The organism is Mycoplasmopsis mustelae (genome assembly GCF_004365095.1).
Classification (GTDB): Bacteria; Bacillota_I; Bacilli_A; order Mycoplasmatales; family Metamycoplasmataceae; genus Mycoplasmopsis; species Mycoplasmopsis mustelae.
Genome location: NZ_SOCN01000001.1, coordinates 173,015 through 288,357 on the forward strand (window position 1 = coordinate 173,015; position 115,343 = coordinate 288,357).

A 115,343-nucleotide genomic window follows, 5' to 3' on the forward strand; every position below is an offset into this window, starting at 1 on the left:
TGAATAAAGAAGAAATTCAAAAACTCAAACAAGATGTATATGAAGCTAACATGCTTTTATATAAATACAAATTAGCAATTCATACATGAGGAAATGTTTCAGGGATTACCAAAGACCGTAAATTAATGGTAATTAAACCTTCAGGTGTAAATTATGAAACTATGACCGTTGACGATATGGTGGTCGTGGATATGGATAATAATGTCATCGATTCAAAATTAAATCCGTCTAGTGACACCCCAACACATACCTTACTTTACAAAGCAAATCCCAACATCCAAGGAATTGTACATACCCACTCACCATACGCGGTTGGTTTTGCACAAGCCGGAAAAGAAATCAAGTGTTTTGGAACTACTCATGCAGATAATTTTTATGGTTCAGTGCCTTGCACTCGTGAACTAACTGACGAAGAAATCAACGGTGCTTATGAACACAATACCGGGTTGGTTATCATCGAACATTATCAAAAAAACAATCTCAGCTTTGAATCTACCAGTGCAACTTTGGTTAAAGAACACGGACCATTTGTTTGATCAATCAAAAATCCAAAAGATGCAGTTAATTTAGCCTTAACCTTAGAAGAAGTTGCTAAAATGGCAATTAATACCTTAATTATCGATCCAAATAAACAACAAGCCAATAAAACTCTACAAAACAAACATCACTTTAGAAAACACGGACCAAACGCTTACTATGGACAAACTAAAAAATAGTGATTTTGATTATTTATTTTTTGATTTAGACGGAACATTATTAGATTCTCAAAAAAATATTTCACACAGTTCAATAGAAATTCTTCAAAAAATGCACAAACAAGGAAAAAAATATTCTATTGTTACTGGAAGGCCACATTATTTGGCCAAACAAGAATTTTTTGATTTAAATTGTGACTTCCCTGCTATTTGTTGTAATGGTTCATTAATTTATGATTTTAAAAATAATAAAATCGTTTATAAAAATCCTATTACAAAAAAAGCAGCTAAAGAAGTTTTTGATGCGTTAATCGCTAGCAAAGTAGTATTTTTAATTTATACTTGCGAACAAATTTATGGTTTTCATCAAAACCATCAAAAACCCGACTGATTTATATGATTAGAAAGTACCATCACAAAACGCGATAAAGAAAACCAATTTAACTTTGACTGATTTGATTTAAACAACCAAAAACATCAATTTAACCCAGACAAACACGACATACTAAAATTTTTAGTAATTAAGCGTGATACAGCTATAGAAAGCATTAATATTTCAGAATCTAAGGTGCAAAAAATCTCAGACATTTATATTATTAACTCACAAGTACATGTTTATGACATCATGCCTTTAAATAATTCAAAAGGTAGAAGTTTACAATTATTAGCTCAAAAATATCATATCAATTTAGATCGTTCGCTTGTTTTTGGCGATGAAGATAACGACATTTCAATGTTTCAGTCTGCTAAATTTTCAATAGTGATGGGTCAAGCAAAACCAGAAGTAAAGAAATTTGCCACATTTATAACCGATGATAACGATTCGGATGGCATCTATAAATTTTTATCTCAAATAAACACCAATGAAAAACGTTAAAAATGTTAAAGTAAACCAGATGGATAATGGTTTTTGATTAGTTCCTTCGTTTCTTAAGATTTTTTCTCCAAAATCAAGAAATGTTGCTTTAAAACACTCCTTTACATTAGTTGATTTAATCGAAAAGAATGATTTACAAGATTTAAATATTATTTTCTCCTTCAATGGTGATACCAAATTTCAACATTTTAATAATTTATTAAAATACCGAAATTATGATTTTCAATTACAATTAAATCAATTATCTAAACTCGGCGAGCATGACTTTTTTGATTGAGAAGTAGTAGAAAACCTCATTATTCGCTTTAACTTTAAAACCATAAAAACACTATACTCGGGATATACATTTTTCTTTACACCCAAATACTTTGAATACTACTATCAAAAAAACAAACGCAACGAAGAAAAATTGATAGTTCAATGAACCAAATTCGGTCTTGAAATTATTAGTAAATAAAAAAGTTGTTCGGTAGCAATACCAACAACTTTTTTAAAATAATCAAGCATGAATTCTCTTAGGCATTGTGCGCGTACTAATATAGCTTTTATAATAAGCATTATTAAAGATAATTCCTAGAAACATAAAATAAACATATCAGTTGACAAAGAAGCCAATACTAAAGAAAAACCCGACCGCCGCCCCATATTTGGAATAAGAAAAGAGTTTATTTAAATATGTATAAATGATGACCAATAATACTGTAGGAGTAGTTGAAATAATCATTCCGCGATAAATTGAATTAAAATTCAATTTAAATGATGGGGTTAGTTTAAATAAAAATAAAAAGGTTAGTACAAAAAAGATTATAGTAAATAAAATATATAAAAAATCATTAAAAGCCGAGTCGATCAAACTATGGCTTATAAAAACTCTGGCCTGCACAAAAATATGAATAGTTGAAAGTCCTCACAAAATCACCGAAACCACAATAACCAAAAACAAACCTTTAACCTTATTCCCCCAATATGTTCCAATTCTTTCATGCGAATAAATCACATTAAACGAAGTAATTAATTTTCCATATCCGCCTGCAGCAATATATAACGAAGGAATAGCTACAAATGACCCTGGAATCAATGAATATAATTTGTTTAAAGTAGAATTAACAATCACATTATTTTGTGGACTAAAATATAAATCGCTGCCCGGAATAAACTTATTGAAAATGGTTATATTAAACAAACTTTGAAATACACTTTCGCTAGCATTTCCATTAGCAACTGCATTTTGATAAAATGGAGAAACATAATTTGTAAATGCATGAATGTTATCATTTATAGAAATATTTAAAAAATTAACAATATAAATGACTGAAACAAAGGAAATTAGCATATAAAAAGCTGTTGAAAGTCATACAAAATTATAATCATTTGCTCAAAATTTTTCAAAAACATTTAAAACAACTTTTTTACGTTTGGCTTTTTGGGATTGACTGCTTGCGCGTATTAAAAAATGAGCGAAAATACTAATTATTCCTAAAATAATTTTTTCATATAATTTAGTAAAAAACACAAAAGTACTATATTGAATGATATTTAAATAATATTTTTTATAAATACTCTTCGGTACTCGCATTTTTAACATTTTTTTATATGTTAAGGTTTTATTTTTTAAATTTTTCATCTAAAACTCTCGTTGCAATTTGGTTTGATATACTTGGATTAACCTGTCCGTTAGTTTGTTTCATCAAATTACCTAATACAAACTTCAACACTCTTTCTGGACGATTCAAATATTCAGCTACTAATGTTTGATTTTTATCAATAATTTCAATTAATAAATTAGTTATCATTTCAACGTCGGTAATTTGTTTTAGATGATACTCATCAAGCAATGTATCAATATCACCATTAAAATCAACTAAAAGCGGAATTAATTTCTTAAGCGATTTACTCGAAATAACTTCAGCATCTAAAAGTTGCATTGCTTGTGCAATATAAGTTGCTTTAATGCCTAAATTATAAGCCAAAACACCTTTTGAATTAGCTAACGAAACCACTTCAGCAAAAAACACCTTTGATAGTTGTTCTAAATTTTCATATGGAATTGAATCAAAATATTTTGCCAATTCAATATCATCTAATAAACTGTTAATATAAATATTTTGAATTTTGGCTGCTTCATAACGTTGTTTGCGTTCTAATGGTAACTCTTTTAATACTACCGAATCAACGAAAGCATCAGAGAGTTGAATAAAAGGAATATTGGGTTCCGGAAAATAACGATAATCCACCACTCCAGTTTTGGTTCGCATCACAACATTACTATTACTTTGATCATCAAAGCGTTTGGTTTGTTGTAAAATTGTTTCGCCTTTTAAAATTTTTTGAGTTTGCAATTTTATTTCGTATTCAATTGCTCTTCTAATATTAGATAAGGAGTTCATATTTTTAATCTCTACTTTTGTTCCAAGGTAATCAACACCATATGGTCTAAGTGAAATATTAATATCCGCTCTTAATGAACCTTTTTCTAATCTTCCTTCTGAAATTTCGAGTGATTGCACCGTTTTTTTAATCATATCTACATATGCGGCTGCCTCATTTGCGTTTTTTATCACTGGATAAGTTACTATTTCAATTAATGGAACTCCGGCACGGTTGTAATCAATTTGTGTGATATCTCCATTATGATGTTGACGTGCAGTATCTTCTTCTAGATGAATCCGTTCAATAGCAATGTCTTGAAATCCGTTTTCTGTTTGAATGGTTAACTTTCCGTTCGAACCAATTGGATGATAAAACTGCGTAATTTGATAACCTTTAGGTAAGTCAGGATAAAAATAGTTTTTGCGATCAAAGCGTAGTTGTTTATCAATGTGCATATTTAGTGCCTTTGCTAAGGCTATAGCATATTTAACGGCTTGTTTATTGACTTGTGGTAAGGTTCCTGGATATCCTAAATCAATTTGATTTGCACAAGTATTGGCGGGTGCATCAAAATCAATTGGCATCGCTGAAAATATTTTGGTTTTTGTTTTTAATTCTACGTGTATTTCAATTCCGATAATAACTTCAAAATTATTCACAACCACCCCCGATCAATTCTTCTAAATATTCAGCATATGCTAATAATTTAGCATCTTGGTAAATTTCGGTTTCTAAAGTTAGTGAAAATGGTAAATTTTGATATTTAGCCAAGGGTAATGTAAGTGATGGATTTCCAACTAAATTAGCTGCAGTTAAAATATAATCCATTACTCCATATTTTTTATTGCTTTTTAGTAATGGAGCAATTGAAGGTGCTGCAGCAAATAACACTAAATCAGCTTGTTGTTGTAAATGAGTCAAGTAGTCCTTAATCACACGTCTAACTTTTTGTGCTTTAAAAAACATTTCTTCAATATTCTCTGCATACAAGAAATAACTTCCTAACGATAGACGTTCTTGTACCATTCTTCCAAATTTTTGTGATCTAGTCTCACGAATTAATTCTTCTCAATGAGAAGCACCAACCCTACTACCAAAACCAACACCCGTTAGGTTCGCTAAATTTGAACTAGCCTCAGAAAATGAAATTATTTCATAGGCAGGTTTAATACAATTCAAGATATCTAAATTTGGTCTGACTTTGTGAACTGTAATATTTTCTGCTAATAATTTTGCTTCTAATTTTTGCATTGCTTCAGTAACATAATTTTCACATAAATCATCAAAATCTAAAATTAAAACACTTTCTGGTTTTTGTTTTTGAATATTTTGAATTGCAATTTCTTTTGATGTCATGTCCTTATTATCTTTACCAAACATTGCTTGTGAAGCTAAAATTATATCGTTGACATAGTGAGAGAAATATGCAACAGTGTCTAATGAAGAAGCGTATGCAAAAAGACCATAACGACTAATTGCTCCATATGATGGTTTAAAACCTACTACTCCGTTATAACTAGCAGGAAGTCTAACACTATCTCCGGTATCGCTACCTAAAGCAATCGAAATATCTTTAGTAAAGGTAGCAACCGAACCAGATGATGAACCTCCAACAAGGCGGTTTGAATCTATGGGATTGGCAATTAAACCATATGCACTATAAGTTCCAGTTCCGCCTAAGGCTAACTCATCTAAATGTACTTTGGCAACCGGATGCGCTCCTGCTTGTAATAATTTTTCAACAGCAGTAGCATTGTAACCTGGTTTAAAATTTTCTAATATTAAACTTGAAGCACTAGTTATATCATTTTTAGTTGCATAATTATCTTTAATAGTTAAAACAGCGCCAGATAAAATTTGATTTTTAACATATGCATCTGGATTGTAATCTAACATATGTGCAACTGCGTTATTTGCATCGTTTTTTAAACAATAATAGGCTTTTTCATAATTTCCTTTGTTTTTTAATTGACGCATTATTTCACCACCTTTGTTATTGTCACAAATTCCAAATCAGCACTAGGAGCATTTAATAAAATTTGTTTTCGTTCTATTCGATCTTCAGTTAGATATTCATCTTCTCTAAGAAAATCAGTATAAAAGGTTTCATCGATGTGACTCATTGGTTTGACGTTGCTTAAATCTAAGTTATCAAAAAACTTAATTTTTGCTTCTAGTTCATGTCAGTTTTCAATTATTTCATCTATAACTTGCTCGGTCGGTTCAAACATTAATGTTTTGACGATATCATAAAGCTTATCCTTTGTTATAGTCATTTTTACTCCTATAATTTTGGTTTTGAATAAAATTCAAAACCATTTAAATAACTTAAATTTCCTGTTAATGAATCGATTTTTAAATAATATGAATGTAACATTAATCTATTTGCTCTTTTTCCACCATATTTGATATCACCATAAATAGGTTTACCAAGGTATTTTAGACTTAAACGGATTTGATGCTTACGTCCTGTTTTAATTTCTGCAATTTGTTTATTACCATCTAAATAAAAAATCGTCTTTGCATATTTATAACCATTTTTTGCTTTTGGTGATGTCTTTATTTTTCCGTCGGATTGTTTATAAAAATATAATTCTAATTCTAAATACGGGAGATTAAAGTCACTTTTAAATAAGTATCTTTTAATAAAATGATGATTATTTTCATTAAAAGCAACCAATGTGGCATAATTTTTAGCATAAACAATTAAGCCACTTGTTTCCTTATCCAATCTACCAATATGACTAGGTTTAAAACTGTCTATATTTTGATAATTTAGATATGAAAGTATTTGATTATCTAAGCAATTAGTTTCGCTATGTACTACTACACCTGATTTTTTATCTATTATTAAAATATTATTATCTTCATAAATTATTTTGAAATCATAAGAAATCTTTTGAAATGTTTCAGGTTTTTTTAGGTCATTGACACCATAAATTACTATAGAATCACCTAAATTAACAACTTGATCTTTCGTTACTTTTCTATTTTGATTAACTTTGATATCTTTTTTACGAAAAAGTTTTTCTATCCTACTAAGTGGAAGATTATTTAGATACTTGCATAATAATTTATATAAAGTTCTTCCAGCATCATTTTCAGTTGCAATAATTTCGTACATTTTACTCCTAATTTAATTATTAAATTATACATTAATATTTTTAGCACTGCTATCGATAAACATTGAAAAAAACAAAAGCACGTCATTATCACGCACCTTTGTTTTTTTGGTTCACAAATTCTTGGTATAAATCTTCTCAAATTTCATTCCCTTGATTTACTTCAATAAAATGATGTCCTCAAATAATAAAGTAAAATAAGTATATTTGAATTTTCTTAATTAAGGTTAAATAATTCATTTTTGAATAGTTCAACATAACGCCAAATTTTTTATTAACTGAAAAATCAATACAAAGCTTTATGTTAGCATCTCTATTTTCGGAATATTCTTTATCAAAGAAATAATCAGTATCATCAAAAATAAAATGCTTTAAATAACTGCGAAAAATTTTTTTATATTTTATATATTTATAGAAAAATATAAAAGAAATTAATAAAATCATTAATATAAATAGACCTCATAAAATAAAAAACGAAATATGAATACTATATTTTATCTTAAAAAATAAACCAATACCTAAAATTATTATTAAAATGTTACCAATAACTAAATTAATTATAAAATTAGTTAAATAACTATTTACAAAAGCGGACGCCCCTCTCTTAAAATAACTATGAACTTTTAATTCTTTATTGTGATAAATCAAAATATCTCATTTTTTAAAAAGTATTTTGGTTATATTGACTTTAGTGAACATATTAGAAGAGAAATGAGCAATAAAGGCAGTCAAAATAATTAAAATAGTAACAAAAATTATTATAAATATTAAATCATTCATGTTCGCTCACTTTATTTATTAAAGAAATTTGCTAAATCTTGATAAAGACCTCGATAATATCTGTCATATACATTTGATTTGTTTAAATGCATATTAGCTATAAAAAAGAAATAAATATAATAGCATTTTTGCTCGTCCTTAAATCTTTTTTTAAGTTTTTTCACATTAAAAATATAGATTAAATATTTAAAACTGATCTGGAATGGAACTATATAATTAATAGGTTGAAACCCGTTATTTATATACTTTTTATCAAATACTTCAACATTATCATCAAAACCTTTTTCTAATATTAAATTTTCTTGTTTTTTGATAGCTTTATTTACGTTGCGATGTGCTAGAATCATTGAATCGATATTAATAAAATATCTTAAAAGAAGAATAACAAAGAATATTATAGAACCCAAAAAAGCAGAATATGAAATTGAATTAGCATTAGTATCCTCTAAAGTTAAAGCAGAAATTGCTATATATCCAACAGCGAATATAAGAAAAATAATTATATAAAAAACTAAAATCATAATTCTCTTTGATTTTATCTTAAGATATTCATCTTTTAAGTAGTAAAATCCTTTGACAAAATTACTGTGATATTTTTGTGGATTAATTTCTATTTGTCTAATATATGTTGTTTCAAATAAAAAATTAAAAAGGTTTCCGTTCGTAGTTTTTCATTTTAAAAAAGATAGAATGTAGCGAAATGTAATACCAAAAACCAAGAAAAAAATTAATAATTTTCAAAAGATTGAATCCATTTTAACCTAAATTATCCCACTTTATTTTATTAGGTAATTTTCTTATATATCAATCATTAATTCTAGGATTAAAAACCTTTGTTAAACCTATTTTATGTAATTGCTGTTTTGTTTTAGTTAAAAGTTGTTTTTTAAATAAGACTTTTTTTAATCTTCTGACAAAACTTGAAATTTTTGAAAATCTACCTAGTGCTTCTTTTAAATTAACATGAATAACTTCTTTGAATTTTTCTCACACTAGATAGAACTTTGAATCAACTTCTTTATACCCTCGAGGTTCATGTGTTTGTACGACTACATTTGCTAAACCAACCACTCCATCAATTGGTTCGCCTAATTTAAATAATAAATTTTTCATATTTTATCTTTCGTTATTTTTAAAATGATTTTTTTATCAAAGTTATTTAATTTTTAATTCAGTAACTTTATTTTTAATTTAAACTTTTATATAAAAATTTTGTAACTTTAACTTTCTCTATTAATGTTTTTAAAACTATTTTTCAATCAATTCATTTCATTTATTTACAAAGCTCTGGTATAAATTTTCATAAATTAATGATCCTTGGTTAATCTCATTAAAATGATATCCATAAATCAAAAAATATCATATTTGAAATCTTTTTAAATCACTTACATAAAACAAAATCCTACAATAGCTAATAAGTATTTTGTAGTTTAAACTAATTCTTTTTTTTAATACCCAATGTCACATCAAATAAATTCATTTCACTAAAGTTTTTTACAACTTGATATTCTTTATCAAAGTGAAAACCATTATTATCAAAGTTTAAATAATTTATCTTTAATTTTCATTGCTTCTTTTTATCAAAATACTGAAATAAATTTATAAAAACCATAATTAAGCTTAATAAAATCAAAATATATAGTGAAATAAGATAATAATTTGTTGTAACCGGAAACTTTGTAGTTTTTAAATCTATAACAATATATAGTATTGATATCAAAATAATTATAAAATCAAATAATGCAATCCTTAAAAATGCTTTAATTACTAAAATTCCACCCTGCTTATATATGTTATTTATAGTTATTCCTCTAAGAGTTGTTAATATAAACAATCTTTTTAATGCTATATTAACTTTTGTTTTTAATCAACTATAAAGGCCCATCAACATTAGTCAAAAATAATAAAAAATTGTGCTATACAATATTACAATAAACACTTGTGCATCCATACGTTCCTTAATATTTTAATTATAAAAATTTGCATAATCTGCATATAGGCCTTTGTAATATAAATAATATGAATCACTATGCACAAAATGCATATTAGCGACAAAAAAGTAGTAGACTAAATATGCATCATTATTTTGATTAAATATTTTCTTAAAATGATATGTATTGAGTATTTCTGTGTTTTGATGCATAGAATTGGTTGGTATAGGTATATAGTTAATTGGTTTTAATGAATTATTTTTATATATTGCATCAAAAACCTCTACATCCGCACTAACCATAATGCTTTTAATTTTTAAGTCAAAATAATTAAGCATTATTTTTAAATATTTAGATTTAGATGACATATATCATACTAGATAAGCAAAATATGTTAGTATCAAACAGCAAATAAGTGTTCCTGCGGTACCTAACTTATAGTTTCATAATTCTCGCTCATTAACAAAAATAAACATAAAGATTTCTGCTAAAATAACTGATAGATTAGATGCATGAAAACTCCAATTTAATATACTTCTTTCTTTAATTTTTATAGAGGCATATTTTTTAAATGTTAGATAGCCATCAATAAATTTTTGATTATAGGTCTTTAAATTTAATTGTTTATCTCTTTGATAGACATCATACGCAATTCAATGAATTATAAAAAACTTTGTATTAAAAATTGTGATGTAAATAATAAGTAAAAAAGTTGTTATTACCGGTAAAACAAACATAAAAATAGTCATACTAGCCTAAATTATCCTTTTTGGTATGATTAGGTAATTTTCTTATGTATCATTCATTTAATTTTGGATTAAATACTTTTTTTAGTCCCAAAATATATAATTCTAAATCAGTCTTTTGTATCATTTCATCAATGGTTAATATTTCACCTGTCTTTAAATTTTTAAATACAGTATTTTTCCCACCTTTACCACCTCTTCAATAATAATCTGTTTGTGGTGTTTCGTTTATTACGACCCAACCAACTTCTCTTAATGTATCAATTTTATTTGACAAATGATTTATTTTATTAAATGTTTCTTTTTTAAATTTATTTATTTTTTATTTTTCTCCTTATTTATGTATGTTTATATATAAATAAATAGCAATAATTTATTTATAAATTGTTATTTATATTCTCTTTGACTAGCAAATAAATCAAAATCATTTGCTTCATTTTCTACACCATCGATATAGTTAAAATCATCTAATTTTGGTAAATCACGCATATTTGTAATTTTAAAATGATCATAAAATTTATTAGTTACACCATACAAAACCGGGCGTCCTGGTGTAGGTGAAATACCTACTTCTTCAATTACACCTTTTAAAAGTAAGGTATTAATAACTTGATCAGAAGCTGTTCCACGAACACGATTAATTTGACTACGGGTTATTGGTTGTTTATATGCTACAATTCCTGCTACTTCAATTGCAGCGTTAGACAAGCGATGTGGTCTAGTAATAGAGACCATTTTAGTGATATATTCTTTAACGCCTTCGCGTGTGGCTAATTTATAGACCTCGTTAAAGGATACCACCTTTAATCCACGGTCTTCTTCATTAAAACTTTTATGAAAATCCATCATAACTTTTTTAGCTTCGTGTAATGTGTTTAAACCAAAAATTTCTTTAACTTGTTCTAAAGTTAATCCCTCATCACCTTGGACGTAAAGTAAGGCTTCTAATATTTTATTTTTCATTGAAATTTACTCCTCTCTTAATAACAATTGTGTCAAATTGTTCGTTTTGTTCTATAACTAAATATTGTTGTCTAGCTAAATCTAAAACTGCGATTAAAGTGATAACAAAATGGTTTAGACTCGGTTGACTAAACACCATTTCAAACGATAGTTCTTCGTGTTCTTTTAAGAGTTTTTTTATAAATGGAAACTGATCCGACGGAGTTAAATTAAATTTTTCTAATTTAGTTTGACGTAAGTGTTGTGCATATACACGTTCAAACATTTTACGTAAAACATTAACTAATTTTACCGGGTTTGAACGTCCATCTAATTTAGAATTATCGGAATCTAAAACAAAATCATCAATATTACTTGGTTTTTTTATATAAATATCAGCACGTTGGTTTTGAAACGTTTTTAAAGCTTCACGAACTTGCTTAAATTGTTCATATTGCACTAAATCTTGTAAAAAAACTTGTTTTTCTTGTTCTATTTCTTCATTAATTTCATCTGGGCCTTGTAAAATCATTTTTGCTTTTAAATTAATTAAAGTAGTAGCCATTACCAAATAATCGCCCGCTACATCAATCTCCGCTTCTTTTAATTCACTAATAATTGAAATATATTGGGTAGCTAATTCGATTAAATTAACCTCCATAATACTAATTTTTTTACGTTTAATTAATTCGAGCAATAAATCCAATGGTCCATCAAAATCATTTAATTTAAAGTGATGCTCATAATTATAATTAAGATTGTTTATCCTGCTCATTTTCTTTGCCTACTATTTCTGAAATTTGTTGTTGTACTTTTGAAGCAATTGCTAAATGATCTTTTGTGATATTATGTTTAGCTTTATGTGGTGGTAAAAATGTAATCCTCATTGTAGTTCTGCCTTTGCGTTTTATTGAAAAGGCGTGTAAACTATTTTCAATCGCAACCGGAATAATATCCATATATGAATTTTGAACCACTTTGAAGGCGCCACCTTTAAACTCTCCAACTTCAGGTTTTTTGATACGAGTCCCTTCAGGAAAAACTAACCCAAAACGCTTTTCAACCTTTACAAAATCCACAAAGTCCTTCAAGGTATTTAAACTATTACGCACATTTTTATTATCTATAAAAAATGAATCTAAAAGTTGCATACAATTATAAATAGTTTTGCTTTTCTTTAAATCTGCTTTACCTACAAAGGTAGGAATTCTTGGTTTTTCCGAAAATTCCGGGTTGGTTTGTTCTAATGCAACAATTAAGGCAACTGCGTCTAAATATGATTTATGATTTGGTGTTAAAACTACCGAACCATTTATTGGTACATTCTCTAAACCAACAACTTCTAAATCTATGTTATAGAGTTTAATAAGTTTTTGACATATTTTTAAAATGAATTTATATCTTTGCTCTTTTGAAACCGCATCAGGTTGTTTGCGATATTTTCTCGATAAAGATCTTACTTTAAATCATCTATGAAGTCATGCAAATCCACTTAAGATAATTTTGAGATAAATTCTTATATTAATTTTTTTCATTCGACTCCTTTAAATTTATCACAAAAGCAATTAAATAATCACCCTCATGTGAAATTGAAATTTTAAAATTTTTAAAATTTCAGACGTTATTTTTTTTGTAAATATTAATTTTAGCAAAACTAAAATGACGATTATCAGCTTTAAAGATCGCTTCTTTGATCGCTCAGCTTCTAGCTAAAAAAAGTGTTTGCAAATTTTTAGGTGTTTGTTGATAAGCCAAAAATTCCTGTGGAGATAAGATTCTTTTAATAAAACTTTCTTTTTTATTTTCAAAGCTCGAAATACGTGTTAAATCCACACCTATTTGCATTTTTTTCATATGTAAATTATAATATAATTTATCTTTTTAACACGATAAAATTGCTTCATTAGCTATTTCAAAATATTAAGAAAAATTAAACTAACTTTAATTTACACAAATTAAGTTAGTTTAATTTTTTAAGCATTAAATTTTTCTAAAATATTATCTAAATTTAGTTCTGCAGTAGAATTTAAAATCAAATCTGCGCTTGAAAAATCTTCATTAGAATCATGAGTAATTGCAATTGCAAGCATCTTTGCAGACTTAATCGCTTGTAGCCCTGATGGTGCGTCCTCAATTGCAAAACATTCGTTTGTTTTTAAATCAATTCCTTCCGCTGCCTTTATAAAAATATCTGGTGCTGGTTTTCCGTTTTTAATGTCTGCAGGATTTACAATATAGTCAAAAAGATCAAATATTCCTAATTTTTTTAAAATTAAAGGTGCATTATAACTGCTTGAAGCAATCGCTAATTTTAACTCTTTCTTTTTTGCGGCGGTTAAAAATTCCATTATTGAAGGAAGTAATGAATCCTTGTTAATTTCAGTTGCTAAAAATGTTTGATACAACTCATTTTTAGCATCACAAAGTTGAATTAATTGTTCATTTGAAAGTTGTAAATTTGGTTTTTTTAATTTTAAAATTGCTTGCAGTGTTGCTAATCTTGGTAATCCACGTAATTTTTCGTTTTCTAAATAAGTATAATTAATACCTAATTCTTTTACTATTTGCTGTCAGGATTGGAAGTGTAAAACCGCGGTATCTGTAAGCACGCCGTCTAAATCGAAAATTATACCTTTAATCATATTGCACCTTAAATACTTGTGGATGTTTATTTACAGTTCGTCTTTGTCCTTGAATTCAAATAAATCCCTTGAATTTTGAATCGATGGTGCGTATACTAAAATTATCACGATTTAAAATAACCTCAAATAATGCATTTTGATATTTAAAACGATAAGTCAGTTTATTTCATTGCTTTGGCAAAATTGGGTCTAAATGTAGTGCATTATTATGTCAATCTAAACCACCAAAACCAAAAACAATCATTTGATAAATTGCAGCCAATGAACCAGCATGAATTCCGGCATCTGAGGTATGCATTTTAGGACCTAAATCTATATTAATACCATATTTGAACATATCATATGCTTTATCCAACATTTTTAGGCGCGCAGCTTCAATGCAATATGTTGCGGGCGATAAAGATGAATCATGTGTTGTGATAGGTTCATAATAATTAAAATTTGCCTTACGAATTTCTTTAGAATATAAATGAGGCAGTATGTTTAATAATAAAACAACATCAGCCTGTTTAACTAATTGACAAGATAATAATGCATTTCCTTCGGCAGTGTTAAATAACTTTTTTCCTGCATCAGCAAGCATTTGAAATGGTAAGACATCACCTTTTTTAAGACCTAAAAATTGATCATTTTCTGCAATAATTAAGTCTTTATTTGGTAGTTGTTGTTTAAGATTCTCAGAAACCTCTTTAAGTTTTGAAACATTGATTTGATATGGAATTTTTGACTTAATAATTGCTCATCAATATGGTTTTTTCTTTTTTAAAAAGTTGATATATTTTAAAGCTAAATCAATATTATACTTAGCCATCATATTAATATATGCATTATTGTCAATGTTTCCTTTATATTCATTCGGTCCCATCACATTTAAAATTTGATAACTTCCATCAGGTTGTTTTTCAGCGCGATGAGCATAAAAAATAGCGGTATCAATAATCATTTCATAACCCATTAATTCCATAAATTTTTCATCATTACTAATTTGATAGTATTGATTAACGGCATAAGCAACGTCGGCTGAAACGTGAATTTCTTGTCGACGCGAAGCAATCGGAACTTGTTGACCCGTAACAACATCAGCTTGCCCTCAATATGGACATACTTCACCATCACTAGGTCATGCCATTTCTCAAGGAAATTGTGCACCTTTTAAATTGCTTTCTTGTGGTCTTTCTTTAATTTCTTTAGCTTTTTCTCTTGCTCCTTGAATTCCTTTATAACGATATGTTAATAAATTACGTGCAATTCTTGGACGATTAAATAAATAAATTGGGTTAATAAAAAACTCGGTATCTCAATATGTATGTCCTTGATAACCTTCTCCCGAAAGTCCTTTAGCACCAACATTTAAATTGGTTGAATGACGTGGCACAAAACCGTTAAGATGAAAAATAGCAAAGTCGAATGCTAATGAATCATATTTACTTTCTGCATCCCCTTCAATTTTGACATAAAACTCTTTTCAAACACGTTGATACATTTTTTCAATTGAAGCTTGCTTTAAAGTCTCATAACTAGTTTTTAAAAGCTCTTGGTGTTTCTTATTAGCACGATCTTTAATAGCGCTTTTTGATAATAAATAGCTTTTATTATCAACGCTTGTATGCACTGACATTAATTTTTCTAATACAATTATGTCGCCTGCTTTTGCTTTAATTTTTATATTAAAACCAACATAACGTCGTTTCATTTCAATAACATAGTCATCATTTCCACCACGTAATAATTGATCATTTAAATAACATTTGGTAATTAAATTATGAATTGCTCAACGCTTTGATAAAGTGGTGCATTGCTCCATTTGTAGTGATTCAGTTGTCACGCGTGATTTTAAACCCTCGGCAAAATGTTGAGTTCCAGTATTTGTTACTTGCGCGTTAATTGCTGGTTTTAATAAAATATTTACTTCTTTGTTATCGGTAGTCTCTAACACTTTTATAGTAATGCGCTGCGCATATACATTGGCATCATCGCGCGAAACAAAACGCTCAAAACTAAAGCAGTATTTTCCGTGATTACGTTGTAATTCTATGTTACGTTTTAAAATTCCTTCACAGATATATAATGTTTTATGATAATTATCACGTTCTTTAACATCAAAAGTAATTCCGTTAATAATAATTGGTGTAGTCATTAAATCAGCTAAATTAACTAATTCTGGTGCATCGTCTTTAGTGTCTTTATTAAACATCCCATTAACAAAAAAATCTTCTTTGTTATATGCGGCACGTTCTTCGTCAGCACTTCTGATTCCCATATAGCCGTTTCCTAAAGCAAAAATACTTTCGGTTTTTGCGGTTACAGAACGGTCAAATTTAACTTGTGAAATACGCTTTTTATCTACGTCATACTTTAAAAAATCCATTATTTCCCCTTTTGGCTTTCTAAATTTTGAAATAATAAAATTGATTCATAAGGTCTAAAAAAGTTCTTAACAATCTTTTGATCTTGATATGTTGATAAAATTTGATCTCCTAATTCAATTTTTTCAACAATTTGATGTTTTGTTATATTTAAATATGCAATAAGTTTACTATTTTGATATTGTCTAGTAATTTTAATTAAACCATTTTTAGTAAGTGTGATTTCAGATGTTCCTAAAACCAATAAATTACGATAATTTTCTTTGCGCATTTGAATTAGTTTTTGATAAAAATAAAAAATAGAATTCGAATCTTTTAATGCTGCTGTTACGTTAATTTCAGGATTTCTACCTAGATTAATTCATGGTTTATAACCTGCATTAAATCCAGAATTAGTTGAATTATCTCATTGCATTAAACAACGACCAGAATCACGCGAATTGATATTAAGATATTTTAAAAATTCAGATTCACTATAGATTTTTTGTTTATCAACTAGATCGATAAAACCATTTTGAATATCACAATCTCTAAATTCACTACGATGCTTGAAATGTGTATTTAATAAACCGATTTCTTCACCATAATAAATACATGGAATTCCTTTTAATGTCATCAACATTAACGCGTGAGTTTTTGCTGCTTCGTTATGAAAAATCCCCTCATCACCCCAACGTGAAATGCTACGTGAAGTATCATGGTTTGATAAAAAGTTTGTAAACATTTCAGTTGTAATTAAATTATTATGTTGAAATGGTTGTTGTTGATATACAAATTGTTTATAATCTCAGTTTGCATCGTAACCATTTCTGCCGGTTTGACCACTTCAGCCGATTCATCATCATGAAAAATTAAAATAATTTTGAGAAACTTGCCGTTCACCCTTTCCATAATATAGTAATTCATCAGCCGTTATTCCAGATGCTTCACCTAACGTATATGCATCAGGTTTATTAGCAAAAGCTTGTTTGTTAAATTCTTTTAGAAATTCTACAGAACCCTTACATCAAGCAAAATAAGGATTTGCTTCTACATTATCAAAAGTTTTTGACACATGTTTAATAGCATCCAATCTAAATCCACGAACCCCTAAATCATACCAAAAATCAATCACTTCGGCCATTGCTTTAATTGTATTTGGATGGCTTCAATTTAAATCAACTTGTTCTTTAGAAAATAAATGAAAATAATATTTTTTCACACTTGGCACATATTCTCAAGCAGATCCACCAAAAATACTTTGTGCTTTTAATTCTTGTTCATTTAATTGTTTTCTTCAAATAAAATAACTATGTTCAATGTTGTTTTCAGATTCACACGCTTTTAGAAATCACTGATGTTGATTTGAAACGTGATTTAAGACAATATCCATAATAATATCAATACCTAATTCGGTTGCTTTTGAAGACATTTCTTTGAAATCTTCTAGGGTTCCAAACTGTTTTCAAACAGATTTATAATTTAAAACATCATAACCTGCATCTACAAAATTGGTATCATAAGTTGGACATAATCAAATCGCATTAATTCCTAACTGTTTTAAATATGGAAGTTTAGCAATAATTCCTTGTAAATCTCCATCACCATCATTGTTTGCATCGTAAAATGAGCGCGGGAAGATTTGGTAAATAATTTTATCTTGTAATTTAACCATTTTTAACCTCTAATAAAACTGAGTGATGTGGTTGCAAAATTCCTTTAGTATAATTAATTTTTGAACTAAATAAAACTTTTTTATCTTTATCATAGCTAAATTCGCTATCTGAAAAATTATGAATCACTTCTACAGTTTGTTTATTTACCTTAATTTGTAAACTTAAAATTCCTCGCTTTTGATCTACTATTTGAAATTTTAAATTTTCTTTAATTGCTTGATTAGTACTTAATCTGAAAAATTCAGTTTGCTGACGAAATTTATTTAGCTTCTTAAAGAAATCAAAGACATATTTTTGCACATCTCTATTTTCTAAATGTAATCATTTTAAGCCATTTGTATAATCAGTAGTTTTATATGAATTTCAATGTCAAGCATTATTATCGGGTTGCTCATTAAAATCATCATAATTTCCAAATACGCATTTATCCGCTTCTTCGCCTGATATATCACAAGGTTTAGATTGCAATAGTTCAGTTCCGGCCAAAACAAATTGTCTTCCTTGACAAAAAACAGTCATCATTAATGCCTGGCGATACATTTCAATACGTTGTAAAAACGAAATATTCTGAGTTGTAGTATTAATTTTATCTCATAAAGTCATTCCATCATGACACGCTACATAATTGAGATTGATTGCAATGTCATTTGCAAATAGATCATAAGAAACTTTTGAATGTTTTATCTCACCAAATTCAAAATCACTAATATTACCGACAACAGAGGAAACATACTGTTTAAATAATTTTTTATCAAATTTTGAAATTAAACCGGGTTGAAACTTTGAATGCTCATCGCCTTTGATCGCATTTCGTACTGTATCGTTAAAATAACCAAAAGCAATATTATTACCAGAAATTCCCTTGATATAGCTTTGTGAATATTTTAAGTCACTAAATTTTCATGCCTCTCCATATAAAATAATGTTAGGATTAATCGCGCGCAATTCTTTTGCAATCATATCAATAGTCTCTTTATGATGAAAACATGATAAATCAAACCTAAATCCATCTATTCCAAATTCTTGTACAAAGTATTTTAGTGAATCTATCATAAGACGACGTACCATATAGCGCTCATCCGCTAGCGGCGCATAAATAACTGGTTTTATTTTTGCATTATCACGGTAGTAATATCCATCCAGGATGTTATTGAATATATTATTAGTCATCATATGGTTATAAACAACATCCATAATCACGCCAATTCCTTTTTGGTGTGCTTGTGCCACTAAATTACGAAATTCTGCAATTCTAACATATGGATCATTCGGATTGCTACTATATTGACCATTAATTGAAAAATAATTATGTGGATCATAACCTCAATTATAATTGGTTGTTCAATGCGAACCTTTATTTTTATATAAAATATTTTGATTCTGTTCGTTTAATGAAAAAACACTTTGAATTGGCAACAATTGCACATGTGAAATACCAAGTTTTTTAACATATCCAAATAGGTCGGCTTCAAGCAGAGCATTAAAGGTACCTAATTTATTTTGAAAATCTTTTTGGCTTTTTAGACTTGTAAAATCTCTTACATGTAGTTCATAAATATAGTTATCAGTATGATTATTATTTAGAGTTTGTAAGGTTTTTGGTTTTTTACCAGCTTTTTTAGAATTGATATTAACTAAAGCGCCAAAAGCAATTTTCTTTTCATCGCCCTCTCAATCAAAAGCGGCTAAAGAAATTGCATAAGGATCTAACGCAAAATTTATTTGACCGTCCGGATGTCAAATTTGATATTGATAATAATTTCCTTCTAGTTCTAATGGAAGAAAAGTTTTTCAAATGGTGTCTAATTTTTGACTATCAAAAATCTGAATTATCTTTGATGTATTATTTTTATCATAAACAAATACTCTTACCTTGTGAGCAAGTGGCTGTCATAATTTTAATTGAATACTATCACTTAAAAACTTAATTCCTAAATCAGGTTTTTTATAGGCATATTTTGTATCAAATTCTTTAAAGAAGTTAGTATTTTTATATTTAATCTTCATGCATAAAATTATAAAGACAAATGATTTCTCTTTTGTTATTTTTTTTAATTTCTTGACGTATCAAAGAACGCAAATTTTAAATATTTAAAAGTGTAAGAAATATATAAAAAAAGGCATAAAATATGCTTTTTGAAATTCAATTTTAACAATTTAAAAATATTTTTTGTAACTATAGCATAGATAAAAAAGATATTTTTAAACATTTTTAGATATATAAAGAAAATTCTTGATGATAAAATTTAAAATGTTCTGGTTTTATATAATATTTGCCTGCTATACAAATACTATTATCATCATATCCCCAAAACGAAACAACCACCATATAATTTAAATTAAATTTATTAACTTTTTCATATTTAAGTTCATAAACCATATTTTTTAAGCTTTGTCTTTCTGTTAAGATATTAACAAGCGGCCTACGAAGATCAATTGGTTCAAATTCATCTATATTTTTAGTAGAGACATAAATATCTGCTTCGGCAATTATTTCACCTTTTTTCTCATAACTTAGTTTAAATGAACGGTGTTTTGCTAAAAATATGATATTTTTTTCTTTAAATCATGTAGGGAGATTATTTTTTGTTTCTTGTCCTAAAATTCTGTCTACATTAAGTAAATAACTAATTGGTTTAATTAAATTATGAAAATTCTCTGCAACAAAATGCCCACGCTTAGAAATTGAATAAATTGCACCAATTGAAAAAAGTTTTTGATATGCAGAAACTACTACAGAACGCGAACAATTAAAACGACTCATCAATTGGTGTTCTGATGGCATTATCATATTCACCGGTATCTTTTTACTTGCAATTAAATCAATTAAATACTCAATTAAATTGTTTGTTTTAGTTTGAATTACATTTCTTTTATTTTGTTGCGTTTCTTGGAAATCTTTAACGTATTTTCGATTAGTTCTTACATTATTCATATTAATATTTTATCAAAACTAATTTATTTTCTTATAAGTTTCAAATTCGATCTCTATTTTATTTATTATTTTTAAAAGCATCTAAAAACTGCATAAATATATCCAATGTAAGTGAATGCGAAATTGCTGAATTGTAAATCTAAAAGCTACACTATTTTATTTAAATTTTATAGTGTAGCTTTTAGATTTGAATTTTGAATAAAATAAGGAAAAACTGATCTTATTTTGTTAAATATATATTTTTTTTAAATTTTATTTATGAGAGTTTTGAATTGGATTGTTGATTTTCTAAAAGTTGATCGATTCGAATTCGCAAATCCTCTACTGAATGTGGTTTTGTTGCTATAATTTTATCTTTCGAAACAAAACCAAAACGTTTTTTAGCCATTATAATAAAAACTATATTTACAAATGCTAAAGCCATTGCAATATATGAAGTTATATAATTAATTTCACCTAACTCCCCAATCGAAATTGGTTTTAGTCCATAATCAGTAGGGGCATATGTAGTAAGAAAAGTTTTTGCAGGTTTTAAAGCATTTACAAAGAAAAGTAAGATAAAAACAAGCGGAATAATTCAAAATAAAAGCATAAAGTTTGAATCTGCATTTCCTTTATTAGTATAAATAATTACCTGCATATAAGTCAAAATCATAATGCTAATTAATGAAAAGAAAATAGTTAAAGAATTTAAGATTCAAAACATTTCGCGAATTTGATATGATGGAGAAGCATCATAAATTTGTTGCACAGTTAGATTAACAGCACCATCCGAATTTAAAAGATAGTAATATTCTGCTTGCATTTGTTGATAAAAACGAGTAAATAAAGTAGCTTGTAAAACAACTATACATACAAAAAAGAAAGTGATTACTGCTAATAAGGCTTTACGGGCTAAGTAATTTTGTTGTAAAACTATTTTTTTCTTCATTAGTTAATTCTTTCTTCGCTTTGTGCATCAAAAATATGAATTCTTGATATCAAAAATTCTACATAAACATGTGAATATAATTCAAATTCTTCACTGTTTGAAGCATTCACAATAAATTCTATATTTTCATTAACGCGAACTGTAATTAATTGATCTTTACCAATTAATTCAATATTAGAAATTTTACCTAATACTGAATTTTCTACTGGAGTATGTATAATTCGCAAATCTTCACTACGAAAACCAATAACTAATTTTTGTTGATTTTTTAATAAAGTTGCTGTTTGTACATCTAATTTAATTTGAATTTTATCATCATTCGATGTTATAATTCCATTATCATTAATTGCATCAAAAGTATTCATAGTGGGAGAACCAATAAATTTAGCAACAAAAATATTTGCTGGCTTAAAATATAAATCCTTACCTTTACCATTTTGTTGAATTTTTCCATCATTAAAAACTACAATTTGATCACCCATTGTCATTGCTTCAAGTTGATCGTGGGTAACATAAATGCTGGTGGTATTTAACAAACGGTGAATATTCACAATTTCACGTCGCATACTTTCACGTAGTTTCGCATCTAAGTTTGAAAGCGGTTCATCCATTAAAAAGACTAATGGTTTTCTTGCAATCGCACGACCAATAGCAACGCGTTGGCGTTGTCCACCAGATAAATCTCTTGGCTTGCGATATAAATAATTTTCAATTCTTAAAATTTTTGCGACATCTTTAACACGTTTATCAATCACATCTTTACGCTCACGCGCAATTTTAAGACCAAAGGAAATATTATTATAAACATTCATATGCGGATATAAAGCATATGATTGAAACACCATTGCAATATTGCGCTCATTTGGTAAAAGATTGTTATATCTTTTGTTATTGAATAATAAATCTCCTTTAGTAATGGAATTTAATCCTGCTATCATCCTTAACAAAGTAGTTTTACCACAACCACTAGGTCCTAAAAAAATACAGAAGGTTCCTGCTTTGATATCTAAATTAATGTTTTCTAAAGTATATTTTTCATTTCCTTCGTATTTTTTAGAAAGATTAACCAACTTAATATCGGCGCCATTGCTTGAATCATATATTTCACCAACCTCGGAAACTAATTTATCAATATCAATAGTTTCAAAACCTGATGCGAGTTCATCTAATTGCATTGAATCATCAGTGATATTTTTTTTGTCTTTTTTAAACATCATAAATTATCCTTTCACTGCTCCGTCACTCAATCCACCAATAATGTATTTTTGTAAATACATAAATAGTGCAAAAGCTGGAATTGAGGCAAGGAGTGAACCGGCCGCATAAGCACCTGCATTAATATGTTGCGGATCAGCGCTTAAAAAAGTGTCCAAACCAACCGCCAAGGTTTTTTCTTTAGAATCTGCGAGAATGAATTTTGGTAGGATAACATCAGTAAACGGTGTTAAAAATGATCAAAGTGCCACCATAATTAAAGCCGGTTTAATCACTGGTAATAAGATTTTGAAGAAAAGTCCTCAATTGCTGCAACCATCAATTTTCCCAGAATCATCTAATTCTGATGAAACTGTATCTAAATATGATTTCATCATAAAGGTATTTGCAGAAATTGATCCACCAGAATAAATAATAATTAACATGATAATAGTAGGTATACCTAAATCATTACCTAAACGTACAAGCAAGAATAGCGAAATCAATGCACTCGTTGCCGGAATGAGCTGCAACATCATTATAATTAACAATGAATTTTTAGAACCTGCGAATTTAAATCTAGAATATGCGTACCCATTGAGTGCAACAGCGGTTGTCGAGATTAACATTGTTAATCCTGCAATAATTAAAGTGTTTTTGTATCATACTAAAAAATCGCTGCGTTTGTCTTTAAATAGATATTTAAAGTTTTCAAAACCAAATTTAAACGGTAAAAGCGTAATAATCCGCTCATTAGCAACGTTAAAGGCTGCAACAATTAATGAAACAATTGGAAATAAAATAATAATAGCTCAAAAAATTAAGAATAAGTAATTGAAAAATAATCAGAGAATTTCAAATGGTGTTGGTGGTTTAGTGTCAGTTTCATTAAACTTAAGTCGTTTTGGAGAAAGTTTCTTCTCAGTTATTTTAATTTTATCAAAACTATGTTGATAAAACTTTTTACGTTTTATTTTTTCAAACATTAATCTCTCCTTGACATTGTTTTAATAAATCCACGTGCACCAATCGCAATTGAAATTAAAGCTGCAAAAGTTGTTAAAGCTGCCGCAAAAGCCTGATTTCCTTCAACCTGAATTGCATTTGATGTAATTTTATATACTCAAGAAATGATAATATCTGTTGAAGCCTCACCAAAGGCTGATGAATTTTCAAAGTTTGGTCCACCGCCTGTGAAAATTGAAATAGTAGTAAAGTTATTAAATGCACCAACAAATTGTCCGATTAACATCGGAGCAATTGAAATAAGTAGTGATGGTAAGGTAAGATATCAAAATAGTTGTCTACCCTTTGCTCCATCCACCGAACCTGCTTCATAAATATCTTTTGGTATCGATTGTAAATTACCGGTCACTAACATAAAAATAAATGCATAACCAATTCAAGTTTGCACGACAATAACTAGTATTCTTGCACTACTAATTTGATTTAGTCAATTAATTGGATTATTGATTAGTTTTAATTCTAATAAAATCTTATTGATATATCCTACTTCTCCTGGAGCGAATGAAGATCTAAGAAATGACAAAGTAACAAAAGCCGGAATCGCTCAAGGTAGAATGTAAATTAAACGGAAAAATTTTTTAAACTTAATACGTTGATTGTTGGTTAAGATTGCGATAATAATACCTAAAGAAATTGGTAAAAAAGTAGAAAAAACGGTTCAAATTGCAGTTCAGTAAAACACGCGACCTAAAGATTGAAATAATCCGGCTTTTCTAAAAGTTCATCAATAGCCCCAATTTTTCAATCCCACTCAATCAACAGTTTGTGCTGGCGCTGAATGTTGATAACCATAGTTAGTAAATGAAATTAAAATAGATGTAATAATTGGTGTAGCTACCACAAAAATCATTAAAATTCAACCTAAAATAGAAATAATTCAAGGATAACCACCAGTTTTAAGTCAACGTTTGGTATGTGATCATTTACTTGGACGTGATCCAAATTCTAAGTTTCTAGCAACACGATAAGCAACCATGCCAGATGTAATAAAATAAATTAGGACTAAGACCATTAAAATAACACTAATGACACCACCAAATAAATAAATTCTGGCATCCGGTAATTCACCTAAATCAATGTTATGAGAATTTGCTCCTAAATCACCAAAACCTGGTATTCCACCCATTTTATTTCAGTAATATCCAAAAGAAAAAGGAATAATTAATGCTCAAACCAAAACGGAAACAAATAACATTATTGCACCTTTTAGATATTGTTTAAACATTGTAATTTCTGGCAACCCAGGTAAGACAATACCTAAAATCAATGACAATCATCTTAAGTTTTTCATCGTTTCAGTCGGTATTGTCTTTTGAGCTTCAGTAATTTTACTATCGTAAATCTTAGAATTTACTTTCATTTCAGCTAATTCACGCCAAAATGAAGTTTTTAAAATTTCTTTATTTGAAAGAATTTTGGATTGTAACTTAGTTTCAATTTTAGACTCTTTATATTCTATTTTAACTTCTATTTTTTTATTTTTAAATGCTGCTTTTGTGATTTCTTTGGTTTTAATTTTTGCTTTGAGTTTCTTTATATTTTGTTTATAAACTTCTTTGATATTCTTATATTTAACTTTAATTTCTGCTTTTTCATTAGCATAAACAGTGTTAAATTTATTCACTAAATATGTTTTATCAAGTAACAATTGATTTTCTAAATTTAATTTAGCATCATTAAAATCATCAGTTGTAATTAACTTTTGTTCTAATTGTAAGTTCAAATTTGCAAGATTATCCTTGTGTTGATTTTCAAGGATTTGGAGTTGTTGTATTATTATTTCGTGCTTAATTTTATTAATATTCGCTAAATTAATCTCGCGATTATATTCTTTTGATAAAGCTTGTAGTTGTTTTACTGTTAAGTGTTTAAAATTAAATAAAGCAACTTTTGATTTTATTCTTTCCTCACAAAATTTTAATCTTGTGGTACGATTGTCAATAAACTTTTCTTTTAAAGCCTTTGATTCAGCACTTAAAAAATCCCCTTCATAAGTATAAGAACTTTTAGATTTTGATAATAAATGTTTATATTGTGATTTTAGTAATAAATTAAATTCGTAATTATTACGTTTTTGATTTATTAAATTTAAATAAGTTTGAAACGCAATATCAACCAATGCACTTGCATTTTGCTTTTGAAATTCTTTTAAGGAATTTCAAATTTCTTGATTTTTTAATTTTAACTTGCTTGTATTTAAATTTTTAATTGTAAAATCAAAATTTGGCAAATTGAGTTGATTTTTAGACAAAAACAAATATAGATCTTTATAATTTTGTAATATTGCTCGTTGCTTATAAAAACTTTTTTGATGTTGATATTGATAGTATAAATGTTTTACTTCAATTTTACTCTTATTTTTAATTTTATCTACAATCGCCTTGTTGTTGGCTTCTTTGGACAAAATATTCTGTTTTTGTTCCTCAATTTTAAATAACGAAAGCTGTTTTTGTTGTTTTGCTCGTTGTTTTAAATCAGCAGCTTTGTTAGTATATTCATATTCAATTTCTAAGATTTTTTGTTTAGTATTTAAAATAATATTTTCTTTCTCTTTGAGGTATAACTCTTTTTGTAGTTTATATGTGCTTGAATATTTTCTTTGCAATTCATTTTTACGAGCAACTAACGAAAGTCTTTGTTGTTCTATAGACTGATAAAATGTTTTAAAAAAAATGTTTGCTTTATCACCTAATTTTTGTAAATAACTTAATTCATTTGGTAGTAAGAATTGATGTATTTTAGTCAATTCAAAATCTGTATCTTTAATTTTATTTAAATATATTTTTAAAACACTAAAAATGATGTATTTCTTAAAGGTTTCTGTTTCAGATAAACGGGTGCTATTTTGTAATTTTTTAATATGTGCTATCTTTACTTCTAATTCATCGGCTGATTTAGATAACGAATAAACATAATCTTTTGCATAAACTCTAATGTCTTTTAAGTTTTTTTGAATTTTTTTGAGCTCAAAATTTAGTAAAGAATTAATATTTTCGCAAAAAGATAATTTCTTAATTGAATCCCTAAGTACTGAAATTTTATTTTTGTAAGCAACATAGTGAGAATTTAATTGACGCTTTAAATTTGCATTTAATTTACTTCTTGCACGTAAAAATAAGTCTTTATCTATATTTGTTTGTGCATTAATTTTGTCTTTTGTTCTTAAAAAAATGTTTTTAACTTGTTTTTTGTAAGCCTTTAAATTACCAGACGTTTGTGGTAAGATAGCATCAAATGATTCACCATATCAGTTATATAATTTCAACTTTTCCATATCAATTACCTGCTGCGTCCTTTATGTATTTTTATTCACTCATAATAGTGAAATTTTCTTTTAATGTGATATTGTACACAAAAAGTAAATAATGAAATTACTATTGATGCCGAGATAACAGATATAAAAGCACCTACAATAATTTGAAAATTACTCATGTATTGAACCCCTCTAAAAAAAGGTAAAAATGCCAGAACAAAATAAATAACTATTCAACTAATTCAAAAGATATAACCTGCTTTAAGTTTATTTCTCAATAACAAAAGGTATATTAAGAAAAATACTAATACAAATGTATTTGCTAAATAGGAAATTAAAGTACTAATCGATAATTTTTTTGCATATTCGCTAATTTTATCAGGGTTATTGCGTATATCTGATGGTAAGCTATCTCGGTTAATTCCATAACCAAAAGGTATCAAAACTCATACAAGAAGCACTGCGGTCAGCAGTGCAACTTGAACTAATAAAATATAAAATTGATTTTTAAAAATTTCGGTTTTATATTTTTGATAAAACTTCATTATTTATCAGTAAAGACAACTCTTACATTACTATTTTGAGTATTAAAGGTATTAACTGTTTCTGTATAGTTTGCTGACAATTTATCTTCCATTGCATTAATAAAATCTTCTTTAGTGTTGATATTCTTAAGACCTTTATATCATTCTTGATTACCAAATGTTTTATCATTTCAATTAGTTCATACAGAACTTAATTGTGGGTTTGAATTATCAAAACGAGATGGTTGAACTTTCAAAATGCCAATTCCATTGTCTTTAATTGAAGTTTTTGAAGTTAGTACATCAAAAACAAAGTTAATTGAAAGGAATTTTTCATAAGTTTGGATTTTTGCATCTGTTTCTGCGATTGTAACATTAGAATCGGTTTGATCTTTTTTCTTCATTTTGGTATTTGCAATGTATTCATCAACAACTGCATAAATTCTAGCAAAATTAATATAACTGTTTAGGTATAAATCTACTACTTTTTTAATTTCAGCATCTGAAACTGTTGTTTTTGATGCAGTATTTGAGAAGAATTTAGCGTTAGCAAAAATTTTATCTTTGAGTTGTTTCAATGTATTATTTTTCATTGCAGCAATAATTTCATCTAATAGCGCTTGTTTTTCTGATTCTGAATCACCATCTACACCAAAAATGAATTTTTCTATTTTTCTTACATGAAATGTTCCGAGTTTATTACCCTCTTTTTTCTCTTGAACTAGATTTACATTTCCATATTTTTTCAAAGCATCTTCACTAGTTAATTTTTCTCATGCTCCTGATTTTAATAAAGATTCAGAAACTTGTCATGATTGTCCATTACCTACTAACATTTTTGATCAATCAGTAGATAAACCTAATAATGCAGCAACGGTGTTTCTTAATGGTAACGCATCTAATTGTGAATCATTAACTTCTTTTAGCTTAGCAGCGTATTCACCTTGTAATTCTGCGGTTGAAACCATTTTTGTTTTCGAAATAAGGTTTGCATCAGCATCCGGCTTGTTGCTATTTGAAAGATTTTCTCAAGTTCCTCAATTATTAAAGTTTCCATCTCAACTTTTTGAAACCGAAAGTTTTTTAATAGTTTCACCAAAAGTTTGTTTTAAATCTTGATAGTCAGTATATCCCAAACTCTTTGCAAAATCATTTATAACTTTTAATTGAGGTGAATTTTCTTGCTGAATTTTTTCTTCAATTTGAGTTTGAATTGCTTGTGAAAATGGAACTTTTGAATCTTGTTTAAAATATTTATAGTATGATTCGGTTTTAAATGCAGCTTTAATTACTTCTTCGAGAGCTTTTTTTCTCAGATCTGATGAACCATTGTTTCTTGATGAAATTGCATATAATCAAGCCCCTTGTGCTTGTCTATATTCCTCATTATCATCGATATTCACCACATTGAAAAATGATTTAGCATTGGCTGCTTGGCGAGCATTTTGAACATCTCATGTACCAATCAATGCATATTCTAATTTTTTATTTGTAATAGCATTAAAAATTGAGTTATTAACTTGGTTTAAGTCAGTAATATACATTCCTTGTAAATCACCTTGTGATAATCCATTCTTACCTCAAGGGGTATTTTTAAATTCATCAGCACTCATAAAATATGCAGCCTGAATAACAGGTCATAATACATCCGCAACTGCTGTTAAACCTTGTTTTAATAATGGGTGGTATTTATCGTCTTTAAGAAACCATGATGAAACTTTACCATCATCTTTTTTGTATAGATTTTTTGAATAAAATGAATCTTTTAAATCTTGACCGTAAAATTCTTTTTGATCATCTGGTAGATTATCTCATGCTTTTTGAATTCCACCATATAAAATACCATTACCATATCAAAAGTCTTGTAGTCTTAAAATTACTTTACCTTGTTCAACTAGTTCTTTTAAGGTATCAGTATTTTTATTATTTAGTTCTTTAATAGTTGCTTCTTTATCTTTTGCCGATGCCAAAACAATTCCTTCTTTATTGTGACGAATTCCAACAAATTTAGAAAGGGTTTTATCTCCGGTTTTATTTGAACCAGTTACAGTACCAAATGTTCTTAACTCTGGTAATTGATTATCTGTAAGTTGTGTTTCTGTTTTAATAGTTTCTAAAATGTTTGACTCACCATTTTCACCATTAGTTTTACCAAAAAATTTATCTAAATCTACTAAATAATTATTTTGTACAAATTCAGTAACTCTATCTTGTGGTAGATAAAAAATGTCAGGAACTGTTTGATCATTAAGTCCTACTGTACCAAGATTTAATGCATCAAAAACTCCTTTAGTAATGAATTTTAATTCAAAACCATCTTTTTTGTGTGCATCAGTTTCATCAAAAATCTTTTTAACTTCGTTATAAAAATCTTTTTGAGCACCATCAACAGCAACATAAATATCTTTGGAATTTTTACCTGTAGTCGGACTTCCACATGATACAGCAACTGATAAAGCGCCAATTGAAAAAGCACTAGATGATAAAATTAATAATTTTTTTGATTTCATATTTATAATATTCCTTAATATTTAATCTAATTAATTCAGGATTATTCAAATGCGATCTCATTTTTTTGATATGCAACAATAGAAAAAACAATACAGATAGGAGTTAAAAATAATAATCCGCTTAGCGCACATATAATAGCAATTCATTTATTAAATTCAGTTTTAGATAAAATATAAAAAATATGAATGCTTAAAATTATTTCTATTAAAAAATTAATCACTAAAATTGCTAACATAATCCGAACTCAATAGTTTTGAAGGTTAGCAACTAATTTAGTCGCAAATAATTCTGGTGAATTTTGCTTGAGATTTATAATAATTTGGAGCAAAATTATTTCAATAATTAAAATAATGATATTTGCAAATAGCATAAATAAATATTCAATAATTTTTGGTTTATATTTACGCTCTAAAGGAAGTTTTCCAACTCAAAATCACCGAAATTTCACACGAAACGGCGGACCTTGAAACTGTATCTTTTTCTTCATAATCCTCATTTTTAATTTTACTTTATATAAATTCATAAAGAGAATAAACTAATGTGCTTTTAACAAAATATAGAAATACTTTTTGTTGTACTTGATATATCAAGTACTTTTTATAAAATTTCTATATTTTATTAATGTCAGCAATTTAAATTATATAAATTTTATTTTTTAAATCTAAAATATATAAATTAAGTTTCTTTTAAAATATCTAATACTACTTTTTTTAATATGAGAATTACTTTTTAATACTATAAAATAGTGTTAAAAAGTAATTCATTCTTAAAATTTATGTACTTAATATTAAATTTTATTTTGAAATAACTAAATTGATAAAATTATGATCTAGAAATAAGAAAAACGCCTATTTTTTGTGGAGATGTGCTTTCCATTATTTTTCCATTTATTTTAAAACTTTGATTAATTAATACACGATTAAAATGATAACTTGACTTCAATTCAATTTTAAAATCATCTAACGAATCACTATAAACTACTAAAATATAAGTATCATCATCGTTTTTACGAACTGTTAAATTATTTGGGTAAGAGCTTGCATTAACAATAATTTCACTTGGATTAACTATATATTTTTCATCTTGAATTGAAAGCGATGGGTATTGTTTTCTTAACAAAATCAGTTGTTTAGTAAGTTCATATGCACCATTTTTCTTTGCAACAATATCTTCAAGATAACCTTCACCTACTGATGCTTTGGTCTCAATAACATCTCCACTACGTTCATCTTTAAAATAAACACGCTTATTTAAATCTTTTCAATAAAACGCTTCGCGAACATTAGCATCACCGTGCGCTTTATTTCCTCCTTGCATTAATAATTCATTTCCGTTATACAAAATTGGTAACCCACCGCGCGATAGTAGTGAATAAATAGCGGCTAAATAAGCAGAACGTTCTTGGGAAGTTAATTGATGAGAAGTTAAATTTAAACTTGTTTTACTAACTTTATTTTTATAGTTTGCTATTCATCTATCTACATCATGATTGTCTAAAAAGGGCATTCATTTTCTATCAAAAGGTTTATTTAAATTATTGATAAGTGTTTCTTCGTCATCTGAAGTAATGTAGGGGTGTAATTGATATTTATAGTGAACCCCATCAATAACACTTCCTAGTGCTAATTGATTAAAAATGCCACTGGTTTGATATTTTTGTGCTTCATATACTGATTTTCATCATTCTCCAAACATAAATGCAACCTCAGAATCTCTTAAGACATTTGCTTTATTTGAATTACGTAATTGTGTTTCAACCACAGTTCTTCAGTTTGTAAATAATTTTGCTGTCTTTCTGCCATCAATATCTATATTTCTATTTTGTTTGTTGAAGTAGTGATAAAAAGCATCGTATCTAAAACCATCAATACCTTTTTTAGTTCAAAATTCGTGAATATAATTAATTTCCTTTAATACATCTGGATTATTTAAATTTAAATCAGGCATCCCTGCTCAAAAAGTTGCTATATAATGTTTATTAGTATCTTTTAAATTATGATTTACGTTTTTAAAATTCTGCCTTAAATTTGTATCATTAGCAGTATTGATGCCATCAATAAAATGATAGTAATTTTGATATTTTACATCACCTAATAATGCTTTTTGAAATCACGGATGCTCATATGATGTATGATTTAAAACCATATCCATAACCACTCTAATTCCGTTTTGATGTGCTTTTTTGATAAATGTATCAAATGCAGACATCCCACCTAATTCAGGTGCAACTTTAGTATAATCAATAACATCGTAGCCGTGATATGTGGATGCTGGATGAAAGGGCGAGAGATATAAAGTATCAATTCCCAGGTTGATAAAATAGTCTAAATTATTACTGAGTCCAATAAAATCACCGATTCCATCATTATTTCCATCTGCAAATGAATAAACCGTTAACTGATACATTGTGTTTGATTTCGGTTTTTTTATAAATGGTGCTTGGAATTCTTGATTCTCTGCTTCATCTGCATAGGTTAAGTTTTGCATACTTTCTTGATTCATTTTAACAAAAGCAGCATTATTTCAACCCTTTAAATTTGTTTTAGATTTAAGAAGTTGTTTGATATCGGCATCTTTGTTATAATTGTGTGCACAAGATAAAGTGATTAAACTTGTTAGTATTGTTGCAAAAGATAATATTTTTGATATTTTCATATGATTAAAATTCTCCTGTGGTATTTAAAGTAAATTCCTAAAAAGTATATTTTGATCTAAAAATTAACATAAAAAACACTTTTTAGGAATTTGTTATATAATTAATCATATTATTAATTAGGAAGGAATATTAAAATGTTAACAGAAGCAAATAAAGAACAAGTTTTAGAAGCTATGAAATCTCCTAAAGCTAAATTAGTTGTATTTTATGCTGAATGATGTGGTCCATGTAGAATGTATAAATCTTCATTAGATGAATTAGCCGATAAAGATCATATGGAAATTTTGAGATTTAACATCGACAGCGATAAACACTTTGCAAGAGAAATGGGTGTTGAAACAATTCCGTTTTCTAAAGTTTATGAAAATGGAGCACTTGTAAAACAATTTACTGGATTTAGACCATACGAAGCTTTAAAAGATGAAATTAAAAACTTTTTAAAATAAATGGTATAAAAAATGGTGCCGACAACTGGACTTGAACCAGCGACCCCGTCCTTACCATGGACGTGCTCTGCCTGCTGAGCTATGACGGCACATTTATTTATATTATATCATACCTAAATTTTATTAAAAGTATTTTCACTTGAAATATCAAACAAAAAAATGAATCTAGTTATTAGATGTAAAATTATATATTATTAAAATGTTTTACTAGGACATGGGGGTGGCACCAGCCCTATGTCCTAGTAAAACAACACAGAAAAATCACCAATAAGGTGATTTTTGTATAACTTTACGACATTAAGGAATCGGAATTATCAAATACCACATCAACGTTATTAATAATACTTTTATCGTTATATAAAAGTTTAGTATCATTTAAGTCAACTAAATATGATTTAGCTAATAATTTGATTAAAGAAGTTTTAGTTCGTGAATTTAAATCATCATATTTTTTAGGATTTTTACGGTATTCGTATATATCTTCTGATCAAATTCTAGAGTAATAATAATTATTAAATAAGGAATTAAAGAAATAGTTATACTGTCGTTGCTGTGATTTCTCTATTTTGTTTGAATTTTTATTTTCAAAAGCAATATTTTTACTAAAATACAGAGCAGAAAAACTATCTTTCATTCTTGTATATCAATGATATGATTCGTCATATTTGTTCTTAGTTTCTGTGATCGGACTAATTAAACTCTTTTTTATCATTAAATTAAGTTTTATTTTCTCATCTTGATTTATGACGCTCTCAATTTTTGAAGTATTATATATTTGCAATTTGTCATCATATGAATAAACACTCGAATCTTTTACTTCAAATTCTAAATAATCAGGCGTAATAACAGTTTTAGTTTGCCAAAGTCCGCGTTCATTTATTTTTCTAACAAATAATAAATTAACTAAAACTTTATTTTGATTTAATAAAGGTAAAATTTCTAAAATCATATTGTTATTTTCTTTATAAAAAAGATCATTTTCATTACCAAAATATTTGTTAATATTTTGGTAATTTCAATCAAAATTATAAGCATCAGAAATTTTATTAAAAATCAAATTATCATCGATTTTCGTTGGTGAAATAATTGCAAATACCGAATGCTTTTTATTAATTTGTTTAATTAGATTTTCACTAAATTTATTATTTAGCACTAAGTTATCTACTTTTAGGTTTCGTTTAAGTTCATTAATTTGTTTATTAGTTTGCTTTTCAAAAGGACTTTCAAGTTCTTGATGGAAAACTTTTGAATCTTCTTTTTCAACGCAAGAAATAGCTATTACCGGAATAAAATAAAAATGCAAAGAGAGTCATCATTTAATGTTTTTTTTAAACACTTTATACTCCTAATTTATATCTTGTTTCATTTGTTGCAGTAACATCAGAAAGTATAGAGTATGCATATTTAGAGCTCAAATCCCAATTTTTAAAACTATCTTTTAGTTTAATATAAACTGTGTATTCATAAGGCAAACCATTATAATTTTTATCATCATATAACCCAAATCTGTTTGTGGATGCTGAAGTATTACCTAAAACATTATCATAATTAAAATTCATTGATGAAACATGGTATTGTTTATAAATTCATTCTGGTGTAGCAAATATACTACCGTGAAGATTTGTATTAAAAAGATTTACATGATTATCTATTTCTTCTTTGCTAATTTCTTTTCTTTCAGAATTTGATAGTTTAAATAAATCTGAATAGTTAGATAAGACTAAAAGATATTTATCTGATCCCGTTATATAACGAGTATAATCAAATCCGCTACTATCATTAAGTAAATCACTAATTCTGAATTTAACGACATTATCTGCATAAAATTTCATTCTATTTCAATCTGCATAACTAAAACCTATGTTATCAGGTAAATTAAAAATGTCTTTTTTATATTTTTTTATAGAAAAACTTGCTGCTAATATAGCTTTTAATTCAGGTACATCAAAAGATGAATCAGGTCTCTTTATAGACTCAAGAAGTGCGGACATTGCGAGTAAGACAGGGGTAGAAAAACTTGTTCCTAACCATCTTTCTGGATCGGGATCATCTAAGTCGGTTTCGGTTGAGTAAGGTTCATCAATTAACAATAAAGACTTATCAGAAAAATTATCCGGAGCTACTCCTAATGGAGAATCATCAAATTTATTGATTTTGCCATTTGAGAAATTTTCTATTTCATCATTTTTTATATCATATGCTCCCACTATAAAAGTGTTCTTTGTTCTTTGATAAGGAGAAGTCTTTTTTCAAAAATCTAATTTAGGATCTAAAACATTCAATAGCGCTTTTAAAAATAATCTCTTTATTTTCCCTACTCCATCTTTATTTAGTTCATCAGATATTCATTTTCTAGTTTGATTGACCATCTCTAAAACTTTTGTTCTTCTATTACCTGATGAAATAAAAAACTTCATATTATATTTATATGCGTATTCATCTATTAATGATGCAATATCAGGATAATCGGTATATATCAATGATTTTAAGGTATTAATTTTATATTTAATTTTATCAAAATTATTCTTTTCAAAATCCTCTTTTATCTTATCTAAATCATAAAAATCATTATAGTAACTTGAAAAACTCATATTTATGAATTTAACAATATTTTTACGAAAAAACTCTAAATTTTCTTTTAGAATATTTAAGCTCGTTGTTGGATATGTTCTATTATAACTTGTTGAATAAATTTCAGCATTTTTTAAAAGTCCGGCATCACCTGCTATTATCGAGGCAATTTGTGTCGCATGTTCATTCTCTTCTCAATATTCAGTAAATGTGTTTTTTCACGATAATTCATTTTTTTTATAAACAGATGAATCATTCAAACTCGGATTATAAATAATTTTCCCAAAATTAATGCTTTTATTATTATACGAGTCTATAATACTATAATTATCTTCATTAAAATCATTATCAAATTTTATAGCAGTTTTACCATTAAATTTAAGCATTCTATAATCAACCAATCCAGAATCGATTATACCTATTTTAATTTTTTTATCAGATCTTTCAGTAATCCCTAATTTATCTCATAAATCATTAAATAAGTTATCATATTTTTTTATATTTCTAGATTTATTTGTAAAAACAGCGGAAAGAGAAAGTGGTACAATAGAAATTAAAATTGTACCTGATAAAATTTTTATTAATTTTCTTATTTTCATTTTTACTCCTTATATTTTAATTATACTCCGCTAAATAAAGTAAATTTAAAAAACAACTTGAAATCTTAAAATATCAAACAAAATTTAACCTAGTTATTAAATGTAAAAATTACATATGATTAATATGTTTTAGTCTTTATAAAAGTTGAGTGTATGATATATGTCTTATCAGTTTTATTTTATTTTCTCGTATACAGTTATCATAAGTATCAATCTAAAGAACTGCTCCGGTGAGTAGTTCTTTAGATTGATAATCTTTTGCTATTTCATTTATTAATTCTTTGGATATATCTGAGCGTTTTTGTCCCCCCTACCTTTATGAAGAAGGAATTGTTTTTTTGTTCTTGTTATGATTTTTTCAGAATTTTTAAGTATTTGATTACAGTGCCTTTAGATTTATTTACCTTTTTACATATAACCGAAATTGGTTGATCAGCACTACAACTATTTTTTTCGGGTAACTCTTTTCTGTTTTCTTCAGATTTGGATAAAGTTAAAAATCTTTTCATTATAGACCCTTATATAAATATTTTATTACATTTCTAGAGTCTAGTGTTGTTTAACATTTCAAGTTTATTAAAAGTAATTTAAATAAATTATTAAAAAACCTTAGATTAATAACTAAGGTTTTTTAATATGGAATAATATGAATATGTGTATGCATAACAACTTGTCCAGCTGTAGCGCCAGTGTTTACAAGTAATTTAAATCCTTGCTTATTATATTTTTGAATCTCAGATTGCGCTAATTTTCTCGCTACAGACATTGCATATAAAAAATCTGATTCATCATTTAATAAAATGTTTTCAGCAGGATTTTTAGGAATTACTAAAAAGTGTCCAGGTTGTACTGGTTTAATATCATAAATTGCAATTACACGTTCATCTTCATATAAAATATTAGCCGGTAATTGACGATTAATTATTTTGCTAAAAAGACTATCCAATGAATTTTTCTCCTTCTACCGCTTTCTTAATGATGTCATTGTCCACGGTTAATTTATTACCTAATGCTACAAATGCATTTAAAGCTTTATTATACAAACTTTCGTCATTTTGTATTAATAGAACAATTAATTTAATTAAACTGTTTTTAAAAGGTGTTTCATCCATAGATAGAATTGTTTGCTTAATTTTATCTGGTTGATTGGTTTCTCCTTTTTTAGGATTATCTATCATGATATCTTTAGCTAAAGGTAAAATTCGGTTTAGATAAGAAATCTGAATTTTATTTAAATCACCACTAATTGCTATTGGTTGTGCCAATTCTTCATTATCTAAAACTTTTACTAATTTTCTATTAATCGGATCATAAAAACCACTAAGTTCGGAAGCATTCACAATAGTTTTTAAATTCTGAAGATTATTATTTAAATTAAAACTATTAGCATCTTTAATTCCTACATAATCATTTAACTTGCCTTCATATGGGTTATTAAAGAATAATAAATCATTTGAAACAGTATCTGAATCAGTATATGATTCAGTCGCAATTTTATTGTAGTCAGCAATATTTTGAATTTGACTGGTTTCAATAGTAAAAATATCTACTCCAGGATTACTATATTGTCACAATTGCACTATTTTTTTATTTACTAGATAATCAATTAAAAAGAAATTATTTGTATCGTAATTATTTTTGTTTGTTTCATACGCTTTATCATCAACTTTTTTAATTTCTTCCTGATTTGAAAGAGTTAAATATTTATCTACTAATAACATTTTTAAAACATTTAATTTGACACCTGATGCATCAATTTTAAATAAGATCTTAAATTGATCTTTGTTTGGTTTTGATTTATATAAACTCAGCGATTGTAACGCTTGTCTATCCGCTTGATTTAATAAACCACTTTGCAATAATTTAGTAGTTTCTTTTCACATGTATGAACTATCTGTTTGATTTTTAAAATCTGCGTAAGTTGAATACGCTTGAAAAGCATCATTTTCAAAATTTACATTTGCTAAAAGGTCTTGTGTTGGTGTAATAGCATATAATTTTTTAACTGTACCTTCAAGTCAAATACTTTCTGCTACATCTTTTACTTTTTTATCAGCAAATTTTTCATCTTGCGCTATTTTCTCGGTAGTATCAACATTACGACCACAAGAAACTGCAACTACTAAAGGAGTCATTACAGAAGAAGAAAGCATTAAAAATTTAATTCATTTTTTAATCTGCATTATTTTTCTCCTTTTTGTAATTGTGATCTAAGTGTATTTTGTATTAAATCAAAAGCATTATTACTACTATATGTAAATTGTTGGTTACTTTTATCAAAATAAGCAATTTTTAGTTTTGCATCAGTTTTATCAAACGCAATATTTAAAGAATTTTTCTTGTTATAAGTATCTTTGATTCATTTATTAACTTTTTCAATATCGCTGATAAACTTAGTTTGCACACTTCCTTCAGACATTGCTAAAACATTTTCCTTAATTGCATCTAAATCGCTTTGTTTAAAGTTTTCCGTTTGCTTAGATGGTGAAAATGGATTAGTGGTTTTTAGTAATTCATTAACGAAACCTTGATCACTTAAAGCGGCAACTAAAAGTTGTTCTTTATTCGGATTTAAACTTAATTTATCTGTTATCTTAAAATTAGTATTATTACCTAATAATAAATTTTCTAAATCTGTTTTTATAAATGTTTTAAATTGATCTAATGATGTAATTTCTTGATTTTTATAAAGCATCAAACCTTTCTCTGTAGGTATGATTAAAAAGTCCGGTTTGTTTTTTACTCTATATGCAAATGATAAATATTTATCAGTAGAATGAACAACCACATTAAAGTTATCATTAAATCTGGCTCTAACATAATCTGAGAACTGTTGTGCAGTCATTGAATTAATTAAAATTTCAATGTTTTTGTTAACCTCTTCAATTAAATTAGTAATTTTACGACCATCATTAGGATTATTTTTAGTTACTAGAGTTTGTGCCTGTTGCAATTTTGATTGAATAATTGTTTCTCTTTCAGGATTAATTCCACTTGGTAATTTAAAAATTTCATTTAAATCAATTTCGGGCAACTTTGTAGTTTGGGTTTCAAAAAGTGTTGAACTTTGTGCCGCTAAAGCTAAATCAACATTTTGATTTAACATATCATCATAACTTTGAATACCATTAGTTGCCAATGTTTCCGGTTTTGTTAAAGTTAAATTATTTAAATAAAATTCAAAACGACGTTTCCTTCTATTAAAACGATCCAATGTTTCATTAGATTGTAAAGTGGTGTTATAAACTGCGTCTGAAATATTTTTAAGAAAATCAATATTTTGAGAAAAAGTTACATTTGAATCAGTATTTTTAGTTACGGTATATTTTAAAATATTTATCAATTTTTCTTTTGCGTTATCTTTATCAAAACTAAAAGGTAAAGTTAAATCATTATTAACAACACCAGGTAGCAGCACAGTTGTTGCAATGTTAATATTATTTTTAGAAAAATATTTAGCAATGATTGTGCTAGGGTCTTTTAAATCCGCAACATATGATTTAGTGGTAAAAATAACTGCTTTATTTGGTTGTTTTGAATCAATAAAGTATGTCTTATTTTCTTGATAGTAAGGCAAAACATTTTCACCTTGTTTAAATAAGATTTTTTGATTTCCACTTGCATCTTTAATTGGATTACCATTTTCGTCAGTTGCATCTATATCACGTGTTGCGTTTCGTTTAATATCTTTTAAATCAACTACTTTTGCTTCAATACTAAAGCGTCTTTTAGCTTCATTTTCAACTTCTTTGAAAGTTAAATATTCAACTGCTTCATCAATATTTTTACTATGTCCATATTCGTCTGATTGTAGTTTTTTATTTCATGTAGTTTCAAAAGTATCATATGGATAATTTTTTTCTATATTATTTCTGTCATCATTAAGTATTTGACGTTTTTCTAAACGAATTTTATTTAATGATTTTAACTCTATATCACTTTTTAAGCTTTCGTCGTTAGATAAAGAATTGTTATATAAGTTTTGATACTGTTTTGATGCTTTTACTTCTTCATTATAAAAATAAAAAATAGCTCGTCTATACAAATCATCAATTTTTTGGTTTGTCAAATGATTTGGATCACTTAGTAATTTTGTGATTTCACCAACATTTACTTTGTTAACAACTTTATCATTATCTCTCTGTTCTAAAATAACTTCATTATCAGATTTTGGTTGTATGTAATTAACTTTTGTTGTATTAATGGCTAAGGGAATTGAAATACCGGCAACCACACAAACACCTAACGCAGAAAGAATTGCAATATTAATCCGATTTCTTTTTCTACGATTTGTTTTTAGTTTTTTTTGTCTATCTTCATATGAATCGTTTAACTCAGTTAGTTTTTCGAAAAATGTTTTCTTTCTTTTGGCCATAATTTTCCTTTAAAATATACGACATTATTTAAAAATGTAAATTTAATTAAATTATAGCAAAAAAAATAGTTTTTTATGCTACTAAACAACCGAAAAATCAAGATTAATTTTACTTTAAATAAACAAGTAATTAAATAAACATTTTATAAATAAGATAATTAAATTTGTAATTTATTATATATTTATTTTCATATTAAAAACATAAATCTTAATATAATTTTAAGATGAAAAATATGCAAATTCAACACCCACTTTTAAAATTTAATAAATTGGCTTATGATTTAAAATTTGTTTATTCGCTCTATGATAAAACATTAGATGAAGCTCTAATGGGCAAATTTGCTTCGCAACCAATAAATGTAATTATTACATATAACACCCTATTAAAACTAAAAGAATTGAACAAAATCTATTTACAAATAAAGAACCAACAAGATCCTTTAATTTGTTTACCTTTTATTAATATCGAGGGTATTGATATTTATTTAAATGTTTTAATTCCTAGTAAATCTAAAAATAATAATGTCAAAATAATACAATATCTAAAAAAGGCTAATCAAGGCAAAAAAGACTATTTAACTAAATTATTTGATTTATTATTTAGTAGTGAACCTGATATTTGATCTTTTGTGTATTTTGATTATAAAGAAATGCAATTAAAACTAAAATATTTATCTAATATTAATATAAATTATTATAAGGTTGTTACATTAAGTGGAGTCCAATTTCCTTATATTGAAATTAAATAAAATATAAAAAAAGCAGCTTCCTATTTTCACCTTTCGGCTATCGTCGGCGTAAAGCGGCTTAACTACTGAGTTCGGAATGGTATCAGGTGATCCCGCTTGCTATTGCTACTAATAATATAGTACACGTTTTTTTTAAAAAAACAAACATTTTTTAATTTTTTTTATTTTTATTTTGCTAATTTAATAAAAGAAAAAATAATGTAAAATAATTATTATTTATATAAAAATACCGAGGAGATCAATTTAAATGATTAAACATACAGTTAATAAAGAAAAATCAGAAGTTTTAGTTTCTACAACCATTGAAAAAAAACTTTTTGACGCAAAATTCAATGAACTTTTAGAAAAAGAAAGTAAAAAAGTAAAAGTACCCGGTTATAGACCAGGAAAAGCTCCTAAAGAAAAATTACATGCATACATAAATTCAACTAAAATATATGATGAAACTGCTAATATTTTCTTAAAAACAGAATTAACAAATGTTTTTGATTATATTGTTAAAAATGATATAAAAGCAGGAATTAAATATTCTATCTCAAGTGATTTAGACAAGGAAGGCAATCTACTTTTTAAATTTCATTTTCCTCTTTTACCAGATTTTTCAAATATTAAATTAGGTGAATTAAAAACTAAGTTCACATTTAAAAAACTAACTAAAGTAGATAAGAAAAAGATCTTAGAAAACTTCAAAAATAAATTAGGTGAAAAAGAGGAAGTTACAGACAAAAAAACAAAAACACAAATGGAAGACACCTTAAACATAGATTTTATCGGTTTTATTGATAATGAACCGTTTGATGGTGGAGAAGCCGAGGGCGTTGATTTAGTTTTAGGTTCCAAACAATTTATTCCTGGTTTTGAAGAACAATTAGTTGGCAAACATTTAGGTTGAAAAGGTGATATTAAAGTAGTTTTTCCTGAAAATTATTTTGTAAAAGAATATAGAAGTAAAGAAGCAATTTTTTCAGTTAAAATTAACAAGATTTTAAGAAACGTGCCTGCTGAATTAAATGATGAATTCTTTAAAAAATTAGGAAATCCAGAAATTCAAAATTTAAGTGATTTAGAAGTATATTTACAAAATAAATTTTTGAAAGATGCATTTACGCAAGAATTAAAAGACTTTTTAGAAAATGTAGTTAACGAGGTTTTGAAAATAAAAAATGTAATTATTCATCCCAACTTGTTAAAAGATGAAGTTACAAAAAAACAAAAAGAATTTGACCATAGTTTAAAAGAATTAAGAATTAAGCGCACTGAATATTTACAATTAGTTAAAACAACAGAAGCGGAAATGCAAAATGAATTTGAAAAAGTCGCTAGAGAAGATTTCAAAAGAAAGATAGTTAAAGAATGAATCTTTTCATTATCAAAAACCGATTTTAATAAACCGGATAGCGAATTTGCAAAATCATTAAAAAATAAACCTGATTTTGAAGAGTATAAAGGCTTAATAACTTACGTAGATATCACAAAAACTTTACTATTGCAAATGAATCCTGAAAACACTACAGAAGCAGAAAAAGTTGAAAAAGAAGCAATTAAACTATTTACAAAATAAGCTTAGACACACCATACGGTGTGTTTTAATTTATTCATACAAAGTGCTATTAAAAAAACATACGCTTATAAACATATGTTTTTAATGATTATAATTCAATAACTTTTCCGCCTGCTTTTTCAACTGCCTCAATAGCGGCTTTAGAAGCTTTGTTTACGGTAACTGTAAATACTTTAGTTAATTTGGTGTTTGTTAAATCTGCCAATAATTTAATTGGTAAGTTTCTTTTTACAAGGCCACTCTCAAATAATAATTCAGGTGTAACTTCAGTTTTATTTTCAAAACGTGTTTGTAATTGTGAAAGATTAATTACTTGATATTCAATATGGTTAACATTTCTAAATCCACGTTTCCCAATACGACGGAATCAAGGAGTTTGTCCTCCTTCAAATCCCAATCTGTGTCCTTTACGTTTGTTTTGTCCTGATTGTCCTTTTCCCGCTTGCTTACCTTTTCCGGCTGCATGACCACGCCCTTTACGGTGTTTTTGTGGTCTTGATCCTTCGGTGGGTTTTAATGTATGTAATTTAATTGACATTATCTTAAGTCCTTTACATCTTTATTTCTTAATTCAGCAATTTGTTCAGGAGTTCTTAGTTGTTGTAATGCTTTAACGGTTGCTTTAACAGTATTAGTTTTAGAGCGAGATCCGTAAGTTTTGGTTACAATATCTTTATAACCAGCTAATTCTACAACAGCACGAACAGTTCCAGAAGCAATCAATCCTTTCCCTTTACTTGCTGGTTTTAACATAACTTTTGAAGCTAAAAATTTAGCATTAACTTCATGTGGAATGGTTGCAGTTTTTGGATCAACAGGAACGATGATAAGATTATTTTTTGCATCTTTAATCGCTTTTTTAATTGCATCTGGGACTTCATTTGCTTTTCCGTGACCGTATCCAATACTTCCTTTTTGATTTCCGATTACTACAAATGCAGAAAAACTAAATCTTCTTCCACCTTTAACAACTTTGGTAACACGAGCAATATCAATGACCTTTTCAATATATTCAGAAACTTCTTTAAAACGACGATTATTTGTACGAGTTGGAGCTTTTTTAATATTACGACGTTCAGGACGCTCGGTATTTTTAGTTTCTTGTGTTTTTTGTGAATGGGGAGCTTTCTTTGCAGTAACTTCTTTTGTACCAGCGACTGGTTTAACAGGTGCGTTTTTTAATTCATTATTTTCCATAATTAGAATTTAACTCCTTTTGATCTTACTGCATCAGCAAATGCTTTAACTCTTCCGTGATATAAATATCCACCACGATCAAAAACTACTGTATCGATGTTTAAAGCTTTAATTTTTTCTCCCATTACTTCTCCTAATTTACTTGCAGCAGCAATGTTTCCACCGTATGTTGCATCTTTAAGAGTTGATGTTGAAGCTAAAGTTACTCTAGCTTCGTCATCAATAAGTTGTGCATAAAAGTTTTGGTGTGATTTAAAAACATTTAGACGTGGCTTGCTTGCGCTTCCATTTAGATGATATCTTGCGCGAGTATGTTTAATTTTTCTTGCTTGATTTCTTGATAATTTTGCCATAATAATTCTCACAGCCTATTTTTTACCAGCTGTTTTTCCTTCCTTACGTCTAATTTTTTCACCTTTATATGAAATACCTTTTCCAGAATATACGTTTGGTTTTCTAATAGCACGCACAACTGAGGCAAATTGCCCAACACTTTCTTTGTCAATTCCTGAAACTACAACACCTTCTTTAGTAACTTCAACTTTTAAATTTGCAGGAACATTTAATTTAACAGAGTGACTATAACCTGCTGAAACTTCTAAAAAATTAGCATTTAAGTTTGCTTTATACCCAACTCCTTTAATTTCTAAGACTTTTTTAAAGCCTTTTGAAACACCTTCTAACATATTAGCGATATGAGAGTTTGTTGTACCATGTAATTGTTTAGTGGTTTTTTCTTCGTTTGCACGAAGAGTTGAAACTTTGTTATCTTCAACTTTAATTGAGATTAATGAACTGAATTTTCTTGATAAATTCCCTAAAGGCCCGCTAACTGTAACGTTAGAAGCATCAACTTTGAAGGTTACACCAACAGGGATAGTTAATATACGATTTCCGACACGAGACATCTATAAACTACCTATCAAATGTAGGCAACAATTTCACCACCTACATTTGCCTTTCTTGCTTCCTTACCAGTCATTAAACCTTTAGAGGTTGAAATAATTACAGTTCCATAACCAGATATAATTGATGGAATCTCAGTTGATTTTACATATACACGTAACCCGGGTTTTGAAACTCTTTTAATTCCAACAATTGCTGATTGACCTTTTTTGTATTTTAGTGTAACTACGATTTGTTTGGTGGTTAATTCTCCCTCAACCACATATGAAGCAATGTACCCTTCTGATTCAAATAACTTAACAATAGCTTCCTTTTTTGTTGAATAAGGAATTGCAACGGTTTTGTGTTTTCTAGCATTAGCGTTTTTAATACGAACCACTAAGTCTGAAATTGGATCTGTTATAAACATAATTATCAACTCGCTTTCTTGATACCTGGAATTTTACCTTCATGTGCAAGGTTTCTAAAGCAGATACGACAAATTTTATATTTTCTTAAAACCGCATGTGGTCTACCACATAATTCACAACGTGTATAAGCACGAGTTGAGAATTTACTGTGACGCTTTGACTTAATAATTAGTGCTTTTCTCGCCATTATTTAGCTCCTTTTTTTTCAAATGGTACACCTAATAATTCTAATAAGGCTCTTGCTTCTTGATCGCTTTTTGCGGTAGTTACAACAAGGACATCCAATCCTTTGATACGACGGATTTTATCAAAATCAATTTCTGGAAAAATGATTTCTTCTTTAATACCTAAAGCAAAATTTCCTCTTCCATCAAATGCTTTAGGATTTGCTCCACGAAAATCACGAATACGTGGCATTGCAACATGGATCAGTTTTTCTAAAAATTCTCACATACGATCTCTACGTAAGGTAACTTTCCCACCCATTGGCATTCCCTCACGCAATTTTCATGATGCGTTTGATTTTTTAGCTTTAGTTTGAAATGGTTTTTGCCCCGAAATTAATGTTAATTCATTGAGAACTTCTTCAATTGCTTTTGAATTTGAAACTTCTTTACCTGCGGTCATATTTAATACAATTTTTTCAATTCTTGGAACTTGCATAATAGATGAGTAGTTGAATTTTTCTTTTAACGCTGGAACTACTTTTGATAAATATACTTGTTTGAGCATAATTAATTAATTTCCTTGTTTGTTTTTCTGACAACTCTCACTTTTTTACCATCTTTGTTTATTTTATATCCAAGTTTTGAGAATTGATTTGGGTGTGATTTAGTAGCTTTTTTAAATAAATAAGCAACGTTTGAAATATGAATTGGAGCAGCTATTTCTGTAATTGAACCGTCTTGATTTTTTTGGGTTGGTTTGTTGTGTTTGGTTACGATATTTACATCTTTAATAATAACTCTGTTTGAATCTGGAAGGATTTTATCAATTGTTCCGGTTTTTCCTTTTTCACTACCTGCGATAACTATAACCGGATCATTTTTCTTAAATTTAATTTTAGCCATAAAAATTTCTCCTTATCTTAAAGTACTTCAGGGGCTAGTGAAACAATTTTTGGGAACTTTTCACGCAACTCACGCGCAACCGGCCCAAAAACACGGGTTCCACGTGGAGTTAAATCCTCTTTAATAATCACAACTGCATTATCATCAAAACGTATATATGAACCATTATCACGGTGTAATCCGTATCTTGAGCGCACCACAACCGCTTTAACTACCTGACCTTCTTTAACCACACCGTTAGGAATTGCTTTTTTCACAGAACATACAATAATATCACCGATTTTTGCAACCTTTTTCTTTGAACCACCTAAAATACGAATAACACCAATTTCTTTAGCACCTGAGTTATCAGCAACATTTGCTTTTGATAATTCTATTAACATATTAGTTATTTCCCTCTACTGCTTTTTGTTTAATTGATACTAATCTAAAACGTTTGGTTCTTGAAAGTGGTCTAGTTTCCATAATTACTACAATGTCATTTAAACCAGCTAAGTGTTTTTCATCATGTACTGCAAATTTTTTAGTTGATTTAAAACGTTTTGAGTAAAGTGGGTGTTTTTTAAAGGTATCTACGGCAACAATAATTGTTTTAGCTGATTTGCCAGCTGAAACAACTGTTCCAGTTAAGGTTTTTCTTGTATTTCTTTCCATAATTATTTAGCATCCTTTTTAGCGTTTAATGCAGTTAATACTTTTGCAATATCAGTTCTAATTATTTTAATTTTGTGGGTTTCTTTTAAATCACCAGTAACATTTCTATATCTTAAAGTGAATAATTCTGCTTTAAGTTCTAATGCTAATTTTTCTAGCTCATCTTTTGATTTTTTTTCTAAATCTTTATAAAGCATTATTGCACTCCTTCTTCTTTTTTAATGATTTTTCACTTTACTGGTAATTTATGTCCTGCTAAACGTAGTGCATCACGAGCAATTTCTTCTGAAACACCACTTACTTCAAACATCATTGTATTTACTTTTACTGCTGTATATCAAAGTTCGGGAGCACCTTTTCCAGATCCCATACGAACCCCGATAGGTTTAGAAGTCTTTGAGAAGTGAGGAAAAATTCTAATAATAACTTGTCCTTCACGTCCCATTCTACGAGTTGCAGCGATACGTGCAGATTCAATTTGACGTGCAGTTATTCATGCTGAAGTTACTGCTTGTAATCCAAAATCTCCAAATACCACCGTATTTCCTTTGGTTGCTTTACGTTTACTATGTTTTACTAAGAATGGTTTTCTAAATTTAGTTCTTTTTGGTTGAAGCATTTTTTTGATCTCCTTCCAAAATTTCACCTAACGAAACTCATACTTTAACTCCGATAGCACCATATGTAGTTCTAGCGGTTGCGGTTGCATACTCCACATTTTGTCTTAAAGTATGTAGTCTCATTTCGCCTTCAGAATACCCTTCTGAACGAGCCATATCAACACCATTTAAACGACCGCTAACCATTGTTTTAATTCCCTTGGCACCCGATTTCATCGCAGCTCTCATTGCGATTTTTTGTGCCTGACGGAAACTTTCACGATTTTCTAATTTTGCTGCAATCATTTCAGCTAATAATTTTGCATTTAAGTCAGGTTTTTTTAGTTCTACAACCTGAATTCTAAGGTTAAGATTTTTATTCTTAACAAATTTTTGCGCCTTTAAAGTTAAATCTTGGATGTTTTTTCCTTCTTGACCTAAAACTGTTGCTGGTTTTGCTGTATGTAAAAATACAGTAACTTTATTATCTTTATTTCTTTTAACTTGTACTTGTCCGATTTGGTATTGACGTACAAACTTTTCAAAGAATTTGTAAATTTTAGCATCTTCAACTAGGTAAGCACCAAATTGTGCTTTATCAGCAAATCATGTTGAATTGTGTGCTTTAGTAATTCCGTAACGGAACCCATTTGGATTAACCTTTTGTCCCATTAGTTTCTCTCCTCTAATACAATTGAAAAGTTTGATGTACGTTTGAAAATTGAATTTGCCCTACCTTGGCTTCTTGGTTGAAATCTTTTAAGAGTTGGTCCTTCATTAACATAAACTTCTTTTACGAATAATTTTGATGCGTTCATTCCATGGTTATTTGTTGCATTTGCGATGGCTGAGTTTAATAATTTTACAAAAATTGGGGCAGATTTTTTAGATGTATTCTTTAAAATTGCTAATGCATAAGACACATCTTTTCCTCTAAACAAGTTAGCAACTAATTTTGCTTTTGAGCTGCTCACTCTTTGTAATTTAACGTGTGCGACTGCTTGTTGAGCCATTATTTTTTCTTACCTTTGTCAGCACCGTGACCCGAGAACGTTCTGGTTGGTGAAAATTCACCTAGTTTATGTCCTACCATATCATCAGTTACATAAACTTCAACAAATTGTCTTCCGTTATGAACCGCAAATGTTAAACCAACAAAACTTGGGAAAATAGTTGAACGTCTTGATCATGTTTTAATAGGTTTTTTAGGTGCATTACCCTCGATGATTGCATCTACTTTTTTAAGTAAATGGTCATCGGCAAATGGACCTTTTTTAAGACTACGAGCCATTATTTAGCATCCTTTCTTCTTCTTAAAATTAGTTTATTTGAAGATTTCTTAGTTTTTCTAGTTTTAACACCAAGTGCAATTTTACCTCAAGGAGTGAGAGGCGCTTTACGACCAACTGGTTGTTTTCCTTCTCCTCCCCCGTGTGGGTGGTCTACTGGGTTCATTACAGAACCACGAACGGTAGGTCTAATTCCTTTGTATCTATTAATTCCAGCTTTACCAACATTAACAAGTAAGTGTTCTTCATTTCCAACAACACCAACTGTTGCGCGACAACGAGCTAAAATGCGACGCGTTTCACCTGACTTAAGTTTTAACACTACATATTTACCGTCATCATCTTTTCCAAGAATTTGTGCAGAAGTACCAGCACTACGCGCAATAATACCTCCACCACCAGGTTGCATTTCTATATTATGTACAAATGTACCTTCAGGGATCTTAGCTAATGGTAATGCATTTCCTATCATAATATCAACAACTTCTCCTGAAACAACTTTTTGTCCTAAGACAATCCCTTTTGGAGCTAAAATGTATCTTTTTTCTCCGTCTGCATATGCTAATAAACAAATGTTAGCTGATCTATTTGGATCATATTCAATTGTTTTTACAATAGCAGGAATATTATCTTTGTTACGTTTAAAATCAATGATTCTGTAGAATCTTTTAACACGTCCTCCGCGATGTCTAACAGTAATCTTACCTTGGTTGTTACGACCTGCATTATTTTTTAAATTTACTAATAATGATTTTTCTGGTTCGTGGCCTGATAAGTTTTGTTTAAAATCTAACGAAGACATATTTCTACGACCATTGGTAGTTGGCTTATAATGTTTTAATGCCATATTTCAAATGTCTCCTTTGCTTAAAAATAGTTGCGGATCTTTCTTTTAAGCATTTAAATTCCGCGATATTTTATTATGAATTTAATGAATATCAGTTTCATTCATTAAAGAAATTATTCACCACCTACTTTACGTTTAGTTGTGGTTTTCTTAGTTACAGTTACTGTTTTGGTCGCAACTGATTTTTTTGCCGCTAATTTTTGTGCAACTTTTGCTTCAACGTCCATAGATTTTTGTGCTTTAGCTGCTTTTGCTTCTTCAACCTCTTTAGTATCAATTGTTGTAGTTGTCGCATCGTTTGGTAAGTAATTCATTACTTGACCATCTTCTAAAGTAACCATTGCTTTTTTATAACGATTGGTAAATCCGTGGTAACGTCCTACATTTTTTGGTTTTTTATGAACTTTAATAGTATTAACTTTTGCTACCTTAACATTAAAAATGGTTTCTATAGCTTCTTTAATTTGAAATTTATTTGCTGCAAAATCTACTTTAAACACATAAACATTATTTTGTGTTCTTAAGATATCAGTTTTCTCTGAAAGAATTGGTGATTTAATTACTTTTGTGATTTCCATAATTATTTAACTCTGCTTTCTAATAATTTCAAACTTTCTTGTGACAGAATTAAAACATCTGCACCAATTAATTCTTCCACTGTTAAAGAATTAGCTTTTGAAGTAGCAACATTTGGTAAGTTTTTTGCTGACTTAAATACTATTGGACTTTCAGTTACAATTAAAACATGTTTTAAATCATTAACTTGTAGTTCTTTTAATTTTGCAAGTAGGTCTTTTGTTTTAATGGTTTGTAAATCTAAATCATTTACAATAACTGCTTTATCGTTTGCTAATAAAGTTAATGCAGAAACAAAAGCGGCAAATTTAACTTTTTTATTAACTTTTAGTGAATAATTTTTATTTGCTTGTGGCCCGAATGCTCTACCACCACCAACTCAAATTGGTGAACGCACTGAGCTATGACGCGCTCTACCAGTTCCTTTTTGTCTTCAAGGTTTTTTACCACTACCACTTACGGCGGCACGGTTTTTAACTTGATGTGTACCTTGTCTTCTTGAAGCACGTTCAGATAAAATTGTGTCAAAGATTGCTTGATTATAAATTTTTTCTGAACCAAATAAACTTTTTGGTAAATCAGCACTAAATGTTTTTTTAGCAACTTGTACTTCTTTTTGTACAGTTACTTTTGCTGATTTAATTGCGCCTTTGTTTGCAACCTTAGTTGCAGAAGTAGTTTTCTTTGTACTAACAGAAGTATCTGTTTTAGTGTTTTTAGTAGTTTTAGTAAGTTTAGTAGGTTTAGTAGGTTGCTTTTTATCAACGGATGCTTTAGCAGTCGACTTGCTTGGAGTTTTTTTAGTTGTTGCTTTTGCTGCTGTAGTAGTTTTTTTTGCTTTTGTCTCAGCCATAACTATTTATCTCCTTCTTCTTTTGCTTCGGCTTCTGAAATTAATGCTTGTAATTCAGCGGCGGTCATTCCAACTGTAACTTCAATATTAAATTTTTTAGCATGCTCAATTAATTCGTTCATTAATTGAACTTCTGCAATATTAACTAATTTAACACCGTCATGATCTGGTAACCCTTTAATTGCTTTTTTAATTACAACAAAAGATTTTTTGGCACCAGGAATTGAACCTCTGATTAGAATTAAATTATTTGCCACATCTACCTTAACTACTTCTAAGTTTTGAACTGTGGTTTTAACATGCCCTAAATGTCCAGGCATTGTCATTCCTTTAAAAACTCTATTTCCTGAAATATCTCCAAGAGAACCAGTTTGTCTTACGGGTTGAGAACCACCACCTCCCCCGTGTGATTTTGGACCAATCGCCTGATTGTGTCTTTTGATTGCTCCGGCAAAACCTTTTCCTTTTGAAGTACCGGTAACATCAACTAATTCACCTGACTTAAAGATATCGGCAGTAATAATCGATCCAAGTTCATAACCCGACATATTACGAACTTCTTTGACGAAGCGCTTAGGAGTTGTGTTAGCTTTATCAAATTGACCTTTTAACGGTTTAGTAACACGACTTGCTTTTTTATCAAAAACCGCAAGTTGAGTAGCAACATAACCATTTTTGTCAGTTGTTAAAACTTTAGACACAACATTTGGTTGTACTTCTACCACCGTTACCGGTACTCTAGCACCAGTTTCAGTAAAGATTTGAGTCATACCAACTTTACGTCCCAAGATTCCTTTCATTTTTTCTCCTTAATTAAATAATTATTATTTTTTAACTTTAACTTGAATTCCAACACCCACTGGTAGATCAAGTCTGTTGATTTTGTCAACTAAACCATCACTTGGATTTTGAATCACAACTAATCTTTGGTGTGTTCTACTTTCAAATTGTTCACGACTAGTTTTGTTAACATGAACTGATCTTAAGATAGTAATTTCATCTCTTTTAGTTGGTAATGGAATTGGCCCACTTACGTGCGCTTTTTCTTCTTTAGCTAACAAAAATAATTTTTTTGCCGCTACATCAACTAAAGCATGATCAAAACCTTTAACTTTGATGTTTAATTTGCTCATTTTGTTGCCTCCTTTGTTCTATATTTGAACATAACTCACTATAAAAACCTAAAGCATCCTCAGCAACTTAATGGTGCTTTAGCAACCTTATAGATCACTGTTATAGTTGCTTTTCAATTATATAGTAAAAATAAAAATGCGAAAATGAAAATTTTCACATTTTTTATAAAACAACGGTTCTTGGTGTATCAACCTACGAAATTCGGTTTTCTATCCATTCACTTAAAATTTCTTCAGGTATATATTCATAACCTTTTTCGACTATTTCGTCGCCTTTTAATAAAATCATTGTAGGAACTTTAAGCACCTTCCATTTATTATCTGGATTGCGAAACAGCTTAGCTTCTTCAGCATTAACGTGAATAAAATCCACTCCTGAACTTGCAAATTTTTCTGCAATACGCTCTAAAGTAGGACGCATCATTTTACAATCTCCACATCAATCTGTTGTAAAAATTAAAAATGTTAAATCATCAGGTTTTTTTGCATCTAAAACTGCTTTCGCATCATTTCATGGTAATTTTCTAAACATTTTATCTCCTTTGTATTGGTGAAATTTCATCTAAAAATTTCTGGTTGTTTGCTGATTTTGGTGGTTTAGTTTGTGGTATTTCCAATGCTTCGAGCTGTGAAATCAAATCATCGCCTGAACTTTTTTCATGCTTAGATTTTTCGTCATTTCACAGCAACTGCTGCACATCTGAAACATCTAACATATTAAGCAGTTGATTTAATAAAATTTTATAACTATTTTTTTTAAAGTCAATTTGAAAATATTTTACAGCCACAAAAACAAAGTCAAAAAATCTTATTAAATCTGTGGTTAATAAATATTTACCTTTAGATAAATACCCTTGATATTGAATGATATTTAAACGATTTTGAATTCTTAATAGTTTGAAATCCAAAATTTTATGTAAGATAAATATAAAAATAGTGAGCAAAACTAAAATAGGTAGAATCGCCGAAAAGGTAGGGATATACAATAAATTAAAAATACTATCAAAAAGGAAACCAACATTATTAAAAATGTTGAATTTGAATGCACTAACTATCATTGAATCGCTTCTTATAAAGTGTTTTCATCAACCTTCAACATATATTTTTTGTGGCAATTGTAAACTAAATTCATATTGAACTTGATATATAAAATGCAAAATTATATGTGTAAGTAAAACTAAAAAAAGAAATAGTGCTATGAGTATTTGCAAACTTCTTTGTCGAAAATCGCTTCAGTTAATTTTTCTTTGCCTTGAAAATCAAGTTAATGAATTTTGTCTATATTTACTGGTTAATAACAAAATAACCAAATAAATCAAACTTAACAAGTATAAATAAAAAATTGTATTTCCAAACAAGAGTGCATATGTATAAACATAGGTTCATTGCAATCAAGCTGGTAGGATTTTTATAACAAACAAAACATTAAGAACCAATGAAAAAAGATAAAAAATCATAAATAAAACTAATTTCCAAACTTTTATCTTTTTGCCTAAGATAAGTTGATTATCAGGTAAAGGTTCTTTCCAAGAAATTTGTAGTACATTAAAAAGTTTTGATAATTTCATCTTAAATTGTAGTTAACGTAAAAGCAACCATCGGATCTTTATCGGTGATTTTAAAAATCCGTTTTCTTATGGTTTTACGCACTTTTTCATTAAATTCACGCATGGTTAAAAATGTTTTAGTCAGCATAACATCAGCAATAATTTCTTTTATTAATGCGTCAATATATGGTTGATCTTGTGGATCAATAACTCCGACATAATTAATATTTAATTTACCAATAATTTGCTTAGTTTTAGGTGAATACATTGAATTAATAATAATAACACCCTCGCGCCCTAAAATTTCACGTTCAGCTAGAACTTCAGATGAGATATCTCCAACTCCAAAACCATCAATAATGACATCACCAACATCTTTAATTTTACCATTTTGACTAACTAATTTACCATTGGCAAAATGAGCAATTTTTCCGTTTTGTAGAATTACTGGATTTACTTCTTTTGCTAATATTTTATCTTCCTTAATGTAATTTGCTAAATCTACTAGATAACGATATAAACCTTGAACTGGTAGCAAAATTGTTGGTTTAAGATATTTTGTTAAATTATAAACATCTTCACGTGTTGGGCGACAGTAAAAATATTCGTTATCTGAAATATCTATTAAATTTGGCGTAATTTTTGCTATCTCATCTAAAGTTATCGCAGCTAGTGATTCCAAACCATTAACTGAAGGGGCGATTACGATTACTGCGTCTTCTTTTGTGATTTTTAAATATACATCTTCATTATTTACAATTCGAATAAATCGTGTATACAAGCGATTTATTGCGCCAGTAACTAAAACAACTGCATTGTGAACCTTATGTACTTGCTTATAATCTAAAATTTCAGGGAACTTAAACTTTGTATCAAGCTTTTCTTGAATTTGATTCACCAAAAACAACAAGTCAGCATATGCTTTACCATACGGAATGATGGGGCGATTATATTTAACTGCTAGTTCAATAATTTGTTGCATTGAAACCATATCTTCACTATAGCCACCAATAATAATTTTATTTTGTTGTGAAGTTCTCTGAAACATTTTCTCAACAGAATTTGGTAAAAATAATTTTTCAATAGCACGTCCGGTATATCTACTATTTCCGGCGTCCGTAATTAATGCATTAATTTTACGCTTGTTGAAAAGCTTTGGGAGATGTAAAAATCAAGTGCGACCAAAAATTCCTAAATCCCCCTCAACATAATTAAACATGAAGACATAATCACCATTTGGTGTAATAAAATCAAATCCCAAATTACCAGGTGCGCACCCAGGCAATGCAATAGGTTGGATATAAATTTCTCCTAATTTAATACGTTCTGAAAGTGAAATAATTTCATATGAATTTGGTTTAATATTATATTTACTTAAACGTTCTTGAATAATTTGTTTATTTAAAAATGAAGTATAAATTTTCACACCAGGAACCTTCATCACTAATCAAGGAAGTGCCGAAAAACTTTCATTACGAATGTCACTAATAAAAATTCCTTGAATTTTCTTTTTATTTTTTTCTAAGAAAGTAAAGTCAGGAATCAATGTATCAACTCCATTGTTAGAATTAATTGGAATTTTCACACCCGTGTTAACTACATATAAATTGTCATTATAATCTAAAACAAAACAGTTCTTACCGTTTTCATCTTGCCCACCTAAGGCAAAAATATTAACTTTCTCCATAATTCTCCCAGGAAAATAAAGTCATCTTAAATAATTAAGAATAGTTTAATTATATCAAAAGAAATTTAACAAAACTTATTTTTTGTAAATTTCATTTTTTAGAATTTAAAAAACTTCGCTTAATTAAAAACAAAGTTTTTTATAAATTTTGTTTAATATTTTTTAATATTCTTACCACAAATTTATCAATCGGTTTTTCTGTATTAACTTGATATGAAATCTCTAATTCAAATTCTATAAAAAAGTTACCATCATCATCTTGAGTTGTTTGGACTAGTTTCAAAGGTTTGATTATTTTAAAGCCAGAATTCTCTAAGGTTGAAAAATCAAAATCTAAAAGTTTGAAATCTGATGATTGCTTTTGATTTTTTAGTGTGATGACAATTGATTTAGATGCACCATTACTCACGATTCTTGTTAAGAGTTTATCAAATTCTTCACTATTTTTTCTATAAATTTGTTGATTTACTGATTTTGCTAACATCAAAATGTCACTATAAGTGTTTTTATTATTTAATATGCCAAATAGTGCAGAAGTTGTTGAATCCAGAGCAATTCATTTATTGAATCATAAACCATTTGGTTCAGTAGCGTGTTCAGAAGTTAATTCTTCTGATGGAATTTGATTTTCTAATGCGGTTATTTTTCATGAATTTTTTACCTTAAACACATTTGTTTGATTGGTTTCATAATCGTAATATTTAACTAGATAACCAGGTTTTAAATAATTTAAGACATAACTTACATTTATATTTGCTCCTGGATGCCCTTTATAATATATGTTATACTCGTCACCATATTCAAATAAAATTTTTGCAATAAGATTCTGATCATTTTTACTCTCAGTACCTAAAATTAGCAAACTTGGTTTATCATTAGAATCTTGAATGCTTTTAACTATATCTCGTTGCCTTTCTCAATCATTTCCGGTTATCGATGCTCAATAAGTAGATAGTCTTTTATTTTGGTTATCACGTGTATTAAATATTTTATCTTTTAAATTTATTGAATTATTCTCAAAAAATGAATAATTTTTGTAAATTCCCATCTTCTGAAATTTATCAGCATTCAATGAATCGCTCCATCATACACTGATATTCGGATAGAAGTTTGAAACAAGATATTGATTACCACGATTTATGTAGAAATTAGCAATTGGATTAACTCAATGTCCTAAATTATCTTGATTATTTTTTATAAATTGTTTATCATAATAATATTTTTCTAAAATATAATTTGCAATGGAATTTGCATCTTCAATACCAAAAATTAAAACATTTGAAAATTTAGACAAACGCGCCAGTAACTGTGCCGCCCTAACAAAATGATCAGAATTAGTTCAAATTGCTATTTTTTTATTAGGATTATTCTTGACATATTCAATTGCTTGTTCTAAAAATTCTACTTCAGTTGTCTTCCGTCCCAATTCATGAACTTTAGAGTTAGTTAAAAATAATTGATTACTAACTTTTCTTTTTGTTTTAAGAAAATCTTCTAATTTATTTACGTTTAGCGATGTATGATAATCTTTTAAATCCATACTCCTATAAAAATGAACTTCCTTTTCAGAAAGCATCGCCATTCTAATTAAATTGTAAAAAGTTTGCACCCCGAAAGACGAATAATACAAATTAACATCAGCTTGATTTTGTGTATCTAAAATATTATTTTTAACAATATTTGTTTCGTCAAATCTAATAAAGGGCTTTTTATTGCTTTCATAAAATTGATTAACGGCTTTTTTATAATTAATACCAAAATAAAGTGTAGTTGTTAATAATGTTGCTATTGTTGTAAAAATTACAGAACTTCAAATTAATTTTTTATTCAGTTTTCTTTTCAAGCTATTTTTTTAATGTAAGTAGTTTAATAAAACTATCAACTTGTAATGAAGCTCCACCAACTAAGAATCCATTAATATCTTTTTGATTTGATAATTCTAAAATATTGTCGGGTGAAACACTACCACCATATTGAACAACTAATGAATCCGATGTTAATTGATGTATATATGCACAAACATCTTGTGCGATTTGTGGTGTTGCGACTTTTCCGGTTCCAATTGCCCAAATTGGCTCGTATGCAACTACTATTTTAGTAAAATCTAAACCTTTTAGAGAACCTAGAATTTGTTTTTTAACAACTTCTTTAGTTAATCCTTGTTCATATTCTTGCAAAGTCTCCCCAACACAAATAACTGGAGTAAGTCCTTTCTCTAATACTAATTTTGCTTTTGTATTAACTAATTCATCTGTCTCTTTATGATAGCTACGTCTTTCGGAATGTCCTAAAATAACAAATTTTGCATTCAATTCTTTCAACATATCAGCTGAAACTTCACCTGTATATGCTCCACTAACATGTGCTGATACATCTTGAGCTGCCAAGTATAATTTTTCTACTCTGTTTGATTGGAAAGCCGCTAAATTTACAAAAGGCATAGCTATCGCAAATTCAACGTTCGAAGTTACTAAATGTTGTTTTTGTTGAAATTCGATTGCAAATTCTTTTAAGAATGCTTGTGTTTCTGAAAAGGTCTTATTCATTTTTCAGTTTCCTATAATTAGTTTTTTATTCATAATAACTCCTTTTAACTTGCTAAATTATACAAAAATTTTAAAATTTGTTTGTTTTTGGTTAATTTTTAGTTCGCTTTTTATATTTTTTTATATATAAAATATGATGAAAAATAGAGGAATGTTTTTAGAATCGGTTTTGAATAAAACTATAGAATATTTTTGAACTCATAAAATAGCGTTTATAGAAAAGAAAGGTTTAGATATTGCATTAAAAACAATTATTAAAGAAGGAAAGAGATTAGTTGTTAAAGATTCAAATATATATAAAAAAAGTACCGTGGATTATACAGGTTGCTACAAAGGTAGTTTTATATGCTTTGAAGCTAAAAGTTGCAACGAGGACCGTTTTGATTTATCAAATTTGAAAGAACATCAATTACAATATTTACATTTAATTCAAGATAACGGTGGATATGCATTTGTAGTCTTATTTTTTTCTAATGTTAATCGTTTTTTTCAAGTTAAAATTAATTATTTACAAAAGTTAATAGATAATAAGATTAAATCCGTTAAATTAGTAGATATAGAAAAAAATTCTAAAGAACTATCTTTAGAATTCCCGTGTATATTGAACTTCTTAGAAGATTAGGCTTTGAAATCAACCAAATCTCTTAGATATTTAGAAGACTTGTATTTGATCACGCGTTTTTGTGGTACAACTTGTTCTTCTTTTGTAAATCTATTAATAATGGTACGTTGTTTTTTAACAACAGTAGAGAAAATACCTAATTGTGATAATCTAACGGTATCTTCAGCAATTAATTGTTCTTTTAAAACAAACACCATTGCATCAAGAACCTTTTCAACATCTTTTGGTGTTGATTCTAGTCTATCTGCAACTTCCAATAAGAATTCTTTTTTTGTCATTGTTCTCCTTGTTTATCTTAAATTAAATTTAATAAGTGTAATTATAATACTTTTTTTTAAAAGTGCCTATATTTTGGGGATAAAAGTTATTTTATCTAAAGAATTATAAATTATTTTTAAAAAATATTCAAAAATTATAACTGACTAAATAATTTTAGGCAAAAGGAATCGCGAATAAGAAGAATGAAAGCATAATATTAATGATGATAATTAAAAATAAAGAAAGTTTTTTCTTAGTTAAGTAATAAGAAATTCCAATCCCTATTGGAACATAAATTTTAAGTAAAACATTACGATATCCAATAAAAAAATTTGTAGAATGATTTAAAGTTGCATATTCTGAGACAGATTTATTAAAATTAATTTCAGGTATAAAAATTGATAAGAACAATTGCAAAGCAAGCGATAAAACAATTCCTGCAATTATCGGTCGCATTACAATTAGCATATTTTTAATAATTGTATTAGCTTTGAATTTTTTGATATATTTCATAGCTAATACCATTACAATGATAGCAGGTAGACAGAAAACTAGATAAGTAATAAACATCGCAATATAGCCTCATCATTGTCCATTTGCGATTAAATAACCCGTAAAAAAACCAAACTTAGTTGATACAACACCGGGCGTTGAGTTGCTTACCGTAAAAACCGTATTAATTTTATCATCATTAATATTTGCCCCAAAGTTGCTCGCTAAAAATAATCATAATCACCTAAAAATTGGCATAAAAACTTGACCGCCTCCAAAAACAGATAACGAAACAAGCATTAAAAACGTAAGTGCAACAATTAAACCAACAAAAAACATTATTTATCTCCTAGTTTAATTTGTTTATGTTTCTTTTTTAAAATAAAATAAACAATAAAATACAAACTCAAAACAATAAATATAGCAACTACCGGAACATTATAAGGTGCAGGAACAAAAAAACAATAAACAAACGAAAAAATAAAAATACAAAATCACAACGGTAAGTACATTGATTTTTGCGCTTGTTTTAAGTATCTGATACCAAATTCTAATAAAAAAGCAATAATTGAAACTAATACACCAACTGATAAAATCTTGACATATTTAGGCGGAATATAATTAATTAATAAAAGAAATCCAAAAGCCATTAACACGTGCGGTAAAATTGCAAATAATGTAACTATGGTACCTTTTCATTTCCCTAAAAGATGAATACAAATATAAGAAAGAGTTTGAATAACTGAAGCACCAGGCAACATGTTTGTAACAATTACTATATCATCGAATTCATTTTGTGTAATTCATTTTCTTTTTTCTACGGCTTCGCGCTTTATAATTGGCATTAATGCATTTCCACCACCAAAACCAACAAAAGTAACCTTAATAACAAAAAAAATTAAAGACCGGATTCCTACTTTTTTCTCTTGTGTTTTCATAAAACTTCTATAAAAAAAGAATACAAATCGCAATTTATAGATTTACATTCTTTATAAAATATTATTTTTATTGATTTAAAATATTAATGAAAATTTTAAATCTTTAAATTTTTTTGCTAAATCTTCAAAAGTAATAAATCCATTAACATTAGTTTTTAAACCATTTGTTGAAATAGTTTGTTTATTTCAGTCAACTCCAGGTTTAATTACAACATTATATCTACACGCTTCTTTCCCACAATCATGAACTAGTGATGTTTTATGATCGCTTTGTTTATATTTATTACATTCATCATTTTGTAGTTTATTTTGTTCCTTATCTTGACATTCTTGGTTACAGTAAGAATGATCTGATTTATTTTGTGTTATATTTTCACCTTTAAGAAATTCCACTTTATTTTTACTACATTTTTCAAATACACTTTTTAATAATTCTTTTTCCATTTCCACTCCTTAATTATTTTAAATTATTTTAATTTGCTATTAGGAATATATAACAAATGAAGAAAATTATTGATTTTCTTCATTCGTTCTTTTTTCTTCCTCTATCTCGTTATATCTGCGAAGAATTTGATGATAATAATTAATTAGTTCTTTTTCATATTGTTCTATCGGCATTCTAGTATCCCATAAATAGGTTTGACGAATTTGTTGAAAAATTGGATCATTTAATAATTCTTTGGTTATTAATGATTTTTTTCCCTCTCTATTAGAAAAAATACGCAACATCACATCATAAGCAATATCATCTAACATTGTTTCGAAAAGTAGGGTACCTTCATTAGTATAAACTTGATAAGGATTTTTTTGCGAATATTGAACTAAATTAACATTAGATCTCAATTTATCCATACGATTAATATGGGTTTGTCATTTATGATCTAAAACATCTAAAATAATTTTACGTTTTAGTGAATTTAGTTCATCACTTGAATTTTTTTCAAGAGCATTTTTAAGTCATTCATCATACACATTAAGAACAATATTGGCAATATATTCGGGCAAATCACTTTCGTGGATTGAATTTACTTCTTGCAAGTTAAACTTAAATTGAACTAATTGTCCAATATTATTATTTAAAAAATCAACTAAAGCTTCATAATTATAAATTTTATTATGAAGTTGATATTCCCCATTTCTAACTATTGCTCTAGCTGCTGACGCAATCATTCTACGCACAATTAACTCTATATTTTCTGATGATAGAATCAAGTCGCGTTGTGAGTAAATTAAATCTCGTTGTTGTCTAATGACATCATCATAGTTTAAAACTGATTTTCTAGAATCATAATTTAAACCTTCAATTTTCTTTTGTGCTGTATTAAAAGCGAACTTTAAATCTTTACTTGTAATTTCTTTTCCATTCGCATCTGCATAAGCATCTTTGAATGTATCAAATGATGAGAATCTCTGCATTAATTGATCGTGCATTGAAACATAAAATTTACTGGTTCCAACATCTCCTTGACGACCTGAACGTCCACGTAATTGATTATCAATTCGTCTAGACTCTGCTTTATCAGTTCCCAGAACATAAAGACCACCTAATTCTAAAGCTTCCTTAGAAGGTTTAATATCAGTTCCACGACCTGCCATATTTGTCGCAATAGTAACCGATTTCACATTTCCAGCTTTAGAAATAATATCCGCTTCTTGTGCATTTTGCTTTGCATTTAACACTGTATGTGGAATTCCACGATTCAATAGCATTTTATGTAGCAATTCAGATTCTTCAATTTGTGCGGTACCAACTAAAACTGGTTGTCCTTTTTGATATAACTCAGCTATTTTTTCTACTACAGCATTTCATTTGTCTTGATAAGTTCCAAAAATCGCATCAGGTTCATCGTTACGAACTACAGGTCTATTGGTAGGAACAACATTTACACGCATATTATAGATATCAATAAATTCTTGTTCTTCAGTCTTCCCAGTTCCAGTCATTCCACAAAGTTTTTTAAACATTCTAAAGAAATTTTGATATGTGATGGTTGCTAAAGTTTTAGTTTCAGGTTCTATTTCAACTGCTTCTTTTGCTTGAATTGCTTGTTGCAGTCCTTCAGAATAACTACGACCATCCATAATCCGTCCAGTAAAAGAATCAACTAATTCTATCTTACCTTCTCTAACGATGTATTCAACATCGATATGCATTATTTTATGTGCTCTTAAAGCGTTTTGAATTAAATGAATTGTTTCTGAATTTTGATAATTATATATATTAGGAGTGTGATAAAACTTATTTGCTTTTGCAATACCAGAATGTGTTAGAGCAATAGATTTAGATTCGTCATCAATTACAAAATCCTCATTTCCTAGAGTTCTAACAAATTGGTCGGCTGAAAAATATGAACTAATATCTTCTTGCTCACCACCCGAAATAATCAAAGGTGTTTTAGCTTCATCGATTAAAATCGAATCTACTTCATCAATTAAGCAAAAATATAACCCACGTTGCACTTTTTCAGCAGGATTTTGTACCATATTATCTCTTAAATAATCAAAACCCAATTCAGAATGCACTGAATAAGTAATATCACACGCATAGGCGATTCTTTTTAAACCAGGGTCCATTTGTGCTTTATTAATACCTACACTTAAACCAAGAAAATTAAATACCTCACCCATCTCTTTAGCATCACGTTTAGTTAGATATTCGTTAACAGTAGAAACAATTGCTCCTTTACCTGCTAAGGCGTTTAAATAAACGGGCGCAATTGATGTAATTGTTTTTCCTTCTCCAGTTTTCATTTCGGCAACCGAACCTAAGTCTAAAAGCAATCCACCTAACATTTGCACATCAAATGGTCTTTTTCCTAAAACACGTTTAGTTGCTTCACGAGAAACAGCAAAGACATCATTTCTAATGTCTTCTAAAGTATGTCCTTCTGCTAATAATTTTTTAAAAAATTGGGTTTGTGATCTTAATTCATCATCAGTCATTTGCGAAACATATGCTTCTAATTTATTAATTTGTTTTAAAGCGTTTTCAGCAATTCGCATTTCAGTGCTTTTGAAATCAAATAATTCACTTAATTTTTTCATATTTTTAAATTATACTTTAATTTAATTTATTATTTTTTTAAAATTAGATAAATATTATAAATGAATTTTATTATCTTAAATTATTAATAACTTACTTTCCTAGTTACATATTAATAAAAATCTTTTTTACCTATACACAAGTAAAAAAACAATTTTTATATAATAGCATTTTGCTATAGATTTTTAAGATTTAATGTGTTAATTTGTGTATTAAATGTATTTATAGCAACAAGTATTGATAGATTATTTTTTTAATAATTTATTAGGACAGGGGGAGGTGGTATCTCCCCCTGTCCTAGTAAAGAGAGCATTAATTTATAATTTTGAAAAAACAAGATGAGAATATGGTATTGTAGATTCAATAAATTAATTGGTTCTAAAAAGTACAAATTTTTTAAAGAAGTTTCTAATTTAAAATTTGAACTTGACTATAAAAAAATAAATGAAGATAAAAAATTTGATGGTTTATATGTTTATGAAACAAATCTTCAAGATAAAAATGTTGCCGAAATTATGGGTAATTATAAAAAACAATGACAAATAGAATCAAATTTTAGAAGTTTAAAATCCTTTTTAGCAATTAGACCAATTTACATAAGATTAGAATAACATATTATCGGGCACCTTTTAATTTGTTTTATTTCATTAGTTATACTTAAATATTTAATTCATATTTTTAGACAATTTAACAAAGAAACAGGTTTAGTTAGAGAATATACAGAGCAAAAATTAATTAAATTATTAAATAAAATTTCTATTTCTCAAAAAGTAGATACTTTAACCGGAGAAGTTTTAGAATCAGAGAGAAATGCAATACCAAAAATGGACGATGCATGAGATATCTTTGATGATTGTAGAAAAACAGTAAGAAAAGTTTGATAAAAAATAACGTTTATTCCTTAAATATAGTGATAAACGTTTTTTTACACTCATAAAAGTGGGAAATACGGGTTTCTAATATTAAATCAAAATGTTTAAATTTATATGATTTACATAAATTAACATTTTCAGAAATTTATCAACTCATTTCTGATTATGTAAAATTTTACAATAACCAAAAATTTCAATCTGCTTTAGGATGAAAAACACCTCAAGAGAGTTGAGGTGCATTAAATTTATAAGATTATTGTTACTGGTACCAAAACCCTGTCCTAGTTTATAAATCTTTATTTTTTATTAGAAAGTCGTTTGCTTCTTTATAACCTAACAAACCTTTTGTTTTTATTGCTGTATTTTTAGAAACCACCAATACTTGATAAAAAATTTCATTTTTAGGTCTATAGTTATAATCACTAATAGAAAACGTATAATTAAATATTCTATCACTTACATATGCTAATGATAACTTATTTGAATCTGATGTATATTTAATAATTCGGTTAGGTACATTTAAAGAAATTCAATTATCTGTATTGACAATCCTTTGGACAATAATTTTGTTATTTTTTAATATATAATTAATTCCTTGATCATTAAGATACTCTTTTTCAAACTTTGTTTTAATATCTTTTGAACTTAAATCAAGTTGATTTTCTTGTGATACTTTAAGCAACGGATTAAGTATATATTCATCAAATTCGTTTGAATTATTTATAGTAAGAATATCCGAATTTTGTTGTAAATTTGATAAGGATTCTGTTTTTAATGAACCTAAAAAGGATAAACGTTGAAATTTAATATCTTGTTTTTCTTGGATTTTATCTATTAATTGATTAACAATGTCACTATCTTGTTGTTTAATAAATTTTTCTACTTTATAACCAAATTTATCATATAAATCATTAAATAATTTGTCGTTTTCTTGTTCACTAGTGTATTTAATCTCAAAATCTTTTGATTTTGGTAAAAGCATAACAGTAAAAATTTGTCTGTCGCTGAGTTTATCCGTGGTTTGAATCCCGGGTTTTATATTGCTTAATAATAGTGGATTAATTTGTAAAATATTTATTTTCCCATTATTATTTTTATTGGTATCAAAATCAAAAAGATATTGAATTAATCGTCAATTAAAGCGATCATCCTTTGTTTCAAATATTAAGATATCTTTATTTTCAAGCACATTATTTAATTTTTGACCCTTTAAAAAGTCTATTTCAAATATTTTTGTAACTTCATCATCACTTAAAATTTTAGGAACATCAATTTTTGAATAAAGAACATTAATTCTTGATAAAATTTCTTTTTCAAAATCTTTTTTTGATGTTATTTTTTTAAAATTCGAATCTTTAAAGAAATTCTTATATTCTGTATTTGTTCTGCTGTTTTTATTTTGTTTCACTATTGAAGTTAAATGATTAGTAAATTGATCAAAAATTACACTGTTATTTGAGGTTACATTTTGATATTCTTGTTTTAGTTTTATTAAATTCACAAAATATTGTGCTTTACCATCAACACTATTTAAATAAACAGAATTGGCAGAGCAAGAAGTAGTTAAAATTGCAATTGAGCCTGTTAAAAATAATAAAAATTTTAATTTTTTATTCAACAACATAAGTAAATCCCAATTTACCTGATACAGAGTTTTTAAATAATGCAGATTTATATTTTTTAACAGCAATTAACATTCTTTCAAAATCTGGTATTCCTAATAAATATTTAACTTTTCTTTTCATCTTACTCCTTATTTAACTAAAATATAAATTTTGTTTATATGCTTATATTTAGATAAGATACATATATTTTTTATTATTATAAAATCAATCTACTAATTTGTTAAATAAATTAATTAATAGTACATAAATACATAATTTATATTTTTATTTTATCTACATTAAGATTACCATAAAATATACAAGTTCATTGTTTAAAATTAGTTTTTAATAACAAAAAAAAGAAAAATTTTATTTTTTTAAATATTTTTCCATATTTTTTCCACAATTAAAATAACATAGTATATTACTATGTTATTTTTTTGTTAATTGTAAATATGCTACTTCAGCTATCATTGCTGCATTATCAGTTGCATATTTTATTTTAGGAATAATAGTATTTTTATGTAGTTTTATAAATTCCCTGCGAAGTTGTGAATTTGCAGAAACTCCACCACCCAAAATAAGTGTTTTTACATCAAATTCGGCTAATGCTAATTTAGTTTTTTCACATAAATATTCAACTGCAGTTTTTTGAAAACTTGCGACAACTTGATTTATATTAACTTCTTTATTTTTTTGTTTTTGGTTATTTAAATAATTGAGTACTTGTGTTTTTAAACCACTAAATGAAAAATCATATTTATTTTCTGTATGTGGTTTTGTAAAATTGATATATTCATTCGAATAGTTTGCAGAAATTTTATCAATAATTATCCCGCCAGGGAATCCTAAATTAGATTTTACGGCAATCTTATCAAATACTTCACCAACAGCATCATCTAACGTTTCACCTAAAATTTCAAAATCACTTACAGAATTCGCTAGTAGAAGTTGTGTATGACCACCCGACACGAGCAAACATAAGGCCGGAAATTGAATTTTATTTGTTATACTAGCAGATAAAATATGTCCGTGTAAGTGGTTGATAGGTATTAAGGGAACCTTTAATGATAAAGCTACTGCAGATGCAAATAAATAACCTATTTGTAAGGTCCCGATTAATCCAGGTTCTTTAGTATATGCAATATAATCAAAACTTTCTTTTGGATATTTACCAAAAACTAAATTTTGTAAAATTGCAATGTTTTTTACATGTTCTCGCGATGCCAACTCTGGTATAGTTCCACCAAATTCCTTGAAAATATCAATTTGTGAAACAGTTCACATATCAAGAATTTTTCCATTTTCTAGAATTGCTAACGAGGTGTCATCGTGCGATGTTTCAATTCCTAAAATTCGCACTATAAACCTCCTATTTGTGGTTTTTTGATATAAATAGGTTCTACCTGCATTGGTTGTTGAATCTGAAATAATTCAATAAATGAACCAAAATCTTGTAGCATCAGATCATAGTTTATTTTAGAAACATTTTGATTTTGTTTTTCAACAACTTTTATTGCATTGATATAATCCTTATTTTGTTTAAATTTTAAAACATCGAAGCAATATAACTTATTACCTTGTGCATCAATGTATAAAAAAGGTTCATCTAAAATCTGCTTATTTAAAAGTTCAAAAGTTGTTGTGGTATAAAATTCAATTTCATTCAATAGTGCAAGTGTTCTAAAAAAAACAAATGCAGTTCTAACTCCAGTAAAAAAACCAGGACCTAAATTTAAATATAATCCTTTTACATTAGAAATTTCCAAATTATTTTTAATAAGTAAATTTTCAAATTCTAAAACCAATAAATCAACCTTTTTTTTATAATTATAATGAATTCTATTATCTATAACTTTATTATTAATATCAAAAAGAACTAACACAAAATCACTACCAGTTGTGTCTAAAAATAAATTATACGACCTCAAAATCATATTTTCTCTCGTCATTTCTTTTGGTTATATTTACTTTTATATAGTGTATAAAACTTAATTCCTTCTTTTCAGGTCACTCAATTGCGACAATATTATTTTCAAAATAATCTTCAAATTCATCTATATCACCTTGAAAAGTGTATAAATCAATATGAACTAAATTTGGATAAATCTTCATATAGTTAAAACTAGGTGAAGTAATATTTTCGTGTACGTTTAATAAGCTTCCTAAAATTTTTACAAATGTGGTTTTTCCACTTCCAATTTCACCTGAAAGTAGTAGAAATTGTTTTTGCTTAATTAAAGCTAAATAATTCTTTAAGTTTTTTCTTAATTCTTCTGTGTTTTTTGCAAAAAAACTAAATTTCAAAATATTCTCCTAAAATATCATTTAAGTTTTCCGACACTAAAATTGCGATTGCCTGTGGTCCGGTATGAACTGCAAGAACAGCGGGAATTTGTGAAATTTTCGGACAAATATGTAATTCACTCTCACAAAAAGCAAGAATTTCAGAATCTATTTGTTTATTTGCAGTTAAAAGCACTAAATCTAAATTTGGATTTGTTTGAAATTTCTGTTTAATTTGCTGACACACTGTTTTCAAAAAAATGCGACCCTTACCAACACTAATTAATTTACCATCTTCAAATTTAATCAAAGGAACAATTTTTGCTAATTTAGCAATGACTGCGGCGGCGGAAGATAGGCGCCCACCTTTGACTAAAAAATCATTATATTTAGGAATTAAAGTAATTTCAACACTCTTATATTCATTTTCAATCAATTTTAGTGCACTTTCTATATCTTGGGTTTCATTAAGAAATTGCTTAAATTTAGAAATTTGCTCTAAAATTCCAATTGAAATTTGTTTTGAAGCCACGACCTTTAATTTAGGAAATTCCGCTTGCAATGTCTTTAAAATATTAAATTGATTAGATAAATGTTGAGAAATTGGGAAGACAATTATATAATCAAACTCATCAGATAATTGTTTAAATAATTCACTCATATAACCTAACGGAGTTACAGATGTTTTAGCACTTTTTGTTTCTAAGTCAAATATGTTATATAAACTTTTATCATCAACATCTACCCCATCACGAAGTATTTGACCATTAATTTCTATTAGTAAAGGTAAATAGAAAAAACCTAATTTTTTCGCTTGATTCTGATTTAGTCCACATGAAGAATCAACTACAATTGCAATTTTATTCATAGCACTTAAATTATAATAAAAATGCTATAATTAAAAATATGATTATTTGTAATAATTTAAATACTTTTTTTAAAAATACATCGGTTATTTTTGTCGACTGTACATTCAAACCTACAAAGAAAATTCAGATTGATGATTTTCTTTTCTTTGTAGATGAAAAAAATAACGTTGTATCTATAAATTTATTAAATAATAAAGCTTTAAATATATCTGAAACTCAAAAGTTTTTTGCTTTGAATTCTAAACAAAAGCAAAAACTTTTTGATATCACAATTAAAAATAATTTAAAAATTTCTGATAAACCAAAATTTATTTATGGAAAGATTTTATCAAGATTCCCACATCCCAAATCTGAAAAATTATTCGTGCTATCAGTTGATATAAAACAATCAAATCCAATCCAAATAATTACGAATACTCTAGATTCTTTGCCTGAAAAAATTGTAGTTTTAGCTCTTCCAGGATCAACAACTTATGATGGTACTAAAATTTTAGAGGGAAAATTATTAGACCTTGATAGCTATGGAATGTTAACTGGCTATAACACCTTAGGACTTAAAGGTGATGGTTTAATTTTTGGCAAAATAAATGATATGGGAAAGGATTTCAAATTTTAAATGAAAAACATACTTAAAGAATTTGAACTTAGGGGAATTCTTAAACAACATAGTAATATTAATAAATTTTATAATTTAACTAACGAAGATGGGGTTTATGCAGGGTTTGATCCGACAGCAATTAGCTTACATTTAGGTAACTATTTACAGATTCTAACCTTGTTAAGAATGCAAAAAGCAGGTTGAAAAACTATCGCAATTTTGGGTGGGGCAACCGGAATGATTGGTGATCCATCATTTAAAAATGCTGAGAGAAAATTGCTTGATAACGATGTTTTATTAACAAATAAAACAAAGATTAAAAAACAACTTGAAAGCTTCGGTTTAAAAGTGATTGATAATTATGACTTTTATAAAAATATGAATTTCTTAACCTTTCTACGTGAAGCTGGCAAATTAATAAATGTTGCATATATGTTATCAAAAGACTCTGTTGCAACAAGAATTGAAAACGGTTTAAGCTTTACGGAGTTTTCATATCAATTAATCCAAGGTTGAGATTTTATTAGTTTATATCAAGACTATAATGTCAAAATCCAAGTTGGCGGTTCGGATCAATGAGGTAATATTTCAACTGGTTTAGAAATGATTTCTAAAAAATTTGGTGACAATCATAAAGCATTTATTTTTACCACAAACTTATTAACCGATGAAAATGATAATAAATTCGGTAAATCTACAGGTGGTGGAAATTTATGATTAGATAAAGAAATGACCAAGCCTTTTGATATGTATCAATTTTTATTTAAACAACCTGATAGTCAAATTGAAAAGCTCTTAAAATGACTAACATTTTTATCATTAGATCAAATAGCAGAAATTATGAAAGAACATAATTTAAATCCTACCTTGCAATTTGCTCAAAGAACTTTAGCATTTGAAGTAATAAAAGACTTGCACGGAGAATCTGAAGCAAAAAAAGTGCAACAAATCAGTGAAATATTATTTAATAAGAACTTAGATTTAAATCAAATTTCTATTGACACAATAATTTCAATTAACGATGAAATCATAAATTTTACAGTTAAAAAAGGTCAAAATATCGTTGATGAATTAATTAAACAGAAACTTTTACAATCAAAACGAGAAGCTAAGGAATTTATAGAAAAAGGCGCTATTAAAATAAATCTTGAAACCATAAATCTAAATAATTTCTTTGAAAGTAAATTCTTTTCTGGTAAATTTGCAATTTTGCATATCGGTAAGAAAAAAGTTGTTTTGGTCAGAATTATATAATTATTTTATAGAATCTATATTTAGGATAGGTTCTATTTTTAATTCTATAAATAAAAGAAAATTCTAACAAATTAAGTTTCAAATCTTAATATTAAATTATGCTCGGGATATAAAAAATGGTGGAAGCAACGGGAATCGAACCCGTGTCCACACACAAATATAATTTATACTTCTACAGTTTAGTTTATTTTAAGTAATCTAAAAAGTTTAAATAAACAAAAAAACTTATTAGATTGTGACTAATTTCAATTTAATTGCGTCAATAATTAAATCTATCCTAAAACCCTGCTTCATACGCTAGGAATCATATGAAACAACTTGTTCACATTAATTAAGCGAAAGCAAGATTTGATTGATTTGCGTAAAACGCAGGTGAAACAAAGTTCACTTCTTCTTTTTCTTTTCCGTTTAAAAAAGCCTAGTAGAAATTATAGTCTTCCACACTACTGCAATATAAATCTATCTATATGTGTCGAAACCATTATGCCCCCAAATAAGTTTTTAAGGTTTTTGCTATTCTTTTTTCAACTTCTTGTTTTGCAATTTTGTCACGTTTATCATATTTTTTCAATCCACGCGCGATTGCTATTTCTAATTTAAGTTTTGAAGATTGATTAAAATATAATTTCAGTGGTATTAAAGTTATTTGTTGGGTGTCTAAAATATGTTTTAACTTACGAATTTCATTTTTATGCATTAATAATTTGCGATCGCGTGTTTCTTCACATTTTACTTGCATATATTGTTTAAAAAAGCTTTCTTTTAAATAAATTTCATTTTTATAAATAGAACAAAACGCATTATCTAAAGTTATTTGGTTGGCGCGAGCAGTTTTAACTTCTCAACCTAATAATTCAATTCCTGCTTCATATTTATCTAAAATTTCATAATCTCGATATGCTTTTTTATTATTAGCAATAATTTTCATAAGTTGTTTTATTATATCAAATTACATAAGGAAAATATTAAATGAATCAAAAAAAGACAGAAATTCTGCCTTTTTTGATTTTTTCTAATTTAAGTATCCTCGCTGAATTGATTCTAAAAGAACCTGCTTCATTGTTTTGTTTGTAAATCTGTCTTTTCCTGAACCTTTTTCAGAATAATATACATAAGCAAGAAGTTGGTCTGATCAATAATTATAGCGAGTAGTTCAGCTAGAACGATTTCCTGTAATATATTCTCTATTATATGAATCGCCTCCATTGCCTTTTGAACCAAGAGCCATTTTTTGATTTCTATTTAATTTTTTTCATAGACTTGCATGTCATGCTTTTGCATCATTATATGCTTGCTCTAAACCACCCACAAAATAACCCTCAACTTCTAAACCAGTAGCATTTCAAAAGTTGAAGCCTGATACTCCGGCACCTTCTTTAATATATCAAAGGAATAAAGCACTTAAACGATACATTAATTTATACTCTTGACTTTCTTTAAGCATCATTTTGCTTGCTGAATAATTATATTTTTGGTTTTGTTGATCTGTCGCAGATCTAACAATCATCATTCTAAAAATAGGTGAGAAGAAAGTTGATAAGAAATATTGCAATTCATTAGCATTTTGTAGAATTGAAATTAAATTTCCACCTATTGAAAATTTATATGATTGATTATTTGATCCATCGTTTGCCCCTGAATTATTTTTAGTAGGTGATGAAAATGATTCAATAAATTTATAAATTCCAGTTCGTTTTGTTAAATCACTAACTTCAAAGAAGCGATTTAACAATTTTATATATTGATAATCACCGATACCATTAACAATTGCTCTAAAGAATTCTTTCTGACGAACAATTTTACCTAATTCAATTGTACTGCGATCATTAGATAAAAACATATATAAGAACCCATCTATGATCGCTTTATTTACTTGTTTTAAATCTCTATTTTTATTAAAATCAATTGCTTTAATATTATCATAAATATGACTAATTATTTGCTCCAATTCGTTACGACCAGATAAAACATGCATTACTGTAGATAAAACGCCAGTAATTAAACTTAAGTCATGTTCCTCACTAAATGCATAACCTGATTGTTTTAATTTAGCTATAAAAATTTGTGCAACACCTTGGGCAAATTTTGGATCTGGAGAACTAAAGATTTTCTTAACTCAATTGGTAAGTTTTTCTTTAAATTGTTGGGTATGTGAGGATTTAAACAAAATATTGATTGCACCCCATCAATTATCAGCCTTTTCATATGATTGTGCATTGTCTACTGCATCTTCTATTATTAAGTTGATTATATCTCCAATGTTTCTATCATTGAGTGCCAAAATAATTGCGTCATTAATAAAATCGCGATCTTTTAAAACCCCATTGTCAACTATTAACTTAGCAACATTCAGATCCTTGATAACTTGAGCTGTTTTCTGACGGTTATTTAATAAGTTAGTTACAAGTTGTTTAATTAAACTTTTAACTCCTGTCTTGTGTTGAGAAATAACAGTATCATTGATTAATTTTTTAAAGAACCCATAATCAGTAAAGTTGAGCCCAGCAATAATTTTACTTCCAACTTTAGACTTAAAGTCATTAAAACTATTTGCTTCTAAAACTGTTGAAACTAAAGCGTTAGCTACATTGTCAAAAATTTGTAATCGGTTTAAGAAATTACCAAAATCAGTTGCTAAGGCATTAATAAATGTAGAAATTTCATTAGTTACATTAACATTTAGAAATGTTATTGATTTATTAATAATTGATTTTACCGATTCTATAGTTGCGTTTGATGAGAATCCATCTGAAAGTACTTTTTTAATCGAAGTTTTAAATTTAGTTTGATTGCCATTATCTTTTAAATAATTTTTATAGATGTCTAAAAAGGTATGTGAATTACTAAATTGATTTTTATGATCAACATAATAACGAACAATATCTGTAATAACAGATTTTAGCGAATCTACTTTTAACGTAGTATTGATTAAAGCTACAAATTGTTCACGGTTAATAAAGTTATTGCTAATATAATTTTGATAATAATCGCCTAAAGCACCTCAAACTGGTGTACCAAAATCTATTTTGTTAATTAGAATTTGCGCAATATTTTCAACTAAATGGTTGAATAACTCACGGTTTTGACTAATTGTATCTAAAGATGCAATTTGATTTAGCAATGCAAGAACTTTACTTTCGTAATTTTCACTTGAAAGAAAATCTTTCAGTGCAGATAAAAGTTTATTTAAAACATCACTTAAGTTATAATTCGATCCGTTTTGTGCTAATTGATGCAAGGATTCATTAATAAATGTTTGTGATAGCGGAATTTGTTTGTCCACTACCTTTGCTACATCTAATAAAAGTTTAACTGCTTTTTCTTTTTCATTAATTGATTTAAATATTTGATTATATTCACTGTTTTCAAGTTTTGCAACCACAAATTTGGCAACTAAAGTATTAAAATCATTATTATTAATAATTTTAGTTAACATATTATGTAATAATGCTTTTAATTGAGTTTGCAAGCTATCATCATTAAAGATTTTTTGAATTAATGATGAATAACTATCTGCATCTTTAATATTGTTATATCTACTTAAAAGATTTTCCAAAATAGAATTTAAATTAGATTTAACTTCACTGTCTTTTAAAACCGTTTTAACTACATTCTTTAATAAAGTCAAGTCTAAACTTGTAGTATTCAACACATTTGAATTAATTAGTAAACTCAAAATTTTATCTAAGAATGTATCATTATTTGTAATTTGACTATAAAGTCTATTGAGAATTTCGATTGTAGTTGTTTTATGATTTGAAAGAATTGATAAATGATTTAATATAGAACTCAATACACTAAAGTTAAAGTTAAATAATTTTGGTATTTCCACTTTCAATTTCGCAGCATAAGTTTCAAATGAATCAGTAGTTTGAAATGAATCAACAACTAGATTAACTAATGGTTGATATACATTAATTTGCTTAAGTAAAGGAATAATTTGACTTAATAAATCTTTAAATAATGCAACTTTATTAATACCATTTAAATAAAGCTTAAAGTGTATTAAAACTTTATCGATTATAGAAAGTGTAATATTCGCAAAGTCTGCATTATTAAACATTCTAGTTAAAAATGCTTCAGGATTATTTTTTAAGAATGTAGCAATTTCTGAATTAGATAACAAGTTTTTAATTAAAATAAATGGATTGTTAAGATTATTTAGTCAATCAGTATTATTTAATAATTTCGGAATAATAACATCAATTGTTTGGTTACTAAATTCATCTTTTATCAATAAATCAATAAGCTTTTTAATGTCAGTCTTGCTTATAAAGTTAGAGACATCACCTAATGATAAATTATCCACAGAAGTATTGATTGTATTAGTTATCAAAGACGATGTTTTAAGATGTTTTAATAACTGAGTTACTATAGAAATAAATTCGGTTTTATTTTGCGTAATTTGATCACTCGAAAGTAATGAATCCACAAACGTTTTGGGTTGATTAATAACTTTTTGTTCAATTAAATCTAAAAGAGCCTTTGGCAGTTGTTGTAGTTTGGCTGCCACTTGATTATCATCGGCACTTAGAGCCTCTTTGAGTTTATTAAAAGTGGTTTCTATCAACGGATTTAGTAAATCAACACGTTGTAAAATATCATTTAAATTATTAATAAACGAATGAATAAAGTTATCAGTTGAATTTACATCAACATTAACCCCATTAGCTTTTAATAACCTTTTAACTATAACATATAATGCATTATTAACTTCTGAATTGGTTAATAGATCATCAACAATACCTTTAACATTTGTTTTAACTTCTTCTAACGAAATAATGTTAAAGACCTTCTTGAACATTCCAATATATGAATTAACTGTATCAAATTCATTGATATGTTCAATCATTTTTAAGATAGTTGATTTTAATAAGCTGATGAAGTGACTATTTTTAAGCATTACTTTCGCAATATTTTTGAAAGAATCAATTGGGATATATTGTGCTAATTCTGCTTTAGTACTCTCAGATAACGAATTAATTATTCCATCTACAAAACTGCCGTCAACAAACTTATTGATTACATTTGTAATAATAGTTAATAAATCATTTTTATTGTTTGCAAACAAGCCAGATTTAATAATATTTTTAACCAATTGTATAACATTTGCTTCTTGGCCTGAACCTTGATTTAATCTTTGTTTAAATCCTGTTACAATTGAATTAAAAATATTTTTTGTATTTAAGTTAACTCCATTTTGAAGCATTCCTTCGTAGGCCGCTTCAAAAACTAACTCACTAAGATTCAATTGTTTGTCTATAATATCATATAAACCGATAATGTTATTGGCTAGTGCGTCGGTATCTTTTACTCCTGCTAAATATTCAGCAACAGTTGGGTTATTAAAGAATGATTTAATTAGATGTTTTAATTTATCTGTAACATTTGACGAAGTAAGTAGTTGTTTAATTAAAGTAACGAATTTTGGTTTAATCTCTTCTTTGAGCCCATTAATATTTAAGATTGATTTAATTAACGAATTATATGAATCGGCATTCTTTACTGTTGTAATATTATCAAATACTTTTTTTGCTACTGCTTGTAAAATTTCGTTAGCTTCTGGTTTAGAAAGCACTTCTTGTAAGATTTGAGTGAGCTCACCAGAATTAAATCCTAAGTCTGCTTCAGCTTTACTTAGATTTAATTGTGCAATCCATTTATCAGTGTTTTCCTTAACAATATACTTTTGAATTAGTTTGCTTGCGATATCCTTCAATAAATCAGAATTATTAATAAAATCAGAAGTTAAAATAGTTTTAGCAAAAGCAAAATCATTTAAATTAAGGCTTTCTAATAAGTGTTGTAAAAATACATTAATCAAGTCACCTTGAGTATTTACACTTTCAATTTTAGAAGATGGGATATCTAACAATTTAGATATTAAAGTGTTATTTGAATCTAAATTATTGATGCGTTGAATTAAGGTTACAAATTGTTGAAGTTGTGTTTCAGTTAGTTTATGTTGTTCAGAAATAATACCTAATTCCACTAATTTTGTATTAATGCTATCTTTAAATGATTCAATATTATTTAATAATAAGTTAAATAAGTTATTTATAACTTGTTTTAGATAATCTTTATGTGAAGCAAATGCATTAGAAGCATAAATCTTTTTAATTAAAGTTGTGATATTTTGAATTAATTTTGTTGTTAAATTAGTTGTTAGGGAATTTTTAACTTCGTTTAGTTTTTGATTAATGTTTTCAGAATCATTTATAGAGACTAAGTTTTTAACTGCTTGATAAACTACTTCATCGATTCCTAATTCCTTAATTCAGTCATAAACTTCAGGTAAAAATGTAGCCAAGAAATCTTTTGTTTGTGTACTATAAAAGCTTGGATAACTGGTTTTAATAAACTTAGCGAGAACATCAGCTAAATCTGTCAATAATTCATTGTTTGCAAAAATGCTTTCTACTAATTTTGTTAAATTGGCTTGTAAAGTATCTTTATTAATTGTTGCTAATAAAGTTTTTAACAATTGCTCAAAAGTTTGAATGTTTTTAAAATCACTAATATTATCTAAGGCATCACTAACTAAATTAGTAAATAAAGTCTTCAATGATTGGGTGTTTAATAATGCATAAACTATCTTATCAATTAAATCATCACTAGCGTATTGATGCACTGTATTTAAAATATTTAAAGGTAAAATACTAATTAATTTACTTCCTAGGTGTTCATCTGTTTTATAGTGTTCATAAATATTATCTAAAATCTGTTTTAAATCAGATTTATGTTTACTAATAAAATTATTTGGTAATTTTTTTAGTAATTCAATGGTTTTACTTTGTAATTTGTCAGTAGTGAATTCCACTGAAATTTTTTGCATAAAAATAGTAATGATGTCTAATGGATTGTTACTGTTACTGTTTGTATATTCTGAAATTGCTTCAAAAAGATGTGAAATAACATTAAAGCTATCTAACGCTGTAAGTACATAATCAATTAAATCTGAAATTAGGGCATCTTTATTGGTGGTGTTAGTAAATATTCAAGAAACAGAATTTAAATTTAAATTAGATAATAAAATTTCTTTCAATAATTTTTTAAAAGTTGCATCAGCTTTTAAGTCATTGATTAAATTTGTTATGTTATTTTGATTAGATTTAATTAAATTCTGATCTTTTAAGAATACATTGATTAATTCAGTTAAATTTGAGGTATTTGCTAGATTCTGATTATGATCTATTATGAATGTAGAAATTGAATTAAATAAATTTATAAATTCTTGTTTATTAGCAAATTTTAAAATCAAGGATTTAACTTCTTCTTTACTAGCAGTTAAAATTTGTTGTGGTAATAAACTATCTAAAATTGCTGATAAATGTTGATCTTTAAAAGTATTAAATAAACTTAGCAACATTTGTTTTAGTAATTCTTTATTTTCATTAAATAAAGGGGTAGTTAATAATGTTTTATATAAATTTAAATCGGTAAAATTAATTACTTTAGTAAGTTTAGTTAATAACTCGTTAGCCAAAGTATCAATATTAGTATTATTATTTAATACCTCAAATGTAGCTTCAATTAGTGGCTGTAAAACATTGTTTTGTTTGAGTGTTTGTAATAATGAAGGATAAATATTTTCTAAGATTACTTGATATTTTTCATCAATTTGATAAGAATTTTCGTTTGCTAAATATTTGATTAATTTAGCAAAAGTTTTTGCAAAACTTTGTTTATTTATTAGCTCTTGTAGTAATGGTTTAACGTCATTTTGCAATATCGCTTTGAAATCAGCATTTTGAAATAAAAGATTGATAAATTCTTTTGTATTATTAATATGATCTAATAAATTAGGATTTTTAATAAAAACTAAAAGTGAATCAGAGAGAATTTGAGATCCTTGTTCTGAATTAATAATCGCTAGAACGGCAGTGAAAATCTCATCTTTATCAACAAATTTATTAACTTTCTGACTTTCTAAAAGATTTTGTAATGGTGTGCTAATTGCATTAACCACAACACCTTTTTTAATTAGTGTATCAATAAGAATTTTTGCTACTTTACTTGCTGCTTCGGCGTTTTCATGTAAAAATGGTAAGTTTAAAATAGATTTTATTTTTGTAATAGTATCAACTGCAAATTTATCTTTAAATACTTCAACAATCTTGTTTGGGATGTTTTGTAATACTTGTAATGGATTATCAGAAGTTTTAGCCATATTAAGCTGATTAACAATGGCATCCAATATTGGCTCAACTAAATTTTGTTCTTTAATTCAAGGTAAAATTTGATTCGAAAAATCTGTTATAAATTTAGCATTTTGAGCATCTTTAACATCAAAATGCAGTGAGCTTAATGAATTTGTTAGAACGTTTTGAATAATCTCTGGTGTAATTGGATCATTTAAGACATTATTAACTAATTCTAAAAGTTGTGACTTGAGTTCATTAAGTGGGAATAAGGTGAGCGCTTGAACTAATAAGTCGTTAAAATCTTTAGCATTTGCTAACTTTGATGAGTTATCAATAATTGCTTCAATACCTGAAGTTAAAATATTATGCATTTGGGGCTGTTTAAAAACAACTAAAAGAAATTTCTCTATTGTATCTTTTGAAAGATATTTATTTAGCGAAGTTTCTTGCAATGATTGAGCAATTGCTTTTGCAATTTTTAAAATATTATTGCTGTCTAAAGAATTTTTAAGTAGTTGCTTAATTAAAGGTTTATGTTTACTAAGTAAATCTGGGTTAACTAGTGTTTTTATTAACTCTAAGATTAATGACTTATCTATATTTTGATTATCTTGATCAATGATAACTGATTGAAAACTTCTTTCAATTAAATCAGGAATATTTGAAAGGCCAAATATTTGAATATTATTTAAAAATCCTTTTGTAAGTTTGTCAAACAATTGATATTTATCATTAACATCCGAAACTAATTGCAACAAGTCAGCGATCGCGTCGCTAATTTGTTGTTGAGTTATATCTTTTGCAAAACCTTCTACATTTAAAAAGTTATAGAGAGATTCTGCTGCTAATTGTTGTAATTGCTTATTTTTTAAAACTTCTAATAAAATTCCAACAATATGCTCTGCTAATTGATTATTAACTTCTTCACTTCCAAATAAGCTTGTAAAAAAATCGCGCATAGTTGTTGCATTAGTAAAGTTTTCAGGATGCAAGGTAAATGAATCAACCAATAAATCAATGATTACTTTAAGATGTTTCGAATTTCAAATAGAATTTCCTATTTCTGCTATGTTTTCGCTACTTATGTTATATTTTTTTAATGAAGCAGAAAGTCCATCAATAATTGCTGCATTAATATTTTTTGAAAAAACTTTTAGAGCATTATTAGCAATAGTTTTAATTGCTATATTTAATTCATTCTTACGGGTTTGCATTAATTCGCTATTTGCTAGAGTCGATAATAATAATGCAATGTTATCAATATTTAAAATTGAATTTTTCAATTCAACCATTACACGTTCTAATGTTAATTCGTTGCGAGTTCTTAAAACAGATAAATTAGTTTCAAGCTGATATAAAATATTTTGTAGAGTATGTGCTTTAATCAAGCTTTCTACAACCGAATCATCAGCTTTTTTACCACTGTCGAGTTGTGAATTTAATAAGTTAGCCAATAAACCTTGTGGATCTAATTGATGATAAATTGCATTATTGGTTAAGTAATGAATAATTTCCTTGGCAGCATATAAAAATGTTTGAGTTAGTTCCGCAATACGATTTCCAAAATTTGCTACATTTCTTTGATCATCAACATCAAGTTCAAAATCACGTTTATTATCTAAGTAAATGTCACTTGAAGATCCAAACAAATCCTTACGAGAAGTATCGACTTCAATTTGGTAGTTAGCGGTTTTAGCATCAGAATCCAAATATTCTTGTGTAAAATCATAATTTGCATAGTCTTTAACAGATAAAGATGGATTTGTTATTTTTAAATATAAATCCATTGCCATTTTTTTGTATCCATAAGTATTTGGGTGGATATCAAAAAACAAGCTGGTTAATTTTGCTGTATGTGAATTTCAGTAAGTTTCATTAACCACATTAACATAATTAATTCCTGATCTTTCAGCAACTTCTTTAATTCCATTGTTTAAAATATTAATTAAGATTTCAAAGGGTGAAATTTCTAGTTCTTGGCCAATTAGCTTACTTATATATTCTTTAACAATATTTGCTATACCTAACATCGGTGTAGGGTAGTTAATAAAGTTTATGTTTGCCTTTGGAGCTAAATTTCTTAAATTAGAAACAAAAGTTAGTAATCTTTTTTGTGTTTCTCTTAACGCATTATTAAATAATTTATTAACAAAAACAAGAACATCACCAGCAATTGCTTTATTCTTTAAAAATTTTTGCAAGATGGTTGTTACATCTTGCTTTGTTACTTCTTTAATTAATAAAAATAAAATATCATTAGCAGATAAAGTGAATGTTACCAGATTCGCATCACGCAATTTTGCTTTAATTTTTGCTGCTTTTTGTTGGTAGTTATCGCCAAAAATACCTAAATCAACACTATCTTTTAAACTTGGGTTTGTTTCAGTAAAAGGAATATCTAATAACTTAATTCAATCAATTAAACGTGATCCAGATACAGCAAAATTATCAAAAGCACTAACGCGATGTTTTTGATTTAATAAACGAGCAAGATATGCAGGATACGAAACACCCGAAATACTTCCATCTGCTTCTAATTTTCCTGGATATGATCTTGGTAAAGAACCATCAAAACCTTCAGTAATAGAATCACCAATTGCAACGTATTTAATTTGATCGTTTAAACTAATAAAATTAGCAGATTTAACTCTTTTTGGTGTTTGGATGGGTTGTTTTGGTTTTGAGAATATTGAATCATAAAGTGTTTTACTATCAGGTGGTTGTACAAATTTACTTGGTAAAGAGACTTGATGACTATTAGTTGGTGGTAGATTTTTCTCATAAATATCTTCACCACCTTTTTTTAACTCTTCTGATGAGCCTGGCGCTTTACACGCAACGCTAATAGTTGCCGCTGTTAATAAAGCCAGTGTTGTAGTAATTACAAATTTATTTTTTTTCATATTCTATACCTCCATTATTACATTTTTAATGTAATAATGATATATAATATCATATTTTTTTATAAGCAAAATTACTTATTTTGCTGCGACATAGGTAAATAAGTTATATAAAGAATTTTTAGGGAATTAAATTAAGAAAATAAACAATTTAAAAAGAGAACATAAGTTATATTTTATGATCTCTTTATTTAAAAATATTATTTTGGTTTATCACCTAAGTAACCGGTTTCTATGGCTTCAATTAAAACTTCTTTCATTGTCTTATTAGTATGATAATCCTTTTGTTGACCACGATTATTATAATAAATATAAGCAAGAATTAAATTTTGATCATAATATGTTGCTGAATTATTATTTGCACCAAATCAGCCAGTAGATTTTTTTCCAATTATATACTCATCATTATATTGGGTGTCATCTGTTGTGGATTTTGCTCCTATAGCAAATTTTTGTTGTGAAGTTAATGAATTAAATTGATCTTTATAATATTCTTTAGCTTTAGCATATGCATATCTTAGACCTTGATTGTAATAACCTTGTACATCATAACCAGAAGAATTTCAATATTTGATACCAGTCACTCCGGCTCCATCGTGGATTCATCATAAGATTAATGTAGATAATCTAAATAAGAATTTATATTCTGGTGTATTTTTATGATTGGTAACATAATCTTGTTCATTTTTAGATTGTTTAAGAATCATATTTCTAAATGCAGGTTCCAAAATTACTGAGAATAATTGAGACATACCATCTGCAAACGATATTATACCATTAGAATCAACGCCATATGAATCATTTGAGTTATTTGACTTCTGTTGTGTGTTAGAATCAGGTGCTTTAGTAAAATTATCAATGAATGCATAAATTCCCATTTTATTAACGCGATTACTTGTTTCAAAAAGTCTATTAATAAATGTTATAAAATTATTATCACCAATCGAATCAATCAAACTCTTCGCTAAATCTTTTTGTCCTACTAATTTAGATAATGAAATGTTCTTTTTATCATCTGTTAAAATCATATATAGAGTACCATCTAAAATGGCGCGCTTAATTTGATTTGGATCTGAATTTTTACTAAAATCAATTCCACGTATGTTATCATAAATATGATTTATCATATTATCTAATTCGGGTCTTTTTGCGAGTGTTTTAAGTAATTTTTCTAAGATGTCACTTAAAAGTGTTAAATCATCTTGCTCAGTTAATGCAAATCCAGCATCATTAAGTTTTACAAGAAGCAATTGTGCTAAACCTCGTGATAGTTTTTGATCCGGATTACTTAAAGTATCTTTTAATCAAGCTAAAAATTTAGTTTTAAATTGTGGTGCATTCTCCGACTTAAATAGTGTGTTAATTGCACTTAATCAATCATTGTTTTGATTATATACATCTGCACGATCTACTAAATCAGCAAAAATTAAGTTAATTAAGTCGCGAATATTTTGATTTTTAAACACTGAAACAAGGGAATCATTGATAAATTCAGGATCGCTTAAACTTGTTGCGCCTAATAACAATCCATTTAAATTAATTCTGTCTAGAAAATCTTTAATTTTTTGTTCGTCGTTTAATAAATTAGTTACTAGTCCTTGCAACAATGCTTTAACACCAGATTTATGTTGAGTAATAACTTGATCGTTAAGTACTTTTTTAAACAAATTAAATTGAAATAAGTTTAAACTTGTTTTCGCATTAGTATTTAAATAAGTTACAAATGAAGCTAAATCACTACTATTTTTAACCGCATCAACAAGCACGTTTAATATTGAATCAAAGACCCCAATACGATCAAGCAGACCGCCAAAGTCATCAGTAATTGCGGTTATAAAACTTTGAATATCCTCTGTCTTAGTTAAATTTAGATAAGCAAATACGTCATCAACAATTGTTTTTATGGCGTTTTTAAATTCTGGTCTTGCAAAAGCAGTTGTAAACACTGATTTTATAGCATTTTTAAATTCAGTTTTATTTTCATCAACTTCTAAATATTTTTTAATTATATCTAAAATAGATTTTGAATGAGCAAAAGTATCTTTATTATTAATGTAATATTTTAAGATCTTAACTAAAACATCTTTTAGCCTACCTGCCTTTAATGCGGCATTGATAACCGTAGTAAATTGTTGTTGTGTGATTGAGTTTTTAGATGTAAGATTTTGAAGCGAATTTCCAAAAATATTTCATAAAATGCTTCCAAAATCTACATTTGTTATTAAAGCACCAACACTATTTTCAACTAACTTAATAAAAACTTCTTTATTAGTTTGATCTGCTAAATCAGGTAATGCTAATATTGAGTTTAATAATTTTAATAATTTTTCTTCAAAATCAGGTGATGCAGCAAATTGCTTGATAAGTTCAACTCATTTATTAAGTACAACGTTAATATCAAAATTGCTTTCTTGGGAACTTAGTTGTTTAATTATTTCATCAATAAATACACTTGATAAATGTAAGGTTTGATCTATTACACCAAAAGCATCAACAACTAATTCACCGGCTTTATCACGTTTCTCTGACGAAATTTCGTTAAAGATATTTGCATATTCGGTTTTATTAATTTGTTTAACAAAGACTTTACCTAATAAGGTCTTAAAATCAGTCGATTGATATAACTTAGCAAATAAATCACTTAAAATGCCATTAGTAAACAATGTTGATAATTTATTTAAATCATTGCTCTCTGTAGTTGCATATGTTTGCAACATTGTAACAAAAGTTTCAAAAACTTTTAAACCATCAAATTGGGTAATTATAAAATCAATTATATTATTAATAAGTTCTGTTTTATTAGTTATACCTTCAAATAAATATGAAAATGATGAACTATCTAATTTAGCAATTGCTAGTGATTTTAACAAATTAATGAATATTGCATTATTTTTTAAAGTATTTAAAAGAGTAATAATATGTGTTTTATTTGTATTAATAAATTCGGCGTCTTTTAAGACAAGATTTAAAGCATCAGTAAATGTATTAGCATTAGCAAATTGTTTGTTGTGATCTAAAATAAATCCTAGCAACGCTTCTAATAAGGCATTAAATTCGTTATTAGTTAAAATTGTTGTGATAAGTTCTTTGAGTTGTGCTTTATTAGCATTATGTAAATTTTCAGGTAAAGCTGCTTCTAAAACATTAGGAAAGATCTTGGGTTTTAATGTATTAAAAAGTTGTAAAAGAAGCGTTTTTAATTCTGCTTTATGTTGTGAAATAAAATCAGTGGCAAAAACTTTCTTTCAAAAACCATAGTCTCCAAAATTAACTACTTGAGCAATTTCTTTGAAGATATTTCTTGCAATTTCGTCTACGTTATTCGAAGTAGTTATCCCTTTAATTATAGCATCTATAACTTCGGGAAAGTTATGCATTTGATCTAATAAATCAACTAAACTTGGATATAAAGATTCTAATAGAGGTAAGTAATTATCTTGGATTTGATAGTTATGTCTTTTTGAGAACTCTATAATTAATTTCGCAACTGTTTTTGGTAGATGTTTTGCTTGGATTTCTGGTAATAAAAGTGGTTTTAAGTAGTTAGTTAAAATAGCTTTAAAGTCTGCATTTGCAAATAAAATGTTCAACAATCCACGAGGCTCATTTAACTTGTCTAATAAATTAGGATTCAAAAGAAGTAATCTAACTGTTTTTTCTACTAATTCAATACCCAAATCAGTTTGTAAGATGTTTTGTATTAATGGTGTTACTTCCGTTGCATCTACATATTTAGCAGTAGTATTAGAAGTTAATCAATTATTAATTGATGAAATTTTTAAAGTGCCACGTTTAACGAGTCCTTTAATAATAACTTTAATAGTGAGTGCTGCAGCATTTATATTTTCTGTTATTCAAGGCTGTTGAATAAATTCTTTAAATTCTCCCACAGTAAAATTTGATAATTTATCGTTTAAAGCATTGCTGATTTTAGTTGAAATTTTTGCAAGTTCATTAAGCGGAACACTTGAATTTTTTGCGATATTTAAAACATCACCAATGATATCGATAATTTCATCACTAAAATTTGATTCAGTTAATCAAGCTGATATATATGTCACTAAATCATTGATAAATTTTGCATTTGCTTCATTCCGAATATCTAAACCAAAACTATTTAAAGTAGTATTTAAAAATTCTTTTAATACTTCAGTGAATGTAGCATCATTAATTATGCGAGCAAAAACTTGCTTGATTTGTGGTTTTGATTCATCATATGGAATTCGTTTTAAAACTTCTAGTATTAAATCATTAAAATTATTAACACTATCTCATAAACTAGAATTGTCAATTACTGCATCTATAGTAGATTCTAATAATTGTAAGATTTCAGGTTGTTTAAAGATTAGTTCAATAAGCTTTCTCAAACCATCTTTTGAAATATATTGACTAATTGATTCAGTTGAAGTAATAAATAAACCTAAACGTTCAGAAATTAATGATAAATTTTGAGCATCTAAAACATTTTTAACTATTTGCTTGGCAAAATCTTTATGTCTAGTGAATAAGTTCGATTGTACTATTTTTTTAACAATATAAAATAAAGTGGTTGAATCACCGGTGTTAAAAAATTTATTATATACTTGATTTAAAATGCTATTAAAAATAGCTGGTAATTTAAAATCATTAATAGTTTTAAGATGTGTTAAAACACCTAATGTAATATCATCAAATACTTTAAATTCATTATTGATATCTTGAATTAAGTTTAAAGAATCGCCAACAATACTTTCTACTTGAGTATTTGATATATTCTTATCAAGTTTGCTTTCTTTTAAAAAATTATAAATTAACTGACTAGTTATTTTTTTAAGTTTCGGATTTACTAAAATAGAAATAAAAAGTTGATGAATATTAGTGATTATTTTTTGGTTAGTTGCATCATCTTTAAATAATGCGTTCATAATATCTTGTAAATTCTTAACATTTTTAAAGTTTTGTGGTTTTAAGATAAATGAATCTACTAATAAATTAATTAAATTTGATAAATTTTGCGATGTTAAAACAGCATTACTTAATTCTAATAAATCACTTTTTGCAAGATTATATTTTTCAAAAATATCTGAAAAATAATTTATTATAGTTTCATTGATTTTATCTTTAAAAACTACTAATACATTTTTGAAAATCGTTTTAAGTGCAACTGCTAGTTCATCTTTATGTTGAGCGACTAATTCACTTTGTGCTATTGATGAAATTAAAAGCGCTAGATTTTCATCGTTAAAAACAGCATCTTTTAAAACCGTTGAAACCTTATCTAAGGTTAGCTCTTTGCGATCTCATAAATTATTTAAATGACTTTCGGCCTTTTCAATAATGTTATTAATAATTTTTGCATTTAAAAGTACATCAATAATTGAATCTTTACCATATTTCCCACTGTCTAATTTTGTGTTTAATAAATTTATTAATAAATGATCCGGATCTAAGAGATTATAAACTGTATTGGTTGTTAGAAAACTAAAATTAACTTTAAATCCTACTAAAAACCCTTTAGCTAAATCCACTATTCTATCATCAAAATTATTTACATTTCTTTCTGCTGCAATTATTGATTCTTCGTCTGTTCTAGTGTTTAAATATGCATCTGTGCTTGCACCTAAAATTTCTGTTGCAGGCTCGCTTACCTCAATTTCATATTTTGCACTATCTGCATCTACATCTAAAAATTTTTGACTAAAATCATAATTTTTATAGTCAGCAACCTTTAAGGATTGATTAGTAAGTTTTAAATAAATATCCATTGCAAGCTTTTTATAACCAAAGATATTTGGGTGAATATCTAAGAATAGTGAATTTAATTTTGTAACATTATGATTTCAATAATCTGCATTAACACCTTGAATAAAGTTAATTCCAGTTCTTTTAGCGACTTGATGCAATCCGTCATTTAACTGGTTAACTAAAAAATCAAAAGGTGAAACATTGAAATTACCGTCTAATAATTTATTAATATAATCACGAAGAACATTTACTATTCCAAACATCGGAGTGGGATAACTAATGATATTAATATTTGCTTTTGGAGCAAGTTGCTTAATATTTGAAATAAAGGTTAGCAATCTCTTTTGTGTTTCTCTTAAAACATCTTGAAGTAGTTTATCAAAAAAACTTGCTACATCAGTAGCAATCGCTTGTTTGGTAAAATATTTTTTAACAATAGTAATTAATTCATCCTTTGAACCTGATTGAAAGAATAAATAAAACATATCATTAGCCGATAAAGAAAAGGTAACTAAATTAGCATCTTTCAATTTTGTTTTAACTTTCTCAACAAAGTTTTTATCTTCCTTTTGTCTTTGACTAAAGATGGTTGTTTCTTGATGATTTTCGTATTCAATCGCACTTTTATACGGGATATTTAACAAACGAAGTCAATCTAGAATTCTTGAACCTGAAACTGCAAAATTTTCAAAGTCTTCAACGCGGTTATTTTGATTTAGTAAACGAGCTAAATAAGCAGGATAAGAAATCCCTTTAATAGTTCCATCCGCTTCTTTTTTACCTGGATACGATTTTAATAATGTTCCATCAAAACCCTCAGTAATTGAGTCACCAATTGCAACATAACGAATTTTTTGATTAACAGGAATAAAATGTTCAGATTTAACGCGCCCTCCTAATTTCTTTTCCGGCAATGTGTTTTTTGGATTTTCAGAATTGTTAGTTGGTTTCGGACTACCGCAAGCAGCGGTAATTGATGCTGCTGTTAAAATAGCAAGCCCACTACTAAATACAAATTTACTTTTCTTCATAATTTCCTTTTTTTGTTATATATAATTAAATGCTATATAAAACATTTCTTTCCTTAATATCAAGGAAAGAAGGTAATAGCACATTTTAAAAGATTAAAGTTACTTTAAGCCTTTAAAATGTAATATTTTTGTTTGTTAAAAATAAATTTGTAATAAAAAAATGGTGCCCAAGACAGGACTTGAACCTGCACGGAATACTCCACTAGATCCTTAGTCTAGCGTGTCTGCCAATTTCACCACTCGGGCATTTTAATATATATAATTATACTATATTTTGGTTAAAATGTAAATTTAGCATAATTTCTAAAAATATATCACAAAAGAACTAAATATAAGGATAATATTAAAAATTTAATTCAGTTTCCTCCTTTTATCGTATTTGTTTAAAAATGAATGTTAGTATACAAAATGATCAAATAAGTATAATCAAAAGTATTTGAAATAACAAACAAAAACTATTGGAATTTGCTTCAAATTTCTTTGTTAAAAATAATTTCGAAAGAGATAATTAATAGTTATTTATCAAGTATGACACTAGTTATAATAAACAAAAAATGCCAAAAAGGCATTTTTAAATTAATTCATTATCTACAAAAACTTTTTTAATTGCTTCTAAAGCTGCTTCTTCATCTTCACCCGAAACTTTAACAGTAATTTCGGCACCACATTTAACACCTAATGCCATAATATTCATAATTGATTTTAAATTACCTTCGCGTCCATTGTATTGTAATTTAGCATCTGATTTAAATTTTGAAGCCGCAGTGCAAAGAATTGATGTTGGGCGTGCGTGTAAGCCAATTGGGTCCACAATTTTTGCTGTAAATTCTTTCATAAAAGAGTTTCCTTTCAATTATCTAATTTTCAATAAAGCAATTATAACACAAAAAACTTTTTTAACATTTGATGCATAAAAATCTTACGAAAGTTAACTTTCGTAAGATTTTTATTTAATAAATTCCATTTTTTCAGTTTTCAACTTCTTTCGGAGTTCCTAAAACGAAATGATCTTCATTTATTTTAACTCATTCAGGTTGATTTTGTGCTGAATAATTATGCATATTAATGTCATATACATAACCAATCAAGCTTCCCTTACTTCCTTCAATCGACGGTACGGCATCTAATAAACTTTTAGTATATGGATGTAAGGAATGTTTCATAATTTCTTCAGTTTTACCAACTTCTAATAGTCTACCTTTATTCATTACTGCAATACGATCTGAAATATATTCTACCATACGTAAGTCATGAGCGATAAATAAAATAGTTAGTTGATATTTTTCTTTTAATTCATTAAAGATATTAACAACTTGGGCTTGAATTGAAACGTCTAGTGCTGAAATCGGTTCATCAGCTACTAAAAGTTGTGGTCGAAGCACAACTGCGCGCGAAATCCCAATACGTTGTTGTTGTCCCCCTGAAAATTCTAACGGATATCTACGTAAAACTGATTGGTCTAATCCGACAGATTGTAAAATATCACGCACCAATAAGCGTTTGCATTCTTTCTCACTCAATTTATTAAGTTCATCACGCTCTCGTTTGGCTTGTTGCATCATTTCAATTAAATAACTGTTATCAGTTGCAATAATTTTTTGGTAAAAATCTTCATAAAATGCTTGATATGCACTAAATTCATCTTTAGCAATTTCTACATCTAAATTTGCTTCATATTCACCAAAAAATTGGGGGTGGTGTTCTAAACAAAGTTCGGCATAAATTTTACGTTTTACTTCTTGATCTATGTTATATAAATAAATTTCTTTTGAATTTTTGGTATTTGTCAAACCTTCGCCAACAATACTTTCAACATTTGCATAAGGATTTAGTGAGTTAGCCGGGTCTTGAAAAATCATTTGCACTTTATTAATTAAAAAGTTTTCAATTGCTTTATATTCTTGTAGTTTTTTACCCACTTTAAAGCCACGAGCTATCTTTTTAGGAAGTGTTTTATCTAAGAGCTTAATTTCACCAAATGAATACGGTACTAAACCAACTAATGCCCTACCAGTAGTACTCTTACCACTTCCAGATTCACCTACTAAACCAAGTACTTCACCTTTATAAATATTTAAATTTAAATCAATTACAGCGCGAAACGCTTTTACACCACTACCATAAGTAATATCCACATTACGCATAGTTACTAAAGTTTCTTCGCCATGTTTTGGACACAACATTTCCTCTACACCCTTTGTTTGCTTACGAATAACTGTTTTTTCACCAAGAAATGGAATTGAGCGTTTAACCTTGTAAGCAGTTTCTGTTCTTTTATTTTCCATTTTTTGCTAAATATTCCTTTCATAATTTTTGAATTGGTGCAGGCGGTTGGTATTCTGGTGCGCGTTCGTCTAATAATGCTGATTTGACACGGTGAGTTTCTGAAACTTGATAATAATTTGGTTCTATCTCAAAGTCTCTACCTAAAGCATAGTCATTTCTAACAGCAAAGGCATCCCCTTTGATATTGTTTAAACTTGATGGAACACTTCCGCGAATGGTTGCTAAACGACTTCCTTTATTGATATCTGGCATACTGAGAATTAATCCCCATGTATATGGATGTTGTGGATAGCGTAATATTTCTTCTGCAGTTCCTTCTTCAATAATTTGACCTGCATACATAATTGAAATATAATCCGAGATAGATGCTACCACTCCTAAATCATGGGTAATAAAAACAATAGATAATTTGAGTTTTTGTTGTAAGTCTTTAACAACATCTAAAACTAAGGCTTGCACAGTAGGATCTAAAGCTGTGGTTGGTTCATCCATAACTAAAATTTTAGGTTCTAAAGCAACGATAGCAGCAATTACGACACGTTGAATCATTCCACCCGACATTTCGTGTGGATAAAGTTTCATAACTGCTTCTGGATCGTTGATTTTAGTTAGTTTTAAAAATTCTACGGCGCGTTTATAAGCTTCATCACGGGTTTTAACCACTCCGTTAACTAACATTCCCTCCATAATTTGTTTTCCAACTTTCATAGTTGGATTTAAAGTTGACATTGGGTTTTGAAAAACAGCAGATACAACACGACCACGATAGTGTGATTTCTCTCAATCACGGAACGAAAATCTTTCTACATTATTGTTATATAACTTGATTTCTCCACTATCTATCACAGCATTATCTCCGGTTAATCCATATAATAGTGAAGTAATCACTGACTTACCAGAACCAGATTCTCCGATAATTGCATGCACTTTACCTTCATAGATTTCAAGCGAACTACCTAATAAAACTTTATTTTTTTCCCCAGGGCGCGCTGGGTTAGTGAACGAAAGATGGATGTTTTTAATTTCTGCTGCAATTTTTAATTTGCTTCCGTCAGAAAAAGTACGATATTGAACATTTTTATAAAAAGTATCTCAATCAAAGTGTCCTTTTTTAAATTTCTCTCAAAATTTGAATTTGTGTAAAAAACTACATAATCTTGAATTTTTTGTTTGATTTGGTTTAGTTTCTAAATCTATTGCAGTTTCGTTATTACTTTCAGGTTGGTCTTGATCTAAAGTATCAAAAAATATTGTTTCTTTTAATTCAAAATCTTGTAGATATGGTTGTTTAGTACGTTTATGTCTACGTTGTAAATTTCGTCTCATAATTTCCTATCTCTGTCTTCTGAGCGCATCTTGCACGCTCGCACCTATTAACTGCACACTAGTTGTAATTAAAATAAGTAAAGTTGATGGTACAAAAACGTATCTTAAATAAGTAGGGAAGATTTTTTGTCCTTCTAAAATTAAGTTTCCTAAGGTTGGAATATCATCAATTGCTAAACCAATGAAAGCAAGTGAGGTTTCAGAAAGCACTACCCCAGGAATCGAGAAGACTAATTGAGTAATTAAAATCGGTAAAATTACAGGTACATAGTTTTGAAGTATTTTTCAATTTGGAGTTCCTAAAACTTTTGAAGCGGCCACCCATTCAAAGTGTTTTGCTCTTTTAACTTGGGCTCTAATTTGGTTGGCCATACCAGTTCATGAAGTGAATGATAAAGCAAAAACAATAACCCAAAATGATGGAGAGATAACAATAGTTATTAAAATAAGAATAATAATAGTTGGTACCACTGAGATCACTTTAATTATAAAGGTCATTACACGGTCAAAACGTTCATATTGTCCCATTAAAATTCCTATGGTTAAACCTATTATAACTTCAATGGTAGTTACCACTAACGCTAACGAAAGTGAATAACGTAACCCATGTCAAAGTCTAGCCCAAATATCACGTCCTAATGAATCAGTCCCAAAAATATGATAAACTCCGTTTTTGTCAGTTTGATTAAAAGTTAAATATTTAACATCTACATCACCAAAGTTGGGATCTAAAGTAGTAAACGGAATGATAAAAGCTAATAAAATAATTGAAACTAAGAGAATAAATCCAAAAACACCTGAAAGACTTCTTGAAAAACGATATACAAATTCTTTAAAAACTTTAGTTTCTGCTTTCATATGGCTTTCAGCCACAAAATCAAAGGTTTTACCTACAATTTTTCATGCTTGATATTGAAAGGGTTGCATGATCGGATTAGGAGCTATTTTTTTAGATAATTCATTGGTTGGTCCTAAGTTCTGACGTGATCTTAGCTTACTAACATAACGATTAAATTTTGCTTTAAATTTTGATTCGTTCTGCTGCTCCACTATGCCCCCTTTCTTCTTACACGTGGATCAATAACTTCGTACAAAATATCACGTGTAGCATATGAAAGAATAGTTAGCAAGGTAAACATAACAATTAAGAATAAGATCACATTATAATCTTTAGTTTGGATGGCTTGTAGCAATGTTGCTCCAGAGCCAGAAATAAAGAAAATTTGTTCAATAAAGATACTTCCAATAAATGAACCAAAAATAACTGCCGGAAAGAATGTTGCAATTGGGAAAAGTGATGGTTTTAACGCGTGTTTTCATACAAAACGACTTTTTGATAGTCCTTTTAAGTATGCAAATTTAGCATGCACTGAATTTAATTCACGGTTAAGCTCGGTTCTAATATATTTGATATAGACAATAATACTTCCCAATGAGAGCGCTAAACCTGGTAGTATATATGTTAGTAAGTTTTTATGGTCAAAGATATATGGTAAATTAACTAAGCGGCCCAAAAACACTAATATCAGCGCAAAGATAATTGATGGTACTGATGAAAAAATACTTACTAAGACAGTCGAAACATTATCTACAATTCCGCCCGGATTTTTACCCACTCAAATACCTACTGAAATACCGATTACCACGGTTAAAAACACTGAAAAAATACCTACCAAAAACGATTTATAAAAACGTTCTCATATAAAGGAATTAATTTCTTGAGTTGGAAATAATGACAATGAAATTCCAAAATTACCACGGAAGAGATCATGTAGATAAAATCCATATCTTTTAATCAATGGTTGATCTAATCCATATTGAGCTTCAATAGCTTTTTTAGCCGCTGAATCTAAACCAGAAGTTAAAGTATTTGATCCAGGAACCGAGTTAATTAAAAAGAAAGTAATAGTAATAACAATAAAACCAATTAAAAAGAACTCAACAATAATGACTAATAATCTCAATAAAGATTTAACTAATGGTGAGTTGATGGTGAATAAACGTTCAACTAAGGAAACTTCTTCAACTCTTTTGTTAGTTAAATAAACGTTATTATCATCAATATAGTAAGTTTTATTATTTCTCGTTTCAGTTTTTTTAAACTTCACTATGATCCTCTCTTTCTAGGTAATCCTGGTCTTGGTGGTCTGGTAAAATCGTAAGCATATTGTAGTGAAAATCTATATAATGAATCAACTCCACCAACTCTGGTGATTTCTCAATTAGTATCAACTTCCATTAGCGGAACCACAATACTTGCATCACGTATCACTTTTTCTAGTTCACCAATGAAAATATAAACATATTCTTGACTTCACTTTTCTTTTAATTCTTCTGAGTTAAAGTTTCCAGAGAAAAATGAGTTAATTCTATCGGTGTAATTTGAACCATCTTCAGTTGGTTTAATAAATGATAGTTCCACAAATTTCTTTCAAAAACTAATTTTGGTTGTTTGATTTAACGGTCCTAATGATTCTTGAAAATGTAAGCGTTTTGATGTTGATGCTGTTGCTTCAGCAAGCTTATCTATACCTTCGAAAATTAATAATGATTCATTTAATAGTTTATGCCTACGATTAACTTGAATATTCTTATTTTTAATTAATAAAAATTCAATTAAGTATTTAAATAAACGAATATTAAAGTCTTTTCCGGTTGCATCTTTAAAACCATTCAAAATTTGTTGTGCATATTTGTTTTCAAAATTTAAAATATCAGTTTTTTGTGGGTTTTGTTGATTGCGTACTTTATCAAAATCTGCTGCCGCATTTGGAATTGAACCTAAAATAACATTAAAAGGTAAAACTAAATGTTGTGATATATATTCGTCTACATTTAAGTTGATTGCTTGAGTATATAAATCGCTGATATAGTCGGCATATGTAAATGAACCAACTGGGTTAGTTTTAAATCCAATATTTTTTTCATTTAAACTATCAATTTCATCAGTTTTAAAGAACACTTGTACATAATCTGAAGCACCATTACCGCCTAGACGATCGTAGTTTTGATAAATAATGTCGTATTTACCTTCTTCTATAAATGAAGCAAATGCATTTTCTGGTAAACTCTTAACTTCTATATCTATATAACCTTTAAATAATTCATTTAAAACGTTTCTTAAATAAGTTCCAGCCTTCTTTTGTTCATCTGAAGAATTGTTTAGATATCTTAGTTTAACATGTTTTAAATTTGGATGTCTTTGTTTAAAACGATTTAGATAAAATTCTGCAGTTTTTGGATCATATGTTTTATCAATACGTTTAGTTTTTTCAAATGTATATGATTTAGATAAGTGGGTTACAAAATCATAGTTTTGTAAGTCAAAAATTTTGTCATTTGCCGCTTCAGTGCGCATATCTTGAAAGTATGTTTCAATGTTTTTTCCATCAAAAGTACGGTATTGTCCATAAGCTGTTCAAGTATTAACAGGAAACGAAAAGTCTCAACCAACAATTTGTAAGATTTTTTCTCTATTAATTGCATAGTAAATTGCATTTCTTAAATCTTCATCTAAGACATAACTATCTGCATTCGATTCGTAATCTAAATTAAATCCAAACGCAATTGTTCCATAACCAGTGTTTTTATTAAGGTATTCTTTGTATGTCGGATTTGATCAATATTGATTAATTCTTTCGGCTGGAATATAGGTTTGTGAGATAAATCCATCTTCAAAAAATGTAGCATTAATATTACGGTCAGTCGAAAAAATAATTTTGATTTTTTCTGAAATAGTATTTTCCGCATCAAAATAATCTTTATTTTTCTTAAGATTAATATAACCTTGAGGTCCTAAAACCACATCATTGGAATCCATTAAAAACGGACCTGAGGTTAAAAATTTTTTAGTATTTGAACCATATTTTTGGATTCCGCCACCTTCAGTTTCGATATATCTACGGTTAGCTGGAAATAGATTGCCTAAAATTGTAAAAATTAAATAAACAAGTTCTGGTGTTTGATTTTCATCAAAAATAATAGTAAATGAATTTTCATCACGAGCAAGTGACTTAATACTACTATAAATGGTTTTTTTATTAGGATCAGTTAAACTACCTATTATCGTAAAAGTTTGATATGGGTTTAAATAAACATTTTTGATAAGTTTTCTTTTATATTTTTTATTAGTTTTAATATCTAAGAAAGTAAATTCTTGTAAATCTTTATCTAATTTAAAATCTTTGTTCTCAGGTAGATTTAAATTTGCTTCTATTTCCTCGTTAGGATAATCTAAAAATAATTGTCCGGTGTAAAAACCAAATCCTAAAGCTGCTTGTTTAATTGCTTCTACTTCGGCAATATCTAGTGCTTTGCCATTTGCATCTTTAATTTGTGATTGTCAAACTTGGTCTTCAGGATCTTGAATTCAAGTCCCTTCATTTGTCTTAATATATTTTCTACGTCCTCAAGGATTTTTATAAGCAATATTAAATTTTTGAATATATGCTTTTTGTGCATCAATAAATTTACTAGCATTACGGAATGAATATTTAGTTATTGTATCTATTTTTTGAGAACCAGTATTAAGATCTAAAATATATTCAATATAATCTCTTAAATCTTGCGCATTAACAACGTCTCCATTAGATCATCTATTTAGTTTATTATTAGTAAATCCAGTAGCACCAATATAATTGTTTCCATTTTTTGGATTTCTAAATGAATAAATTGAAGCATTTTGTTGTGGAGCACCACTTGTATCTTTTGCTAGTCCACCGATTAAACCTAAATCGTGTAACGCATATCAACTTCCCTGAACTCTACCATATCCATTATCTGTTGATAGTTCACTTTTATTAAGTCTAAAGAAATCATCAAAATTAGAGCTTGGTTGTTTTTCGCCGGAAGCATCAGTGGTAAATGTCCCATCTGTACTTACTGAAACAAAGTCAAATTGTTTGATTTTAAGGATAGATTTTAATTCCCTATTTGGTCCAGTTTTCATAAAGGAGTCTACAAGAGAAGGTAAAATTTTGTTCATTGAATTATATTTAATATAGTTTAAATTGTTAATAGGTTCGGTTGCTAAACCAAAATCATAATCAATGTTCTTGGTTAAATTAGAAGTAAATTCAGTCGAACTATAACTCTTATTTTGTTTTAACGAATCAGTTCCGCACGATGCCGCCACAGCAACTATTGAAGCAGCAGATGCTAAACTAAACGTTTTAAATCATAACCTTTTTTTCAAATTTCCCCCTTTTATCCTGTAATGTTAAATTGATAGTCAATATATATAATGGTTTTACCTTTATCTTGTGTTTTTGGATCTTTGTTTGTTTTAATTTTAACCGAAGCTTGTTCTCCAGTTTTCCCGTTTTCTGAAAGATATTCAAAGTCTCCGATATTTAAGTCTGAAACCGCGTTATTGTTTTCATCAACAAATTGTGCATAGTATTTATGTTTTGGATCTAATAAAGTGTTACGGTATTTAGCCATAATTCCATAATCTGAAATTCATGAAGTATAGCCTTCATCTTCAATTCTAACTTTTGAGTTAATATCACCTTGCTTTTTAAGGTAGAAAATGTTGTTTGTATCTTTAAAGTTAACTGTTAAGAATTTTTGTTCACCTGTTAAAGTATCAGTGAAACGAATTTTCTTAATTTTTTGTGCGTCTGCATTTTTTACAAACCCATAAAGCGCTAAGGCATCTAAACGTTTGTTTCTAAAGATTCCGGTTACAGTTCTTTTTGATACTCCAAAGTTTAAAAGTTGGGAAATAAAGAATGCTCTTGGGCGAGATGTAATCGGTTTACTTTCAAAGTCTTTTAATGAAATTTCATTATCAATCACTTCGTTTCCTAAATCATCATAAAGTTCCATACCGATTGTTGATTTCTCAAATCTATCTTTGAAATATCCGTTGCTTTGGGTTATAAATTTCCCGAAATATGAACTTGTTCTAGATTCGGTATTTTCAAAAACGCTATTTGGTTTTTTATATGTGTCATTATATGCAACATCTTTAATTGGTAAAACTACTTTATTTTTATTTAATATAAGTTCATTAAGTAATTTATTGTTTTTATCAACGCTATTGGTAAATGATTCGCTAATTGAATTAAGTTCTTGAATTTTTGCATTAATTGCGTCTTTTTGTTCTTGTGTAGTAGCTTTTTTAAGCTCGTTTTGTTGTGATTCAATTTCTTTTTTAACTTTATCTAACTCAAGATTTGCTTTAGCTATTTCATCTTTTATAGGTAATTCAGCTTGATATGTTAATAATGAAACTTCTTTAATTTGTTGATAGTAATTATCAAATTTGGCTGCTTTAACTGCGTTATAAACCCCTTTATAAATTGCGATAGGATCATTTTTTCTATCATTTCATACATTTAATTTAGTCGCATCCACTACATAATCTAAACCAGTATATGATTCATTTACCGAAGTCATATATCCTGGTAAATTTTCAAAATCTACAGTTGATGGGAGATATGTAGTTTGAACAAAATCTCTAGTTAAGGTTTCTGAAATATTGTAAACATAATCAGTAAATTTATCTTGAAGTTGTGGTTCAACTCTTGTTTGATTGTAATTTAAAACATCTGATGATGGTTGTCCGTTTCGGAATTTTGCATAAATTCATTCAAGCGGACGATTTAAACTAGTTTGACCACGGTTTCAGAATGTTAAAACATTACCTGATACACGATATAAATCTTGTGAATTTAAAGTTGCAACAACTGAATTTACTAATTTCTCATTATTTCCTTCTTCACCTAATGTGCTCACTACATAGTCTCTAAATGTCTTTTGGTAATCTGTGGCAGTATATTTTCTATCACCATCAGCTGCAGGTTTTGCTTCAAAAGAGAAAATATTTTTGAATTCTGGATTTAAATAAGTAATTCCGTACGTATCTGATAGAATTGCTTTATTTGCTTCTAGTTCAGTTGCAGGATTAAAATCTTTAACTGTTAAAAAGTAGTTAGAATGTCTAAATCTACGCATTATTTCGTTAGCTAAAGTTTGATCATCAGCATTTGCAATAAATTGTTTTTGTTGTTCGTTTTCTTGTGAAGTTGCTACTGCTTCTTTAAATGCATTGAAATCAAATTTAGTTTTTACATAATTGATATCTCAATTAAAGATGGCGGTTGTTCCGGTTTCGGTTGGTTGCATTTTAATGTAAGTTGCTTTTGAATAATCAATAGAACTAAAATCAATCATATCTTCAAAAGTTTCAAAAACCGCTGTGGTTGCTGTTTTTTCACCGTCATGCACTTCTGCTTTTATTTTTAAATTAAACGCCGCATATAAGGAGTCATTTCCTTCTGAAAAATTATCAAAGTTATTGAATGAAATTTTTTGAGTTAAATTATGTAACGTATTTCGTGCCTTTGGATCTCGACCAGCTCTTCAATATGCTTGTGTAATTTCAGCCGAATTACTTACTGAATTATCTGCACCTAGGTAATGGAAATAAGGAGTATTGTTATTGTTTCTAATAAATAATTTTAAACCTGAGAGCAAGAATCTAAAAATTGGGTTGTTTTGATATATCCCAGTAGCAGGAATGTTATATCTTTGAAAAGTTCTATGTAATTGGTCAGTCATTACATCATTTTTATCTCATACTTGATTTGATAAAAACTTATTTCCTTCAATCAACGGAAATGTGTAAGAACTTTTAATTTTAGTTTTATCCTTAGCATCAACAAAAACTAAAACATCTTGAATTTGAGAGTACAAAGCACCTTCAATATGAGCTTTTTTTGGATTACTACGTGTTCCCTTACTTCTAGCATCTTCAATACCTATAGTAACCGCAAACATATCAGAAAGGACATTAGACACACTATCACCAGCAGTGAATCCAGCATATTCTCATGATTTACGTTTATCTTTTACATTTGGATTAAAGACAGAATCAATATTATTGGTAGCTGGATCATATTCAATAGGGTTCGCTCTATCTTTTAAGTTAGCGGCTAGTCCTTTTAAATCGGTACGATCAGAATAGTTAGTTAATGAAAAACCAATTGATCCACCAAAATCTGTGGTATTACTATTTCATCCTGAATCTATGAAATTCGCTCTAACTAAATTAATAATGCTTTCTTTAATAATGTTAGTCTGTGCTTTAATGTAATCTTGGCTAGCTTTATCGAGTGGTTCGTTTAATGGAACATTAATCGCTGGACTTCCATCTCTGTTAAAAACATTAATTTTGGTTGCTTTAGTAACTGTTTGACCATCAATGGTTTCAGTTACTAAATCTACAACATTTATAGTTAAATTGTTTGAATCTGTAATTTCAATTGCATTTTCAATTGATTGTCCAGTTCCATCTTTAATTTCTTTAATAACTCTCTTTATATCTAAATCTTTAAAAACATAACTAGTAGTATCGCCATTTATAACTGGTTCAAAAGTTTTAGCTGTCCCACTAATAAATGGATTTATTGTTCCTGAATTTTCATCGAAAGAGTTTGCAATAAATAAATTTCCTAATCTGGTTTTTCTTTGATTCGCTGCTTCTTTAAGTCCATCAAAATCTTGTAAAAAACGTCTTTGTTTATTTGAAAGCACACTTTCGATATGTGCATTCTGTGAAGCATTCCCTCAAATTTGATCTTCTGTTTCTCGAACATATTGTCCAGTATCTTTATTTTTAAATAAAAACTTAATATATTGTCCATTAGTATTTGTACTATCAGTTTGCTCTCCTAAAGCATTTACTCTAACAAAATCCAATGTTGTTCTAGCCTTTAAATAATTGCGCAACGCTTCAGCTGAATAATATGATGATTCACTTATTCCATTACGTGGTGAAATTCCACCCACAACTACTGCATTTGAATCTTGATTTAAAGCTTGTGATTCATCTAATGTATAGTGATGTCCATATTCGTGAGTTGCTACATATCTTAAAAATTCAGTTGAAATTCCATCAAAATCTTTTAAAGTAGCCCCTAAAACTAACGGAAGCCCAATTCTATCATCTTCACTAAAACCAATATAGTCACCATCTTCTAATGAATATTCATAGTATCCTTTTGCATTCAATTTTTTAGCAACATGTGGTCCAGTTAGTTTTTTAGCTAAGTGCGGATATTTTGCTAAAACTTTGTCAATTAATCCAGTGTATGCTTCGTTAAAAACATCATATTTTCTGGTCGATAAACCGCGTTTTGGTTTCCCGTTTTCATCTAAGATCGAAATATCCTCTGGTCCAGCTTGTAAAGTAATTGGCGAAATAGCCCCTTGATAACCTACAGCATGTTTAAACTCATCTAATAAATCTTTTTCTTGTGATGTTATAGTTGTTGCAGCAAAAGATAAAGAAAAACTATTTTTGTTTTCTACATTTTCTAAGGTTGTAGTGAATACAGCGTCCTTAACATCAATAGATTTAACTAAATATGCGCCTAATCTACTTTTTACTTCGGCAGTAGCAGTTTCTCAATTTTTAAGTTCTGGGATGTTGTTGATTGCTTCTAGTTTTGATTTAAATAAACTTATTTTATCGTTTGAATCGATATATGCTCAAATTTCTTTATTTTCATAGGCTTTAACGTCGTAAAAATCTAAAAAGTGAGCAATATCAGCATCAACCGCTTTTTTAAATGTATGATATGTTATATCCCATTGAGGACTAACATTACCTTCTCTCATTATAAATGAAAATGAATCTTGTGAACCTTCTGGTTTATAATCAAATGTAACAATTAATAAAGGTTCAGTTAGTTTATTTGAATTTCCGGCAACTGTTGTAGTTGTATCGCTTGCAATAGCAGAAGTCACTGTAGTTTCTATTAAGGAATCAAAAGTAACATTATCAGCTAAGTTTAATTGTGTTTTAATATCATTGAATTGCTTTTGGGTAATGTTGTCCGCAAATACAAGAGTATTTTCATTGAATTTATTTTTAGTATCTGGTAATATTTTAAATTTTTTATTAATTAACTTATAAGGTAATGCTAATGATAAAAATGAATTATATGTTCTTGGAGCCCTTGAGATTGCGTTATAAATCGCAGATGCTGTTGGAATAGATGCTAAAAATTCGTCAATAGTTTTCTTGTCTTGTTGTTCTTTAAACAATGAATATGTTAAAGCATCACGACCATTACCTGCTCCCGAAAGAATTGAGTAAATTGGCATTGAACCAAAAAAAGCATCTGGGAAGAATTTTATTTCACTAACCTCTTTATGCACTGTTGAATGCGATCCTAAGGTGATTGAGTTTCCACTTTGTTCAACCCCGGGAACTAACCTAAAACTCTCTAAGGTTAATAAATCCGGCCCCCACGCAACGGTGTTAATAAATCATTTACTGAACTCGATAAACTTGCTAGGTTTAACTGCTAAAACATATTCATCAAAGAAACTGAATGATCCAAATTTAACTTCAAGGATAAAACTTTCTTTGAATCTTTCAAAATATTTTGCAAAGAATTCGTCAAATGAATATAACTTTTTTTTGTCTTCAATAAAGCCAAAATTTTCATAATCATCAGAAATGAACCCCACCTGGTATTTTTTTAGTGGATCTAAAATAGAAATCTCTGGTTTGAGGTGTCTATTTGCGTCATAAATCTGAGAATAATCATTTTTTAATTTTTTTTCAGTTATGGCGAGATATGAACCTTTTACCTCATCAGAATTATTTGCATATGCATACATTGATGCTACAGCGACACCTGAAGCACTTGCAATAATTCCGGCTGATAGTAAAACCTTCGCCTTCAAACTTAGTTTGATTTTTTTCATAGTTCCTTTCTTTTTTTAAGTTGGTTTGAATATAAAAATAATATTCTTATTAATTTTATCAAATTCTAAACCTTATTTACTTTTATATAACAACAAAATACAATTCTTTTTGTTAGGTTATATAGTAAATTACGAATTTTTCATTTATTTTTTTATTTTTTAAAATTTTTTAATTTATTTTTGAAGAAAAAATTTTTTATGGATATTTGTTTTAAAAAAAATAAAAAAACAGTTAATATATCAAATATATTAGCCGTTTTTATTTGTAATTGTTTTTAGAAATAATTCTTGTAATTGATTCTCTTCAACACTTGAAGGCGCTTGAGTAAAAACATCTTCATTTTTAGAGTTTTTAGGAAACGCTATAGTATCACGAATGGTATTTAAATCAGCTAAAATCATTATGATCCGATCAATTCCTAAACCAATTCCACAGTGAGGCGGAACACCATAATCTAAGGATTTTAAAAAGAAACCAAATTTTTCTTCTTGTGATTTTTGATTTAAACCAATAAGTTCAAACATTTTCTGTTGCATATCTTTATCATAAATTCGCGCAGAACCTGAACCTAATTCAAAACCGTTTAAAACTAAATCATAACTACGAGCTTTAACTTTTTCTTTTGGTAATAAATCAATTTCTTGCATCGGATGATCAAATTGAGTAAATGGATGGTGTGCTGCGACTCATTTGTTATTTTCAGCATCATATTCAAACATCGGAAACTGTGTAATTCATTTAAAATTATACTCATTACGCGCTCAATTAAATCAAGAGTTTAATTCTACCCGTATAGCACCAAGCGCTTGTGAAGCGTTCTCATATGTATCAGCAACAATAAAATAAGTTCCATCAACTTTATCAAAGTTTTTTAAAAAAATATGTATAGAATCAGATACTTTATGTGCAAAGTTTGTGGCAACAATTTCATTTCCTTGTATACTAAAGTAAAATAAAATTTTGGCTTTATTTTTTTTAGCAATTTCTTCTAAAATTTTAAAATCTTTTTTATTAATTATTTCTGTAATTTTAAGCAATCTTTTTACTGGGGCATTTTTAATAATATCAAAATTACTATCATTGCAAAAATCATTAATATCCTGTAATTTAACATCATAACGAAAGTCGGGTTTATCGCTTCCGTAATCGCGAATACAATCATCATAATTTACGCGCTCAAATGGAATTTTAATATTAATATTTTTAACTTTTTTAAGTACATATTGAAACATTTCTTCTATTTGGGTTTGTAAAAATTCTGGTTGCATAAAACTTACTTCAATATCAAGTTGAGTAAATTCCGGCTGACGATCTTTGCGTGAGTCTTCATCGCGAAAACATCTTGCAATTTGAAAATATCTTTCAAAACCAGAAATCATTAAAAGTTGCTTAAAGAGTTGTGGTGACTGTGGTAAGGCATAAAAAGCATTATGATTACGAGTTGGAACCAAAAAATCACGCGCTCCTTCAGGAGTAGCTTTTGATAAAATTGGAGTTTCTATTTCTAAAAAACCATTATTTTGTAGATATTCACGCATTGCAAAAATAACTTGATTTCTAAGCGCAATAGTTTTTTGCATCATTGGACGACGTAAGTCTAAAAAACGATGTCTTAAACGTAGTTCTTCTTTAACTTCTATATCATCACGTATTTGAAAAGGCAATTCTTTAGCTGTCGATAAAACTTTATAAGACTCTACTACAACTTCTATTTCACCAGTAGCTAATTCTAAATTTGCATCTTTACGAGCTACTACGGTGCCAGTAACTTCCAAAACGCTTTCTTTAGTAAATACAATCGGTTGATTGAAAACTAATTGTGTGATGCCAAACTTATCACGTAGATCAACAAAATTTAATCCACCTAATTTTCGCTTATTAGCAACTCAACCATATAACGTTACTTTTTGATTTAAATTACTTAAATTAAGTTGATTATTATTAATTGTTTTATTCATCTTCTTCACCTAAAAAGCTTTGAAATTCTGCGTATCTGTCTTCGCTATAATTAATTCTTGTTTCTTTTAAAAATTTCATTAAGTCTTCTAAACCTTCATCACTAAAGTCTAAAACAACACGTTTTCCTGTTTTTAAATCTTTGGCATAAAACATTTCATTACCCAGTTCACTATCATCATATATAACGACAGTAGCATTTCTTTTTCTAGCCTTTTCGAAGATTCTTTTGGTTTTTTGAATTTTAAAATCTAGATGCACTGAGACACCAAAATTCGTTAAAGCAACAAAAACATTATCCATAAATAGCTCTAATTGATTATCATCAATGCTAGAAGCAACATAAACGCTTAAATTATTTAAACTCTCTTTAATACCACTTAATTCTAATGGATGGATTTCTTTATGCAAATCAATTAAACGATCAACTCCAAAACCAAAACCAACACTAGATACATCCGGTCCACCTAATTCTGCAAAAAGGCCTGAATATCTACCCCCACCAATTAGGGTTCCTTGATTACTATATCTTCTGTCTTTTGCGACAAATTCAAAAACTACTTCATCATAGTAATCTAAACCACGAACTAAAGATACATCTTCTTGGATAGCCCCATCATTCATATCATTTATGTCTTTTAATTTTTCAACTATTTTTCGGTAGTATTCTTTTGATTCTTTACTGATAAAATCGGTTATTTTTGGAGCATTCTTTATAAAATATAATTTTGCATCATTTTTATCGTCTAAGATTCTTAAAAACCTTCCTTCATCAAACCGTTTTTGAGATTCAAAACTTAGTTCGTTATAGTATGGTTTTAAATATTTCGATAGTGCTTGTTCATATTTTTGACGAGCTTGTTTATCACCAATTGAATTAATTTTTAAAACATATGGAATTTCTAATGCATTTAGAAGATAAATCCCTATTGTTATAACAAAATAATCCTTTAGATAATGTTTTTCACCAACAAATTCGATTCCTGACTGATAAAATTGACGATACCTTCCTTTTTGTGGTTGTTCATAGCGAAACATCGGAATTGAATAAGCAAATTTTTGATTTCATAATTCTTGTCAATTATTTTCAATGTAAGCACGCACAAATGGCGCTGTTCCTTCGGGTCTTAAACAAAGTTCGCGATTAGCTTTATCTTTAAATTCATACATTTGTTTCTGGGCGATTTCTGAACCGTTAACTGAACGTTTAAATAGTTCGCATGATTCAATAATCGGAGTTTCTATCATTTGAAAATTATTATCATAAATGATAGTCTTAAAAATGTCAATAATTTTTTGTTTATATTGATATTCAATAGGATCATAATCTTTTGTTCCTTTAATTTTTGTAATCATTTGACATCCTTTCAATATTATTAATATTTTACAACATTTATATTTAATCTTTTTTATTTACTATTTTTGGTGTATTTTTCGAGAGAAGTTTTTTAATTTCCATTAATAAAAGATGATTTAAAACTCTGGCCTTTATCTTAGGTCATAATTTAAAAACTTTGTAATTAGATGAATGTTGTTCTTGTTTTAAAACAAGACTTTCATTTGCGTAGTCATAAAAAATATTAATAATATAAATACCACTTCTTTTTTCAGTAATTTTTAATTGGATAAATTCATGCAGATACTCTACAGAATGATTAAAAACATTTACATCTACTATTTTAAAACCCCATCTCAGTGCTTGCATAGGTACAAACAAATTATCAATATTTTTTAGTACATCAAAACTAGTTCTAAAAGTATATGTCGCAAAAACATAATCACTAAAATACTTGCGCATTTTTAAATATTTATAGTCTAATAAATTATTATTGTTTTTATATGATTCAGCCATTAAACAAATCTCTAAAATAAACTGATAATTACTAAAGTCTAAAAAGTTATCTAAATTTGATGAATAATTGTCCAAAAAGTTGGCTAATAAAATATTTTTATTTTCAATATGTTCTAGATATGAATATTTAATATTAAAAGTTTTTAATAAATTAATAATACCTTGCGAAGTATGATGCGGAATTATTAATTTATTATCCTGTAATTTATTTTGTTTTTTTCAAGTTAAGAAATAAAAGTTTATATATAAATATAACAATTCATCGTTTGAAATATAAATCAGTTTGTTTTTAATATTAAAGTATATTTTAAACCTACTTTTTTTATCGCCAACAATTATAATGTCCGTAATTTGACTTTTATTTGATAAGTTTTGAATTTTTTTAAAAAAACCAAATAAATAATTATCACTAAGTTCTACATATATATTGCTTATTTTTTTAATATTAAAACCTTGATTAATTAAAATAGTATTAAGAAAATATTCGTCCTGCGGAACTCTTAAAAAAGTTTTAATATTTAAATTTTTATGTCCAGATTGCAGTTGATTTAATGACTGAAATTTATTTTGCAACTTTAAATCATAAAAAGTTAAAAACTTTTCTATCTTTAATTTTGCTGTATTTTCATAGTTTTGCAAAATAATTTCTTTATCAAATTCATTAGCTTGCAAAAGCAAATCTCTTTGCTGTTGTAAATCTAACATACAATGGTTTTGATAAATTTTTAAATAGTATTTATTATTAATTAAACTTTTTTTTAGGTATAAATAAAAGTCAATTTTGACATCTAAACTAGTATTTAATACTATAAATTCATTAATTTCTTCAGTGTTATATTCCAACACTCTAATTCGCTTACTTGATATCGAACGTTTTAAGTTAGATAAAAGCTTATTATCCACACTTTTATCACTACCAATTAAGATGGTTTTATTGCGTGTTTTAGAATTTTCTAGCAAAGTCTTTGTAATAGCAATCAAGGAATAAATATTTAAAGATTTTTGACTAAAAAGATCATCACTTGAAAATTCAATTCCGTTGTATGACGCTCTAGCTTGATTTGTCGATTTTCTGCTTGCTTTTTTAATGTTTTCTAGAAATTCAGCAAAAGGAATAAAACATATTCCTTCGTTAGTATAAAAAGAATGTCAATGTTTGAGTTTTTCTTCGGTCATTTTCATATTATTCAATTATATATTTTTTAACCTTTAAATTGATGAATTCTTAAAATAATCCGCTAAATTTTGCATTAAATATTTTAGCTAATAATTTATTTATATGTTTAATATTATGAATTATAATTTAATAATGAAAAAATTAGGAATTATTGTAGATTCTTTTTCTTGTTTATCAGCTAAACAAGCTGAAGAAAAAGGATTTAAATTTTTACCTCTCCAAATTGAAATTGACGGAGTTTTATACGAAGATGATTTTGATGATAACTTAGAACTATTACATAAAATATCTACAGCAACCAAAATTACTACATCTTTACCAAAATTAGAAAAGATGCAAAAAATTATCAAGGATGCATCAAAAGAATATGATGAAGTTATTTATTTAGGTTTATCACAACATCTTTCAAATACTTTTTCTCAAGCTTCTTCAATTGCAACAGAATGTCAAAACGTTTTTGTAATGGAAAATCACTTAGTTGGAAATCAAATTGTTAGAACTGTAGAACATTTTAAAAAAATGTATGAAAACGGTGCAACTATTAATGATTTATTCACAAAATTAAACGATATTAATGAAACTTCAAAAACCTTTATCGTACCTTATAAATTAGACTTTCTATTAAAGGGAGGTAGACTTTCAGGAATTAAAAAATTTCTATTATCGAAGTTTAAAGTTTATCCTATTTTAAATTATAATGAAGAAGGAAAAGTTAAGTCTATTGCTATTAAACAAAATTTTAAAAACGCAGTATATAAGGCTTTTGATTTAGTTAATGAATATATTGATGAATTAAAATCATATGCAAAAGATATTAGAATTTTTGTAGATTTAGTTACCGGAATAAGCGATGAAGTAAACAAATTTATCACATCAGATGAATTTCCTAAAACATCATCAATTGTTACTACTCCATCATTAATCGCTGCACACACTGGACCAGACGCGTTTGCAATCAGTTTAATGTTAGATTTGGATAAGTAATAAATGTCTAAAAAACAAAAATCAGCGCAAGACCAAACTAATAACAAAATCAACCTACAATATACAACATTAATTGATTCAATTATTAGAGAAAACACTTTACCACAACAAGCGATTAAAAAATATAAAAAAAATACCTGAATATATATTATTTCTATTTTTTCAATCTTTGCTTTGTGTGTTATTGTCGGTATTATTATTTGACAAATTATAGTGAATGTTTAGCAAGCCAACTTCGTGCTAAACTTTTTTTATACATAAATTATAAATTTAGTGAAAATATGATAGAATTATTTTTAGTGGTCGCGTAGCTCAGATGGACAGAGCACGAGCCTTCTAAGCTTGTGGTCGGAGGTTCGAATCCTCTCGTGATCGCCATTTTTTTATAACTTTTTTTAAGTAAATAGATATAATTATTTTATGAACGAAATTAATTTAAAGCGCAAAGAATCACAAATACATCAATTAATCGCAAACATTGTATCCAATGATTTAACAAATGTAAACATTATTGATCCAGTGGTTATGGATGTTGTTTTAACATCGGATTTAGGTTTAGTAAAAGTTTATGTAAATTTATCAGGAAATGCACAAAAAGGGTTAATAGCATTAAATAATGCGGCTTCATTTATTCGTAAAATGTTAGCAAAGTCCTTGGATTGACGAAAAGCACCTGAAATTAAATTTTATTTAGATGATGTTTCAAAAACAGGAGAAAGGATTGACGCCATTTTAAGAAAAATTCATAATGAAAACTAAAACAGAGCACGAAAAATTATGCTCTGTTTTAGTTTTCATCTTACTTATAACAAAATAAAATTTTTAACTTTTGTTTTGATGCTCATCAATTATCTCTGTAATTGCATTAATAAAATCTTTTGGTTTTGAAAATAAATCTAAACTTAGAATTTTATATTTAATATCATACTTATTTGCTAATGCTACAAACATTGTTTTATAGCTTTGATGTACTTGTTCAAAATATTCTAAATTAGCAAAAAAATGTTGTCTTTTTTTAATTTGACTATATTTTAAAATATTAGTTTTAATGTAATTAAAACTTGCATCTAAAAAAATTGCTAAATCAGGTTTATCCGCCAAATCAGCGATTGAGTCAAAAATTTCATCAAATGCTTTCAAGTATTTAGGTTTCTTTTGTCTTAATTTTACGGCTGTATAAATATAATTTTCAATACTAATTCTTTTTAAAAATAAAATTCCATCTAAATGATTAAATTTTTGTTTAAATTTTTGCTGTGCTTGATCAAAACGTTGTTGACAACTTTCTAATAAATATGATGAAAAAGCTATATTCGTATTTAACGAACCATTATATCTTCAATGTAAAAATTGTTTAATAACATCATCTTGTGGATACAAAATATCAACACCCATTGAATTTGGATAAATTTTAGTAAGTTTTTTGATAATGCTACTTTTACCACTTCCACTAATTCCACAAATTGCAATAACCATTATCTCGCCCTAACCTTATTTTTATCAAAGTTTTCAATTATTTCTATAGCTTTTTCAAAAACCTGTTTTTCTGTTAAATGATCAGTATCTATAATCGCATAATTCAAATTGTATTTGTGAACTTGTTGAATAAAAATTTCTTTATAAACCATATAAAGTTGAATAAAATAATTTTTATTTAATCCATAGTTCTTTATTTCAACATTTCTATTACGTGCAAACAATCTTTTCTCAAATGTTTCAAAACTCATATCTAAATAAATTACTAAATCTGGCAAATCTTCAGGTTTAACTATTTGGTTAAAGAACCTTTGAAAACCATCTAAATAAACTTTGCCCTTTGCCACCAAATTCACTTGCGCAAATACAAAATGTTCCAAACTAAAGCGATCTAAAATTATATGTTGTTTGACAAAATCACCTTGGTTACCTTTAAATTCGTCAAAAAGCTGTTCTAAACGAGTTGTGTGGTTTTCAACCATATATTCTTGCAATGCCATCGTCAAATTTGGTTTTTGCTCATATAGCCATTTTAAAAAAGTGTTAAAAATAACGTCATCATGTTCATATTCATTTAACACTCATGCGCTTTGATAATGCTGCACTATTTTTTTAGAAAGTGTGCTTTTACCGCTCGAAATCATTCCGCTGATACCAATTACCATTTTTACCTCATTTTTAATTGTTTTGAAAGTATAACAAAATTTAATTAAAATTTTTGAAAATAATAAAATTTAATTTTTATTTCATAATTTTATAAAAAAAATATATCATTAAAAAACAAGGAGAAAAATGAATTTAAAAAGACCCGATGGAATACTAGAAGTAATTACAGGACCAATGTTCTCTGGAAAAACTGAAGAATTATTAAAAAGACTAAAAATCTTAGAAATTGCAGAAATTAAAACAATTGTATTTAAACCAAATATTGATACTCGTTTTGATAAAAATAAAATTGTAAGTCGTACTGGTGCAAAATATAAAGCCATTGTTATAAAAAAATCAACCGAAATCTTAGATCATTGAAATAATGAATATAAGGCCGTTGCAATCGATGAAACAAATTTTATGGATGATGGAATTTTTGATGTCATTGATAAGCTTGTTTTAAATGGTGTGCGTGTGATTGTATCTGGTTTAGATATGGATTTTTTAAGGCGTCCTTTTGGTGTAATGCCAGGACTATTAGCAATTGCTGATGATATTAGCAAACTCAAAGCTGTTTGTTTGCAATGTAAAACCGATGCAGCTTTTTCATTCCGTAAAGATAAAAACCAAGAATTAAATATGGTTGGTGATAGTGAATATGAAGCACGTTGCCGTAAATGTCATATTAATGGAGAAAAACAAAAACATCGTAAGAAAATATAAAAAACTATCAATTATTGATAGTTTTTTTGATGCTTACACATATGGCGCGCCCGGCAGGAGTCGAACCCGCAACCTTTAGGGCCGTAACCTAACACTCTGTCCAATTGAGCTACGGGCGCATAAAATGTTTTGGAGGCACTAACGGGATTCGAACCCGCACTCAAGGTTTTGCAGACCCATGCCTTGGCCATTTGGCTATAGTGCCTATGTAAAAAGTGCTCTCTTATTATAATAAATTCCTATAAAAATTAAAATATTTTTTGTTTCTTTTTTATTTTAAATTTTGTTTCTTCTTAGTCGAATAAATGTTTAAATATGTGGAAATTACTTTTTGATTTTATAAGTTTTTTAAACCTATATTCAGTATCTCTTTAATAAAATTGTGGAATTTTTTGTGTTTTTTTTTTTTTTTTTTATAAAATTTTTTTTTTTTTTTTTTTTTTTTTTTTTTTTTTTTTCATAAAAGTTTCATCTTAATTTTTGTCATTTCTTTAGTTTATAAAATCGGCTTTATTATAATTTAACAACAAAACGATCCAAGAAAGGAAATTAGTTAAAAGCAACTATAATAATGAAAAGTAAAAAATTAAAATGAAAAACAATCTTTGTTGGTATAACATTAGCAACCGCACCCACAACAATCACTGTCAGTTGCACTAATAACAATAAATTAGAAACTAAAAATGACAAACCAAAAGAGCAAAAAAACAATAAAAATCCTATTGTTTCTCAACCTATACCAAAAACCGAACCTTTACAACTAGAAACAAAACAGCCAAATAAAGAAAATAAAGAAATTAATCAAACTAAAACCAACAACAAAAAAACAGAGATACCTAATAAAGAGACTAACTCAGAAACAAATCCATCACCACAATTATCAACCGAAAAAGAAACTCAACCTGAACAATCACAAAAACTAACTGAAAATCAAATTGACTGAAGTAATGCATTAGTAAAAAAAGCAGGTGTTAGTGATCAGAAAATTTATGACAAAATACAAGAAAGAATTAAGAAAAAAGGTGTTTTTCCAGGATTACAAAGATACCGTAGTAAACCACAATTTATTGGAATTTTAAGTGGTGGCTATAAAGAAGATAACCAATTATTTGTAGCTAGAGATGGCTTAGATACTAAAAAGCTTACACCAGATGGTAATGAAGCAAGCGTTCATTTCACAAATTCCACATGAGACGAACAAACAAAAACCATAACTTTTATTTATATGGTAGCTGGTTTATCTCAAAAATTTGAGCAAAAAATCATACTTAATAATTTAATAAAATCTAACAAAGAAAACGAAAATACAAATCCACAAACCACAACAGGAAACACCGAAAACGGACCGGAGAAACCTAATACAGAGCAAACAATACCAAAAAACGAAAATGAATCAACTGATGCGTCCACACAAAACAACAATATTAACAAAAACACTGAAAGCAAAGAAAATCAAAATAATTCAAAAACTACCAAACAAACAAGTGACGAAAATCAACCAAATTCACAAGAAGCTAATATCACAGAAAAGCAACAACAATCAAGTCAGGTTGAAACAGTACTTAGGTTTAAAGCCAATGTAAACAATGAAATGGTTTTAAAAATGATACATGATGCAATAAAAAAGAAGGGTAGTTTTCCTGGTTTACAAAAATATAAAAAAGGTTTCATTGGTGTTGCAAGTATGGGAACAACTAATGAAAATCAACTATTTATGGTTAAAGAGAACATTAATATAAATCAATTAACTAATGATGGACAAGAAACAAATAATAACAATAAAATTTTTAACGAATCAACTTGAGATGAAGATACTAAAACTTTAACATTTGTTTATATGATTGTTGGAAACACCAAAAAACACATTCAAAAATTTGTTCTATCAGATAACTCCAACATAACCTCTCAAACAAATAACAAAGATACTGAACCTTCCGGTAGTGAAACAACCAACAATCAAACACTACACACTAAAGATGCAGAAATATCTGAATCTCAAACTCAACAACCTACTGCAAAAACAACCAACGAAGCGGATTCAACCCAAGAACAAAATGATCAGTCAGCAGAATCACCACAAAACAATCAAACAGCTTTAGTTTCATCAACTACACAAAAAGAGCAGTCTGATTCGAGCCAACAAACTCAAACAGATATAAACGAAAACGCTTTAATTAAAAAAGAAAACGTTACAGATCAAATGATTTATGAAAAGATTAAAGCAAATCTCACTAAAAATAAAAATTCTACATTCTCAGGGTTACAAAGATATAAAAACGGTTTTATAGGTGTTGTAGGTCAAAACACAGGTAAAGACAATCAACTTTTTATAGCAAAGGACGGTCTCAACATTAATGATATTACAAGCGATGGAAAAGTTGCAAATGACAAAGGAAAGCAAGCAAATAATAAATTCACTGAATCTACCTGAGACGAAAATACTAAAACCTTAACCTTCATTTATAAAGTTTTAGGTTCTGAAAAGAAATATACACAAAAATTTAAGTTATCAATCACCCCTGAAACAAATAGTACAGATGTTTCACAAGATCAAAAATCATCAACTCAACCAAATACAACTCAAAATGATGAAAATACAACCACTTTAAACGATAGCGTTGTATCAACAACCGAAAACACAAATCCTGCCGACTCAAATACAAAAGCAAGCGAAACAACACAAGATAGCATCGAATCAGTAACAACAGCAGAAAATTCACAAGTCCCTAATGACACACAAACAAGTGAATCGGATGCTGAATTAAGAACCGCTCCACTTCAAA

Annotated in this window: 102 protein-coding genes, 5 tRNA genes, 1 rRNA gene and 1 other RNA gene (2 of these 109 running past the window's edge); 18 read left to right on the forward strand and 91 right to left on the reverse strand. The window is 27.8% G+C overall.

Translation table 4 applies throughout. The annotated features are described in order from the left end of the window. The 4 genes in view from BCF59_RS00695 to BCF59_RS00710 are tightly spaced (at most 43 nt apart) and all read left to right on the forward strand, a layout consistent with a single transcriptional unit that may run on beyond the window. A protein-coding gene (locus tag BCF59_RS00695; protein WP_134110237.1) for an L-ribulose-5-phosphate 3-epimerase crosses the window boundary here: on the forward strand, positions 1–7 show its 3' portion. It extends 869 nt beyond the left edge of the window; only the last 7 of its 876 coding nucleotides appear in the window; its start codon lies off the left edge, out of view; it ends in the stop codon at positions 5–7. A 43-nt stretch (positions 8–50) separates the two neighbouring features. Beyond that, a complete protein-coding gene (araD, locus tag BCF59_RS00700) occupies positions 51–716 on the forward strand; it encodes an L-ribulose-5-phosphate 4-epimerase AraD (RefSeq protein WP_134110868.1) in 666 nt (221 codons plus the stop codon). Next, on the forward strand, positions 697–1,572 hold the full coding sequence (locus tag BCF59_RS00705) for an HAD family hydrolase (RefSeq protein WP_134110240.1): 876 nt from the start codon (positions 697–699) through the stop codon (positions 1,570–1,572). The genes araD and BCF59_RS00705 overlap by 20 nt, the downstream gene beginning before the upstream one ends. Continuing rightward, entirely contained in the window at positions 1,559–2,029 is a 471-nt protein-coding gene (locus BCF59_RS00710; protein WP_134110243.1) for an MPN499 family protein, read from the forward strand. The genes BCF59_RS00705 and BCF59_RS00710 overlap by 14 nt, the downstream gene beginning before the upstream one ends. 33 nt (positions 2,030–2,062) lie before the next feature. Here the strand turns inward: BCF59_RS00710 and BCF59_RS00715 are convergent, their stop codons facing one another. The 28 genes from BCF59_RS00715 to BCF59_RS00850 all read right to left on the reverse strand — a co-directional run bounded on the left by BCF59_RS00715 (position 2,063) and on the right by BCF59_RS00850 (position 33,155). After that, a complete protein-coding gene (locus BCF59_RS00715) occupies positions 2,063–3,196 on the reverse strand; it encodes a YhjD/YihY/BrkB family envelope integrity protein (RefSeq protein WP_134110246.1) in 1,134 nt (377 codons plus the stop codon). Next, entirely contained in the window at positions 3,177–4,601 is a 1,425-nt protein-coding gene (gatB, locus tag BCF59_RS00720) for an Asp-tRNA(Asn)/Glu-tRNA(Gln) amidotransferase subunit GatB (RefSeq protein WP_134110249.1), read from the reverse strand. The genes BCF59_RS00715 and gatB overlap by 20 nt, the downstream gene beginning before the upstream one ends. Beyond that, on the reverse strand, positions 4,594–5,919 hold the full coding sequence (locus BCF59_RS00725; protein ID WP_134110252.1) for an amidase family protein: 1,326 nt from the start codon (positions 5,917–5,919) through the stop codon (positions 4,594–4,596). Before BCF59_RS00725 ends, gatB begins: the two co-directional genes overlap by 8 nt. Then, positions 5,919–6,218: an Asp-tRNA(Asn)/Glu-tRNA(Gln) amidotransferase subunit GatC gene (locus BCF59_RS00730; protein WP_134110255.1), complete on the reverse strand. Its 300-nt coding sequence runs from the start codon at positions 6,216–6,218 to the stop codon at positions 5,919–5,921. The genes BCF59_RS00725 and BCF59_RS00730 overlap by 1 nt, the downstream gene beginning before the upstream one ends. Before the next feature lie 8 nt (positions 6,219–6,226). After that, complete coding sequence (locus BCF59_RS00735; protein ID WP_134110257.1) at positions 6,227–7,066, reverse strand: RluA family pseudouridine synthase; 840 nt, start codon at positions 7,064–7,066, stop codon at positions 6,227–6,229. An 85-nt stretch (positions 7,067–7,151) separates the two neighbouring features. Then, positions 7,152–7,712 (reverse strand): hypothetical protein, encoded by a 561-nt coding sequence (locus tag BCF59_RS00740; protein ID WP_166666780.1) that lies wholly within the window; start codon positions 7,710–7,712, stop codon positions 7,152–7,154. Between the two features lie 143 nt (positions 7,713–7,855). After that, positions 7,856–8,599, reverse strand: coding sequence for a hypothetical protein (locus BCF59_RS00745; RefSeq protein ID WP_134110263.1), 744 nt, complete (start codon positions 8,597–8,599; stop codon positions 7,856–7,858). Position 8,600: 1 nt separating this feature from the next. After that, positions 8,601–8,957 (reverse strand): hypothetical protein, encoded by a 357-nt coding sequence (locus BCF59_RS00750; RefSeq protein WP_134110265.1) that lies wholly within the window; start codon positions 8,955–8,957, stop codon positions 8,601–8,603. A gap of 322 nt (positions 8,958–9,279) precedes the next feature. Then, positions 9,280–9,735 (reverse strand): hypothetical protein, encoded by a 456-nt coding sequence (locus BCF59_RS00755; protein ID WP_134110268.1) that lies wholly within the window; start codon positions 9,733–9,735, stop codon positions 9,280–9,282. Between the two features lie 75 nt (positions 9,736–9,810). Beyond that, the gene (locus BCF59_RS00760; protein WP_134110271.1) at positions 9,811–10,524 is read right to left on the reverse strand and encodes a hypothetical protein; all 714 of its coding nucleotides are present in this window, start codon (positions 10,522–10,524) and stop codon (positions 9,811–9,813) included. Between the two features lies 1 nt (position 10,525). Further along, on the reverse strand, positions 10,526–10,798 hold the full coding sequence (locus BCF59_RS00765; protein WP_134110275.1) for a hypothetical protein: 273 nt from the start codon (positions 10,796–10,798) through the stop codon (positions 10,526–10,528). A gap of 110 nt (positions 10,799–10,908) precedes the next feature. After that, the gene (scpB, locus tag BCF59_RS00770) at positions 10,909–11,484 is read right to left on the reverse strand and encodes an SMC-Scp complex subunit ScpB (protein WP_134110278.1); all 576 of its coding nucleotides are present in this window, start codon (positions 11,482–11,484) and stop codon (positions 10,909–10,911) included. Beyond that, the gene (locus BCF59_RS00775; RefSeq protein WP_134110280.1) at positions 11,474–12,238 is read right to left on the reverse strand and encodes a segregation/condensation protein A; all 765 of its coding nucleotides are present in this window, start codon (positions 12,236–12,238) and stop codon (positions 11,474–11,476) included. Before BCF59_RS00775 ends, scpB begins: the two co-directional genes overlap by 11 nt. Further along, entirely contained in the window at positions 12,216–12,998 is a 783-nt protein-coding gene (locus BCF59_RS00780) for a lysophospholipid acyltransferase family protein (RefSeq protein WP_134110283.1), read from the reverse strand. Before BCF59_RS00780 ends, BCF59_RS00775 begins: the two co-directional genes overlap by 23 nt. Continuing rightward, complete coding sequence (locus tag BCF59_RS00785; protein WP_134110870.1) at positions 12,985–13,308, reverse strand: holo-ACP synthase; 324 nt, start codon at positions 13,306–13,308, stop codon at positions 12,985–12,987. The genes BCF59_RS00780 and BCF59_RS00785 overlap by 14 nt, the downstream gene beginning before the upstream one ends. A gap of 128 nt (positions 13,309–13,436) precedes the next feature. After that, positions 13,437–14,105: a beta-phosphoglucomutase gene (pgmB, locus tag BCF59_RS00790; RefSeq protein WP_134110286.1), complete on the reverse strand. Its 669-nt coding sequence runs from the start codon at positions 14,103–14,105 to the stop codon at positions 13,437–13,439. After that, entirely contained in the window at positions 14,098–16,473 is a 2,376-nt protein-coding gene (locus BCF59_RS00795) for a glycosyl hydrolase family 65 protein (RefSeq protein WP_134110288.1), read from the reverse strand. The genes pgmB and BCF59_RS00795 overlap by 8 nt, the downstream gene beginning before the upstream one ends. Next, positions 16,473–18,131 carry an alpha-amylase family glycosyl hydrolase gene (locus BCF59_RS00800; protein ID WP_134110291.1) on the reverse strand — a complete coding sequence of 553 codons (1,659 nt, stop codon included), beginning with the start codon at positions 18,129–18,131 and terminating at the stop codon, positions 16,473–16,475. The genes BCF59_RS00795 and BCF59_RS00800 overlap by 1 nt, the downstream gene beginning before the upstream one ends. After that, positions 18,118–20,133 carry an alpha-amylase family glycosyl hydrolase gene (locus BCF59_RS00805; RefSeq protein ID WP_134110294.1) on the reverse strand — a complete coding sequence of 672 codons (2,016 nt, stop codon included), beginning with the start codon at positions 20,131–20,133 and terminating at the stop codon, positions 18,118–18,120. The genes BCF59_RS00800 and BCF59_RS00805 overlap by 14 nt, the downstream gene beginning before the upstream one ends. A 205-nt stretch (positions 20,134–20,338) precedes the next feature. Next, positions 20,339–21,061 carry a winged helix-turn-helix domain-containing protein gene (locus BCF59_RS00810; protein ID WP_134110297.1) on the reverse strand — a complete coding sequence of 241 codons (723 nt, stop codon included), beginning with the start codon at positions 21,059–21,061 and terminating at the stop codon, positions 20,339–20,341. Between the two features lie 256 nt (positions 21,062–21,317). Beyond that, on the reverse strand, positions 21,318–21,992 hold the full coding sequence (locus BCF59_RS00815; protein ID WP_134110299.1) for a hypothetical protein: 675 nt from the start codon (positions 21,990–21,992) through the stop codon (positions 21,318–21,320). Then, the gene (locus BCF59_RS00820) at positions 21,992–23,209 is read right to left on the reverse strand and encodes an ABC transporter ATP-binding protein (RefSeq protein ID WP_134110302.1); all 1,218 of its coding nucleotides are present in this window, start codon (positions 23,207–23,209) and stop codon (positions 21,992–21,994) included. Before BCF59_RS00820 ends, BCF59_RS00815 begins: the two co-directional genes overlap by 1 nt. 3 nt (positions 23,210–23,212) lie before the next feature. Further along, positions 23,213–24,172 (reverse strand): sugar ABC transporter permease, encoded by a 960-nt coding sequence (locus BCF59_RS00825; protein ID WP_134110315.1) that lies wholly within the window; start codon positions 24,170–24,172, stop codon positions 23,213–23,215. Next, positions 24,172–27,486: an ABC transporter permease subunit gene (locus BCF59_RS00830; RefSeq protein ID WP_134110317.1), complete on the reverse strand. Its 3,315-nt coding sequence runs from the start codon at positions 27,484–27,486 to the stop codon at positions 24,172–24,174. Before BCF59_RS00830 ends, BCF59_RS00825 begins: the two co-directional genes overlap by 1 nt. A gap of 5 nt (positions 27,487–27,491) precedes the next feature. Beyond that, on the reverse strand, positions 27,492–28,010 hold the full coding sequence (locus BCF59_RS00835) for a hypothetical protein (protein ID WP_134110319.1): 519 nt from the start codon (positions 28,008–28,010) through the stop codon (positions 27,492–27,494). After that, positions 28,010–30,499 (reverse strand): hypothetical protein, encoded by a 2,490-nt coding sequence (locus tag BCF59_RS00840; RefSeq protein ID WP_134110321.1) that lies wholly within the window; start codon positions 30,497–30,499, stop codon positions 28,010–28,012. The genes BCF59_RS00835 and BCF59_RS00840 overlap by 1 nt, the downstream gene beginning before the upstream one ends. Before the next feature lie 41 nt (positions 30,500–30,540). After that, on the reverse strand, positions 30,541–30,987 hold the full coding sequence (locus tag BCF59_RS00845) for a hypothetical protein (protein WP_234851408.1): 447 nt from the start codon (positions 30,985–30,987) through the stop codon (positions 30,541–30,543). A gap of 335 nt (positions 30,988–31,322) precedes the next feature. After that, complete coding sequence (locus tag BCF59_RS00850) at positions 31,323–33,155, reverse strand: alpha-amylase family glycosyl hydrolase (RefSeq protein ID WP_134110325.1); 1,833 nt, start codon at positions 33,153–33,155, stop codon at positions 31,323–31,325. Between the two features lie 135 nt (positions 33,156–33,290). Here BCF59_RS00850 and BCF59_RS00855 point away from each other — a divergent pair, with 135 nt between their 5' ends. After that, positions 33,291–33,602: a thioredoxin family protein gene (locus BCF59_RS00855; protein WP_134110327.1), complete on the forward strand. Its 312-nt coding sequence runs from the start codon at positions 33,291–33,293 to the stop codon at positions 33,600–33,602. Between the two features lie 13 nt (positions 33,603–33,615). Here the strand turns inward: BCF59_RS00855 and BCF59_RS00860 are convergent. From BCF59_RS00860 to BCF59_RS00885, 7 genes are all read right to left on the reverse strand, one after another. Next, a tRNA-Thr gene (locus tag BCF59_RS00860) sits at positions 33,616–33,691 on the reverse strand. A 200-nt stretch (positions 33,692–33,891) separates the two neighbouring features. Beyond that, positions 33,892–34,938 (reverse strand): hypothetical protein, encoded by a 1,047-nt coding sequence (locus BCF59_RS00865; RefSeq protein WP_134110329.1) that lies wholly within the window; start codon positions 34,936–34,938, stop codon positions 33,892–33,894. 1 nt (position 34,939) lies between these two features. Continuing rightward, positions 34,940–36,772 (reverse strand): S8 family serine peptidase, encoded by a 1,833-nt coding sequence (locus BCF59_RS00870; protein ID WP_134110331.1) that lies wholly within the window; start codon positions 36,770–36,772, stop codon positions 34,940–34,942. A gap of 347 nt (positions 36,773–37,119) precedes the next feature. After that, positions 37,120–37,281, reverse strand: coding sequence for a hypothetical protein (locus BCF59_RS03645; protein ID WP_166666781.1), 162 nt, complete (start codon positions 37,279–37,281; stop codon positions 37,120–37,122). A 122-nt stretch (positions 37,282–37,403) separates the two neighbouring features. Then, on the reverse strand, positions 37,404–37,718 hold the full coding sequence (gene hinT, locus BCF59_RS00875) for a histidine triad protein HinT (protein ID WP_134110333.1): 315 nt from the start codon (positions 37,716–37,718) through the stop codon (positions 37,404–37,406). After that, entirely contained in the window at positions 37,711–38,955 is a 1,245-nt protein-coding gene (locus BCF59_RS00880) for a HinT-interacting membrane complex lipoprotein P60 (protein WP_134110335.1), read from the reverse strand. The genes hinT and BCF59_RS00880 overlap by 8 nt, the downstream gene beginning before the upstream one ends. Next, a complete protein-coding gene (locus BCF59_RS00885; RefSeq protein ID WP_134110337.1) occupies positions 38,955–41,147 on the reverse strand; it encodes a HinT-interacting membrane complex protein P80 in 2,193 nt (730 codons plus the stop codon). The genes BCF59_RS00880 and BCF59_RS00885 overlap by 1 nt, the downstream gene beginning before the upstream one ends. A gap of 233 nt (positions 41,148–41,380) precedes the next feature. Here BCF59_RS00885 and BCF59_RS00890 point away from each other — a divergent pair, with 233 nt between their 5' ends. Next, on the forward strand, positions 41,381–41,896 hold the full coding sequence (locus BCF59_RS00890) for a hypothetical protein (RefSeq protein ID WP_166666782.1): 516 nt from the start codon (positions 41,381–41,383) through the stop codon (positions 41,894–41,896). A 7-nt stretch (positions 41,897–41,903) separates the two neighbouring features. Here BCF59_RS00890 and rrf read toward each other — a convergent pair. Continuing rightward, a 5S ribosomal RNA gene (gene rrf / locus BCF59_RS00895) occupies positions 41,904–42,009 on the reverse strand. Between the two features lie 134 nt (positions 42,010–42,143). Here rrf and tig point away from each other — a divergent pair. Next, the gene (gene tig, locus BCF59_RS00900) at positions 42,144–43,457 is read left to right on the forward strand and encodes a trigger factor (protein ID WP_134110341.1); all 1,314 of its coding nucleotides are present in this window, start codon (positions 42,144–42,146) and stop codon (positions 43,455–43,457) included. A gap of 88 nt (positions 43,458–43,545) precedes the next feature. Here the strand turns inward: tig and rplO are convergent, their stop codons facing one another. From rplO to tpiA, 25 genes are all read right to left on the reverse strand, one after another. Beyond that, positions 43,546–43,995 (reverse strand): 50S ribosomal protein L15, encoded by a 450-nt coding sequence (rplO, locus tag BCF59_RS00905; RefSeq protein WP_134110343.1) that lies wholly within the window; start codon positions 43,993–43,995, stop codon positions 43,546–43,548. After that, the gene (gene rpsE / locus BCF59_RS00910) at positions 43,995–44,654 is read right to left on the reverse strand and encodes a 30S ribosomal protein S5 (RefSeq protein ID WP_134110344.1); all 660 of its coding nucleotides are present in this window, start codon (positions 44,652–44,654) and stop codon (positions 43,995–43,997) included. The genes rplO and rpsE overlap by 1 nt, the downstream gene beginning before the upstream one ends. 2 nt (positions 44,655–44,656) lie before the next feature. Then, on the reverse strand, positions 44,657–45,007 hold the full coding sequence (rplR, locus tag BCF59_RS00915) for a 50S ribosomal protein L18 (RefSeq protein WP_134110346.1): 351 nt from the start codon (positions 45,005–45,007) through the stop codon (positions 44,657–44,659). Positions 45,008–45,022: 15 nt separating this feature from the next. Beyond that, positions 45,023–45,562 (reverse strand): 50S ribosomal protein L6, encoded by a 540-nt coding sequence (gene rplF / locus BCF59_RS00920; RefSeq protein ID WP_134110348.1) that lies wholly within the window; start codon positions 45,560–45,562, stop codon positions 45,023–45,025. An 11-nt stretch (positions 45,563–45,573) separates the two neighbouring features. Beyond that, entirely contained in the window at positions 45,574–45,969 is a 396-nt protein-coding gene (gene rpsH / locus BCF59_RS00925) for a 30S ribosomal protein S8 (RefSeq protein WP_134110350.1), read from the reverse strand. Between the two features lie 2 nt (positions 45,970–45,971). Continuing rightward, positions 45,972–46,157, reverse strand: coding sequence for a type Z 30S ribosomal protein S14 (locus tag BCF59_RS00930; protein WP_134110352.1), 186 nt, complete (start codon positions 46,155–46,157; stop codon positions 45,972–45,974). Then, positions 46,157–46,702, reverse strand: a complete 546-nt coding sequence (gene rplE, locus BCF59_RS00935) for a 50S ribosomal protein L5 (protein ID WP_134110354.1) — start codon at positions 46,700–46,702, stop codon at positions 46,157–46,159. The genes BCF59_RS00930 and rplE overlap by 1 nt, the downstream gene beginning before the upstream one ends. Before the next feature lie 2 nt (positions 46,703–46,704). Beyond that, complete coding sequence (rplX, locus tag BCF59_RS00940; protein ID WP_134110356.1) at positions 46,705–47,040, reverse strand: 50S ribosomal protein L24; 336 nt, start codon at positions 47,038–47,040, stop codon at positions 46,705–46,707. A 17-nt stretch (positions 47,041–47,057) separates the two neighbouring features. Then, positions 47,058–47,423, reverse strand: a complete 366-nt coding sequence (gene rplN / locus BCF59_RS00945; protein WP_134110358.1) for a 50S ribosomal protein L14 — start codon at positions 47,421–47,423, stop codon at positions 47,058–47,060. Between the two features lies 1 nt (position 47,424). After that, the gene (gene rpsQ, locus BCF59_RS00950) at positions 47,425–47,694 is read right to left on the reverse strand and encodes a 30S ribosomal protein S17 (RefSeq protein ID WP_134110360.1); all 270 of its coding nucleotides are present in this window, start codon (positions 47,692–47,694) and stop codon (positions 47,425–47,427) included. Positions 47,695–47,696: 2 nt separating this feature from the next. Further along, entirely contained in the window at positions 47,697–47,891 is a 195-nt protein-coding gene (gene rpmC / locus BCF59_RS00955; RefSeq protein WP_134110362.1) for a 50S ribosomal protein L29, read from the reverse strand. Next, positions 47,891–48,313 carry a 50S ribosomal protein L16 gene (rplP, locus tag BCF59_RS00960; RefSeq protein ID WP_134110364.1) on the reverse strand — a complete coding sequence of 141 codons (423 nt, stop codon included), beginning with the start codon at positions 48,311–48,313 and terminating at the stop codon, positions 47,891–47,893. The genes rpmC and rplP overlap by 1 nt, the downstream gene beginning before the upstream one ends. Further along, entirely contained in the window at positions 48,291–48,965 is a 675-nt protein-coding gene (gene rpsC / locus BCF59_RS00965; protein WP_134110366.1) for a 30S ribosomal protein S3, read from the reverse strand. The genes rplP and rpsC overlap by 23 nt, the downstream gene beginning before the upstream one ends. Further along, on the reverse strand, positions 48,965–49,306 hold the full coding sequence (gene rplV / locus BCF59_RS00970; protein WP_318025650.1) for a 50S ribosomal protein L22: 342 nt from the start codon (positions 49,304–49,306) through the stop codon (positions 48,965–48,967). Before rplV ends, rpsC begins: the two co-directional genes overlap by 1 nt. After that, positions 49,306–49,584, reverse strand: a complete 279-nt coding sequence (rpsS, locus tag BCF59_RS00975; RefSeq protein WP_134110370.1) for a 30S ribosomal protein S19 — start codon at positions 49,582–49,584, stop codon at positions 49,306–49,308. The genes rplV and rpsS overlap by 1 nt, the downstream gene beginning before the upstream one ends. Next, positions 49,584–50,429: a 50S ribosomal protein L2 gene (gene rplB, locus BCF59_RS00980; protein WP_134110373.1), complete on the reverse strand. Its 846-nt coding sequence runs from the start codon at positions 50,427–50,429 to the stop codon at positions 49,584–49,586. The genes rpsS and rplB overlap by 1 nt, the downstream gene beginning before the upstream one ends. Positions 50,430–50,542: 113 nt before the next feature. Beyond that, positions 50,543–51,007 (reverse strand): 50S ribosomal protein L23, encoded by a 465-nt coding sequence (gene rplW, locus BCF59_RS00985; RefSeq protein WP_134110375.1) that lies wholly within the window; start codon positions 51,005–51,007, stop codon positions 50,543–50,545. A gap of 2 nt (positions 51,008–51,009) precedes the next feature. Then, entirely contained in the window at positions 51,010–51,858 is an 849-nt protein-coding gene (gene rplD, locus BCF59_RS00990) for a 50S ribosomal protein L4 (protein WP_134110377.1), read from the reverse strand. A gap of 2 nt (positions 51,859–51,860) precedes the next feature. Continuing rightward, entirely contained in the window at positions 51,861–52,658 is a 798-nt protein-coding gene (rplC, locus tag BCF59_RS00995; RefSeq protein WP_134110379.1) for a 50S ribosomal protein L3, read from the reverse strand. A gap of 24 nt (positions 52,659–52,682) precedes the next feature. After that, entirely contained in the window at positions 52,683–52,991 is a 309-nt protein-coding gene (gene rpsJ, locus BCF59_RS01000) for a 30S ribosomal protein S10 (RefSeq protein WP_134110381.1), read from the reverse strand. Between the two features lie 193 nt (positions 52,992–53,184). Further along, positions 53,185–53,523, reverse strand: a complete 339-nt coding sequence (locus BCF59_RS01005) for a thioredoxin family protein (RefSeq protein ID WP_134110383.1) — start codon at positions 53,521–53,523, stop codon at positions 53,185–53,187. A 1-nt stretch (position 53,524) separates the two neighbouring features. Then, positions 53,525–54,448, reverse strand: coding sequence for a hypothetical protein (locus tag BCF59_RS01010; RefSeq protein ID WP_166666783.1), 924 nt, complete (start codon positions 54,446–54,448; stop codon positions 53,525–53,527). Positions 54,449–54,560: 112 nt separating this feature from the next. Then, positions 54,561–56,225, reverse strand: a complete 1,665-nt coding sequence (locus BCF59_RS01015) for a ribonuclease J (RefSeq protein WP_134110387.1) — start codon at positions 56,223–56,225, stop codon at positions 54,561–54,563. A 139-nt stretch (positions 56,226–56,364) separates the two neighbouring features. Beyond that, entirely contained in the window at positions 56,365–58,068 is a 1,704-nt protein-coding gene (locus BCF59_RS01020) for a hypothetical protein (protein WP_134110389.1), read from the reverse strand. 1 nt (position 58,069) lies between these two features. Further along, on the reverse strand, positions 58,070–58,804 hold the full coding sequence (gene tpiA / locus BCF59_RS01025; protein ID WP_134110392.1) for a triose-phosphate isomerase: 735 nt from the start codon (positions 58,802–58,804) through the stop codon (positions 58,070–58,072). Positions 58,805–58,904: 100 nt separating this feature from the next. On the opposite strand from tpiA, the gene recU reads away from it, so the two are divergent. Beyond that, positions 58,905–59,393 (forward strand): Holliday junction resolvase RecU, encoded by a 489-nt coding sequence (gene recU, locus BCF59_RS01030; RefSeq protein ID WP_134110394.1) that lies wholly within the window; start codon positions 58,905–58,907, stop codon positions 59,391–59,393. Here the strand turns inward: recU and BCF59_RS01035 are convergent. The 5 genes from BCF59_RS01035 to secA form a co-directional block, all read right to left on the reverse strand. Further along, positions 59,390–59,671, reverse strand: a complete 282-nt coding sequence (locus BCF59_RS01035) for an HU family DNA-binding protein (RefSeq protein ID WP_134110396.1) — start codon at positions 59,669–59,671, stop codon at positions 59,390–59,392. The genes recU and BCF59_RS01035 overlap by 4 nt on opposite strands. Before the next feature lie 154 nt (positions 59,672–59,825). Beyond that, positions 59,826–60,482, reverse strand: a complete 657-nt coding sequence (locus tag BCF59_RS01040; protein ID WP_134110398.1) for a chromate transporter — start codon at positions 60,480–60,482, stop codon at positions 59,826–59,828. Further along, positions 60,482–61,081: a chromate transporter gene (locus BCF59_RS01045; protein WP_134110400.1), complete on the reverse strand. Its 600-nt coding sequence runs from the start codon at positions 61,079–61,081 to the stop codon at positions 60,482–60,484. The genes BCF59_RS01040 and BCF59_RS01045 overlap by 1 nt, the downstream gene beginning before the upstream one ends. A gap of 75 nt (positions 61,082–61,156) precedes the next feature. Continuing rightward, complete coding sequence (locus BCF59_RS01050) at positions 61,157–61,525, reverse strand: hypothetical protein (protein ID WP_134110402.1); 369 nt, start codon at positions 61,523–61,525, stop codon at positions 61,157–61,159. A 66-nt stretch (positions 61,526–61,591) separates the two neighbouring features. Beyond that, complete coding sequence (gene secA / locus BCF59_RS01055; RefSeq protein ID WP_134110404.1) at positions 61,592–64,126, reverse strand: preprotein translocase subunit SecA; 2,535 nt, start codon at positions 64,124–64,126, stop codon at positions 61,592–61,594. A 336-nt stretch (positions 64,127–64,462) separates the two neighbouring features. Between secA and BCF59_RS01060 the strand changes: the two genes are divergently transcribed. Together BCF59_RS01060 and BCF59_RS03730 are read left to right on the forward strand one after the other, a co-directional pair. Beyond that, positions 64,463–64,735 carry a transposase gene (locus BCF59_RS01060; protein ID WP_134110405.1) on the forward strand — a complete coding sequence of 91 codons (273 nt, stop codon included), beginning with the start codon at positions 64,463–64,465 and terminating at the stop codon, positions 64,733–64,735. A gap of 350 nt (positions 64,736–65,085) precedes the next feature. Further along, the gene (locus BCF59_RS03730; RefSeq protein ID WP_408634108.1) at positions 65,086–65,247 is read left to right on the forward strand and encodes an IS3 family transposase; all 162 of its coding nucleotides are present in this window, start codon (positions 65,086–65,088) and stop codon (positions 65,245–65,247) included. 35 nt (positions 65,248–65,282) lie between these two features. On the opposite strand, the gene BCF59_RS01065 is transcribed toward BCF59_RS03730, so the two are convergent. The 6 genes from BCF59_RS01065 to BCF59_RS01085 all read right to left on the reverse strand — a co-directional run bounded on the left by BCF59_RS01065 (position 65,283) and on the right by BCF59_RS01085 (position 69,754). Beyond that, positions 65,283–66,620, reverse strand: a complete 1,338-nt coding sequence (locus BCF59_RS01065; RefSeq protein WP_134110407.1) for a hypothetical protein — start codon at positions 66,618–66,620, stop codon at positions 65,283–65,285. After that, positions 66,607–66,741, reverse strand: coding sequence for a hypothetical protein (locus BCF59_RS03710; protein WP_268810730.1), 135 nt, complete (start codon positions 66,739–66,741; stop codon positions 66,607–66,609). The genes BCF59_RS01065 and BCF59_RS03710 overlap by 14 nt, the downstream gene beginning before the upstream one ends. 291 nt (positions 66,742–67,032) lie before the next feature. Further along, positions 67,033–67,962: a tRNA (adenosine(37)-N6)-threonylcarbamoyltransferase complex transferase subunit TsaD gene (gene tsaD / locus BCF59_RS01070; protein ID WP_134110409.1), complete on the reverse strand. Its 930-nt coding sequence runs from the start codon at positions 67,960–67,962 to the stop codon at positions 67,033–67,035. Continuing rightward, entirely contained in the window at positions 67,962–68,552 is a 591-nt protein-coding gene (gene tsaB / locus BCF59_RS01075) for a tRNA (adenosine(37)-N6)-threonylcarbamoyltransferase complex dimerization subunit type 1 TsaB (RefSeq protein WP_134110411.1), read from the reverse strand. Before tsaB ends, tsaD begins: the two co-directional genes overlap by 1 nt. Beyond that, the gene (gene tsaE, locus BCF59_RS01080; protein ID WP_234851409.1) at positions 68,518–68,907 is read right to left on the reverse strand and encodes a tRNA (adenosine(37)-N6)-threonylcarbamoyltransferase complex ATPase subunit type 1 TsaE; all 390 of its coding nucleotides are present in this window, start codon (positions 68,905–68,907) and stop codon (positions 68,518–68,520) included. The genes tsaB and tsaE overlap by 35 nt, the downstream gene beginning before the upstream one ends. After that, entirely contained in the window at positions 68,897–69,754 is an 858-nt protein-coding gene (locus BCF59_RS01085; RefSeq protein WP_134110415.1) for a DegV family protein, read from the reverse strand. The genes tsaE and BCF59_RS01085 overlap by 11 nt, the downstream gene beginning before the upstream one ends. Before the next feature lie 38 nt (positions 69,755–69,792). On the opposite strand from BCF59_RS01085, the gene tapR reads away from it, so the two are divergent. Together tapR and tyrS are read left to right on the forward strand one after the other, a co-directional pair. Continuing rightward, positions 69,793–70,371 carry a TyrS-associated PheT N-terminal domain-related protein TapR gene (gene tapR / locus BCF59_RS01090; protein ID WP_134110417.1) on the forward strand — a complete coding sequence of 193 codons (579 nt, stop codon included), beginning with the start codon at positions 69,793–69,795 and terminating at the stop codon, positions 70,369–70,371. Further along, entirely contained in the window at positions 70,372–71,607 is a 1,236-nt protein-coding gene (tyrS, locus tag BCF59_RS01095) for a tyrosine--tRNA ligase (RefSeq protein WP_134110419.1), read from the forward strand. A 117-nt stretch (positions 71,608–71,724) separates the two neighbouring features. On the opposite strand, the gene ssrA is transcribed toward tyrS, so the two are convergent. The 15 genes from ssrA to BCF59_RS01170 all read right to left on the reverse strand — a co-directional run bounded on the left by ssrA (position 71,725) and on the right by BCF59_RS01170 (position 108,734). After that, positions 71,725–72,098: a transfer-messenger RNA gene (gene ssrA, locus BCF59_RS01100) on the reverse strand. Continuing rightward, a complete protein-coding gene (gene smpB / locus BCF59_RS01105) occupies positions 72,089–72,535 on the reverse strand; it encodes an SsrA-binding protein (RefSeq protein ID WP_166666784.1) in 447 nt (148 codons plus the stop codon). Before smpB ends, ssrA begins: the two co-directional genes overlap by 10 nt. 84 nt (positions 72,536–72,619) lie before the next feature. Next, positions 72,620–82,654, reverse strand: coding sequence for an SGNH/GDSL hydrolase family protein (locus BCF59_RS01110; RefSeq protein ID WP_134110421.1), 10,035 nt, complete (start codon positions 82,652–82,654; stop codon positions 72,620–72,622). A 197-nt stretch (positions 82,655–82,851) separates the two neighbouring features. Then, on the reverse strand, positions 82,852–89,406 hold the full coding sequence (locus tag BCF59_RS01115) for an SGNH/GDSL hydrolase family protein (protein WP_134110423.1): 6,555 nt from the start codon (positions 89,404–89,406) through the stop codon (positions 82,852–82,854). A 161-nt stretch (positions 89,407–89,567) separates the two neighbouring features. Further along, positions 89,568–89,652 (reverse strand) — tRNA-Leu (locus BCF59_RS01120). 325 nt (positions 89,653–89,977) lie between these two features. After that, on the reverse strand, positions 89,978–90,241 hold the full coding sequence (locus BCF59_RS01125) for an HPr family phosphocarrier protein (protein ID WP_134110425.1): 264 nt from the start codon (positions 90,239–90,241) through the stop codon (positions 89,978–89,980). 115 nt (positions 90,242–90,356) lie between these two features. Next, entirely contained in the window at positions 90,357–91,691 is a 1,335-nt protein-coding gene (locus BCF59_RS01130) for an ABC transporter ATP-binding protein (protein ID WP_134110427.1), read from the reverse strand. Then, positions 91,681–93,018: an ABC transporter ATP-binding protein gene (locus BCF59_RS01135; RefSeq protein WP_234851410.1), complete on the reverse strand. Its 1,338-nt coding sequence runs from the start codon at positions 93,016–93,018 to the stop codon at positions 91,681–91,683. The genes BCF59_RS01130 and BCF59_RS01135 overlap by 11 nt, the downstream gene beginning before the upstream one ends. A gap of 6 nt (positions 93,019–93,024) precedes the next feature. Further along, positions 93,025–94,068, reverse strand: coding sequence for an ABC transporter permease (locus BCF59_RS01140; RefSeq protein ID WP_134110429.1), 1,044 nt, complete (start codon positions 94,066–94,068; stop codon positions 93,025–93,027). Next, the gene (locus BCF59_RS01145) at positions 94,068–95,126 is read right to left on the reverse strand and encodes an ABC transporter permease (RefSeq protein ID WP_134110431.1); all 1,059 of its coding nucleotides are present in this window, start codon (positions 95,124–95,126) and stop codon (positions 94,068–94,070) included. Before BCF59_RS01145 ends, BCF59_RS01140 begins: the two co-directional genes overlap by 1 nt. Continuing rightward, entirely contained in the window at positions 95,126–98,212 is a 3,087-nt protein-coding gene (locus BCF59_RS03650) for an ABC transporter substrate-binding protein (protein WP_166666785.1), read from the reverse strand. Before BCF59_RS03650 ends, BCF59_RS01145 begins: the two co-directional genes overlap by 1 nt. Before the next feature lie 11 nt (positions 98,213–98,223). Then, a complete protein-coding gene (locus BCF59_RS01155; RefSeq protein WP_134110433.1) occupies positions 98,224–103,743 on the reverse strand; it encodes a PDxFFG protein in 5,520 nt (1,839 codons plus the stop codon). A 249-nt stretch (positions 103,744–103,992) separates the two neighbouring features. Next, positions 103,993–105,702 carry an aspartate--tRNA ligase gene (gene aspS / locus BCF59_RS01160; protein ID WP_134110435.1) on the reverse strand — a complete coding sequence of 570 codons (1,710 nt, stop codon included), beginning with the start codon at positions 105,700–105,702 and terminating at the stop codon, positions 103,993–103,995. Continuing rightward, positions 105,695–107,056 (reverse strand): histidine--tRNA ligase, encoded by a 1,362-nt coding sequence (gene hisS, locus BCF59_RS01165; protein WP_134110437.1) that lies wholly within the window; start codon positions 107,054–107,056, stop codon positions 105,695–105,697. Before hisS ends, aspS begins: the two co-directional genes overlap by 8 nt. A gap of 43 nt (positions 107,057–107,099) precedes the next feature. Further along, positions 107,100–108,734: an MAG5620 family putative phospho-sugar mutase gene (locus tag BCF59_RS01170; protein WP_134110440.1), complete on the reverse strand. Its 1,635-nt coding sequence runs from the start codon at positions 108,732–108,734 to the stop codon at positions 107,100–107,102. Between the two features lie 127 nt (positions 108,735–108,861). Between BCF59_RS01170 and BCF59_RS01175 the strand changes: the two genes are divergently transcribed. The 4 genes from BCF59_RS01175 (at position 108,862) to rbfA (ending at position 110,472) form a co-directional block, all read left to right on the forward strand. Then, positions 108,862–109,713: a DegV family protein gene (locus BCF59_RS01175; protein WP_134110442.1), complete on the forward strand. Its 852-nt coding sequence runs from the start codon at positions 108,862–108,864 to the stop codon at positions 109,711–109,713. 3 nt (positions 109,714–109,716) lie between these two features. Next, positions 109,717–109,938, forward strand: a complete 222-nt coding sequence (locus tag BCF59_RS01180; RefSeq protein ID WP_134110444.1) for a hypothetical protein — start codon at positions 109,717–109,719, stop codon at positions 109,936–109,938. Between the two features lie 76 nt (positions 109,939–110,014). Continuing rightward, positions 110,015–110,091: transfer RNA gene (locus BCF59_RS01185), tRNA-Arg, on the forward strand. Positions 110,092–110,133: 42 nt separating this feature from the next. Then, positions 110,134–110,472, forward strand: a complete 339-nt coding sequence (gene rbfA, locus BCF59_RS01190; RefSeq protein ID WP_134110446.1) for a 30S ribosome-binding factor RbfA — start codon at positions 110,134–110,136, stop codon at positions 110,470–110,472. A gap of 63 nt (positions 110,473–110,535) precedes the next feature. On the opposite strand, the gene BCF59_RS01195 is transcribed toward rbfA, so the two are convergent. Next, positions 110,536–111,189 carry a deoxynucleoside kinase gene (locus BCF59_RS01195; RefSeq protein ID WP_134110447.1) on the reverse strand — a complete coding sequence of 218 codons (654 nt, stop codon included), beginning with the start codon at positions 111,187–111,189 and terminating at the stop codon, positions 110,536–110,538. Then, positions 111,189–111,854: a deoxynucleoside kinase gene (locus BCF59_RS01200; RefSeq protein ID WP_134110449.1), complete on the reverse strand. Its 666-nt coding sequence runs from the start codon at positions 111,852–111,854 to the stop codon at positions 111,189–111,191. Before BCF59_RS01200 ends, BCF59_RS01195 begins: the two co-directional genes overlap by 1 nt. Before the next feature lie 127 nt (positions 111,855–111,981). Here BCF59_RS01200 and BCF59_RS01205 point away from each other — a divergent pair, with 127 nt between their 5' ends. Further along, positions 111,982–112,560, forward strand: a complete 579-nt coding sequence (locus tag BCF59_RS01205) for a thymidine kinase (RefSeq protein ID WP_134110451.1) — start codon at positions 111,982–111,984, stop codon at positions 112,558–112,560. 42 nt (positions 112,561–112,602) lie between these two features. Here the strand turns inward: BCF59_RS01205 and BCF59_RS01210 are convergent. Further along, a tRNA-Arg gene (locus tag BCF59_RS01210) sits at positions 112,603–112,679 on the reverse strand. Positions 112,680–112,690: 11 nt separating this feature from the next. Further along, positions 112,691–112,765 (reverse strand) — tRNA-Cys (locus tag BCF59_RS01215). Between the two features lie 366 nt (positions 112,766–113,131). Here BCF59_RS01215 and BCF59_RS01220 point away from each other — a divergent pair. Further along, positions 113,132–115,343: the 5' portion of a hypothetical protein gene (locus BCF59_RS01220; protein WP_134110453.1), read on the forward strand. 338 nt of this gene lie beyond the right edge of the window; the window shows 2,212 of its 2,550 coding nt (coding positions 1–2,212); its start codon is at positions 113,132–113,134; the stop codon falls past the right edge of the window.